An 85488-nucleotide genomic window follows, 5' to 3' on the forward strand; every position below is an offset into this window, starting at 1 on the left:
CCCCCAGCGGGGCTCGCGCACCCGCACCCAGGCGACGTTGCTGCCGCAGCTGCTGGTATCGGCCGTGGAGGAACACGGCGACCACCCGGCGGTCGTCGCGGCGGACGGGGCGACGCTCACGTACCGGGAGCTGGACGAGCAGTCGTCGCGGCTGGCGCGGCTGCTGATCGAGCGGGGCATCGGCCCGGGCGACGTGGTGGCGGTCGCCGTACCCCGCTCCGTGGAGTCCGTCCTGTCCGTGTGGGCGGTGGCGAAGTCGGGGGCGACGTTCCTGCCCGTCGACCCGAAGTACCCGGCCGAGCGGGTCCTGCACATGGTGTCCGACTCCGGTGCGGCCGTCGGCCTGACCCTCACGGCCTTCGCCGCGGACCTGCCGGGCTCGGTGCGGTGGACCGCGCTCGACGATCCCGGCGTGGCCGGCGACATCGCCGCCCGCCCCGGCCACCCGGTGTCGTACGCCGATCGGATCCGGCCGCTGTCCGAGCTGCACCCGGCCTGGATGATCTACACCTCCGGGTCGACGGGCCTGCCGAAGGGCGTGTCCGTCCCGCACACCGGCATCGCCGGCCTGATCACCGCCGAACGCGAGCACTACCGGGTCACCGCCGAGGCGCGGGTGCTACACATCTGCTCGCCCAGCTTCGACGTGTCCATGCTCGAGCTGCTGAGCGCCTTCACCGCCGGCGCGACCCTGGTGGTCTCGCCGCCGACGATCGTCGGCGGCGCGGACCTGGCGGAGCTGCTCGCGGCCGAGCGCGTCACCCACACCTTCATCACCCCGGCGGCGCTGGGGTCCGTCGACCCGCAGGGCCTGGACGACCTGCGCGTGGTCGTGGTGGCGGGGGAGAGCTTCGGTCCCGACCTCGTCGAGCGCTGGGCTGCGCCCGGCCGCGACTTCTTCAACGGATACGGGCCGACCGAGGCGACCGTCCTCGCGGTGAGCAGTGTCCCCTTGCGCCCGGGCGAGCCGATCCGCATCGGCACCGCGATCCCCGGCGTGGGGGCCTACGTGCTCGACACGCACCTGCGCCCGGTCCCCGCCGGTGTCACCGGGGAGCTGTACCTGGCGGGCGCGCAGCTCGCGCTGGGGTATCACGCCCGTCCGGGTCTGACCGCCGACCGGTTCGTCGCCAACCCGTTCGCCGACGGCGGGGCACGCATGTACCGCACCGGTGACCTCGTGCGCCGCGACCACAGCGGGGTGATCGAGTACCTCGGCCGCTCCGACTTCCAGGTCAAGATCCGCGGCTACCGCATCGAACTCACCGAGATCGACGCGGTCCTCGTCCGGCACCCGGACGTCGAGTTCGCCACCACCGTGGGCCGCGCCCTGCCGTCCGGGGAGACCGCGCTCGTCTCCTACGTCGTGCCGGCCGCCGGCGGCGCGGACCTCGACACCGGTGCTCTCGTCGACTTCGCGGCCGGCTTCCTGCCCGACTACATGCTCCCGGCGGCGGTCGTCCCCATCGCCGAGGTGCCGCTCAATCCCGTCGGCAAGCTCGACCGCGCGGCCCTTCCCGCCCCGGTGTTCGCGGTCCGGGAGTACCGGGCGCCGCGGACCCCGGCCCAGCAGGCCGTCGCCGACGTCTTCGCCGACGTTCTCGGTGTCGAACGGGTCGGTCTCGACGATTCGTTCCTCGACCTCGGCGGCAACTCCCTCGTCGCCACCCGGCTCGTCGCCCGGCTCGGCGCGGCCCTCGACACCCGGGTGCCGGTGCCACTGGTGTTCGAGGCGCCGACGGTGGAGGCGCTCGCGGCGCGGCTCGAGTCGCAGGCCGGCTCGGGTGCCGTGGCGCTGGTCGCCCGCGACCGTCCCGAGCGGATCCCGTTGTCGCTCGCCCAGCAGCGCATGTGGTTCCTGAACCGGTTCGCGCCCGAGTCTGCGGTGGACAACATCCCCGTCGCGATCCGGCTCGCCGGGCGCCTCGACGTCGACGCCCTGCACGGCGCGGTCGCCGACCTCGTCGCCCGGCACGAGTCGCTGCGCACCGTCTACCCGGAGATCGACGGTGACGGCTACCAGGTGGTGCTGCCGGCGGCCGAGGTGCTGCCGGATCTCGCCCCCGTCGAGGTGGCGGCCGAGGACGTTCCCGCTCGCGTCCTCGAACTGGTCGGCACCGGGTTCGACGTTACCGCCGCCGTGCCGTGGCGCGTCGCGCTGTTGCGGATCTCCGACGAGGAGCACGTGCTCGTCTTCGTCGTGCACCACATCTCCGGCGACGGTTTCTCCATGACGCCGCTGACCCGCGACGTCGTCGCCTCCTATCGGGCGCGCACCCGGGACGAGCCGAATCCGTTGCCGCCGTTGTCGGTTCAGTACGCCGACTATGCGCTCTGGCAGCGCGAGGTGCTCGGCGACGAGGACGACCCGGAATCCGTGCTGTCGCGGCAGCTCGCCTACTGGCGCGGGCAGCTCGCCGACCTGCCCGAGGAGCTCACCCTCCCGGCGGACCGGCCCCGTCCCGCCGTCGCGTCCAATCGCGGTGCCGCCCTTCGTGTCCCGATCGACGAGGAGCTGCACGCCGCGCTCGCCGAGTTGGCCCGCACCCACAACGCGAGCGTGTTCATGGTGGTGCACACGGCGCTGGCCGTGCTGCTGGCCCGGCTGTCCGGCACCGACGACATCGCCGTCGGCACCCCCGTCGCGGGCCGCGGCGAGGCCGCCGTGGACGACCTGATCGGCATGTTCGTCAACACGCTGGTGCTGCGCACCGCCGTCGAACCCGGCGAGCCGTTCGCCGACCTGCTCGCCCGGGTGCGCGGCACGGACCTCGAGGCGTTCGCGAACGCCGACATGCCGTTCGAACGGCTCGTCGAGGTGCTCGACCCGCCCCGCTCGCAGGCCCGGCACCCGCTGTTCCAGGTGATGCTCACCTTCCAGAACCTGCCGCAGTCCACCCTCGAGCTGCCGGGTCTGCGCATTTCCGGGGTCGAATTCGACACGGCCATCGCGAAGTTCGATCTGCAGGTCACCGTCGCCGAGCATCTCTCGGAGCGCGGCGCCCCCGGCGGCATGACCGTCGAACTCGCCTACGCCACCGATCTTTTCGACGCCCCCACCATGCAGTCCCTCGCCCACCGGTTCACCCGGATCCTGCGCGGCGTCACCGCGGACGCCGCCACCCCGGTCGGCGCGCTGCCGTTCCTGGACGACGCCGAGGCCGAGCGGATCCTCACCGAGTGGAGCACCCTCGGGCCCGGGGCCCGGGTGCCGGCAGCGGCGACCCTCGTCGATCGCTTCGAGGCCGTCGTCCGCCGCAGCCCCGACGCCCCGGCCGTCACGTTCGCCGGACGCACCCTCACGTTCGCCGAGCTCGACGCGCGGGCCAACCGCCTCGCCCGGCGGCTCGTCGCGGCCGGAGCGGGCCCGGAGGAGCTCGTGGCCGTCGCGCTGCCCCGGTCGGCGGACCTGATCGTGGCGCTGCTGGCGGTGCTCAAGTCCGGTGCCGCGTATCTGCCCACCGACACCACCTATCCCGCCGAGCGTCTGCGGTACATGCTCGAGGACGCCCGGCCGCGCTGCATCCTCACCAGCGAGGGCGGTGTCCTGCCGGACCTCGGCCTGCCCCGGGTGCACGTCGAGGACGACGACCCGCACGCGTCGTGCGGGCCGCTCACCGACGCCGAGCGGATCGCGCCGCTGCATGCGGACAACCGCGCCTACGTCATCTACACCTCCGGCTCCACCGGACGCCCCAAAGGCGTCGCCGTCACCCACCGCAACGTGCTGACCCTGTTCGCCAACGCCGAACCGCTGTTCGGGTTCGGTGCCGACGACGTGTGGACGCTGTTCCACTCCTACGCGTTCGATTTCACGGTGTGGGAGCTGTGGGGACCGCTGCTGTACGGCGGCCGGCTCGTGGTCGTCGACTACCTCACGTCCCGCTCGCCCGAGCAGTTCCTCGAGCTGCTGCGGGCCGAGCGGGTCACCGTGCTCAACCAGACCCCCTCGGCGTTCCTTCAGCTCGACGAGGCCGACCGGGTGGCGTCCGTGGAGCGTCCCGACGCCGATCCGCTCGCACTGCGGTACGTCGTGTTCGGCGGCGAGGCGCTCGACCTCGGCAAGCTCGACGGCTGGTATCGGCGCCGGCCCGTGGCGCCGACGCTGGTCAACATGTACGGCATCACCGAGACCACGGTCCACGTGTCGTTCCTGGCCCTCGACCGCGGCGCCGCGCGCCCCGGTGCCGCCAGCCGGATCGGCCGCTCCCTGCCGGGGCTGCGGCTGCGGGTGCTCGACCGGCGGCTGCAGCCCGTCCCGGTCGGGGTGCCGGGCGAGGTGTACGTCTCCGGTGACCAGCTCTCCGGCGGCTACCTCGGCCGGCCGGGGCTGACCGCCGCGCGGTTCGTCGCCGACCCCTTCGGGGCGGGCCGGCTGTACCGCACCGGCGACGTCGCGCGGTGGAACGCCGACGGCGAGCTCGAGTACGCCGGGCGCAGCGACGCGCAGGTGCAGTTGCGGGGCTTCCGCATCGAGTTGGGCGAGGTCGAGGCGGCGCTGCTGCGTGCCGACGCGGTGGCCCAGGCGGTCGCCGTGGTCCGCGACGACGGTCTCGGCGACCGGCTCGTCGGCTACGTCGTGCCGCGCGCCGGCGCGGACGTCGACGTGGCCCGCGTGCGTGAGCAGCTCGGTGCCTTCCTCACCGGCTACATGGTTCCCGACATCGTGGTCGTCCTCGACGAGCTGCCGCTCACCGTCAACGGCAAGCTCGACCGGCGCGCCCTGCCGGTGCCGCAGACGACCACCACCACCGCGGGCGCGCGCCGCGAACCGGCCACCGACGCCGAACGCGCCGTCGCGCAGGTGTTCGCCGACGTGCTCGGCGTCGAGCGGGCCGGTGCGGACGACTCGTTCTTCGAGCTCGGCGGCAACTCGCTCATCGCGACGCGGGTGATCGCGCGGATCAACGAGTCGCTCGGAACCGCCCTCGCGATCCGCGAACTGTTCGAGGCACCGACGGTCGCCGAACTCGCGGCCCGGGCCGACGCGCACGCGGAGTCCGCGCCCCGGCCCGCGCTGACCGCCGGGCCCCGCCCCGACCGGGTGCCGCTCTCGCTCGCCCAGCAACGCATGTGGGTGCTCAACCAGCTCGACCCCGCCTCCGCGAGCTACAACATCCCGCTCGCGATCCGGCTGCGGGGCCGCCTCGACACCGCGGCGCTCACCGCCGCGGTGCGCGACGTGATCGAGCGGCACGAGTCGCTGCGCACCCGGTACCCACAGGACGAGACGGGGCCCTACCAGCACGTCCTCGACGCCGACGCGGTCGTGCCCGCGGTCGTGCCGGTCGAGGTGGCGTCCGAGCAGGAGGCGTTCGCCGAGGTCGTCGCCCTCGCCGCCGAGGGCTTCGACGTCTCCGCGCAGGTGCCGGTGCGCGGCCGGATCGTCTCGGTCGGCGCCGACGACCACGTGCTCGCTCTCGTCGTCCACCACATCTCCGCCGACGGTGCGTCGCTGGCGCCGCTGGCACGGGACCTGATGACCGCCTACGCGGCGCGGTTGTCGGGCGGCACGCCGGCCTGGGCGCCGCTCGAGGTGCAGTACGCCGACTACGCGCTCTGGCAACGCCGGGTCCTCGGCGACGCCGACGATGCGCAGTCGCCGGCCGGCGCCCAGCTGTCCTACTGGCGTTCCCGCCTGGCCGGGGTGCCCGAACTGCTCGACCTGCCCACGGACCGACCCCGGCCGCCGCAACCCTCGCTGCGCGGCGGCACGGTGGCGGTGGAGGTCGACGCGCAGATCCGGCAGCGGCTCGACGCCCTCGCACTCGAGCACCGGGCGTCGCTGTTCATGGTCGTGCACGCGGCGCTCGCCGTGCTGCTCGCCCGGCTCAGCGGCACCCACGACATCGTCGTCGGCACGCCGGTCGCGGGCCGCGGTGACCGGCGCCTCGACGACCTCGTCGGGATGTTCGTCAACACCCTCGCGCTGCGCACGGACGTGGACCCGGCGGCGACCTTCGCCGAGCTGCTCGACCGGGCCCGCGCCGTCGACCTCGAGGCGTTCGGCCACGCCGATGTGCCGTTCGAGCGGGTGGTCGACGACGTGGTGGCCGTGCGCTCCCCGGCCCGGCATCCCGTGTTCCAGACGGTGCTGTCGTTCCAGAACACCGAGGCCGCGCGCCTCGAACTGCCGGGTCTCACCGTCGAGGCCCTCGACGCCGGTGAACTCGCGGCGAAGTTCGACCTGCAGGTGACGGTCGATCCGCGTGAGCACCCCGGCGGCTCGGCCGCCGGCGAGCACCCGGGCGGCTCGGCCGCCGGCATGCACGTCGGGTTCACCTACGCCGTGGACCTGTTCGACGCCGGCACCGTCGCGACGTTCGCCGAACGCTTCGTGACCGTCCTGCGCGCCGTCGCGGAGACCTCCGACGCGGTGGTCGGGGACATCGACATCCGCACCGAGACCGAGCGCACGGCGCCCACGGTCATCGAGCCGGAGCCGGTGGCGGCCCCCGACCGCGTCGAGCGGACGGTGCCGCAGGAGTGGCAGGTCGCCGTGGAGTCCGATCCCGAGGCCCCGGCGTTCGTCGCGGACGGCGTCGAGGTCACCTACCTCGACCTCGACCGCCGGTCGTCGCAGTGGGCCCGGTACCTCATCGCCCAGGGCGTCGGGCCCGGCGACGGCGTCGCGGTCGCCGCGCCGGCCGGCCCCGAGCTGATCACCGCGCTCTGGGCGGTGACCAAGGCGGGGGCCGCGATCGTGCCCGCTGTTACCGGCTCCACGCCTGCGGAGACACCCGGGCTCGGGCTGACGACGACCGGGTCGGACGCCCGTCGGTCCGCCGCCGTCCGCTGTGTGTGTCTCGACGACCCGGCGACGGTGGCCGCCGTGGAAACGCTGTCCCACCGGCCGATCGACTACTCGGAGCGGGTCCGGGTCCTGCAGCCGCAGCACCCCGCGCTGTGGGTGGCCGGCCGCGTGCTCGACCACGGCGAACTGGTCGCCGTCGTCCGCGGCGGAGCGGCCGCGCTGAAGCTGGACTACGAGTCGCGGTCGCTGGTGTGCGACGTCACGGCGGAGCAGTGGCGCATCTTCGCGATCCTGGCTGCCGGGATCGCGGGCGGGGTGGTGATCGTGCCCGAGCCCGGCGCCGACCTCGCCGCCGTCGTGGCCGACGAGTGGGTGACCCACGCGTTCGTGCCGTCTTCGCTGGTAGACGCGTTGAACGAGGCGCCGGGCGACGACCTCGGAGTCGTGGTCGTCACCGACCGCGACGAGGTCCCGGCGGGGTCCGTCCCGGAGGGCGGGCAGTGGACGACAGTGGCCGCCGTCGACCCATGGAGTATGCGGAACTGAATACCGGCCGGTAGATTCCTCCCGGGCGGGACGAGTTCTCCATGCTCTTCCCGCGTGTGGAAGGAGCTGTTTCCGTAGTGCAACGCAGGAGCCCGGTCCGGGCAGATCGAGGTCCGGGCGCGTGAGGCGAGAGCCGGGGGTGCGGCGCCGGGAACCGGGCCGGTCGCGTAGTCGGGCCACGCGCGTGGCACTGCTGCCGACTCTGCTGACCGCCGCGGTGGAGGAACGCGGAGACCATCCGGCGGTGGTGGGCGCCGCCGGTGGCCCCTCCCTGTCGTATCGCGAGCTGGACGAGAGGTCGTCGCGGTGGGCGCGGTGGCTGATCGGCCGGGGCGTCGGGCCGGGCGACGTGGTCGCGGTGGCGATACCCCGTTCGGTGGAGTCGGTGCTCGCGTTGTGGGCGGTGGCGAAGTCGGGCGCGACGTTCGTCCCCGTCGATCCGCGCTACCCGCTCGAGCGGGTGGAATTCATGCTGGCAGACTCCGGCGCGGCGCTGTGCGTGACGGTGAGCGACTTCGCGGCCGCGGTGCCGGCCGGAGTCGAACAGGTGCTGTTCGACGATGCGGCGGTGGCCGGGCAGGTCGGGCAGCTGCCCGGGCATCCGGTCTCGTACGCCGACCGGACGCGCGCGCTCGACGGGCCGGACGTCGCCTGGATGATCTACACGTCCGGCTCCACGGGCCGCCCGAAGGGGGTGGCGGTCACCCACGCCGGGATCGCCGGCGTGATCTCCGCCGAGCGGGAGCACTACGGGGTCGGGGCGGACGCGCGGGTGCTGCACGTGTGCTCGCCGAGTTTCGACGTCTCGATGCTCGAGTTGCTGATCGGGTTCTCCGCGGGTGCGACGGTGGTGGTGGCACCGGCGTCGGTGGGCGGCGGTGCCGACCTGGCCGAGGTGCTGGCGACCGACGCGGTGACCCACGTGTTCATCACGCCGGCGGCATTGAGTTCGGTGGATCCCGCGGGCCTGACGGACCTGCGGGTGGTGGTGGCGGCCGGGGAGGCCTTCGGGCCGGAGCTGGTGAGCCGGTGGACCGGTCCCGGCCGGCGGTTCTTCAACGCGTACGGGCCGACCGAAGCGACGATCCTGGCGACCAGCAGCGCGCCGCTGGTGGCGGGCGAGCCGATCACGATCGGCACCCCGATCCCGGGACTCGCGGCGTACGTGCTCGACGGCCGGTTGCGGCCGGTGCCGCCGGGTGTGGTGGGTGAGCTGTACCTGGCGGGCGCCCAGGTGGCGCGCGGCTACCACCGCCGACCGGGGCTGACGGCGGAGCGGTTCGTGGCCGATCCGTTCGGGTCGGACCCGGGAACCCGGATGTACCGGACGGGAGACCTGGTACGCCGCGCGGCCGACGGCCCGATCGAGTACCTCGGGCGCAGCGATTTCCAGGTCAAGATCCGCGGGTTCCGGGTGGAACTGGGTGAGATCGACGCGGCCCTGACGGCACGGCCGGACATCGAGTTCGCCGCGACCGTCGGGAAGGTGCTGCCGTCGGGGGAGACGGCACTGGTGTCGTACGTGCTGCCCGCGGCCGGAACCCGGGTGGACGTGCCGGCGGTGCTCGCCGGGCTGGCGGAGACGCTGCCCGGCCATATGGTGCCGGCCCTGGTGATGGTGCTCGACGCGGTGCCGCTGACGCCGGTGGGGAAGCTCGATCGGGCGGCGTTGCCCGAACCGGTGTTCGCCGAGCGGGAATACCGGGCGCCGCGCACCCCGGTCGAGGAGACGGTCGCGTCGGTGTTTGCCGAGGTGCTCGGTCGCGAGCGCGTCGGAGTGGACGACTCCTTCCTCGAACTGGGGGGCAATTCGCTCCTTGCGACCCGGTTGGTGGCACGCCTCGGCGCGGCACTGGAGACGCGGGTGCCGGTGCCGGTGGTGTTCGAGGCGCCGACCGTGGCGGCGTTGGCGGCGCGCCTGGAGTCGGGTGGTGCGGCGGCGCACGCTGTTCCGCTGGTGGCGCGGGAGCGCCCGGACCGCGTACCGCTGTCGTTCGCGCAGCAGCGGATGTGGTTCCTCAATCGATTCGATCCGGCCTCCGCGGCCGACAACATCCCGGTGGCGATCCGGCTGACGGGCCGGCTCGACGTCGATGCCCTGCGAAAGTCGGTGTCCGACATCGCGGTCCGGCACGAGATCCTGCGGACCCGGTATCCCGAAACGGACGGTCTCCCGTACCAGGCGGTCGTGCCCGCCGCCGGGTACTCGCCCGACTGGGCCTCGGAATCGGTGCCCGGATCGGATCTGGCGGACCGGATCGCCGATGTGGTGGCCACCGGATTCGACGTGACCGCCGAGGTGCCGTTCCGGGTGCGGCTGTTCCGTGTCGCGGACGACGATCACGTGCTCGTGTTCGTGGCGCACCACATCAGCGCCGACGGCTGGTCGATGGCGCCGTTGACGCGCGATCTGATGACCGCGTACGCCGCGCGTGCCGCCGGCCGGGAACCCGGATGGGAGCCGTTGCCGCTGCAGTACGCGGACTTCGCGCTGTGGCAGCGTGAGGTGCTCGGATCGGAGCGGGACGCGGACAGCCCCCTCTCGGCACAGGCGGAGTACTGGCGGCGGGTCCTCGCGGATCTCCCCGCGGAACTGCACCTACCGACCGATCGGGCGCGCCCGCCGGTGCAGTCCTTCGCCGGCGGCCGGGTCGCATTCGATATCGATGCGTCGACGCATCGGCGGGCAGGGGAACTGGCACAGCAGTGCGGGTCGACCCTGTTCATGGTCCTGCACACCGCCCTCGCGGTGTTCCTCGCCCGGATGTCGTCGTCGCACGACATCGCCGTGGGTACCGCGGTCGCCGGCCGCGGTGACGCCGCGCTGGACGAGATGGTCGGCATGTTCGTCAACACCCTGGTGCTGCGCACCCGGGTCGATCCCGGTTCCGGGTTCGCGGAGCATCTCGCGCGGGTCCGCGAGAGCGACCTGGAGGCGTTCACCCACGCGGAGATCCCCTTCGAGCGCGTAGTGGAACTGCTCGCTCCGGAGCGTTCGACCGCGCGGCACCCGCTGTTCCAGGTGGCCATCGCCTTCGAGAACCTGCCCCCGGCGGGTCTCGAGCTGCCGGGCCTGAGCGTGGCGGCGGTGCCGTTCGAGGTGGCCACCGCGAAGTTCGATCTGTCGTTGACGCTGCGCGAACACGCGGACCTCGACGGGGAACCGGCGGGAATGTCGGCGGAGTTCGTCTTCGCCCGGGATCTGTTCGACGACGAGACGGTGGCCGGATTCGCGCGGCGGTTCGTGCGGCTGCTGGCCGCCGCCGTGGCGGACCCGGCCGTGCCTGTCGGTGACCTGGCGCTCCTTGCCGACGACGAAGCCGACCGGCTCACCCGTGCCCCGGACGACGCGCCGAGCGGTGCCCGCACGCTCGCCGAGATCCTGACGGCGGCGGTCTCCCGGGACCCCCAGGCGCCGGCCGTCCGGTACCAGGACCGCACGATCAGCTACCGCGAGCTCGACGAGTCGTCGTCCCGGCTCGCGCGGGAGCTGGCAGCTCGCGGCGTCGGCCCCGAGGACGTGGTGGCGCTGGCGTTCCCGCGTTCCTACGAGATGGTGCTCGGCGTGTGGGCGGTCGCGAAGGCCGGCGCCGCGCACCTCCCGGTGGATCCGTCCTATCCCGCGGAGCGGGTCCGGTACATGCTCGCCGACTCCGGTGCGGCGGTGTGCCTGACCACCACCTCGTACGCCCCCGCGCTGCCCGACTCCCCGCCCCGGCTGGAGCTGGACGATCCCCACCTCGAGCGGGCCGTCGCGGCACGATCCGCCGCCCGGATGTCCGACGCCGACCGGGTACGGCCGCTGTCGCTGCAGCACGCGGCGTACGTCATCTACACGTCGGGGTCGACCGGGCATCCCAAGGGTGTGGTGGTCACCCACGCGGGTCTCGACCCGCTGCTCGGCGCCGCGGTGACGCTGTACGGCGTGACGTCGCGCGCGCGGTTCCTGCACGTGTGCTCGCCCAGCTTCGATCCGTCGGTGCTCGAGTGGATGGCCGCGTTCTCCCAGGGCGCGACTCTGGTCGTGGTGCCCTCGACGATCGTCGGCGGGCCCGAACTCGCGGAACTGCTACGGGCCGAACGGGTCAGCCACACCATCGTCACGCCGGCGGTGCTGGGGACGGTCGATCCGTCGGGACTCGACCGTCTCGAGGTCGTGTCCGTCGGAGGGGACGTGACCTCGCCGCAACTGCTGGCGCGGTGGGCGCCGGGACGGAGCTACTTCAACGGCTACGGGCCGACGGAAACGACGATCATCTCGTCGTTCGCGCGGCTGCAGCCCGGGCGTCCGGTCACCATCGGCCGGCCCGTACCGGGGGCGGCCGCGCTGGTGCTGGACTCCCGGCTGCGGCCGGTGCCGGCCGGCGTGGCCGGCGAGTTGTACCTGGCCGGGGCCGCTCTCGCGCGGGGCTACCACCGGCGCAGCGGGTTGTCGGCGGCCCGGTTCGTGGCGAACCCGTTCGGAGCGCCGGGCACGCGGATGTACCGCACCGGCGACGTGGTCCGATGGCGCAGCACCGGCGCGGTCGCCGAACTGGAGTACCTCGGGCGCAGCGACTTCCAGGTCAAGCTGCGTGGATTCCGGATCGAGCTCGGCGAGATCGACGCCGCCCTGGAGCGGAACCCCTCCGTCGCGCAGGCCACCACGGTGCTGCACACCGATCCGCGGGGCGGGGACCGGCTCGTCGGCTACGTCGTCGGCGCGGCCGGCGCCGTACCCGACCCGGCGCACCTGCGCGAGTTCCTCGCCGGGGAACTACCGAACCACATGGTGCCCGGCCACCTCGTCGTGCTCGACGCCCTGCCTCTCACTGCCGGGGGCAAGCTGGACAGGCGGGCACTGCCGGTGCCGCTGCCCGAGTCGGCCGAGTACTGCGCCCCCGCCACGTCCGACGAGGAGGCGGTCGCAGATGTGTACGGGGCCGTGCTCGGGGTCGAGCGGGTCGGACGCGCCGACGACTTCTTCGCGCTCGGCGGCAACTCGCTGCTCGCGATGCAGGTCATCGCGCGGCTCGATGCCGCCCTCGGCGTCCGGGTCCCGGTGCGGACGTTGTTCGAAGCGCCGACCGTGTCGGCCCTGGCGGCGCGGATGGGGGAGCCGGTCGCGGCCGCATCCCGGATGCCCCTGCGCCGCCGGCGGCGCCCCGAACGGATTCCGCTGTCGCTCGCGCAGCGGCGGATGTGGTTCTTCAACCGGTTCGACCCGGACTCCGCCGCCTTCAACATCCCGCTCGTGCTGCGATTGACCGGGGCGCTCGATGTGCCGGCGCTGCAGGCGGCACTGCGCGACCTGCTCGCCCGGCACGAGGCCCTGCGCACCGTCTTCCCCGACTCCGACTCCGGACCGTTCCAGGTGATCGTTCCGCTCGAGGACGTACCGCTCGATCTGGCGGCACAGGAGGTGGCCGAGGACGAGCTGCGCCCGCGGATCGCCGCACTCGTCTCCCGAGGGTTCGACGTCACCGGTGCGGTACCCGTCCGGGCGGCCCTGTTGCGGCTCACCGACGAGGACCATGTGCTGGTCGTCGTCGTTCACCACATCGCGAGCGACGGCGGATCCCGGGCCCCGATGGCCCGGGACCTGGCCACCGCGTACCTGTCCCGCCGAGCGGGCAGAGCACCGGAGTGGACTCCGCTGCCGGTGCAGTACGCCGACTACGCACTGTGGCAACAGGATGTGCTGGGGTCCGAGGACGATCCCGATTCGATGCTCGCGCGCCAGCTGAACTACTGGACCACGGCGCTGGCGGACCTGCCGGATCTGGTGGAACTGCCCACCGACCGCCCGCGGCCCGCCGTGCAGACCGGGCGCGGCGCGAGCGTCGACTTCGCCCTGGACGAGGAGTTGGCCACCCGGCTCGATCGGCTCTCCCGGGAGCACGGGGTGACGTTCTTCATGCTCGTGCACGCCGCGCTGGCGGTCCTGCTGGCCCGCCTGTCCGGTACCGGTGACATCCCCGTCGGGGCGCAGGTCGCCGGCCGCGGCGAGGAGGCACTCGACGATCTCGTGGGGATGTTCGGCAACACCCTCGTGCTGCGCACCCGGATCGACCCGGACGCCACGTTCGCCGAGATCCTCGCCGCCGTGCGGGAGGTGGACCTCGCCGCCTTCGGCAACCCCGACGTCCCGCTCGAACGGCTCGTGGAGATCCTCGATCCCGCCCGGTCCACCGCGCATTCGGCCCTGTTCCAGGTGCTGCTCGTGGTGCACAACTTCACCCGCTCCGAGATCGCGTTGCCGGACCTGCACATCGCGCCGGTCGGCACGGCCACGGGCGGCGCCAAACTCGATCTCGAGATCCACCTGACCGAGATGCGCGACGAGCAGGGGCGGCGGGACGGGATCGCCGGATCCGTCGTCTACGCGTGCGACCTGTTCGACGAGGACACCGTGCGGACGTTCGCCGCCCGGCTCGCGTCGATCCTGGAGGTGGCGGCGGACGATCCGGGCGTTCCGGTCGGCGGCATCGACCTGCGCACCGCACAGGAACGTGCCCGGCTCGACGAGCTGAACCGGACCGCCGCGCCGCTCGGCGACCGGTTGGTACTGGACGCGTTCACCCGGCAGGTGCGGCGCACCCCCGGCGCGACGGCAGTCGTCTTCGAGGACACCGTGCTGACCTACGCACAGTTCGCCTCTCGGGTGGACCGGCTCGCACGGCGCCTCGTTGCGTGCGGCGTCGGTCCCGATCGGCTGGTCGGCGTCCACATGAGCCGATCGGTCGAGATGATGGTCGGCATCTATGCGGTTCTCCGGGCCGGTGGCGGGTACGTGCCGCTCGACCCGGAGCATCCCGCCGAGCGAACGGCGTACGTCCTGGCCACGGCCGAGCCGGTGGTGGTGCTGACCACGACGCGCGATCGGGGCTCGCTCCCCGATTCCGTCCCGGCCCTGGTGGTCGACGAAGCGGACTTCGCCCCGGCGCGGGGCACCGAGTTCGCCGACCATGAGCGCCTGGCGCCGCTGCATGGGGCGAACATCGCCTACGTGCTCTACACCTCCGGGTCGACGGGCCGGCCCAAGGGCGTTGCCGTCACCCACGGCGCCGTCGTCAACCAGATGACGTGGATGCGCGAGCGCTACGAATTCGGCATCGGGGACACGGCGCTGCAGAAGACCCCCATCACGTTCGACGCGTCGGTATGGGAGCTGTTCTTCCCGCTGCAGGTCGGTGCGCGGCTCGTGATCGCGGCACCGGGAGGCCACCGAGACCCGGACTACCTGGCCCGCCTGTCGCGGCAGTGGGCCGTCGGCATCCTCGAGTTCGTCCCGACGATGCTCGCCCTGTTCCTCGCCGATCCCGCACTCGAACTGCCGGCGACACTGAAGTACCTGTCCGTCGGTGGCGAGGCGCTGCCGGCAGAGCTCGCGGCCCGGTTCGCCGAACGCTCGGATGCGCGGCTGGACAACACGTACGGCCCGACCGAGGCGACCGTCACCGCGACCGTGCTGCGCTGTGCCGGACGTCGCACCGATGCCGGCACCGTGCCGATCGGCCACCCGATCCGCAACACCACCACGTACGTTCTCGACGAGCGGCTGAATCCGGTGCCGATCGGGGTGCCGGGGGAGTTGTATCTCGGTGGGGTGCAACTTGCCCGCGGTTACCATGCCCGACCGGATCTGACCGCCGAGCGGTTCGTCGCGCACCCCGGCGGGGCGCGGCTGTACCGCACCGGCGACCGGGTCCGGTGGTTGCCGGACGGTACGCTCGAGTTCCTGGGCCGCAACGACTTCCAGGTGAAGGTGCGTGGTCTGCGGATCGAGCTGGGGGAGATCGAGGCGGCACTCCTGGCGCAGCCGGCGGTGGCGCAGGCCGTCGTGACCGTCCACGACGGGACCCACGGCGCGCAGATCGCCGCGTACGTCGTGTCCGAGGACGGTGCCGAGGCCGACGCGGACGTCGTTCGCACGGCAGTGGGGCGCCTGCTGCCGCGGTACATGGTGCCCGACGTGGTGACCGTGCTCGGGGCGCTGCCGCTCACCACATCCGGAAAGGTGGATCGCCGGGCCCTGCCCGAACCGGTCCTGGCCGTCCGCGAGTTCCGGGCGCCCACCACCGCGATCGAGAAGACCGTCGCCGCGGTGATCGGTGAGGTGCTCGGCACGGAGCGGCTCGGTCTCGACGACGACTTCTTCGCGCTCGGCGGGAACTCGCTGATCGCCACGCGCGTCGTCGCCCGGATCGGGTCGGCGCTGTGCGCGGCGGTGCCCGTGCGCGTGATCTTCGAAGCGTCGACGATCGAGTCGCTGTCGGCCGCCGTGGAACGGTACATCGGGTCCGGCGGCCTGCCCGCCCTGGCGGCCCGGCCACGTCCGGAGCGGATCCCGCTGTCGCCGGCCCAGCAGCGGATGTGGTTCCTCAGCCGATTCGAGGCCACGGCGGCGGCCTACAACATCCCGATGGCCGTGCGGCTGACCGGGCGACTGGATCCGGCCGCGTTGCAGTCGGCGGTCGCCGACGTGGTCGCCCGCCACGAGGTCCTCCGGACCGTCTATCCGGAGGTCGACGGAACTCCGGTCCAGCAGATACTGCCCGCGGGCGCCGGTGTGCCCACCCTGCGCCCGACGGACGTCGACGACTCGGAACTCCACGCCGCCGTCCGGTCGGCGGCGGCGGTCGGATTCGATGTCACCCGGTCCGTTCCGGTTCTCCTGCGGCTGTTCCGGCTGTCCCCGGCCGAACACGTCCTGCTCGTCGTGGTGCACCATATCGCCGCCGACGGCTACTCCGTGGCGCCGCTCGTCCGGGATCTCGCCCTCGCGTACAGCGCGCGACGGGAGGGCCGTGAACCCGCATGGCGGCCACTGCCGGTGCAGTATGCGGACTACACGCTGTGGCAGCGGGACGTGCTGGGCAGTGAGGCCGATCCCGCCTCGCGCGTCTCCCGCCAGCTCGCCTACTGGACCGACGAACTGGCCGGGTTGCCCGACCAGTTGCCTCTGCCCACGACCCGGCCGCGGCCTCCGGTGCAGTCCTACCGGGGAGACCGGGTTCCCGTCACGATCGACGCGGACCTGCACGGCCGGGTGACCGCGCTCGCGGCGGCAACGAGGACCACCCCCTTCACGGTCGTGCACACGGCCTTCGCGGTGCTGCTGGCCCGGCTGTCCGGCACCGAGGACGTCGCCGTGGGCACCCCGGTGGCCGGGCGAGGTGAGGCGGCCCTCGACGACCTGATCGGGATGTTCGTGAACACCCTCGTGTTCCGCACGCGGGTCGACCCCGCCGTCTCCTTCGCGTCGCTCCTCGCGCAGGTCCGGGAGAAGGACATCCAGGCCCTGGCCCATGCGGACGTCCCGTTCGAACGGCTTGTCGAGGCGCTGGCGCCGGCCCGGTCCATGGCGCGGCATCCGCTGTTCCAGGTCGGGCTGTCCTTCCAGAACCTCGGAGCGGTCGCCTTCGAGCTACCCGACCTGGTCGCGGCTCCGGTCGACGTCGCAGGGGAGATCGCCCAGTTCGACCTGCACCTGATCGTCGGTGACAGTTACGGCGCGGACGGGACGCCGGCGGGTATCGGCGGGCATCTGTCCTACGCCACCGATATCTTCGACGTACGCGCGGCCGCGTCCATCGCGGACCGGTTCGTTCGGATCCTGGGCGAACTCGTCTCGGTTCCCGATCGGGCGGTCGGCGACGCCGATCTGCTCGGCGCCGAGGAACGTCGGGCGCTGCTCGAGGCGGCGAACGACACCCGGGTCGAGGTTGCGGGCGGCGACTGCCTCCCCGATCTGTTCCAGCACCGGGTGCACGAACGCCCGGGGTCGGTCGCGCTCGTCGGGGACGGGGTGCAGCTGACCTTCGGGGAGCTCGGCGCTCGCGTCGCCCGGCTGGCCCGCGCGCTGGTGGCGGCCGGCGTCGGGCCGGAAACCCGGGTCGGTCTGATGATGCCCGGCTCCGTGGACCTCGTCGTCGCCATGTACGCGGTGTCGGTCGCCGGGGGCGCGTACGTTCCGCTCGATCCGTCGCTGCCGATCACCAGGCTGACCCGCATGGTCGAGGCGGCGCGGCCGGCGACGGTGCTCGCGACGGCGATGTCGACGCGCGTCGCGAGGGAGGTTGTGCCGGAGCCGATCCCGGTCATCGATACCTCGGGTGTGGACCTGTCGCGGTACTCGGCCGCCCCGTTGACCGACGCCGATCGGCGTGCGCCGCTGCGGCCCTCGAACCTCGCCTACATACTGTTCACGTCGGGATCGACCGGTGTGCCCAAGGGCGTGGCGGTGGACCACGGCGCGGTGGTCAACCAGTTGCGCTGGATGCATGCGGAATTCGGGTTCGGTCCGGACGAGGTGACGGTGCAGCGGACCGTGGCGACGTTCGACCTGTCGGTGTGGGAATTCTGGGGCGCGACGACATGTGGCGGCCGGCTGGTGGTGGCGGATCCCGAGGCTCGCCGCGATCCGCTCCGCCTGCTCGCCCTCGTCGAGCGCGAGTTCGTGACGACGCTGTACCTGGTTCCGTCCCTGCTGAGCGCCCTGATCACCGTTGCAGACCGAGAGTTGCCGACCTCGGTGCGGCGGGTGCTCTCGATCGGGGAGACGCTACCGGGTGCCGTGGCCGGGGCGTGGCGCCGGTCGAGCCGGGCGGAACTCGTCAATCTGTACGGACCCACCGAGGCGGCCGTGTCGGTGACGGCGCACCGGGTCACGGGAGCGGACACCGACCAGGTGCCGATCGGGGTGCCCGAGTGGAACACCCGCGTGTACGTACTCGACCGGCGGCTGCGGCCCGTGCCGGCCGGAGTGACCGGCGAACTCTACCTGGCGGGCCGGCAACTCGCGCGGGGCTACAGCGGCAGCCCCGGGGCGACCGCGGACCGGTTCGTTGCCGACCCCTTCGGTGCCGGCGGTCGTCTGTACCGCACCGGCGATCTGGCCCGGTGGACCGCTGCGGGCGTCCTCGAGCACCTGGGGCGCGGGGACTCCCAGGTCAAGCTTCGGGGTTTCCGGATCGAACTCGGGGACATCGAGGCGGCGCTGCTGCGCCTGCCCGCCTTGGCGGCCGCGGTCGCCACGGTGCACCACGACACCGTGACCGGCGCTCGGATCGTCGCGTATGTCATTGCCGCGCAGGGTGAATCGGGCCTCGACGGGGCGGCCCTGCGGAGCGCGCTCGCGGACGAGCTGCCGAACTACATGATGCCGGCCTCGATCATGTGCCTGGACCGGCTCCCCGTCGGAACGACGGGCAAGGTCGATCGCGGCGCGCTGCCCGCGCCGATGCCCGAGCGGGCGTGTTACCGGGCTGCGGCGACGCCCGTCGAACGCGCGGTTGCGCAGGTGTTCGCGGACGTCCTCGCCGCGGACCGGGTCGGAACCGACGACGACTTCTTCGTTCTCGGCGGATCCTCGCTCGTGGCCGTGCGGGCGACCCGGGAACTCGCGCGCCGGCTCGGCCGTCCGGTGCCGCTCGAGTGGGTGTTCGCCCATCCGACGGTGGGGGACCTGGCGGCCCGGATCGAGCGGTCGGCGGGGGAGAAGCCGCCGGCGAGCGGGTCCGCCGACTCGTCCCTGGACGTGCTGCTGCCGCTGCGCGAGGGCGACGACGGACGCGATCCGGTGTTCTTCGTCCATCCGGTGATCGGTCTCGCCTGGAGCTTCGCCTCGCTCGCCGGCTACGTCGAGCCGGGCCGTCCGGTCTACGGATTGCAGTCCCCGGCGCTGTCCGGGGAGTCGGACCTACCGGATTCGATCGAGTCCTGGGCGGCGCGGTATGTCTCGGAGGTCCGGCGGGTCCATCCGGACGGTCCCTTCCACCTGGTCGGATGGTCCCTCGGCGGGGTGATCGCCCACGAGATGGCGGTCCAGCTCCAGCGCGTCGGACTCGAGGTCGGTTCGCTCGTGCTGCTCGACTCCTATCTGCCCGATGCCGTGCGCGGCCCGGTGGACCCGGTTGCGGTGGCTGCGGCGGCCTTCGGCGCGAACGGCGCCGGCGGCGGGGACCCGGCGTACGCCCTCGGTGACGTCGGGAAGCTCGCCGACGAGATCGATCCCACCCTCGCCTCGTCCGTCCTCACGAGCATCGACTGCTCGTTCGAGGCGCTCGAGCGGCACGTGCCGGCCCGGTACGAGGGACGCGTTCTCTTCGTCGGCGCCGCGCCGCAGGCCGTGCCGGATCCCGATTCCGGCCGGGACTGGTCACCGTACGTCTCCGGCGGCGTGCATCGGCACGACCTGCCGACCTCGCATTGGGAGATGACCGGGCCGAGTGCGTGCGCTCGTCTCGGGCCACTGCTGGCGCGCTGGACGTCCGACGGCTCCTGCCCGGAATGCGACGGCGTGGAACGCTGACCCATGGGCAAGCGGCGGTCGCCGCGTTCGTGGCGGCGGACCCCGCAGGCATCGGCGTGCTCAAGCTCACATTCGACATCGTTCGTAAGATGTCCAACATTTGGATGAAATGTACGCAGTGTCCAGGTGTGGCGGTGTCCGCGGGTGCGATCGGTGCGGCCGAACGGACGGGGTGGCGACGAGGTCCTTCGCCTCGTCGCATCGAAACTCGCAGGTGACGAGTCGATCCCGGCGTCAGGGACGGAATCTTCTCGGCTCCGTCGCGCGAGGTGGTCCGACCCGCACCCGACGCTCTCGACGAGCCGGTGGCTCCTGTCCGGAATGCCGGTCTACCCATCGGTAACTTAGTTTCCGGATGTACGTACAGGTGGCACGGTTTGTTTTCGTGTGGAATGGTGACGAAGTGCTCTAGCGCCGGGAATCGTCGGGGTTCCGGTGCGCGAGGCGCAGTGGAGCGGCGACCGCCGGGGGAGGACGGGCGTCGCTGTATTTTGTGACACCCCGGCGGTGAACGGAGCCGGAACGCGCACGCGTGCAACGGCTCCGGAATTCGGAGGGGAGAGCCGATGAAGGTGATCGACCGAACCGTCCGCGGAAGTCTCCGCGGTTCGCGCCGCCGGACGCCCACGGCACTGCTGCCGCACCTGCTGTCGGCGGCCGTCGAACGCGATCCCGACGCGCCGGCTCTCACGTCGGAGGGACGCACCCTCACCTACCGCGAGGCCGACGCCGAATCGTCCCGGCTCGCCCGGCTGCTCATCGCTCGGGGAATCGGGCCCGAGGACCGCGTCGCGGTGCTCCTCACCCGCTCGATCCGGTCTGTTCTCGCCGCCTGGGCGGTGGCCAAGGCGGGCGCGGCGTTCGTGCCGGTGGACCCCCTCTACCCGGCCGATCGGGTCCGCTACATGCTGTCGGACTCCGACGCCCGCCTCGCCCTCACGGTGGCCGAGCACCGGCACGCCGTACCCGACGGGTTCGACACCGTCGTCCTGGACGGCGCCGAGATCCGGAGGGAACTCGACGCCTGCCCGGCCGAGCCGCTCGCCTTCGTCGACCGCGTGCGGACGCTGCGTCCCGACCATCCCGCCTACGTCATCTACACCTCGGGCTCCACGGGACAGCCGAAGGGCGTCGTGGTCACCCAGTCCGGGCTCGCCGCCTTCTGCGCCGAGCAGGTCGAGCGCTACCACCTCACACCCGGCGCCCGCACCCTGCACTTCGCGTCCCCCAGCTTCGACGCGTCGGTGCTCGAGCTGTTGCTCGCCGTCGGCGCCGGGGCGACGATGGTCGTCGCCCCGCCCTCCGTGTACGGCGGCGACGAGCTGGCCGAGCTGCTGCGCAGCGAACGGGTCACACACGCCTTCGTGACCCCGGCGGCCCTCGCCTCGGTGGATCCCGCCGGTCTGGACGACCTCGGTGTGGTGGTGGTCGGCGGCGAGGCGTGCCCGCCGGACCTCGTGGCGCGCTGGGCACCCGGCCGCCGGTTCCACAACGGGTACGGCCCCACGGAGACCACGATCATGACGAACATCACCGGGCCGCTGCGGCCCGGCGAACCCGTCACGATCGGCCGGCCGATTCGCGGGGTCGCCGCCGAGGTCCTCGATTCCCGCCTTCGACTCGTGCCGGCGGGCACGGCCGGCGAGCTGTACCTGACCGGGCCCGGCCTCGCCCGCGGCTATCACGATCGCCCCGGACTCACGGCCGCGCGCTTCGTCGCCGCGCCCGGGGGTGCCCGAAGGTACCGCACCGGTGACCTGGTGCGGTCCCCGCGCTCGGCACGCGAGGGCATCTCGTACCTGGGCCGGAACGACTTCCAGGTCAAGGTGCGTGGCTTCCGCATCGAACTCGGCGAGATCGATGCGGCATTCGCCGCGCATCCCACCGTCGACTTCGCCGCCACCGTCGGCCACCGGGGCGCGACGGGGGACACCCGTCTCGTCACCTACGTGCACCCCGCCCCCGATGCCGCGATCGACGCCGCCGCGCTCACGGCCTTCGTCGCCGAACGACTGCCGTCGCACATGATTCCGTCGTCGGTGATCGCGTTGGAGACCATCCCGCTGACGCCGGTGGGCAAGCTCGACCGCGCGGCCCTGCCCGAGCCCGGGATCGCGTCGGCCCCGTACCGGGCGCCGGCCACCGTCGCGGAGGTGGCCGTCGCGGAGGCGTTCGCCGACGTGCTCGGGGTGCCGCGGGTCTCGGCCGACGACGACTTCTTCGACCTGGGCGGCAACTCGTTGCTCGCCACCCGCGTGATCGGCCGGATCAGGGCAGCGCTCGACGTCACCGTCTCGGCCGCCGACCTGTTCGACGCCACCACGGTCGAGTCGCTCGCGGCCCGGGTGGCGGCCGCGCCGGCGGCCGCCCGCGGCCTGCTGCCGCGGCGTCCGCGCCCCGGCCGGATCCCGCTCTCTCCCGCGCAGCAGCGCATGTGGTTCCTCAACCGCCTCGATCCGGACTCGGCGGTGTTCAACATCCCGCTCGCCGTGCGGCTGTCCGGCAGGCTCGACGTCGACGCCATGTGCGCGGCCGTGCGGGACGTCGTCGCGCGGCACGAAACGCTACGGACGGTGTACCCCGAGGTCGACGGCGTCGGCGAGCAGCGCATCCTCGACGTCGGGGACCTTCCGCTCGACCTCGGGCCGGAGGACGCGACCGCCTCCGACGCCCCGGCCCGCCTGGCCGGCTTCGCGGGCAGGCGCTTCGACGTCACCGGCGAAGTACCCGTCCGCGCCCGGCTCTTCCGGATCGCCGACGACGAGCACGTGCTCGCCGTGGTCCTCCACCACATCGCCGGTGACGGCTCGTCGCTGGGGCCGCTCGTCCGGGACCTGGTCACCGCCTACACCGCACGGTCCGCGGGGCAGGAGCCGTCGTGGAAGCCCCTGCCGGTCCAGTACGCCGACTACACGCTGTGGCAACTCGACGCCCTGGGTGACGAGGACGATCCCCGGTCCGGGACGGCCCGGCAGCTGGCCTACTGGCGGCGTGCCCTCGCCGGCATCCCGGAGCACCTCGACCTCGCCACCGACCGGCCGCGCCCTGCGGTCATCGGCCATGCGGGCGAACGGGTTTCGGCGCAGATCGACGAGGCCTCCCACGACGCGATCGCGGCCCTCGCGCGCGAGCACGGCGTGACCCCGTTCATGGTGATGCACGCGGTGCTCGCGGTGCTGCTCGCGCGGGTGTCGAACACCCACGACGTCGTCGTCGGCACCCCCGTCGCGGGACGCACGGCCCCCGAACTCGACGGCCTGATCGGGATGTTCGTCAACATGCTCGCCCTGCGGACGGACGTCGACGTCGCCGCGTCGTTCACGGCGCTGCTCGAGCAGGTCCGCGACACCGATCTGCAGGCGTTCGCGCACGCCGACGTGCCCTTCGAACGCCTCGTCGAGGTGCTCGACCCGGTCCGGTCCACCGCACGTCATCCGATCTTCCAGGTGGGGTTCTCGTACCAGAACTTCGCCGGGGAAGCCCTCGAGCTGCCGGAGCTCCGGATCGCACCGGTCGAGAGTGGTTCGTACGCAGCGCGTTTCGATCTCCACGTCACGGTGGTCGATCACGGTGCGGGCGGCGGACCGGGCGGTTTCGACGTCGAGTTCGGTTACGCCACCGACCTGTTCGATGCGCCGTCGATCCAGCGTCTGCTCGACCGGTATCTGCGGATTCTGCGGGCGATCGTCGCCGAACCCGACGCCGTCGTCGGCGACATCGATCTGCACGACGCCACGGAACTCGCCGGGATGATGCGGGCATGGGAGGCCGAACAGGCCGACCTCACCGTCGGCCGGACCCTCGTCGACCTGTTCGACGAGCAGGTCGCGGCAACCCCGGACGCACCCGCGCTGGTGTTCCGCGGCGGCACCCTCACCTACCGGGAGTTCGACGAGCGCGTCACCCGGCTCGCCCGCCACCTCGTGGCGCAGGGAGTGGGACCGGAATCCACGGTGGCCCTGTGCATCCGGCGTTCGGTCGATCTCGTGGTGGCGATGTACGCCGTCGCCAGGGCCGGCGGCGCCTACCTGCCGCTGGACCCCGACCACCCCGCGGCCCGCAACGAGTACATCCTCGACGCCGCGGGCCCGCAGTGCGTGCTGTCGACCACCGCAGACCGGGTCGACGCGCTGGCCGGGCGGACGGTGCTCGACGTCGACCGCCTCGACCTGAGCGACGTCGATCCCGCGCCGCTCGGTGACGCGGACCGACGGGCACCGCTGCGCGCCGCGAACACCGCCTACGTCATCTACACCTCCGGATCGACCGGGCGCCCGAAGGGCGTGGCCGTGCCGCACGAGGCGATCGTCAACCAGATCGCCTGGAAGCGGGCGCACTACGATCTCGGCCCCGACGACGCGGTACTGCTCAAGACCGCCGCGACCTTCGACCTGTCGGTGTGGGAGTTCTGGTCCGCGCTCACCTGCGGGGCCCGCCTGGTGATCGCCGCCCACGACGGGCACCGCGACCCGTCCTACCTCAACGACCTGATCCGCCGGGAGAAGGTCACGACCCTGCACGTGGTGCCGTCGATGCTCGAGGCGCTGCTCGAGGACTCGGCCGGCGAGCTGCCCGACACCGTGCGCCGCGTCCTCGCCATCGGCGAGGTGCTGCCCACCCCGACGGCGGAGCGCGCGCTCGGCGCCTCGAACGCGGACCTGGTGAACCTGTACGGCCCCACGGAGGCGGCCGTCTCCGTGACCGCGCACGCGGTCACCGCGCTCGCGCACACGTCGGTGCCGATCGGCGACCCCATCCCCAACACCCAGACGTTCGTCCTCGACGAGCGGATGCACCCCGTGCCGCCGGGCGTGGCCGGCGAACTGTACCTGGCCGGGGTGCAGCTCGCCCGCGGGTACCTGGGCCGCCCCGGCCTGACCGCGGAGCGGTTCGTCGCCAATCCGTTCGGTGCGCCCGGCTCCCGCCTCTACCGCACCGGGGACGTGGTGCGCTGGCGCGTCGACGGCGACGACCCCGGCCGCGGCACCCTGGAATACCTCGAGCGCGCCGACTTCCAGGTCAAGGTGCACGGGTTCCGGATCGAACTCGGTGAGGTCGAGGCCGCGCTGCGCGCCCTTCCTGCGATCCGCGACGCCGCGGTCACCGTCCACGGCGGGGACCGGCTGGTGGCCTTCCTGGTCCCGGCCGCCGGGCAGGTCGACGTCGCCCATCTGCGGGCCGCGCTGGCCGAGACCCTGCCCTCCTACATGGTGCCCGCCGGCTTCGTCACCCTCGAGGCGTTGCCGCTGAACCCGCACGGCAAGCTGGACCGGGCGGCACTCCCCGAGCCGGTGATCGCCCCGCGGAGCCACCGCCCGCCGCGCACTCCGCTCGAGACGGAGGTCGCCGCCGCCTACCGCGAGGTCCTCGCACCGGCGACCGAGACCGGGGAGTTCCGGGTCGGCCTGGACGACGACTTCTTCGACCTCGGGGGGAACTCGCTCAGCGCCGTGCGGGTGATCGCCCGGCTGCGCGAGCGCACGAACCTGCCGGTGTCGCTGCAGTGGCTGTTCCTCACGCCCGCCGTCGAAGCCCTCGCCGCCCGGATCGAGGCATCCGCCGGCGATTCCGATCCGGCCGATCACACCGCAGGGTTCGACGCGGTGCTGCCCCTGCGCCCGGGCGGTTCCGCCGAGCCGGTCTTCTGCATCCACCCGGTGATCGGTCTGTCGTGGAGTTTCGCCGGACTGGCCCGCCACCTCGACCCCGAGCGTCCGCTCTACGGACTGCAGTCCCCGGCCCTGCGCGACGACGAACCGCTGCCCGAGAGCATCGAGGCGTGGGCGGCCGACTACGCGGCCCGGATCCGGCGTGTCCAGCCGGCCGGTCCGTACCACCTCGTCGGCTGGTCGCTGGGCGGGATCCTCGCCCACGCCGTCGCGGTCCGCCTGCGCGCCGACGGCGACAAGGTCGCCACCCTCGCCCTGCTCGACGCGCATCCGCCCACCGCGCCGACCGGGACCGTCCCCTCCGCGGTCACCGTCGCCGACCTGCTCGGCGCGATCGGAACCGACATCGGGGCCGACGTCGACCTGGCGGAGTTCACCCCCGAGCAGGCACTGGAGCTGCTCTCCGACCTGCCGGCCCCGTTCGACGCGCTGTCCCTGCCCCGGCTCGAACGCATCTTCGAGGGCGTGCGCCTGTCCTACCGGCTGCTCGGCGAGCACCGGCCCGCCCGATACGACGGTGATCTGCTGTTCTTCGCCGCGGGGGAGGACGGAACCTCGGCCGCCCGCGCCGCGCAGCAGTGGCGGGCCCACGTCACCGGCACGCTGGCGGTCGAATCGGTCCAGGCCACCCACTGGCGGATGACGTCGCAGGAAGCCCTCGCCCGGATCGGCCCGGTGCTGGACCGCTGGATCGGGGGCGCCCGCTGACCCGTATCCTCCGTCGTCCTCCCGGCGACCGCGGCGGGTGATCGGCGGTCGACCGCCCGGTTTCGGCCGTAACGAAGCGCCCGACGCCCCGATGGTCTAATGGGGCTGGCGCGTGCCACCCTGCACTGTCGTGTGCAGAGGGCAGCGGCTGGGACGATGAGGGATACGCGAGGTGGATGATGCCTGGAGTGCACGCGCAGGACGACCGGCGACGGAGCACGCGGGGATGAGTGTCGACGGTTCGGGGGACCGACGACCGGACGAATCACGCAGCCGCCGGCCGGTCCGGCAGCGGCCCACACGCCGGCGCGGACCCCGCGTCGCCCTCCTGCCCCAGCTCCTGGCCGCCGCGGTCGAACGGGACCCCGGCGCACCCGCCGTGGTGTTCGAGGACCGCACCCTGAGCTACGGCGAGCTCGACTCTGCCTCTTCCCGGCTGGCGCGGCTGCTCATCCGGCGGGGGATCGGCCCGGAGGATGTGGTGGCGGTCGCCGTACCCCGCTCGATCGAGTCGGTGCTGTCGGTGTGGGCCGTCGCCAAGACCGGCGCCGCCTTCGTGCCCGTCGACCCGAACTATCCGGACGACCGCGTCCGGCACATGATCGACGACTCGGGGGCCCGGGCCGGCCTGACCCTCGCAGCCTCGGTGCCCGGCCTGCCCGGCTCCGTGCCCTGGATCGCCCTCGATTCCGCCGAGACCCGCACCGCCCTCGCCGAGCAGTCCGCAGCGCCCGTCGCGCTCGACGACCGGGTCCGGACGCTGCGGGCGGAGCATCCGGCCTACGTGATCTACACCTCCGGTTCCACGGGCCGGCCCAAGGGCGTGGTCGTCACCCACACCGGTCTCGAGGGCTTCTGCGCCGAGCAGGTCGAGCGGTACACGCTGACCCCCGGCTCGCGGACCCTGCACTTCGCCTCGCCCAGCTTCGACGCCTCCGTCCTCGAGCTGCTGCTCGCCGTCGGCGCGGGCGCCACCATGGTGATCGCCCCACCGTCCGTGTACGGCGGCGCGGACCTCGCCGAACTGCTGCGCAGCCGGCGGGTCACCCACGCCTTCGTCACGCCCGCGGCCCTGGCGTCCGTCGACCCCGCCGGGCTGGACACCCTCGGCGTGGTGATCGTGGGTGGCGAGGCGTGCCCACCGGACCTGGTCGCGCGATGGGCGCCCGGTCGCCGCTTCTTCAACGGCTACGGCCCCACCGAGACCACGATCATGACCAACATCTCGCACGCGCTGCAGCCCGGCGAGCAGGTCACCATCGGCCGGGCCGTCCGCGGGATGACCGCGCACGTGCTGGACGAGCGCCTCAATCCCGTCCCGGCCGGTGTCGTGGGGGAGCTGTATCTCGAAGGACCCGGCCTCGCCCGCGGCTACCACCGCCGCGCCGCGCTGACGGCCGAGCGGTTCGTCGCCGGGCCCGGCGGTACCCGCCTGTACCGGACCGGTGACCTCGTCCGATCGGGCGAGACCGGCCTGATCTACGCGGGGCGCAACGACTTCCAGGTCAAGATCCGCGGATTCCGCATCGAACTCGGCGAGATCGACGCCGCGCTGGCCGCGCACCCCGATGCCGACTTCGCCGTCACGGTGGGACGGCCGACCCCGTCGGGGGAGGCCCGGCTGGTGTCGTACGTCCACCCCGTGCCGGGTGCGGTCGTCGACCCCGACGCGCTGACCGAGTTCGTCGCCCGTCGGCTGCCGGCGCACATGGTGCCGACCGTGATCGTGCCGCTCGACCGGATCCCGCTGACGCCGGTCGGCAAGCTCGACCGGGCGGCCCTGCCCGAACCGGAGCTGCCCACCCACGAGTACCGCGCGCCCCGCTCCCTCACGGAACAGGCGGTGGCGGAGGTGTTCACGGAGCTGCTCGGCACCGAGCGGGCCGGCCTCGACGACGACTTCTTCGAGCTCGGCGGCAACTCGCTCGTCGCCACCCGCGCGGCCGCCCGCCTCGGGGAACGGCTCGCCACCCGGGTCCCCGCGCGGCTGCTGTTCGAGGCGTCCACCGTCGAAGGTCTCGCCGCACTCGTCGAACCCGCCGTCGGTGAAGGAGCGCAGCAACCGCTCGTCGCCGGGCCGCGCCCCGATCCGATCCCGCTGTCCCTCGCGCAGCAGCGGATGTGGTTCCTCAACCGGTTCGATCCGGCGTCGGCCGCGAACAACATCCCCGTCGCACTGCGCGTCCGCGGCGGGCTCGACGTCGATGCCCTGCGCCGGGCCCTCGCCGACGTCGTGACCCGGCACGAGGTGCTGCGCACCGTCTATCCCGACCGCGACGGCGTCGGGTCCCAGCTGGTCCTCCCGCCGGAGCAGGCGGCGCACTCCCTCGACCCGGTGCCGACGCCGCCCGACGAGATCCCCGGAGCGGTCGCCCGGCTCGCGACGGCCGGCTTCGACGTGACCGCCGAGGTGCCGCTGCGGGTCGCACTGCTGCGGTCGGCCGACGACGAGCACGTCCTCGTCGTGGTCGTCCACCACATCGCCGCCGACGGCGCGTCCATCGCCCCCTTCGTGCGGGACCTGGTCACCGCGTACGTCGCCCGCACCGGCGGCGCGGCCCCCGCGTGGGAACCGCTCGCGGTGCAGTACGCCGACTACACCCTCTGGCAGCGCACGGTGCTCGGTGACGAGTCCGACCCCGCGTCGCCGGCCGCGCGGGAGATCGAGTTCTGGCGCGACGCGCTCGCCGACCTCCCGGATCGGCTCGACCTGCCGACCGACCGGCCCCGCCCGGTGGAGGCGTCGGGCCGCGGCGCCACCGTCGACTTCGAGGTCGATGCCGCCCTGCACGAGGCGGTCGAGGCCACCGCCCAGGCGACCGGCACGTCCGCGTTCATGGTCGTCCACGCCGCGCTGGCGGTGCTGCTGTCGCGCCTGTCGGGCACCGCGGACATCGCGATCGGCACGCCCGTCGCCGGCCGCGGCGAGCGTGCGCTCGACGACCTCGTCGGCATGTTCGTCAACACCCTCGTGCTGCGCACCCGCATCGAGCCGGACGCCACGTTCGCCGAACTGCTCGGCCGGGTCAAGGACACCGATCTCGCCGCGTTCGACAACGCGGAGCTGCCGTTCGAGCGGCTCGTGGAGGTGCTCGATCCGGTGCGATCGACCGGACACCACCCGCTGTTCCAGGTGGCGCTGTTCTTCCAGAACCTCGACCGTGCCGAGGTGACCCTGCCGGACGTCGAGATCGAGCCCGTCGACCTCGACGGAGCCATCGCCAAGTTCGATCTGCAGCTGACCGTCTCGCCGCGGGAGGAGGCCGGGAAGCCGGCCGGAATGTCGGCGCAGTTCACCTACGCCACGGACCTTTTCGACGAGTCCACGGTGCGGGATTTCGCCGGCCGTCTGATGCGTGTGCTCGCGGCGCTCACCGCCGACGCCGGCCGCGTGGTGGGCGACGTCGACCTCCTCGACACCGCCGAGCGCCGCGCCCTCGCCGCCGGCAACGACCGTGCGGTGCATCCGGTCCGGGCGGCCGGGCTCCTCGCCGCGTACCGGGACGCCGTCGCCCGCCACCCGGACGCGGTGGCCGTCGTCTTCGGTGCCGAGTCGCTCACCTACGCCGAGTTCGACGCCCGCGTCAACCGGCTCGCCCGCCACCTCGTCGGTCTCGGGGTCGGACCCGAAACCCTTGTGGCCCTCGCGATCCGGCGTTCGATCGAGCTCCCGGTCGCGCTGTACGCGGTCGTCGCGGCCGGCGGCGCCTACGTCCCGCTCGACCCCGACCATCCGGCCGAGCGCATCGGGCACATCCTGACCACCGCACAGCCGGTGTGTGTCCTGAGCACCCGCGCGGACGCGGCGGACCTGCCCGGCACGGTCGCCCCCGTCCTGGTCGACGAGTTCGACCTGCGGCGCTACGCGCCCGATCCGATCCGGGACGACGAACTGGCCGGTCCGATCCGCCCGGACACCCCTGCCTACGTGATCTTCACGTCCGGCTCCACGGGCCGCCCCAAGGGCGTGTGCGTCTCGCACGAGGCCATCGTCAACCAGCTCGAGTGGATGGCCCACGAGTACGAGATCACCGGCGCCGACGTCTATCTGCAGAAGACCGCCACCACTTTCGACGTGTCGCTGTGGGGCTGGTTCCTGCCCTTGCGCGCCGGCGCCACCCTCGTCGTCGCCACCCACGACGGTCACCGCGACCCCGTGTACGTCGCCGAGGCGATCGCCCGGCACGGCGTGACGCTGACCGACTTCGTGCCCTCGATGCTCACCGTGTTCGCCGCCCACGCGCCGGCCGGCACCTGCTCGACGCTGCGGCACGTGTTCGTGATCGGCGAAGCCCTGCCGCCCGAGACCGTCGACGCGTTCCGCCGCGTCTGCGCTGCCGCGGTGCACAACCTGTACGGCCCGACCGAGGCGGCGGTCTCGGTGACCTACTGGCCCGTCGGCGACGAGCGGCAGAGCGTGCCCATCGGCGTGCCGGAGTGGAACGTGCGCGTGTACGTCCTCGACGGTCGGCTGCACCCCGTCCCGGTCGGCGTGCCCGGCGAGTTGTACCTCGCCGGAGGGCAACTCGCGCGTGGCTACGTGGGCCGCCCGGACCTCACCGCGGATCGCTTCGTCGCCGACCCGGCCGGCGCCCCCGGCGCCCGCATGTACCGCACCGGTGACCTCGTCCGGTGGCGCCGCACCGCCGGTGGAGAGCACGTCCTCGACTACATCGGCCGCACCGACTTCCAGGTGAAGTTCCGCGGTCAGCGCATCGAGCTCGGCGAGATCGAGACGGCTCTGCTCGCCCAGCCCACGGTCGGTCAGGCCGTGGCGCTCGTCGTGCCCACGGTCACCGGCGAGCAGCTCGTCGGATACGTCGTCCCCACCCCCGGCACGGCGGTCGAGAGCGCGCAGCTGCTCGCCGCCGTCAAGGAGACCCTGCCCGCGTACATGGTGCCGTCGGCGCTCGTCGCGCTCGACGCCTTCCCCCTCAACGCGAGCGGCAAGCTGGACCGCAAGGCGTTGCCGGAGCCGGTGTTCGAAACCCGCGGGTTCCGCGGGCCGCGCACGCCCGTCGAGGAGATCGTCGCGGGCATCTTCGCCGACGTGCTCGGCCTCACCCGCGTCGGGCTCGACGACGACTTCTTCGCCCTCGGCGGAAACTCGCTCGTCGCGACCCAGGTCGCGGCGCGGCTCGGCGCAGCGCTCGACACCAGGGTGGCCGTCCGCGTGCTGTTCGAGACCCCCGAGGTGGAGGCTCTCGCGGCCCGGCTCGAATCCGAGGTCGGCCGGACCGGACGTGTCGCCCTGCGCCCCCGGCCGCGGCCGGAGGTCGTCTCGCTGTCCCTCGCCCAGCAACGCATGTGGTTCCTCAACCGGTTCGACCCCGACTCCGCGGTGAACAACCTGCCGCTGGCCATCCGGCTCCGCGGGGACCTCGACGTCGGGGCGCTGCGGGCGGCGATCGACGACGTGGTGTTCCGGCACGAGTCGCTGCGCACGGTCTACCCGGAGGTCGACGGGGTGGCGCGCCAGGTCGTCCTGCCCACCGCGGATCCGGCCGCCGGGCTGGAACCGACGCCCGTGAGCGAGGCCGGCCTCGCTGCCGCGGTTGCCGCCGAGATCGGTGCCGGATTCGACGTGACGACCGGAGTCCCGCTGCGGCTGAGACTGTTCCGGCTGTCCGAACGGGAGCACGTGCTCGTCGTCGTGCTGCACCACATCAGCGGCGACGGATTCTCGATGGGGCCGCTCACGCGCGACGTGATGGTCGCCTACGCCGCACGGGCCGCCGGACGGGAACCCGACTGGGCGCCGCCGGCGATCCAGTACGCGGACTACGCGCTGTGGCAGCGGGAGGTTCTCGGCGCCGAGGACGATCCCCGGTCGGTGCTCGCGCAGCAACTCGGCTACTGGCGCAGAACGCTGTCCGGGATCCCCGACCAGCTCGACCTGCCGGCGGACCGGCCCCGTCCGCCCGTCGCGTCGAACCGCGGCGCCGTCGCCGGCTTCTCCGTGGACGCCGGCACGCACGCGGCGCTGACGGCCCTCGCCCGGGAGCACGGCGTCACGCTGTTCATGGTCGTCCACGCGGCCCTGGCCACCGTGCTGGCGCGGCTGTCCGGCACCGAGGACATCGTGATCGGTACGCCCGTCGCCGGGCGTGGCGAGGCCGAACTCGACGACGTCATCGGCATGTTCGTCAACACCCTGGTGCTGCGCACCCCGGTCGGGCCCGGCGACACGTTCGCCGCCCTCCTCGCTCGCGTCCGCGAGACCGACCTCGAGGCGTTCGGGCATGCCGACGTGCCGTTCGAGCGCATCGTCGAGGTCCTCGATCCGGAACGGTCCCAGGCGCGGCACCCCCTGTTCCAGATCGCGCTGAGCTTCCAGAACCTGGCGCGCACCCGCCTCGAACTGCCGGGCCTGGCCGTCGAACCGGTCGACTTCGCCTTCGACCAGGCGAAGTTCGATCTGCAGGTGACCGTCTCGGACGCGGTCGCCGAGGACGGTGCGCCGGGCGGGCTGTCCGTGGCGCTGACCTATGCGACCGACCTGTTCGACGCCGGCACCGTGGAGGCCTTCGCCCAGCGGTTCACCCGGGTGCTCGCGGCGGTGGCCGCCGATCCGGCCACGGTGGTCGGGGACATCCCGCTGCTGCCGGACGAGGAGCGGGCCGTCGTGCTCGAGGCGTGGAACGCGCCGGGCACCCGTGCCGCCGGCGTGACGCTCGTCGACCGATTCCAGGCGCAGGCCGGCCGGACCCCCGACGCGGTCGCCGTCACCGCCGGCGACCGCAGCCTGACCTACGGGGAACTGGCGTCGCGCGTGAACCGCCTCGCCCGCCTCCTGATCGACCGCGGTGTGCGGCCGGACACCCTCGTGGCCGTGGCCCTGCCGCGCTCCGAGGAACTCGTCGTCGGACTGCTCGCCGTGCTCCAGGCCGGTGGTGCCTACCTGCCGCTGGACCTGACGTATCCGGCGGACCGCCTCGAATTCATGCTCGCGGACGCCGCTCCCGTCTGCGTGCTCGTCTCCGGCACCGATCGGGAGGCGCTGCCGGACACCGCCGTCGAGGTGATCGACGTGCCGGCACTCGATCTGTCCGCGGTCCCCGACGGGCCGGTCGGCGACGACGAACGACGGGCCCCGCTGCGCACCGACAACCTCGCGTACGTCATCTACACGTCCGGCTCCACCGGCCGTCCCAAGGGCGTGCAGGTTCCGCACCGGGCGGTCCTCGAACTGTTCGAGAACACGTGGCCCGCATTCGAGTTCGACGAGCGGGACGTGTGGACGATGTTCCACTCCTACGCGTTCGACTTCTCCGTGTGGGAACTGTGGGGACCGCTGCTCTACGGCGGCCGGCTCGTCGTCGTCGACCACTACACCTCGCGCTCGCCCGAGGACTTCCTCGCCCTGCTGGCCAGGGAACGGGTGACGGTGCTCAACCAGACCCCGTCGGCGTTCTACCAGCTCGCCGAGGCGGACCGCACGGCCGCGGAACACGACGGCGGCGAGACGGGCCTCACGGCGCTGCGGTACGTGGTCTTCGGTGGTGAGGCGCTCGATCTGCGGCGGCTCGCCGGCTGGTACGACCGGCACGCCGAGGACGCGCCGCGTCTGGTCAACATGTACGGCATCACCGAGACCACCGTGCACGTCTCGCACCTGCCGCTCGCCGCGGCCGACGCGGGACTCGCCGCGAGCGTGATCGGCCGCGGCATCCCCGGGCTGGGCATCTACGTCCTCGACGCGCGCCTGCAGCCCGTTCCGGTCGGCGTGCCGGGGGAGATGTACGTGTGCGGAGCGCAGCTCACCCGCGGCTACCTGGGACGCGCCGACCTCACCTCCGGCCGGTTCGTCGCCGATCCGTTCGGCGCGCCCGGAACCCGCATGTACCGGACCGGCGACATCGCCCGCTGGAACCCACGAGGACAGCTCGAGTACGCCGGGCGCAGCGACTCCCAGGTCCAGTTGCGTGGCTTCCGCATCGAACTCGGCGAGATCGAGGCCGCTCTCACCGGAGTCGACGGTGTGGCGCAGGCCGTTGCGGTCGTGCGCACCGACGAACGCACCGGCGACCGTCTCGTCGGCTACGTGGTGCCGCGCGCGGGCCACGACCTCGAGCCCGCGACGGTCCTGGACTCGGTGGCGCGGTTCCTCACCGGATACATGGTTCCCGACGCGATCGTGGTGCTCGAGACGCTGCCGCTGACCGCGAACGGCAAGCTCGACCGCAAGGCTCTTCCCGCCCCGGTATTCAAGGGCGACAAGAAGTTCCGTGCGCCCGGCACCCCCACCGAGGTCGCGATCGCGACGGTCTTCGCGGAGGTCCTGGGAGCGGATCGGATCGGCGCCGACGACTCGTTCTTCGCGCTCGGCGGCGACAGCATCGTCTCGATCCAGCTGGTGTCGCGGGCGAAGGCCCGCGGTGTGGTCTTCACCCCCCGCGACGTGTTCGAACGCAAGACCGTGGCCGGGCTCGCCGAGGTCGCGCGCGTCGGTGCGGAGGCGGCGGCACCCGCGCTGGCCGAGCTTCCCGGCGGTGGCGTCGGCGACATGCCGTTGACGCCGATCGTCCGGTTCATGGTCGAACGCGGCGGCCGATTCGATCGTTACACCCAGACGCTCGCGCTGGAACTGCCGGCCGGCATCGACCGCGACGGCGTCGTGGGAACCCTCACGGCCGTCGTCGACCGCCACGACATGCTCCGGGCCCGATTGCGCCGCACCGACTCCGGTGACTGGGAGCTGTCGACCACGCCGCCGGGCAGCGTCGACGTCGACGCGCTCGTCACCCGCGTCGAGGTCGCGGCCGGGACGGACGAGCACGCGCTCGCCGACCTCGCCGCGCGGGCACTCGACGAGGCCGAGTCGCGCCTGCGACCGGCCGAGGGCGTCGTGCTGCAGTTCGTGTGGCTCGACCCGGGCGCCGCGCGCACCGGACGGCTCGTCGTCGTCGCGCACCACCTCGTCGTCGACGGCGTCTCCTGGCGCATCCTGGTCCCGGATCTCGTCACGGCGTGGGCGCAGCTGTCGAACGGTGGGCGGCCCGAGCTCCAGCCGGTCGGCACGTCGTTCCGGCGCTGGGCGCACGCCCTCGCCGACATCGCGGTCCCGGCCCGTTCGGCCGAACTCGGGCTGTGGCGCTCGATCGTCGAGGGGCCCGATCCGATGCTCGGCGCGCGCCCGTTCGATCCCACCGTCGACCTCGCCTCCACGGTGGACAAGGTGCGGATCCAGGTCGATCCCGCGACGACCGAGGCGTTGCTGACGACGTTGCCCGCACGGTTCCACGGGGGCGTCAACGACGCACTGCTCGCCGCGCTGGCGCTCGCCGTCGCCCGCTGGCGCCGCGACCGGGGCGTCGCCGAGCCGTCGGCGCTGGTCCGGCTCGAGGGGCACGGCCGCGAGGAGGAGGTCGTCCCCGGCGCGGACCTCGGTCGCACCGTCGGCTGGTTCACCACCATCTACCCGGTCCGGCTCGACCTGTCCGGGGTGGATCTCGACGACGCGTTCGCCGGGGGCCGCGCCGCGGGCGCCGCGATCAAGGCCGTCAAGGAAGACCTGCGCGCCGTTCCGGACAAGGGCATCGGCTACGGGCTGCTGCGTTATCTCGATCCGGACGCCGGCCCCGTGCTGCGGGCGCTACCGTCCGGTCAGATCAGCTTCAACTACCTCGGCCGGATCGACGCGGGCGAGATCCCCGACGGTGCGGCCGGTCTCGGCTGGCTGCCCGCCGGGGACCTCGGCGACCTGTCGGGTCGCGACGACGCCGACGCGCCCGCGATGGCCGCGGTCGACATCAACGCCGTCGTGATCGGCGGCCGGCTCGGCGCGAACTTCGGTTACGCGAGCGGTCTGCTCGACCGCGACGATGTCGAGGGACTCGCGCAGCTGTGGGTGCGCGCCCTGGAGGCGCTCGCCGCCCACGCCGCCCGGCCCGACGCGGGCGGCCTGACGCCGTCCGACGTCCCCCTCGTGCACGTCGGCCAGAGCGACCTCGACACGTGGGAGGCGCGGTACCCCGCCCTGGTCGACGTGTGGCCGCTCGCCCCGCTGCAGTCCGGTCTGCTCTTCCACGCGATGCTCGCCGACGGCCGGCCCGACGTCTACACCACCCAGGTGCTGCTCCATCTCGCGGGCCGGGTCGACGTGGCCCGGCTGCGCCGGGCGGCGGAGGCACTGCTCGAGCGGCATCCCAATCTGCGCACGGCGTTCGTCGCCGACGAGTCCGGCGAACCGGTACAGCTGGTGCTCGACGACGTCTCCCTGCCGTGGCGCGAGGTCGACGCCGTCGGCGCGGACGGCTCCGACCTGGAGACGATGGTGCGGGCGGACCAGGACGTCCCGTTCGACATGGCCGCCCCGCCGCTGATCCGTTTCCTCGCCGTGCGCACCGCCCCGGACGCGTGGACGCTGGCCGTCAGCAGCCACCACATCCTGCTCGACGGATGGTCGATGCCGCTGCTCCTGAAGGACCTGCTCACCCTCTACGCGACCGCCGCCGATGCGACGATCCTGCCGCGGGTGCCCGCGTATCGCACCTACCTGGAATGGTTGGCCGCGCGCGACCACGACCGGTCCCGCCGGGCCTGGGCGGACGCGCTGGCCGGCCTCGGGGAGCCGGCCATGCTCGCCGAGGTGCTCGGTGACGGTGAGGCGGGAGCCGTGGGCGGCGCGGAGCACCGCGTCGCGATCGACGCCGGCACCACCGCCGCGCTGACCGAGTACGCGAGCCGGCTCGGCGTCACCGTCAACACCGTTCTCCAAGCGGCCTGGGCCGTGCTGCTGGCCCGCTCCACCGGCCGCGACGACGTGGTGTTCGGAACCACCGTCTCCGGCCGGCCCGCGGGGCTCGAGGGTGTCGAGTCGATGGTCGGGTTGTTCATCAACACGATTCCGGTGCGCGTCCGTCTCGACCCGGACATGGCGGTCGACGCGACGCTGCGTGCCCTGCAGGTCGAGCAGGCCGACCTGCTCGACCACCACCACGTCGGGCTGGCGGAGATCCAGCAGCTCGCGGGGACCGGCGCGTTGTTCGACACCTTGCTCGTGTACGAGTCCTATCCGATCGACCGGAGCGGCCTCGAGCAGGCCAGCTCGATCGACGGCATGACCGTCGCCGGCGTGAACACCCGGGACGCGACCCACTATCCGCTCACGGTGGTGGCCACGGCCGAGGAGTCGCTGGACTTCGGGTTCAAGTACCGCCGGGACGCCTTCACGGCCTCTGCCGTGCAGAACCTCGCGCAGCGCTACCTCCGGGTGCTCCGCGGCGTCGTCGCCGGGACGGCCGGCACGACCGGGCAGCTCGAGATTCTGGGCGAGGTCGAGCGCGACGATCTCGTCCGACGGACCGGACGTCCGGCGGAACCGGCCGTGCCGCTGGCCGACCTGCTGGCCGCGGCCGCCGCCCGCGATCCGCAGTCGACCGCGCTGTCGTACCGGGGGCGCGAGCTGTCGTACGCCGACCTCGACGCCCGCTCGTCGCGGCTCGCGCGTCTTCTCATCGCCCGCGGCCTCGGGCCCGAGGACGTCGTGGCCGTGGGGCTGACCCGGTCCTTCGAGTCCGTGCTCTCGGTGTGGGCGGTCGCGAAGACCGGCGCGGCGTACGTGCCGGTCGATCCCGGCTACCCGGTCGACCGGGTCGTGCACATGGTCACCGACTCGGGGGCACAGGCAGGACTGACCGTCGCCGCCGAACGCACCGGCCTGCCCGACACGATCCCGTGGGTGGTGCTCGACGACGAAGAGGTCGAGTCCGAACTCGCCGCGCTGTCGCCCGCGCCGGTGACGGACCGCGACCGGGCGCGTCCGCTGCATGTGGACAACCCCGCCTACGTCATCTACACCTCCGGCTCCACCGGGCTACCGAAGGGTGTGATCGTCACCCACACCGGCCTGGCCAACTTCGCCGCCGAACAGCGCGATCGTTACGGCCTCGGACCGGACACCCGGGCGCTGCACTTCGCGTCGCCGAGCTTCGACGCCTCGGTGCTCGAACTGCTGCTCGCGGTCGAGCCCGGTGCCACGCTGGTGATCGCACCGCCCACCGTCTACGGCGGTGCGGACCTGGCGGAACTGCTGCGGAACGAACGCGTCACCCACGCGTTCGTGACGCCCGCGGCGCTGGCGTCGGTCGATCCCGCGGGGCTCGACGACCTGCGGACCGTCGTGGTCGGTGGCGAGGCCTGCCCACCGGAACTCGTCGCGCGATGGGCACCGGGCCGGGCGTTCCACAACGGGTACGGGCCCACCGAGACCACCGTCATGACCAACATCAGCGAGCCGCTGACGCCCGGCGGGCCGCTCACCATCGGCGGGCCGCTCCGGGGCACGCGCTCGCTCGTCCTCGACGACCGGCTCCGGCCCGTGCCGGTCGGGGTGGCGGGCGAGCTGTATCTGTCCGGCGTCCAGCTGGCGCGGGGCTACCACGCCCGGCCGGCGCTGACCGCGTCCCGGTTCGTCGCCGATCCGTACGGCACCGGCAGCCGCCTCTACCGCACCGGCGACGTCGTGCGATGGACCGAGGCGGGCGAGATCGAGTACGTGGGCCGGTCGGACTTCCAGGTCAAGGTCCGCGGCTTCCGGATCGAACTCGGGGAGATCGACGCCGTGCTCCGCCGCGATCCGTCGGTCGACTTCGCCGTCACCGTCGGACGGACCTCTGAGGCGGGCGTCGTGCGGTTGGTCTCGTACGTGACCTCGCGGCCGTCGGCGACCGTCGACACCGCCACGTTGCTGGCCTCGGCGGCGAGGGCGCTGCCGGGGCACATGGTGCCGTCGGCGATCGTTGCCCTCGACGAGGTGCCGCTCACGCCGGTGGGCAAGCTCGACCGTGATGCCCTGCCGGAACCGGACACGGCCACGCGGCCGTACCGGGCGCCGGAGACCGATGCGCAGCGGGTCGTCGCGGACATGTTCGCCGAGGTGCTCGGCCTCGACCGGGTCGGGCTCGACGACGACTTCTTCGAACTCGGTGGCAACTCCCTGGTGGCGACGCAGGTCGTCGCGCGCCTGCGGGACGCGCTCGGGGTGGAGGTACGGGTCCCGTGGTTGCTCGCGGCGCCGACGGTGGAGTCGTTCGCCGCACGGATCGAGGGCGACGACGACGCCGGCGGGGACGCGGCGCTCGCCGTGGTCCTGCCGTTGCGCGCCGGCGAGCCCGACGTGACCCCGCTGTTCTGCATCCATCCGATGATCGGCCTGGCCTGGCCCTATGCGCCCCTGGCCGCGCGGCTCGCCCCCGGCCGCCCGGTCTTCGGGCTGCAGACGCCGGCGCTCGCGGACCCGGGATTCGTCCCGGCGTCGATCGAGGCACTCGCGCAGCGATACGCCGACGAGATCGTGCGGGTCCGTCCCGAGGGTCCGTACCGGTTGGCCGGCTGGTCGCTCGGTGGCGTGCTCGCCCACGCGGTGGCGGTGGAGTTGCAGGCCCGCGGCGCCCGGGTCGAGCACCTCGCGATGCTCGACTGCATCCCGCGGATCGACACGGACCGCTTCGGCGCCGAGTTCGCCGAGAATCTCCGCAGTCTCGGAGTGGACGCGGATCCGGACGCGCTGCGCGACGGTTTGCCGGCGGAGGCGGCGAACGCCGTGGCCGCCGCGGTGCCCCGGGAACTGATCGAACTCGACGCGCCGAAGGTGCAGCGCATCTTCGCCGCGGCGGTGCTCTCCCCGGAGCTGATCAACCGGCACGAACCGGGTCTGTTCGCCGGCGACGTCGACTTCTTCAGTGCGCGGGACGAGCATCCGACGGAGGCGGACGCGGCGGGTCTGTGGGCGCCGTACGTGTCCGGCCGGGTCCGGAACCGGTTCGTGCCCGGCGCGCACGGCGCGATGATGGATCCCCCCGCCCTCGACGAGATCGTGCCGGCGTTGGATCGTGACGCGATCGATGTGACGGATGTGAACAGTGAGGTTTCTGACGGCCGGTACGCAAGGTAACGTTCACGCGCGTGCTGTCGATTCAGTACATGCTGCGCCGCAGGGCGCACCCCGGTTCGCCGGGGCTTGGGGACGCCCGCCCGCCGGGCCTGAGGAGGTTGACGGAATGAGTGTTGTCGAGTCGCGGAGCCGCGCTCGGAGGCTGGGAACAGCCGCGATCTCGGCGGCGGTACTCGCGCTGCCGCTGTTCACGGGCGCCTCGTTCGCCTCGGCCGACCCGGTGGCCGACACCCTGCAGCCCATCACGGCCGTCACGTCCGAGAACGGGTCGTACATCACCAAGATCGAGAACTACGGAGAGCAGCAGCTGCTCGTCTGGGTCTACTCGGCGTCCATGGACGAGGAGATCCTGCTGGACGTGTGGCGTCCGGCCGACACCAGCAAGCCCGCGCCGACGCTGTACCTGCTCAACGGTGCCGGCGGCGGCGAGGACATGGCCACCTGGCGGGGTCGCACCGATGCGATCGAGTTCTTCAAGGACAAGCACGTCAACGTTGTTTCGCCCGTCGGCGGCATGTTCAGCTACTACACCGACTGGAAGAACCCCGATCCCAAGCTCGGCGTGAACAAGTGGGAGACCTTCCTGACCAAGGAGATCCCGCCGCTGGTCGACGGTGCGCTCGGCACCACCGGCGTCAACGCGATCGCGGGCATCTCCACCTCGGGCACCTCGGTGTTCCAGCTGCCTCTCGCCGCGCCGGGACTGTACCGGGGTGTCGCCGCCTACAGCGGCTGCGCGCAGACGTCCGACCCGATCGGCCAGCAGTTCGTCAAGACCACGGTCGAGACGTGGGGCAGCGGCGACACCGAGAACATGTGGGGACCGACGAACGACCCGACGTGGGCGGAGAAGGATCCCTACGTCAACGCCGAGAAGTTGCGCGGGCTCGAGATGTACATCTCCAACGGCAGCGGTCTGCCCGGTCCGTACGACACGCTGACCGGACCGGAGATCGACGGGGACGCCGGAGTCCTGGCGAACCAGATCGTCGTCGGTGGCGTCATCGAGGCAGCCACCAACTACTGCACCCACAACCTGAAGAACCGGCTCGATACGCTCGGTATCCCCGCCACCTACAACTTCCGCGAGACCGGAACCCACTCGTGGGGCTACTGGCAGGACGACCTGAAGGACTCCTGGCCGGTGCTGCAGCGGGCCCTCGGGGTCTGACACCCGGCCCTCGGGCCGCACCGTGAGCATGCGAACGGCCCCTCCCGCCGGGAGGGGCCGTTCGCATGCCCGGGATCTACACGGGTGTCAGCCGGCAGGCGGCGCCGTGCAGGGTGCGGGCACGGTCTCGGGGTACTGCGGATCGAGAGCCGACTTCACCAGGTGCAGCGACTCCGGAAGTTCCAGGAGGGCGAGGTGATCGGCCGGGCTGGTCGGGCACACGTCCTCGACCCACACGTTGTGCACCACACTGTCCGCGCGCGGTTGCAGGAACGCATTCTCCGGCGGTGTGGCCACCGTGTCCTGGCGGGTGGCGATCGATGTGTAGTCGATCCCCGGCAGGGTCTCGGTTCCGGAGTTGAGCCGGGCCAGCACGCGCGAGCCGATCAGCTGCTGACGACCGGCGATACCGAACACCATGTGCGCGACGCGCTCGGTGGCCCATTCCTGGTTGCCCAGCCCCAGGCGGGCGAACAGGGAATACAGCTGCTGCAGCCCGTTGAAGGTGGTGCCGTGGTTGGTCGCCCCCAGCATCACCAGCTTCTCGACCTCGTTGCGGGCTGGGTCCGCCGGGTCCGCGCCGCCCTCGAACCGCAGGTACTGACGGGAGACCGGTCCACCCTGCGAGTGGCCCACGAGATCGACCCGGTCGGCCCCGGTGTGAGCGCGCACCGCATCGACGAACTCGCCGAGCTGCTTCGCGGATTCCTCGATGCTCCCGACGCCCCAGATCATGAGGTCGGGGTCGACGAGCGAGCGGATGCCCCCGTAGTTCAGGGCGTAGACGCAGTAGCCGAGGTCGGCGAGCTGTGGGGCCGCCACGGCCCACGAGCTGGTCATGTCCATTCTCGTTCCGTGCACGAGAACCACCGGCCGGGGATGTTCGGGGGAGGGCACGCAGTCGAGGCTGTTCGCCCCCGCGGGGCTCGGCCCCATCGATTCGAGCAGCGCCGGCAACGAGGCGGCCTCGGTGGTGTCCGCGGCGGCCGTGGGCAGCGCCGGCCCGGCGGCGGTCAGGGCGGCGGCCATCACCGCGACGGTGATCCGGCGGGCATACTTCATCGGCATTCCTCCGAGGGGGCCGCACTGCGGTGACAGTGCCGTGGCTGCAGCAGCCGTTGTGCGGCCGCGGGTCGGCGGACAGGATAACAGCCGGGGACGGCCGTTCGGGGTCGCCGAGGTCAGCCCTCCTCGGCTGCGCGCCGGTAGCCGCGGATCGCCGGCACCGTGAAGACCGCGATCATGAGGGCCGACCACATCAGCGTCTTGATCAGCGGTTCCGCGAGCGGACCGCCCATCGCCAGGGCCTTCATCGTGTCGATCGCGCACGACATGGGCTGGTTCTCCACGACCGGCTGCAGCCACCTCGGATAGGCCATCACCGGCACGAACCCGGAGTTGAAGAACATCAGCAGGGTGCATGCGATCGACACCAGCTCCACGAGGGGCAGCTTGCTCGACATGGTGGCCAGGACCGTCACCATCAGGGCGAACCCGATGCCGAAGAGAACGGGGATGACCAGGATCGCGAGTCCGGCGACGAGACCCTGGGTGAAGCGGAAGCCCAGGCCGACACCGGCCGCCAGGATGATGAGGGTCGTGGCGAGCACACGGACGGCCTCGGCGAACATGCGGCCCAGCAGCCCGGCCGCCCGGTGGATCGGCAGGGTGTAGAAGCGGCCGAGCAGGCCGCTCTGCCGCTCCGTGCGCAGGCCGACGGCGCTGACCACCGACCCGAACATGGCGCCGACCAGGATGATCATGGGGACCGTGCCGTAGATCGCGGGCTGTCCGGTGGCGGCGGTGACCGTGTTGCCCAGGACGACCCGGAACATCAGCAGGGTGAGCGCCGGGTAGACCAGTGCCTGGATCATCGTTGCGGGGTCCCGCGCCCAGCGCAGCAGCAGCCGCTGGCACTGGATGCGGCTGTGCTCCCACAGGGCGCCCCACGAGCGCTCCGGACGAGCGTGCTCGGCCGGCGGGAAGGTGAAAGCGGCGCCGTTCGCGTCGACGGGACGGATGTCGGGAGGTCCGTTCATCGGCCGCTCACCCCCGCCTCGTGCTGGCCCACACGGCGAGCGGGGCGAACACCAGCGCGAGACCCGCGCACCAGGCCACGGTGGGGAACAGGACCGACCATGTGACGCCGCCTTCGGCCATGTCCTGCATGGCGAACGAGAACTGCGAGATCGGCTGGTTGCGCACGAACGGCCGGATCCATTCGGGGAAGCCTTCCTCCGGGACGAAGCCGCACGAGAGCATGCCGAGGATCAGCTGCGGCAGCGTCAGGGCCTGCGCAGTGGCCTCGGGACTCTTCGACAGCGTGCCGATCGCGTCGGCGCCCAGCGACAGGACCAGGCTGATGGCCAGTGCGGTGACGCAGAACAGGACCGCCTGTGCGAACCCCGCCGAGAACCGGAAGCCGATGGCGTAGCCGAACAGGAGTGCCCCCGCCAGGGACACGACGGACCGCAGCATCGCGCTCGACATTCGCGAGATCAGCGGGACCGCGCTGAACACGGGCATGGTCTGCAACCGCGTCGTCAGTCCCGTCATCGCCTCCCCCGACGACAGCTGCGCCGCGGAGATGGCCGTGAACGCCATCGCCTGCAGGACGATGATCGGCATCAGGTACTGCGCGTAGTCGATGCCCTGCAGCGACATCACGAACTTCAGCGGCAGGTAGAAGCCCAGGCCGAACACCACCGGGGTGATCGCGGCGACGACGAGTTCGCCGTACCGCGCCATGGTGCGGACCGTGCGCATCGTGAGCGCGCTCCACTGGTTGAGCACCGTCGGGTCGGCCCGCCGGTGCGAACCCACCCGCTTCTCCGGCAGCGAAATGTTCGCGTCGTGCCGCACCCGCTGGGCGCTGATGCTCTTCGTGTGGACGGTCATGCGGGCTCTCCCGTCGTCGCGGACGTCGTGTCGGCGCCGGCCGAGTGCCCGGTCAGGCTGAGGAACACATCGTCGAGGGAGGGCCGGCGCAGGCCGATGTCGGCCAGCTCGATCCGGGTGGGGGCGAGCCTGCGCAGCGCCTCGGCGAGCGTCGCCGGGCCGTGCGGAGCCGGAATCGAGACGCGGTCGTTGCTGCCCGCGGTGGCCAGTTCGGCGCGCACGTCGGGTGGGACGAGGTTGCCGAGGGCGTGCACCACCCACGGCAGCGCGTTCGGGTCGACCGGGACGATCTCGCAGTAGCTGCCTCCGGTGGAGGCCTTCAGCTCGTTGGCGGTCCCCTCCGCCACCACGGTGCCCCGGTCGATGACGATGATGTTGTCGCTGAGCAGGTCGGCCTCCTCGAGGTACTGCGTCGTCAGCAGTACCGTGATGCCCTGCTTCTTGAGCGCACCCACCAGCGACCAGACGCCCTGCCGGCTGCGTGGATCGAGACCGGTGGTCGGCTCGTCGAGGAAGACGACCTCGGGGCGCACGACGAGCCCGCATGCGATGTCGACGCGCCGGCGCATGCCGCCGGAGTAGTGCCGCACCGCCCGCTTACCGGCGTCGACCAGATCGAACTCGCGGAGCAGCTCGTCGGCGCGCTGGCGCGCGGCCGCGCGGTCGAGGCCCATCAGACGGCCGAACAGGATCAGGTTCTCCCGGCCGGACAGGGTCTCGTCGAGAGCGGCGTACTGCCCGGTCATCATGATCGAGCGGCGCACGGCGGCGGGGTCGCCGACCACGTCGTGCCCGGCGATCACCGCGCGCCCGCCGGTGGGGCGCAGCAGCGTGGACAGGATCTTCACCGTCGTCGTCTTACCGGCGCCGTTGGGCCCGAGAATGCCGAGGACCGAGCCTCGTGGGGCGGAGAAGGTGATGCCCTTGAGGGCATGGACGTCCCCGAACGACTTGTGCAGGTCGTCGACGAGGACCGCTTCGTCGTGGTATCTCAGCATCACTCTCCGCCGTGGAACTCTCGGTCGGCCGCTTGCGGACCCGTCGACGAGTAGATCCCGCCGTCACGCCGCGATGTTACCGGCCGGTGCCTGCGGCCCCGGCCTTCCGCGAGTGCCGGGACGTGCGTCCGTCAGCTCCAGACGCCGATCTCGTCGAGGTGCCGGACCAGCCGGCCGGCCCCGTCGGTGAAGTGCCGGCGGGTCTCCCGGCCTGCGGAATCGCCGTCGCCGCGGCGCAGCGCGTCCACGAGACGCTTGTGCGACGCCACCGCGGCGGCACCCCAGTCGGGGTCGGACGAGTAGAAGTGCACCGGCGTGTAGCGCGTGGCGTTGAGCAGGAACCACGACAACTTGCGCGCGCCGGTCGTGCGGTTGAGCGTGCGGTGGAAGGCGAACTCGAGGTCCTCGATCCGCGCCCCGTCCCCGCTGCGCACCGCTTCGGCCAGGCGTTCGTTGAGGTCCGCCAGCTCGGCCACGGTGTCCGGGGTGATCACCGCGGCCGCCCGTCGCGCGAGCTCCTCGGCGATCTGCCCCTGCAACCAGAACAGGTCGTCGATGTCGCCCCGGCTCAACGGAGCCACGACATAGCCCCGGTGCGGAACGAGCTCCACGAGTCCTTCGCCGCGCAGTGTGAGCAAAGCCTCACGTACCGGGGTGACGCTCACGCCGAGCTCGGCTGCGGTCTCGTCCAGCCGGATGAAGTCGCCGGGCCGGACCCCACCCGACATGATGAGATTGCGGACGTGCACCGCCACGTCGTCGGACAGCTGGGGCCTGCGGCGCAGCGGCCGGGACCCGGGCGACCGGGACTGGGCAGAGGATGTCATTCGGCACTCCTTCAGGCCCGCGTTCCGGGCGCGGGTCGCTTCCGTGCGACGGATTATTCCGCACCGGTCGTGCGCCGTGGGGGAGGGGCGCGGGATGCGCGTGCGCTGCAGACCCCGGTATCCGCCGTTATGGTCGGACCGGTGAGTTTCGAAACGTCACGACGTCGTTTTCTCGGAACCATGATGGGTGGTGCCGTCGGACTCGGCCTGATGCAGCCTGCGCGCGCGGGCGCCCGGCCCGCGGCTCGACTGCCCGATCCGGGAACCGTCCCGGCCACCGATCCGGCCCTGCTGAGTGCGGTCGAAGCGGCGAGTCTGCTGCAGGCCGGCCTGCTGCACCCGCGCGAACTCCTCGACGCGTGCCTGAGCCGCAGCCGGGCCCACGACGGCGGTGTCGGGGCGTGGATCCACCTCTACCCGGAGCTGGCGTACGCCGCGGCCGACGCGGCGGCCGACCGGCTCACCGCAGCCGGCCGGGCCTCGGGAACGCCGATCCCACCGGTGTGCGGGCTGCCGATCGCGCTCAAGGACCTCTTCGCGGTGGGTGGGCTCCCGCTCACCGCGTCGAGCAACGTGCTGCGGGACAACGTGGCCGCCGGGGATTCGGGGGTGTGGCGCCGGCTGCAGGAGGCCGGGGCGGTCCTGCTCGGTCACGTGCACACCGACGAGTTCGCGATCGGCGTGGTCACCCCGCAGGTGGCCAACCCGTGGAACCCGCAGTATTCCCCGGGCGGCTCGTCGGGCGGCAGCGCCGCCGCGGTGGCGGCCCGGTTCGTCCCCCTGTCGGTCGGCAGCGACACCGGCGGCTCGCTGCGGCTGCCGGCCAGTTCGTGCGGGGTCTCGGCGATCAAGCCCACGTACGGGCGGATCACCTCGCACGGGATGATCCCGCTCACCTGGACCCGGGACCACCCCGGCCCCATCGGGCACAGCCTCGCCGATGCCTCGCTGCTGCTGAGTGTCCTCGCCGGCGCGGAGGCGGACGATCCCGTGACGGCCGCCGGCCCGGGCGTGCCCGAGGGCGGCTACCCGCTGGTGCCGGCCGCCGGGGCCGCACCGCTCGCGGGCGTCCGCATCGGTCTGCCGCACGGCGCGACCGACCGCCTGGCCCCGGAGCTGCGGCTCCTGTTCGACGAGTTCCTCGCGACGGCGGGTGCGCTGGGTGCCGAGACCGTACCGGTGTCGATGCCCCGCCCACCGGATTCGCTCCTGGCCGGCGACACGGCGGAGATGGGGGCCTACCACCGTCAGTTCGTGGACCGGCTCGGCGACTACCGCATCGATCTCGCGCCGCTCGTGAGCGCGGCGGTGGCGTCCCTCGCGCTGCCGGTGGCCGACTACTTCGGGCTCGAGCGCGACCGGCTGCGCTACCAGCACCAGTACAACGCCATGTTCCGCGACCACGATCTCGACGTGATCGCGTTGCCGGGCGCGCTCGACGACGGCTGTCCCCGCGACGCGTTCGCGGGCCTCAGCGTGCTGTCCGGGGTGGCCGGCGACGTCCAGTGGGCCAATTACACCGGCGCCCCTGCTGTTTCGTTCCCGGTCGGCCGCTCGGCGGTGACCGGGCTGCCGTTCGGTGCCCAGCTGGGCGCGCTGCCGTGGCACGAGACCGAGTTGATCTCGGTGGGGCTGGCCCTGCAGGAGGCGTTGCCGGTGTGGCGCGACGTGCCGCCCGTGGCGCCGGCGCCACGCGAGCTGCCGGTGGTCACGCCGGCGGCGCCGGGGCCGGGTCCCGATCCGACCAACACGCTCGGGGCGGCGGCGCCCGTGCGGACGCCCGCGACCCTGTCGACCGGAGGGTTGTGACGGCCGTCCTGCCGACGCGAAGTTGAGAATGCCGGGGCGGTCCTGCATACTGGTCGGGTTGCCTTGACCGGGTCACGGTTTTCCGCGGCTCGGAACGAGATCGAGTGACAGTCGCGGATCGAGCCTGACGGCCTGGTCGCGGCCACATGCAAGACGGAAGCAGTACCTCCCTGTACCCGTACGGGTACATCCGGCAGGTCGATCCGTGGTGTCGAGCGTTGGTTCGACGCCGCGGAGCGAGCAGTAGGGCGACACGCCCGACCGCGTGTGCCGGAGAACAATGACAGATGAACAGCGGCATGCGGATCGGGTGCGCCCGGTCACGAAGTGTGAAGAGTGCTGTTCGCCGTCGCCGTTCGGGCGGAACTGTGCAGACGAGGTGGTTCCCGACTCGTTCGGGTGCTACGAAACGCGGCAAGAAAAGGACACTAAGCGTGGCGGGACAAAAGATCCGCATCAGGCTCAAGGCCTATGACCATGAGGCGATCGACGCATCTGCGCGCAAGATCGTCGAGACGGTGACCCGCACGGGCGCCCGCGTGGTCGGCCCGGTGCCGTTGCCCACCGAAAAGAACGTGTACTGCGTCATCCGCTCGCCGCACAAGTACAAGGACTCGCGCGAGCACTTCGAGATGCGGACTCACAAGCGGCTGATCGACATCCTCGACCCGACGCCCAAGACCGTCGACGCGCTCATGCGCATCGACCTCCCGGCGAGCGTCGACGTCAACATTCAGTGACTTTCGAGACCAGCGAGCTTGTAGAAGACGCAGCGGAGACAACACATGACTAACCAGATCAAGGGAATCCTGGGCACCAAGCTCGGCATGACCCAGGTCTTCGACGAGAACAACCGGGTCGTTCCGGTCACCGTCGTCAAGGCCGGACCGAACGTGGTCACCCAGATCCGCACCGAGGAGCGCGACGGCTACAGCGCCGTGCAGCTCGCCTACGGTGCGATCGACCCGCGCAAGGTCACCAAGCCGGTCGCCGGCCAGTTCGCCAAGGCGGGTGTCACCCCTCGTCGCCACATCGTCGAGCTTCGCGTCGACGACACCGAGGGCTTCGAGATCGGCCAGGAGCTGACCGCCGAGGTCTTCGAGGACGGCGCCTTCGTCGACGTCACCGGCACCTCCAAGGGCAAGGGCTTCGCCGGCACCATGAAGCGCCACGGCTTCGCCGGCCAGGGCGCCTCGCACGGTGCGCAGGCTGTGCACCGTCGTCCGGGCTCCATCGGTGGCTGCGCCACCCCGGGCCGCGTGTTCAAGGGAACCCGCATGTCCGGGCGTATGGGTAGCGACCGCATCACGACGCAGAACCTCTCGGTCCACAAGGTGGACGCCGAGAACGGCCTGCTGCTGATCAAGGGTGCGATCCCGGGCCGCAAGGGCGGCATCGTGATCGTCAAGACCGCAGTGAAGGGTGGTGCACGGGCATGACCAGCACCGAAACCGCAACCAAGCTGACGCTCGACGTCAAGGCCCCCGGCGGCCAGACCAACGGCACCGTCGATCTCCCCGCCGAGATCTTCGACGCCCCCGCGAACATCGCGCTGCTCCACCAGGTGGTCGTCGCGCAGCTCGCCGCAGCTCGCCAGGGCACGCACTCCACCAAGACCCGCGGCGAGGTCCGCGGCGGTGGCAGGAAGCCGTACCGCCAGAAGGGCACCGGCCGCGCCCGCCAGGGTTCGACCCGCGCCCCGCAGTTCGCCGGCGGTGGCACCGTGCACGGCCCGCAGCCGCGCGACTACAGCCAGCGCACCCCCAAGAAGATGAAGGCCGCCGCCCTCCGCGGTGCCCTCTCCGACCGGGCCCGCAACGAGCGCATCCACGTGATCACCGAGCTCGTGGCCGGACAGACGCCGTCGACCAAGGGCGCGCGCACCTTCCTCGCGGAGCTGACCGAGCGCAGGAATCTGCTCCTCGTCGTCGGCCGTCAGGATCTCGCGGCCTGGAAGAGCGTGCAGAACCTGCAGAACGTGCACGCGATCGCTCCGGACCAGCTGAACACCTACGACGTGCTCTACAGCGACGACGTCGTGTTCAGCGTCGAGGCGCTCGACACGTTCATCCACGGGCCGGCCGAGTCCGCCCAGGCAGAGAAGGAGGAGGGCAAGTGAGCACGATCGCGGATCCGCGCGACATCCTGCTGGCTCCGGTCGTCTCCGAAAAGTCCTACGGACTGATGGAGGAGGGCACCTACACCTTCCTGGTGCACCCGGACTCGAACAAGACGCAGATCAAGATTGCCGTCGAGAAGGTCTTCGGCGTCAAGGTGACCAGCGTCAACACCGCCAACCGTCAGGGCAAGCGCAAGCGGACCCGGTTCGGTTACGGCAAGCGCAAGGACACCAAGCGCGCGCTCGTGACCCTGTCGGCCGACAGCAAGCCCATCGAGATCTTCGGAGGGCCGGTCGCGTAGGCGGCCGGGTCTCGAGAGATAGAGGACGAGAAGACTCATGGCAATTCGTAAGTACAAGCCGACAACCCCGGGTCGGCGCGGCGCGAGTGTCTCGGACTTCGCCGAGATCACCCGCTCGACGCCCGAGAAGTCGCTGGTTCGCCCGCTGCACGGCCGCGGTGGTCGCAACGCGCACGGCCGCATCACCACCCGCCACAAGGGTGGCGGACACAAGCGTGCCTACCGCCTGATCGACTTCCGCCGCAACGACAAGGACGGTGTCCCGGCCAAGGTCGCTCACATCGAGTACGACCCCAACCGCACCGCTCGCATCGCCCTGCTGCACTACGTGGACGGCGAGAAGCGCTACATCATCGCCCCCAAGGGCCTGGTGCAGGGCGCCCCGGTCGAGTCCGGCCCGCAGGCCGACATCAAGCCCGGCAACAACCTGCCGCTGCGCAACATCCCGACCGGTACCACCATCCACGCGGTGGAACTGCGTCCGGGCGGCGGCGCCAAGATGGCCCGCTCCGCCGGCGCCAGCATTCAGCTGCTCGGTAAGGAAGGCACCTACGCCACCCTGCGTATGCCCTCCGGTGAGATCCGTCGCGTCGACGTGCGCTGCCGCGCCACCGTCGGCGAGGTCGGCAACGCCGAGCAGTCGAACATCAACTGGGGCAAGGCCGGCCGCATGCGCTGGAAGGGCAAGCGCCCGACCGTCCGTGGTGTGGTCATGAACCCGGTCGACCACCCGCACGGCGGTGGTGAGGGCAAGACCTCCGGTGGTCGCCACCCGGTCAGCCCGTGGGGCAAGCCCGAGGGCCGCACCCGCAAGAACAAGGCGTCCGACAAGCTCATCGTCCGTCGTCGCCGTACCGGCAAGAAGCGCTAGTCAAGGAGGGAGTTAGAGAATGCCACGCAGCCTCAAGAAGGGCCCGTTTGTCGACGACCACCTCCTGGCGAAGGTCGATACGCAGAACGAAAAGGGCACCAAGCAGGTCATCAAGACCTGGTCGCGCCGTTCCACCATTCTGCCCGACTTCATCGGTCACACGTTCGCCGTCCACGACGGTCGCAAGCACGTGCCGGTGTTCGTCTCGGACTCGATGGTCGGCCACAAGCTCGGCGAGTTCGCGCCGACCCGTACGTTCAAGGGCCACATCAAGGACGACCGGAAGAGCAAGCGTCGATGAGCACTGAAACCACCAACAACAGCGCTCGGGCTGTTGCGCGCCACGTGCGCGTGACCCCGATGAAGGCGCGTCGCGTCGTCGACATCGTCCGGGGCAAGTCCGTGGACGAGGCTCTGTCGATCCTGAAGTTCGCGCCGCAGGCCGCGGCCGAGCCGGTCGCCAAGGTGATCGCGAGCGCCGCCGCGAACGCGCAGAACAACCTCGACCTCGACCCGAGCACGCTTGTCGTCGCGACGGCGTACGTCGACGAGGGCGCGACCCTCAAGCGGTTCCAGCCGCGCGCCCAGGGCCGTGCATTCCGCATCCGCAAGCGGACGAGCCACATCACCGTGATCGTCGAGAGCAAGGCGCCTGCGTCTGCTGGAAACCGTAACCGCCGGAAGGGAGCTCAGTAGTGGGCCAGAAGATCAACCCGCACGGCTTCCGTCTGGGCATCACCACCGACTGGAAGTCGCGCTGGTACGCCGACAAGCAGTACTCGGAGTACGTGAAGGAAGACGTCGCGATCCGCAAGTTCCTGGCCACCGGCCTCGAGCGGGCCGGCATCGCCAAGGTCGAGATCGAGCGCACTCGCGACCGTGTGCGTGTGGACATCCACACCGCGCGTCCGGGCATCGTCATCGGCCGCCGCGGCGCCGAGGCCGATCGCATCCGCGCCGAGCTCGAGAAGCTGACCGGCAAGCAGGTTCAGCTGAACATTCTCGAGGTCAAGAACGCCGAGTCCGAGGCTCAGCTGGTGGCGCAGGGCGTCGCCGAGCAGCTCTCGAACCGCGTCGCGTTCCGTCGCGCCATGCGCAAGGCCATCCAGTCGGCCATGCGCCAGCCCAACGTCAAGGGCATCCGGGTGCAGTGCTCCGGCCGTCTCGGTGGCGCCGAGATGTCCCGCTCGGAGTTCTACCGCGAGGGTCGGGTTCCGCTGCACACGCTGCGCGCGGACATCGACTACGGCCTGTACGAGGCGAAGACCACCTTCGGTCGCATCGGCGTGAAGGTCTGGATCTACAAGGGCGACATCGTCGGTGGCCGTCGTGAGCTGGCCGCTGCGGCCGCCGCCCCGGCCGACCGCCCCCGTCGCGAGCGTCCGAGCCGTCCCCGTCGCTCGGGTGCCTCGGGCACCACCGCGACGAGCACCGACGCCGGCCGCGCCGCCTCCGCCGATGCACCCGCTCCGACCGAGAATCAGGAGGGCTGACGCATGTTGATCCCACGGCGGGTCAAGCACCGCAAGCAGCACCACCCGAGCCGCTCGGGTGCCGCCAAGGGTGGGACCCAGGTGACCTTCGGTGACTACGGCATCCAGGCTCTCGAGCCGGCCTACATCACCAACCGGCAGATCGAGTCCGCTCGTATCGCCATGACCCGGCACATCAAGCGTGGCGGCAAGATCTGGATCAACATCTTCCCGGATCGCCCCCTCACCAAGAAGCCGGCCGAGACCCGCATGGGTTCCGGTAAGGGTTCGCCCGAGTGGTGGGTCGCGAACGTCAAGCCCGGACGGGTGATGTTCGAGATGAGCTACCCGAACGAGGAGATTGCCCGCGAAGCCCTTCGGCGCGCGATGCACAAGCTCCCGTGCAAGTGCAGGATCGTGACGAGGGAGGAGCAGTTCTGATGGCTACCGGAACCCCCGCCACAGAGCTCCGCGAGCTGACCGAGGAAGAGCTGGTCACCAAGCTCCGCGAAACGAAGGAAGAGCTGTTCAACCTTCGTTTCCAGATGGCCACCGGCCAGCTGGACAACAACCGCCGGCTGCGCGTCGTGCGCAACGAGATCGCACGCATCTACACGGTGCTGCGTGAGCGCGAGCTCGGCCTGGCCTCCGGCCCGGATGCGGGTGACGCGGCATGAGTGAGGAAAAGGCAGTGACCCAGAAGGAAGAGCGCGCCAGCCGCAAGGTCCGCATCGGCTACGTCGTCTCCGACAAGATGGAGAAGACGATCGTGGTCGAGCTCGAGGACCGGGTGAAGCACCCGCTGTACGGCAAGATCATCCGCCGTACCACCAAGGTGAAGGCGCACGACGAGAACGGCGTGGCCGGCATCGGTGACCGCGTGCAGCTGATGGAGACCCGTCCGCTGTCCGCGACCAAGCGGTGGCGTCTGGTCGAGGTGCTCGAGAAGGCCAAGTAAGGCCTCCTCCGCCCCCCGCCGCGGGGGGTGACGAAGGGACCCAGTACGATGGTGGGGTTGTCTCGAGCGGCCTGCTTCAGGCAGCGCCGGGACAACCCCACCTTCGTGGGTACGGACCGTGCACGTCGGGTCGGAAATCCGCCGTGCAGACAGAAAAAAGGTGCACGCACCCGGATCTGTCGAATTCAGCCAGGTCAAGGAGAAGTAAGTGATCCAGCAGGAGTCGCGACTGCGCGTCGCCGACAACACGGGTGCCAAGGAGATTCTCTGCATCCGCGTTCTCGGTGGCTCGTCCCGTCGCTACGCCGGTATCGGTGACATCATCGTCGCCACCGTGAAGGACGCGATCCCCGGTGGCAACGTCAAGCGTGGTGACGTCGTCAAGGCTGTCGTCGTGCGCACCTCCAAGGAGCGCCGCCGGCCGGACGGCTCGTACATCAAGTTCGACGAGAACGCCGCCGTCATCATCAAGGGTGACAACGACCCGCGCGGCACCCGCATCTTCGGCCCCGTCGGCCGTGAGCTGCGCGACAAGCGGTTCATGAAGATCGTCTCGCTCGCTCCGGAGGTGCTGTGATGAAGGTGCACAAGGGCGACACCGTGCTCGTCATCTCGGGCAAGGACAAGGGTGCCAAGGGCAAGGTCATCGCGGCCTACCCGAAGGAGAACCGGGTCCTCGTCGAGGGCGTGAACCGGATCAAGAAGCACACGGCGGTCTCGGCCAACGAGCGCGGCGCCTCCTCCGGGGGCATCGTGACGCAGGAGGCCCCGATCCACGTTTCCAACGTCGCTGTCATCGACTCGGACGGCAACCCCACCCGGGTGGGCTACCGGACCGACGAGGAATCCGGCAAGCGCGTTCGGATTTCCCGGAAGAACGGGAAGGACATCTGACATGACCACCACCGAGAACAAGACCACACCGCGTCTGAAGACCCGGTACCGCGAGGAGATCCGCGACGCGCTGAACGCGGAGTTCGACTACTCGAACGTCATGCAGATCCCCGGCGTCGTGAAGGTCGTCGTCAACATGGGTGTCGGTGACGCCGCCCGCGACGCGAAGCTGATCAACGGCGCCGTCGCCGACCTGGCCCTGATCACCGGTCAGAAGCCGGAGATCCGCAAGGCCCGCAAGTCGATCGCGCAGTTCAAGCTGCGTGAGGGCATGCCGATCGGTGCGCGCGTCACGCTGCGCGGCGACCGCATGTGGGAGTTCCTGGACCGCCTGGTCTCCATCGCGCTGCCCCGTATCCGGGACTTCCGTGGCCTCAACGGCAACCAGTTCGACGGCAACGGCAACTACACGTTCGGCCTGAACGAGCAGTCGATGTTCCACGAGATCGACGTGGACAAGATCGATCGCCCGCGCGGCATGGACATCACCGTCGTCACGACCGCCACCAACAACGAAGAAGGCCGTGCCCTGCTGAAGCACCTCGGCTTCCCGTTCAAGGAGAACTGAGCCCATGGCTAAGAAGGCACTGGTCAACAAGGCCAACAAGAAGCCGAAGTTCGCGGTGCGCGCCTACACCCGCTGCCAGCGTTGCGGGCGCCCCCACGCGGTGTTCCGCAAGTTCGGCCTCTGCCGCATCTGCCTCCGTGAGATGGCACACCGCGGTGAGCTTCCCGGGGTTCACAAGAGCTCCTGGTGACGTGACCGGTGGGTGACCGCAGGGTCGCCCACCGTCACTACTGTCAGGGACCGGTCGCATCCGCGTCCGGTCCGTATGAAACCAAGTTCGTCGTAGGCCCACGGCCGGCGCACCGGTGACACGTTCGTCGCCACTGCCGGTGTTGTATGGGAACCGCAACGAGAAAGGTGAACAGGTCAGCCATGACCATGACCGACCCCATCGCAGACTTCTTGACGCGTCTGCGCAACGCCAACACGGCGTACCACGACGAGGTGAAGCTTCCCCACTCGAAGATCAAGGCGAACATCGCCGAGATCCTCAAGCGTGAGGGCTACATCGCCGACTTCCGCACCGAGGATGCCGAGGTGGGCAAGACCCTCGTCGTCGACCTCAAGTACGGCCCTTCCCGTGAGCGCAGCCTCGCCGGTGTGCGCCGCGTGTCGAAGCCCGGCCTGCGCGTGTACGCGAAATCCACCAACCTGCCCAAGGTCCTGGGCGGCCTCGGCGTGGCGATCATCTCCACGTCCTCCGGCCTGCTCACCGATCGCCAGGCGGCCAAGCAGGGAGTGGGCGGGGAAGTCCTCGCCTACGTCTGGTAAGGGAGGCCACCACAATGTCGCGTATTGGAAAGCTTCCGGTCACCGTCCCCTCGGGTGTCGAGGTGACCATCGACGGCCAGGACGTCGCAGTGAAGGGCCCCAAGGGCAACCTCTCGCTGACCATCGCCGAGCCGATCACCATCGCCAAGGGTGAGGACGGCGCGCTCAACGTGAGCCGTCCGAACGACGAGCGCCGCAACCGCGCGCTGCACGGCCTGTCGCGCACCCTCGTGCAGAACCTCATCGACGGTGTCACCCAGGGGTACACCACGAAGATGGAGATCCACGGCGTCGGTTACCGCGTCGCGCTCAAGGGCAAGGATCTCGAGTTCTCGCTCGGCTACAGCCACCCGGTCCCGATCGAGGCCCCCGAGGGCATCACGTTCGCGGTCGAGTCGCCGACGAAGTTCTCGATCTCGGGCATCGACAAGCAGAAGGTCGGCCAGATCGCGGCCAACATCCGCCGGCTGCGCAAGTCCGACCCGTACAAGGGCAAGGGCATCCGCTACGAGGGCGAGCAGGTGCGCCGCAAGGTCGGAAAGACGGGTAAGTGATCATGAGCCAGACCGAGAACCAGAAGGCCAAGCGGATTCCGCTCGGCAAGGACGCGTCCACCCGGCGTCGGCTGTCGAAGCAGCGTCGGCACTTCCGTCTGCGCAAGAAGGTCGCCGGCACCGCCGAGCGTCCCCGTCTCGTCGTGAACCGGTCCTCGCGCCACATCCACGCCCAGCTGGTGGACGACCTGACGGGCACCACCCTGGCCGCGGCCTCGACCGTCGAGCCGGACGTGCGTGCGGTCGAGGGCGACAAGAAGGCGCGCGGCGCCAAGGTCGGTCAGCTGCTCGCCGAGCGTGCCAAGGCTGCCGGCGTGGAGGCCGTGGTCTTCGACCGCGGCGGCCACACCTACAGCGGCCGGATCGCGGCCCTCGCAGACGCGGCTCGCGAAAGCGGGTTGAAGTTCTGATGACCATCTCTTCGAACGGAAGGAACGCCTGATGCCGGGACGTCAGCGGCGTGACGGCGGCAACGGCCCCGCCGGACAGAATGGCCCCAACACCGGGGACCAGCGTGGTGGTCGCGACCGCCGCGATCGTGACTCGCGTGGCGGCGGTGCCGCCGAGAAGTCGAACTACATCGAGCGTGTCGTCTCGATCAACCGTGTGTCGAAGGTCGTCAAGGGCGGCCGTCGCTTCAGCTTCACCGCGCTGGTGATCGTGGGCGACGGCAACGGCCTGGTCGGCGTCGGCTACGGCAAGGCCAAGGAAGTTCCCGCGGCCATCCAGAAGGGTGTCGAGGAAGCGCGCAAGGGCTTCTTCCGCGTCCCGCTCATCGGCTCCACCGTCACCCACCCGGTGCAGGGTGAGGCCGCCGCAGGCGTCGTCATGCTGCGTCCGGCCTCGCCGGGTACCGGTGTGATCGCCGGTGGCGCGGTGCGCGCCGTGCTCGAATGCGCGGGCATCCACGACATCCTGTCGAAGTCGCTCGGTAGCGACAACGCCATCAACGTCGTGCACGCCACCGTGGCCGCCCTCAAGCAGCTGCAGCGCCCCGAGGAAGTCGCGGCTCGCCGCGGTCTGCCCCTCGAGGACGTCGCACCTGCGGGCATGCTGCGCGCCCGGGCACAGGCTGCTGGGAGCGTGAAGTAATGGCAGAGCTGAAGATCACGCAGGTCAAGAGCACCATCGGCGCCAAGTCGAACCAGCGCGACAGCCTGCGCACCCTCGGTCTGCGGAAGATCCGCCAGTCCGTGGTCCGCGAGGACAATGCGCAGAACCGCGGCTTGATCAACGTGGTGCGTCACCTCGTCGTTGTCGAGGAAGTCACTGTAGAGGAGGCCTCCAAGTGACCATCAAGCTGCACCACCTGCGCCCGGCCCCGGGCGCGAAGACGGACAAGACCCGCGTCGGCCGCGGTGAGGGTTCGAAGGGCAAGACCGCCGGTCGCGGTACGAAGGGCACCAAGGCGCGCAAGAACGTCTCGGCGGCCTTCGAGGGTGGCCAGATGCCGCTGCACATGCGGCTGCCGAAGCTCAAGGGCTTCAAGAACGCCTTCCGCACCGAGTACCAGGTCGTCAACGTCGGCGACATCGCCCGCCTGTTCCCCGAGGGTGGCCAGGTCGGCGTCGACGAGCTCGTCGCCAAGGGCGCGGTTCGCAAGAACCAGCTCGTGAAGGTCCTCGGCGAGGGCGAGCTCACGGTTGCCGTGCAGGTGACCGCGAACAAGTTCTCCGGTTCCGCCAAGGAGAAGATCGCCGCTGCCGGCGGCACCGCGACCGAACTGGCCTGACCGGTTCGCTCGTGCGTGACGCACAGCTCGAGTACGGCCGCACTGCAGCACGTCCCGCAGTGCGGCCGTTCGGCGTTCGCACCCCACCGCATGCCGCGCGGCGGAGCACATCCGCCGCGCGTGCGAGCCGCCCCGACCCGGCGCCACGGCACCGGCTCGGGGCGCGCTGCTAGAGTTCAAGAGTTGTCGACCGTCGGACCCCGCGCGTCGATCCACAGTCTCCCGTTTCGCCCTGCCAGGAGGATCTTTGCTTTCCGCCTTCGTCTCGGCCCTCAGGACCCCGGACCTGAGGCGGAAGATCCTCGTCGCGCTCGGGTTGGTAGCCCTGTACCGCCTCGGCGCGACGTTGCCGTCTCCGGGCGTCGACTACGGCAATGTGCGCGCCTGCATCGATCAGCTCAGCGGCGGCGACTCCGCCGGGATCTATTCGCTGATCAATCTGTTCTCCGGTGGCGCGCTGCTGCAGCTGTCGGTGTTCGCGATCGGCATCATGCCGTTCATCACCGCGAGCATCATCGTCCAGCTGCTGACAGTGGTCATTCCACGATTCGAGGAACTCCGCAAGGAGGGCCAGGCCGGCCAGGCCAAGATGACGCAGTACACGCGGTACCTCGCGGTGGCGCTCGCCGTGCTGCAGTCCACCGGCATCGTCGCCCTCGCGGCTCGCGGTCAGCTCCTGCAGGGCTGTACCGAGCCGATCCTGGCCGACGACAGCATCTTCGGCATGGTCGTGATCGTGCTGGTCATGACGGCCGGTGCGGCACTCGTCATGTGGTTCGGTGAGCTCATCACCGAGCGCGGCGTCGGCAACGGCATGTCGATCCTGATCTTCGCCGGCATCGCCTCGCGGCTGCCGTCCGAGGGCCGCACCATCCTCGAGTCCCGTGGCGGCCTGGTCTTCGCCATCGTCCTCGTCGTCGCGCTGGTGGTCATCACCGGCGTGGTGTTCGTCGAGCAGGGCCAGCGCCGGATCCCCGTCCAGTACGCCAAGCGCATGGTGGGCCGGCGCATGTACGGCGGCTCCTCGACCTACCTGCCGCTGAAGGTCAACCAGGCCGGCATCATCCCGGTGATCTTCGCGTCGTCGTTGCTGTACCTGCCGAACCTCATCGCCCAGCTGACCGGAGCCACCTCGGCCACCGACCCGAGCTGGTGGCAGCGGATCATCAACGAGTACCTGGTGAATCCGAACAACCCGGTCTACATCGCGATCTACTTCTCGCTGATCGTCTTCTTCGTCTTCTTCTACGTCGCCATCACCTTCAACCCGGAGGAACGGGCCGACGAGATGAAGAAGTACGGCGGGTTCATCCCCGGCATCCGGCCGGGACGCCCCACTGCCGAGTACCTCAGCTACGTCCTCAACCGCATCACGGTTCCAGGTTCGCTGTACCTGGGTCTCATCGCGACGCTGCCCAACTTCTTCCTCTCGGGCAGCCAGACCGCCACCAGCATCTTCGGCGGCGCCGCGGTGCTCATTCTCGTCAGTGTCGCGCTGGACACTGTCAAGCAGATCGAAAGTCAACTCATGCAGCGCAACTACGAAGGGTTCCTCAAGTGAGACTTGTACTCCTCGGTCCGCCCGGTGCCGGCAAGGGCACGCAGGCCGCCATCCTGTCGGAGAAGCTCGGCGTCCCCGCGATCTCCACCGGGGATCTGTTCCGGGCCAACATCGGGCAGGGCACCCCGCTCGGCCTCGAAGCCAAGAAGTACATCGACGCCGGTGAGCTCGTCCCCGCCGAGATCACCAACAACATGGTGCGCGCCCGCCTCGCCGAGCCCGACGCTGCCAACGGCTTCCTGCTCGACGGCTTCCCCCGCAGCGTGGAGCAGGCCCGCGAACTCGAGGCCATCCTGAAGGACCTCGACACCCAACTCGACGGAGTCCTGTCCTTCGACATCGACGAGGACGTGGTGGTGGAGCGGATGCTCGCCCGCGGCCGCGCCGACGACACCGAGGACGTCATCCGCAACCGGCTCCGGGTCTACCGCGAGGAGACCGCGCCGCTGCTCGACTACTACGCCGATTCGCTCGTCACGGTCGACGCCGTCGGCGAGGTCGACGAGATCAACGCGCGCGCCCTCGCGGCCCTCGGCAAGTAAGGACGCAGGAGCAAGAAGATGGGTTTCGGGCGCAAGCGCAAGGTGGTTCCGTTCCGCACCGCCGGCGAACTCGATGCGATGGCGGCGGCGGGTGCCGTCGTCGGCGCCGCTCTCGTGGCGGTACGGAAGGCGGCGAAGCCGGGCGTGAGCACCCTGGAACTGGACCAGGTGGCGGAGGCGGTCATCCGCGACGCGGGGGCCGTCCCCTCCTTCCTGGGCTACCACGGGTTCACCGGCTCGATCTGTTCGTCGGTGAACGACCGCGTGGTGCACGGCATCCCCTCGGCGACGGAGATCCTCGCCGAGGGCGATCTCGTGTCGATCGACTGCGGCGCGATCCTCGACGGCTGGCACGGCGACTCGGCGTGGACCTTCGGAGTCGGTGAGCTCTCCGCCGCCGACGCCGACCTCAGCGATGCGACGCGGCTGTCGATGGAGGCGGGGATTGCGGCGATGCTGCCGGACAACCGGCTCACCGACGTCTCGCACGCCATCGAGCTGGGTACCCGCGCCGCGGAGTCGGCACACGGCCGGAGCTACGGCATCGTCGACGGCTACGGCGGGCACGCCATCGGCCGCGAGATGCACATGGATCCGTTCCTGCCGAACGAGGGCGCGCCCGGCAAGGGCCCCCGTCTCGTGGTGGGATCGGTGCTCGCCATCGAGCCGATGCTGACCCTCGGCACGTACGAGACCGAGGTGCTCGGCGACAAGTGGACCGTCGTCACGACCGACGGCAGCCGCGCCGCGCACTGGGAGCACACCGTCGCGGTGACCGAGGACGGTCCCCGCATCCTCACCCCGCGCCCGGAGTAGCCACCCGGAGTGGCGGCGGTGGTGGCGGCGAGCGAATGTATCGCTCGCTGCTGTGAAGGAGCTGAACGATACATTCGCTCGGGTCCCGGTTCACGCCTCGAGCAGGAGGGTGACCGGGCCGTCGTTCACCAGGCTCACCTCCATGTGCTCCCCGAAGACGCCGGTCTGCACGTCGGCGCCCAGGCCGCGCAGTGCCGTCGTGAACTCGTCCACCAGTGGCTCGGCCACCGCGCGTGGCGCGGCTGCCGACCACGACGGACGTCGGCTCCTGCGGGTGTCGGCCATGAGCGTGAACTGGCTGACGACGAGGATCGGTGCGGCCAGATCGGACGCCGACTTCTCGTCCTCGAGGATTCGCAGCGTCCACACCTTCCGGGCGAGCGTGGTGGCCTTCGCCGCGTCGTCGTCGTGGGTCACGCCGACGAGCACGAGCAACCCGTGACCGCCGGCCCGGGGCGAGATGCGGGCGACCTCGCGCCCGTCGACCGCGACCGCGGCACCCGTCACCCGCTGAACCAACGCCCGCACGGCTGTCCTCCTCGTATCTCGGCATTTGGCCCTGCTGGGGAAGTTCCCGTAACATAGATCGATGGTGCGCCCTGCGCGCCGGCCCACGGTTGTCCGCAGGCCGGTCACGTCGAGCGTCACGGTAACGGAAACCGATGCAACCACACGCCGAACAACACGGATCGCGGAGGATATGGCCAAGAAAGACGGAGCCATCGAGGTCGAGGGTCGCGTGATCGAGCCGCTGCCCAATGCGATGTTTCGCATTGAGCTCGAGAACGGTCACAAGGTCCTGGCTCACATCAGCGGCAAGATGCGTCAGCACTACATTCGCATCCTGCCCGAGGACCGGGTTGTCGTGGAGCTCTCGCCCTACGACCTGTCGCGTGGGCGCATCGTCTACCGCTACAAGTAAGAGCTTCCCCGGCCGCACGGTCGGGGAGAACCATGTCTGCGGCATGCCTCGTGCTCTGCCGCAGGCGTACACACAGGAGATCAGACGCACCGTGAAGGTTCAGCCGAGCGTCAAGAAGATCTGCGAGAAGTGCAAGGTGATCCGCCGTAACGGACGGGTCATGGTGATCTGCGAGAACCTGCGCCACAAGCAGCGCCAGGGCTAGACCACCCGCTCTTCGAAAGATCGGCTTGGCAACAAGCTACAGAAGACCTTCCAGCACCAGTCGTTCGGTCACGATTCCCGATTCGTCGGGGAGCCGCGCGATACACCCCCGGTTCGGAGGCCGGGGCCCCACTGTGTTTCGGACTACCGGCGTTCCGGCTTCGGCCGGGCCGCGGGACCACACAGTTTCACGACGCAGGGGACGGGCTGGGAGCAGACCTCCGCACACCGAATAGGAATGCCACATGGCACGTCTCGCAGGTGTCGATCTTCCCCGCGAAAAGCGGATGGAGATCGCACTGACCTACATCTACGGCATCGGCCGTACCCGCTCGAAGGAGATCCTCGACGCGACCGGCGTGAGCCCGGATCTGCGCAGCAAGGACCTCTCCGACGAGGATCTCGCCAAGCTGCGCGAGTTCATCGAGGAGACCTACAAGGTCGAGGGTGACCTCCGCCGCGAGGTCCAGGCGGACATCCGTCGCAAGATCGAGATCGGCTGCTACCAGGGCCTGCGACACCGTCGTGGTCTGCCCGTGCGTGGACAGCGCACCAAGACCAACGCCCGCACCCGCAAGGGTCCGAAGCGCACCGTCGCAGGAAAGAAGAAGTAATGCCTCCCAAGTCACGCAGCACCGGTCCGAAGAAGACCCAGAAGGCGCGCCGCAGGGACAAGAAGAACGTCCCGCACGGTGCCGCTCACATCAAGAGCACCTTCAACAACACGATCGTGTCCATCACGGACCCGAACGGCAACGTCATCTCCTGGGCGTCCTCCGGCCACGTCGGCTTCAAGGGTTCGCGCAAGTCGACCCCGTTCGCCGCGCAGCTCGCCGCCGAGAACGCTGCCCGCAAGGCGCAGGAGCACGGTGTCAAGAAGGTCGACGTCTTCGTGAAGGGCCCGGGCTCGGGCCGCGAGACGGCGATCCGCTCCCTCCAGGCCGCGGGCCTCGAGGTCGGCACCATCTCCGACGTCACCCCCCAGCCGCACAACGGCTGCCGTCCGCCCAAGCGGCGTCGCGTCTAACGGGAAAGGAAGGTTTGAATCATGGCTCGCTATACCGGTCCCGTTACCCGTAAGTCGCGTCGTCTGCGTGTCGACCTCGTCGGAGGCGACCAGGCGTTCGAGCGTCGCCCCTACCCGCCCGGCCAGCACGGCCGCGCGCGGATCAAGGAGAGCGAATACCTGCTCCAGCTGCAGGAGAAGCAGAAGGCCCGCTTCTCCTACGGCGTGATGGAGAAGCAGTTCCGTCGTTACTACGAGGAGGCCGCCGGCCGGCCCGGCAAGACCGGTGAGGTCCTGCTGGTCATCCTCGAGTCGCGTCTGGACAACGTCGTCTACCGCGCCGGTCTCGCCCGGACCCGCCGTCAGGCCCGCCAGCTGGTGAGCCACGGCCACTTCCTGGTGAACGGCAAGAAGGTCGACATCCCGAGCTACCGCGTCTCGCAGTACGACATCATCGACGTCCGCGAGAAGTCGCTGGGCACGCTGCCCTTCCAGGTGGCCCGTGAGACCCAGGGTGACCGCCCGATCCCGGGTTGGCTGCAGGTCGTCGGCCCGCGTCTGCGGGTGCTGGTCCACCAGCTCCCCGAGCGCGCGCAGATCGACATCCCGCTGCAGGAACAGCTGATCGTCGAGTACTACTCGAAGTAAGGCGCTACGCGCCGTGGTGTCCTTCCGGTCCTCCCGAGGTCCGGGGGGACACCACACCCCGACCAGGGCGTCATATGGCGGACGCCCACAAGGAGGCACTCCATGCTCATCTCGCAGCGACCCACCCTCAGCGAAGAGGTCATCGCCGACGACCGCTCGAAGTTCGTCATCGAACCCCTCGAGCCCGGCTTCGGATACACCCTCGGCAACTCACTTCGTCGCACCCTGCTGTCCTCGATTCCGGGCGCGGCCGTCACCAGCATTCGCATCGACGGCGTGCTCCACGAGTTCACCACGGTCCCCGGGGTCAAGGAGGATGTCACCGACATCATCCTGAACCTCAAGGGCCTCGTGGTCAGCTCGGAAGAGGACGAGCCGGTCACCATGTACGTCCGCAAGCAGGGCCCCGGCACCGTGACCGCGGGCGACATCGTGCCCCCGGCCGGTGTCACCGTCCACAACCCGGACCTGCACATCGCCACCCTGAACGACAAGGGCAAGCTGGAGATCGAGCTCGTCGTCGAGCGCGGCCGCGGCTACGTCCCCGCCGTTCAGAACAAGGCGTCCGGCGCCGAGATCGGCCGTATCCCGGTCGACTCGATCTATTCGCCGGTGCTCAAGGTGACCTACAAGGTGGAGGCGACCCGCGTCGAGCAGCGCACCGACTTCGATCGGTTGATTCTCGACGTGGAGACCAAGAACTCGATCACCGCGCGGGACGCGCTCGCCTCGGCGGGCAAGACCCTGGTGGAGCTCTTCGGTCTGGCTCGTGAGCTGAACGTCGAAGCAGAAGGCATCGAGATCGGTCCCTCGCCCGCCGAGGCCGACCACATCGCCTCCTTCGGACTCCCCATCGAGGACCTCGACCTCACGGTCCGGTCCTACAACTGCCTCAAGCGCGAGGGTGTGCACACCGTCGGTGAGCTCGTGGCACGCACGGAGTCCGATCTGCTCGACATCCGCAACTTCGGTCAGAAGTCCATCGACGAGGTGAAGGTCAAGCTGCACTCGCTCGGCCTCTCCCTCAAGGACAGCCCCGCGTCCTTCGACCCGAGCACCGTCGCCGGCTACGACGCCGCGACCGGTACCTGGAGCGACACGGACGCCGGTTCCTTCGGCGACGCCGAGGGGAACGAGGACTACGCCGAGACCGAGCAGCTGTAGCAGCTCACGGTCCGTTACTAGGAGATTCATCATGCCCAAGCCCAAGAAGGGTGCCCGCTTCGGCGGGTCGGCCTCGCACCAGAAGGCGCTGCTGGCCAACCTGGCCACCGCGCTCTTCGAGCACGGCCGCATCACCACCACCGAGGCCAAGGCCAAGGCCCTGCGGCCCTACGCCGAGAAGCTCGTCACGCATGCGAAGGCCGGCACGCTGGCCAACCGTCGTGAGGTGCTGAAGGTCATCCGCAACAAGGACGTCGTCCACACGCTGTTCGCGGAGATCGGCCCGTTCTACGAGGACCGCAACGGCGGCTACACCCGCATCGTCAAGACGATGCCGCGCAAGGGTGACAACGCTCCCATGGCGATCATCGAGCTCGTCAAGGAGAAGACGGTCACGTCCGAGGCCGACCGCGCCCGGCGCGTCGCCGCCTCGCAGAGCGCGCCGGCCACCGAGGCTCCGGCCGAGGAGAATGTGGTCGAGGCCGACGCCACCGACGCGCAGGTCGAGAACGCGGACGCCGTCGTCGACGCGATCGAGGACGAGAACGCCACCGCGGCCGACGCCAAGGACGCCGACGAGGCCAAGAAGGACTAGTCCACTTGGTTTCGGCATCCGCTGAAGCGAACGAGCCCGTCGCCCCCCACGGGGGCGGCGGGCCCGTTGCTTTCGAGAACCCTTCGGCCGCCGCAGTGGACACCACCCGGCTGCGGCTCGACATCGCCTACGACGGCACCGACTTCTCCGGCTGGGCGCGTCAGCCCGGACGACGGACGGTGTGCGGGGAGATCGAGGAGAAGCTCGGTGCGATCGTGCGCACGCCGGTGCAGCTCACCGTCGCCGGCCGCACCGACGCCGGGGTGCACGCCTCCGGTCAGGTCGCGCACGTCGACGTCCCCACCACCGCGGTTCCGGACGACCTCGTCCGCCTGGTGCGCCGTCTCGCCCGGTTCCTGCCCCGCGACGTCCGCGTCACCGGCATCGCCGTCGCCCCGCCGCACTTCGACGCCCGCTTCTCGGCGATCCGCCGGCACTACGAGTACCGGCTCACCACCGCCGTCTACGGCGCCGAGCCGCTGCGGGCCCGCGACACCGTCGCCTGGCCCAAGCCGGTGGACATCGACGCCATGCGCGCCGCGTCGCGGTCGCTGCTGGGCCTGCACGACTTCGCGGCGTTCTGCAAGCGGCGCGACGGCGCGACGACGGTGCGCGAACTGCAACGCTTCGACTGGACGCGCACCGGTGACATCCTCACCGCGCACGTGAGTGCGGACGCGTTCTGCTGGTCGATGGTGCGCAGCCTCGTCGGCGCGGCGCTGGCCGTGGGGGAGGGGCGGCGCAGTGTCGAATGGATGACCGCGCTGCTCGGCGAACGGGAGCGTGCCGCGACGGTGGCCGTGGCCCCGGCGCACGGGCTCAGTCTCGTCGGCGTCGACTATCCCGCCGACGACGAACTCGCGGCGCGTAATGCGGCCACCCGCGAGATGCGCGGGCCCATCAGCCCCGGCTGCTGCTGACCCGCGGCCGGGCGGGCCGGTGATATGTTCCGACGAGCACGTCCCCCGGCCGGCCCGGCCGGGGGATCGGCGTGTGAGAGGGAGGCACCCATTGCTCGACATGCCCGCGATCCGGCGACGGGGCGCGACGGTGGCGGTGGCACTGCTCGCCGCGGCGTCGCTGCTGACGGCGCCGGCGGTCGCCCAGCCGGCTGCGGACCCGGCCGGTGCCTACGTCGATCACGTGGAGGAGCGGACCGCCCGCGACTGGGTGTTGCATGTGTACTCGCCGTCCATGGACCGGGTGATCCCGGTCGAGGTGATCCGGCCCGCGGACACCTCCGCGGCGCGGCCGACGTTCTACCTGCTCAACGGCGCCGGTGGGGGTGAGGACGCCGCCAACTGGCGGGACCAGACGGACGTCCGCGAGTTCTTCGACGGCAGGAACGTCAACGTCGTCACTCCCGTGGGCGGCGCCTTCGCCTACTACACGGACTGGATCCGCGACGACCCGAAGCTCGGCCGGCACCGGTGGGCGACGTTCCTGACGTCGGAGTTGCCGCCGGTCGTCGATGCGGTGCTGGGCGCCGACGGCCGCAACGCCGTTGCGGGGATGTCGATGTCGGGCAGCTCGGTGCTGTCCCTCGCCCAGCAGTCGCCGGGGCTGTACGAGGCGGTGGCGTCCTACAGCGGGTGTGCACAGACGAGCAGCGACCCGGGGCGCAGCTACGTGGAGGCCGTCGTCACCCTCGGCGGCGGCGACGTCGAGAACATGTGGGGGCCGATCGGCGGACCGGGGTGGATCGCCAACGATGCGGCCCTGAACGCGGAGAAGCTGCGCGGCACGACGCTGTACATCTCCTCCGGCGGCGGTTTGCCCGGCCCGCACGAGGCGGCGTTGGGCGGGCAGGTCGATCCGGTCGACCTGGCCGTCCTCGGATCCATCGAGGCGGCCACGGCCCAGTGCACCGAGGGCCTGCGGCGCACCTTCGACGAACTCGGGATCGAGGCGACTTTCAGTACGGGCGCGCAGGGCACGCACTCGTGGGGTTACTGGCAGGACGCGCTGCACGAATCCTGGCCGATCCTCGCGGAGGCGATCGGCGCGTAGCGCGGCCCGGCACGAGCGACGGAAACAGCAAGGGGCGAGGTCGGATGACCTCGCCCCTTTCGCTACGCGTCGAGGCGTCTCTCAGATCAGCCAGCTGAGGAAGGAGAGCACGTGGTCGACCAGGGAGCCGAGCGAGCCGAGCAGCATGGGGATTACCTCCGATGTCGATGTACAAATCCTGGACGTACGTCCAACCAGGATCCAAATACAAGATGTCCGCTTTGCCCAGAAAATGTGACACAGGATACCGATGGGAACGGCGAGGGCTCGGAGGTCAGTCCGCGATCATCCGGAGCAGCGCCGCCACCGCGCGGAACGGCAGCGACAGGATTCGCAGGAACAGGACGCCGAGTTCGGCGAGTGTCGCCACCGTCTCCGCGGCGTCGGCCGCCCTCTCCACCCGGTCCGTGGCTCTGCGGCCCCGCCGACGATGTCTGTCCACCGGCGCACGGTAGCAGGTGGTTCGCGAAATCTGACAGGAGGATGTTTCAGATTCCACGGCGTGAGTTATCCGGGCGGTGTCGGGGCGCGCGTGCCGCCGGGGAGGACGGCCGCGCGCCCCGACGCCGCGGTGGGCTCGCGCCCGGCACGGCCGGGAGTTCACCCCGGCGCGGCCGGGAATTCGTACCCCGGCGCGGCCGGGAATTCGTACCGTCAGCCGGCCAGGTGGCGCGCGATGACCAGTCGCTGGATCTGGTTCGTGCCCTCGAAGATCTGGGTGATCTTCGCGTCCCGCATGAAACGCTCGACGGGGAAGTCGCGGGTGTAGCCGTAGCCGCCGAGCACCTGCACCGCGTCGGTGGTCACCTTCATGGCCGCATCGGTGGCGACGAGCTTGGCGACCGACGCCTGCCGCGAGTAGGACAGGCCGGCATCCTTGCGGCGCGCGGCGTCGATGTACGTGGCGCGGGCCGAATCCACCGCGGCGGCCATGTCGGCGAGGACGAACCCGAGTCCCTGGTGGTCGATGATCTTCTTGCCGAACGCCTTTCGCTCCTTGGCGTATGCGGTGGCCTCGTCGAGCGCGGCCTGCGCGAGACCCACCGCGACGGCCGCGATGCCGAGCCGGCCCGAGTCGAGCGCGCTGAACGCGATCGGCAGGCCCTGGCCCTCGGCGCCGATGCGGCGCTCGCCGGGCACGAACGCGTCGTCGTAGTGGGCGGTGGTGGTCGGGATGGCGTGCAGGCCCATCTTCTCCTCGGGCTTGCCGAAGCTCAGACCCTCGGTTCCGGCCGGCACGAGGAAGCAGGAGATGCCCTTCGATCCGGCGTCGGAGGTCCGGGCGAACAGCGTGTAGAAGTCGGCCTTGCCGCCGTTGGTGATCCACGCCTTCGATCCGGAGATCCGGTAACCGCCGTCCACGGCCGTCGCACGGCAGGCCAGAGCCGCGGCATCGGACCCGGCCTGCGGCTCGGAGAGGCTGTAGGCGCCGATCGTGTCGCCGCCGAGCATGTCCGGCAGCCACTTGTTCTTCTGCTCGTCGGTGCCGTGGGTGGCCAGCGCGAAGCACGACAGTCCGTGCACGCTCACGGCGACGGCAACCGCCGCCCAGCGGGCGCCGAGTTCCTCGAGCACCTGCAGGTACACCTCGTACGGCTGATTCCCGCCACCGAACTCCTCCGGGTACGGCAGGCTCAGCAGTCCCGCCGCGCCGAGGGCGGGGAACACGCCCTCTGGGAACGTCTCGTTGCGCTCGTGTTCGACGACCCGCGGCGCGAGAACCTTGTCCGCGACGTCGCGGGTCAGTTCGATGAGGTCGTAGGCCTCGGGGGTGGGCAGCAGGCGCTCGACGGGCACGGTGACTCCTCGCTCGGAAAATGGTACTGAGAACGATACTGCAGTACTATCTGCAGTATGACAAGAGCGGGAACCCGGCGCGGCACGGCGCGGCAGGCGCAACTGTTCGACCAGCTCGTCGCGCTGTTTCTCGCCGAGGGCTTCGCCCGCTTCACGCTCGACGACATCGCCGCCCGCCTGCACTGCTCGAAGTCGACCCTCTACGCCCTCGCCGAGAGCAAGGACCGCCTCGTCCGGGCCGCCACCGTGCACTTCTTCCGCGGCGCGACCGAGCGCGTCGAATCCGAGCTCGACGGCCGCAGCGGCGCCGTCGACCGCATCCGCGGCTACCTCGAGGCCGTCGGCCGGCAACTCGAACCCGCCTCCGCGCAGTTCATGGAGGACATGGCCGCCGCCCCCGCCGCCCGTGAGGTCTACGAGCGCAACACCCGGCTCGCCGCCGAACGCGTCCGCGACCTCATCGCCGCCGGCGTCGCCGCCGGCGAACTGCGCGACGTGCACGCCGCGTTCGTCGCCGACGTCGTCGCCGCCGTCATGGTCCGCATCCAGCAGCGCCACGTCGCCGAGGCCACCGGACTGCCGGACGCCCAGGCCTACCGCGAACTCGCCGCCCTGCTGACCCACGGCCTCACCGCCTGAGCCGCCTACCATCGGCCCATGGACGCCGAAGCCCCGATTCGACTCGAGATCGTCGTCGCCAGCGTGCGGGCCGGGCGGATCGCGCCCGTCGTCGCCGACTGGTTCGCCGCCACCACACGGCAACGCCCCGAGTTCGACGTCGGCGTGCTCGACCTCGCCGACACCCCGCTGCCGCAGGATCTCTCCGGCGGCCCCGAGGCCGAGGCGTTCACCCGGCGGATCGAGGCTGCCGACGCGTTCGCCGTCGTCACCTCCGAGTACAACCACGGTTACCCGGCCGCCCTCAAGACCGCCATCGACACCGTCAAACGCGAATGGCGCACCAAGCCGGTCGGATTTGTCTCGTACGGCGGGCTCTCCGGCGGGTTGCGCGCCGTCGAACAACTCCGGCAGGTCGTCGTCGAGGTGCACATGGTCCCGGTGCGTGAATCGGTCAGCTTCCACCGCGTCAAGCACGCCTTCGCTGCCGACGGCACCACCACCGACGGCGCCGCGATCGACGCCGCGCAGCGCATGTTGAACCAGCTCGCCTGGTGGGCACGGACCGTGCGCGCCGGGCGGGCCGCCCAGCCCTACCCCGGCTGACGGGCCCGGCTCAGCGTGCGGGCGCCGGCTCCGCGGCACGTGGACGGCCGATGTACGCGGCCTCGGCGTCGATGCTCACCAACGACAGCGACAGCCGTCGGCCACCCGCCGCCAGCACCACCCGATCGCCGGCCGCTCCGGGCTGCAGGATCGACACGTCCGGACGCTCGCGCGGCCACCGATCCGGGTGTGCGTGCACGTGGATCGCGGTCGTCCCGGCCGGGACCGTCGCAGGCCGCACGCCGTCGTACACGATCGTGTCGGAGCCCCGATCGTCGCCGGTCAGCCGCAACCGGTCCGGCCCCGCCGCGGCCAGCAGGGGACGCCAGGCCAGGGCGCGATCGGTGCGGATCACCACCCGGGCCCCCGTCGCCACCGCCCGGAACACCACCTGCTGCGCCAGATACAGCTCTCCGGCGACATACACGGTGCGCACCCCCCGGCCGGTCAAGCGGACGGACACGGCCGCACCGGACTCGTCCGCGCCGACCAACTGCCCGCATCCCGTCGCCGGCAGCGCCAGGGCGTCGACGTCGGCGAGGCGCATGGTGCGCAGCGGGATCAGATCCTCGAGCCCGACCGCGGCCGTCGGGATCGACGCCAGCAGCCCGTCCGCTTCGCGGCTCCACAGTCGTCGGGTGCCCGGCATCCGGATCCTCGGCTCGGGTGTGCGGCTCGTGCCACGCACCGACGCTCCCACCCGCACGGCTCCCGGCTCGGCGCCGGGGCGCAGCCGTACCGCGATGGTCGCCGACGACAGTGGCTCCGACCAGACCCGGGTCATGATCGCCCGATCGAGGTGTCCCGGCTCCACCACCGCGGCGCGACTGTAGCCGCCGGGAAGCCGTACTGCACCACGATCCTCCTCGAGCAACGCCGGATCCGCGCACCCGGCGACGGACTCCACCGCTCCGGCGATCTCGCCCGCGTCGAGGATCCTCGCGGTGTGGTGCTGTTCGGCCAACGCGCGCACGACGCGCCGCGCCGCGACGGTCACCGCGCGCGCCGCGCCCTCGGGGCCGCCGCCACGGCGGGCCACCGCGGCCGGGCAGGCGACGGAGTCGAACCGCAACGCGAGCCACACGACGCGGGTCGCGGCCGCGGGCAGCGGCCCGACCAGGCGCTCGTACGCCGCACCGGCGGCGGTCTCGCCGCACACCCGGCTGCCGTGCACGATGACGTCGATCCCGTCGAGCTCGACGTCGTGCGTGGCGAGGCACGCGGCGATGGCGGCCAGCGGAAGTCGGCCGACCGGTTCGGACCGATCTCGTGTCAGCCGGGTGAGCTCGCCGGCCGTCGGTACCAGCTCGACCACCGCCACGACGGCGGTGCCGTCCCAGCACACCCCGACCGGTCGATCGTCGCCCGCCGCGACGTCGACCATTACCGGGCCGGACCGGATCGGACGGTGCCGGAACCGCCACCACAGCCGTCCCCATTCGACGGCGTCGCGTCCGTGGACGGGTACCGCCACCGCCACCGCGGCCAGCACCGCCACGGTCACTGCGGCGGGAAGCGGAGCGCCCGTCGCCGCCGCCGTCGTCGAGCCGATCACCGCCGCGCACTGCGCCCGCACCACCGTCACCACGGAGCGGCGCCGCGGCCGCCGGAAGATCCCATCCTGCACGACGATTCCCCCGTTCCCACCCGAGCGACGGCCCGGTCCCCCCGACGTTCCCGGACGGAACTGTACTGTGTTGCGGCGGAGGGGGCGTCGTACGGGGGAGGATCGATGGGAGCGCAGCCGACCACGCGCTGGCAGGTCAACGGCTACCGGTTTCTGGTGCGCCGCATGGAACATGCACTGGTGCGGCGCGACGTGCGGATGATCCACGACCCGATGCGGTCGCAGTCGCGTGCCCTGGCGGTGGGTGCCGTCCTCGCCTGTGTCGGCCTCGCCGGTTGTGCCGCGCTCGCCCTGCTCCGCCCGCAGGACAGGATCGGTGACGCGGCGATCGTGGTGGGACGCGATTCCGGCGCGATGCTGGTCGCGATCGACGGCGTCTTCCATCCGGTACTCAACCTGGCCTCTGCCCGGTTGGTGCTCGGGCGGCCCGAGGTGCCCGCCGTCGTCGCCGACGTCGAATTCGAAACCCGGCCACGAGGTTCCCTCGTCGGGATCCCCGGTGCGCCGTCCCCGCTGGCACACGCGTCGGCCCCGCTGCCGTGGACGGTGTGCGACACCGTACCTACCGACGGAAGTCGTGCCGTCACAACGGCTGTCGCCGCGGGAGATCCGGCCTACGGCGAGCGCGCGCGGCCGCTCGCCGACGACGAGGCCCTGCTCATGGCGGCCGACGGCAGGCACCATCTGGTCTACCGCGGCTCCCGTGCCGAGGTGGATCTGGCGGACCAGGCGCTCACCCGCGTCCTCGGCATCGACGCCGGCATGGCACGTCCCGTCGGACCGGGCCTGCTCGCCGCGATCCCGGAGGTGCCGCGGCTCGAGGCCCCGCGGATCCCCGGTGCGGGCGGCGAACCCGGCTATCCGATCGGATCGCTGACCGTCGGTTCGGTGGTCCGCGTCGCGGTGCCCGACGGGAAGAGGTTCTACGTCGTGCTGCGCGACGGCGTGCAGGAGGTGTCCGAGGCGACGGCGCAGATCGTCCACTTCACCGACTCGCAGGGCGCCGCGGAGATCCCGGCCGTCGCGCCGGACCTGCTGCGCGACGCTCCGACCGTGCGGGGTCTCGCGGTGGACACCTTTCCTGCCACCGTGCCCACCGTCGTCGATGCCCGCGACCGTCCCGTCGCCTGCCTGACGTGGACGCCGGGGGTCGGTGCGGCCGAACAGTCGCGGTCCGTCGTCGAGGTGTCGGCGGGTTCCGCGCTGCCGCTGCCCGACGGCGCGGTGCCGGTGTCCCTGGCCCAGGCGGACGGTGCCGGGCCCGAGGCCGACAGCGCCTACCTCGCGCCCGGGCGGGGGGCGTTCGTGCAGACCACCTCCGTCGCGCCGGACAGCGCGCGGCGCGGCGCCCTCTTCTACGTGGCCGACACCGGCGTGCGCTACGGGATCGTCGATGCAGAGGCCGCGACCGCCCTGGGACTATCCGAACCGATCCCTGCGCCGTGGCAGATCGTCGGACTGTTCGCGCCGGGTCCTGCGCTCGGGCGGGCGGAGGCGCTCGTCGCCCACGACGGTGTCGCGCCGGATCACGACCCGGCGCCGGTCGGCGCCGGCCGCTGACGGCGGCGCCGGAGCGGCGTGGTCGCCGCCGCCGCCACTCCCAGGACCGCGAGCACCACCGCAGCCACGACGACCGCGACTTCCCTGGGCCGGTGATCCGGTGGAGTCCGCGGTATCGGCGCCGCGACGGCCACCGAGGCCGGCGCCTGCGGACGCTGCTCCGTCGGCGGGGCGGTCACCGCAGCGAACGGGTCGATCACGCCGTGGCCCACCCGCGGATTCCAGCCCTCCGCCGGGGCATGCGCCGTGGCCTCGATCCGCATCGCCACGGCGCGGGCATCGAGGTGCGGAAACCGCGCCCGCACCAGCGCGACGGTCGCGGCCACGAGCGGCGCGGCGAAGCTCGTGCCCGACACCGGCACCGGGCCCTCGGCTCCCCGGTAGGCGTCGACGAGGGCATCCGCGGAGGGATGCAGGGAAACCACCCCGCTGCCGGGCGCGGCGACGTCCACCCACGGACCCGGCAGGCTGTAGCTCGACGGTGATCCGTCCGGCTCGACCGAGCCGACCGTGAGTACGTAGTCGTCGTACCAGGCCGGCGAGGCCACGGTCGTGATCGCGCGCCACGGATCCTCGCCCGGCCGGAGAGGATCGAGCCCCTGCGGGTTCGACGCCCGGCAGCGGTCCTCCACGTTTCCGGCCGCGGCCACGACGACGGCGTCCTTCACCTCGGTCGCGTACCGCACCGCCGCCCCGAGTTCGGGGTCGTCGATGCCCTCCTCGGCCGGCGCGCAGGCGACCTCGGAGATGTTGATGACGGTGGCGCCGAGGTCCGCGGCGCGGCGCACCGCCATCGCCATCGTGCGCACGTTGCCGTAGCCGGGCGACGTGCGCACATCGTGGTCGGCGGGATCCGGCCGTCGCGCCGAGAAGTGGCGGCTGGACTGGCGCACGGTGAGGATCCGCGCATCCGGGGCGCCACCGGCGAACCCCGACCCGGGGACGGGCTGCGCCGCGACGAGCCCCGCCACCAGGGTTCCGTGGGCGTCGCAGTCCTGCGTCCCGTCGCCCGCGGAGACATAGTCGCCGCCCGGTACCAACCCGGGCAGCCGCGCATTCCGGCCCACCCCGGTGTCGATCACCGCCACGAGCTGTCCTGCTCCGCGAGTCAGCGGCCACACGGCCGGAAAGTTCAGCACGCGCTGCGGTTCCGGGATCGAGGCGCTGTCGCCGGCGACGTCGACCGTGGTACACGGCGAACGCTGCCCGGTGTCGTCGACGGGCCCGGGTTCCCCGGGTGGGGGCAGGCGCCCGGCATCGACGGGCGGAGGTTCCGCTGCGGCGAACGGGGCCGTTCCGGAGGACGAGGCCGTCAGCACCAGGGCGACGACGAGGAGGTGCGCGCCGCGGGCCACGTCAGAACCCGCGGACGGCGGCGTAGAGCCCGGTGACCCAGCAGGCCAACGGCACGATCGTCGCGATCACCGCGTACTCGACCACTTCGGCGGCGCGGCGCTGCACCGGCGTGAACACTCGCCGCGGCGCGACCACGCCGAACACCAGCGCTGCGGTCGCGACGGCAAGGGCGAGGGCGAACACGACGACGGGCGGCGCGGACCCGCCGACCGCGGCCGCGACGAGCAGGCCCACCGGCACGGTTGCGCCGCCTGCCACCAGCAGCGTCGCCTGGCGCGCATCGGTGTAGGTGCGGCCGCGCAGCATGATCACCGCCGCAGCGGCGACGGCCAGGGCGGTTCCGGGCCGGCGGAGACCGTCGCCGGACAGCGGCGCCGCCGCACACCACGCGCCCGCGACGGCGAGAACGGCTCCCGCACCGATCAGTCCGGTGAGGTGGTCACGAGTCCGCGCGGCGGCGGCCGCCAGCTCGCTCGGATCGGGCAGTGACCGGTCCCCGCCGTCCGGGGAGTCCGGTTCGTCCCGGCCGCCCTCGGTCTGCGGCGCGGGGGCCCCGGTCCCGGGACCGGGCACCGGCGGCAACGGCAGGTCGGCGAACTTCATGGCGAGGCGGGGTGCGAACGTCACCGTCAACAGCGCCGTGACGACGACCCCGGCGCCGACCGCGGACCCGGAAATCCCTGTCGCGGCGGCGACGAGAAATGCGGCCGCGGCGGTCGCGGCGACGGCGGCGACCGCGGTGAAGGGCACCCTTCCGACGGCGGTCAGCAGCAGGACCAGGGTCGCCACCGCTCCCGACAGGACCGCCCCGAGCATCGGGTGTGCCGGCCCGAAAGAGCCCGGCACCACGAGAACTCCGGTGGCGAAGGCGGCCGGGACCGCGCAGGCGCACAGGATCGTCGCGGTGCGGTGGTCGTGGCGGGTCCGCCCGAGCAGGATCCCGGCGAGCAGGAGCAGGGCGGCGAGCGCGGCGCAGCCGGCGCCGGCGGCCAGCCGGCCGTCCGGGGAGGAAAGGCGGAGCAGGGCCCCCGCCCCGACGACCGTCGCGGACAGGGCGACGCCCGCCGCGACCGTGGCCGCCGCACGCGGCGACCAGCGGCCCGCGCCGGCCTCGTCCGCCGTCGCGACGCTGTGGGTCACGTCGTCGAACAGCGGGGGCGGCGCCGGTGCCGACGCGTGCTCGAGCACCAGCAGGTCCCCGTCCCGGACGCCGTGCTCGTGCAGGCTCAGTGCAGCGGCGAGGCGCGACGATCCGAGACGGGCCAGCGCCCACGTCTCGGGCTCGACCCGCTCGGAGGAGGTGTCGAAGTCGTTGTGGGACCGGTGGGCGGTGATGAGATCGACCACCCCCGGCACGAGCAGCGCGACAGGGACGTCCGCGGGTAACGCGAGGTCGACCTGTGTGTGCCGGGCCAGTACGGTCACGCGGCAGAGTTCGGGCGCGCCGATCCGCCCCGGTTCGGTGTGCGCAGCCGTCATCGTCCATCCCCCCGTCGTCCCCCGACCGTGCTGCGGTCCGAGCCGGGATCGCCCACCCGGATTCGCCCGGACCTCGCGGAGACGATACGACATCGCTTCGCGCAGGCCGTCTTCGAACCCGCCTGCGTGCCGATGTCGCAGGTGTGCGTTACCCTTCGTCGACCGTGGGGGGACGGCCGTCGCGAGGACGGCCGGCACGGTGAGCGGGTCGGGGGTGGGGTGTGAGCACGGTGCGGTTCGTGCGCAGGCCGCGGCGCGAGGTGCCACGCGTGCCGGCGGGCGAGGTGAGAATGCAGGCCCCACCCGAGATTCCGCGTTCGACGCCGGGAAATCTCCTGGCGAAGCTGCTGCCCGTCGTGATGGTCGCCGCGATGATCGGCATGGTGGCGCTGATGTTCGGTTCGGGGATGGCGCGAAGCCCGATGTCGCTCGTCTTCCCGCTCATGATGGTCGTCTCGATGGTGGGCATGCTCGCCGGGGGCGGCCGCGGAGGCGGGGCGAAAGTGGCCGAGGCCGACGAGGACCGCAAGGACTACCTGCGGTATCTCGATCAGCTCCGGCGGGAGGTCCACGACACCGCAGACCGGCAGCGGAGTGCCCTGGAGTGGACGCACCCCGACCCGGCCGTGCTGTGGACGCTCGCGGGAACGGTGCGCATGTGGGAACGCGACGGAGCCGACGCCGACTTCTGCCACGTCCGGGTCGGGCTCAGCGGCCAGCGCCTCGCCACCCGGCTGATCGCCCCCGACACGGGTCCCGTCGAGGACCTCGAACCGGTGGCGGCCGTGTCGCTGCGCCGGTTCGTGCGCGCGCACTCGGTCGTACCGGCCCTGCCGACCGCGGTGTCCTTGCGGGGGTTCGCGGCGGTGTCGTTCGGCGGCGACCGCCCCGCGGCCCGGGATCTGGTGCGGGCCATGCTGCTGCAACTGTGCACCTTCCACAGCACGGACGTGCTGCGGATCGCCGTGGTGTGCGGTCCGGACACCGCCCCGGAGTGGGAGTGGGTCAAGTGGCTGCCGCACGCCCAGAACCACGAGATCGCCGACGGTGCGGGCAGCGCCCGCACCGTGTTCGGCTCGGTCCGGGATCTCGAGACCGCGTTCGCCGACCGTCTGACGGGCCGCGGCCGGTTCGTCCGCAACACCCCACCGATCGACGGTGTGCCCCAACTCGTGATCGTGATCGACGGTGGCGTCCCGGGCTCCGGGTCGGGGATCCTCGACGACGGGTTCGACTCCGTCACGATCCTGGACCTGTCCGCGTCGATGCCCCGACTGTCGGCCACCCGCGGGCTCGAACTCGTCGTCGGTGACGGCCGATTGGGTGCGCGCGCCGGCGAACGCGTGGAGACCTTCGCGGTCCCGGACCGAACGAGCGTCGCGCAGGCGCAGACGGCGGCGCGGCGCCTGGCACCGTACCGCGCCGCCCAGCGGGTCGCCGAGTCCGGCAACGGGGAGAATCGTTCGGCGCCGTGGGAGGACCTGCTCGGCCTCGGTGACGTCGCACAGTTCGAGCCGGGGCGGGCGTGGTCGCCGCGGCGGGGACGCGACCGGCTGCGCGTGCCGATCGGAATCGGAACCGACGGTGCCCCGGTCGAACTGGATCTGAAGGAGGCTGCCGAGGGCGGGATGGGTCCGCACGGACTGTGCATCGGCGCCACCGGGTCCGGGAAGTCCGAACTGCTGCGGACCCTGGTGCTCGGTCTGATCGCGACACATCCTCCCGATGCACTGAATCTCGTCCTCGTGGACTTCAAGGGCGGCGCAACCTTCCTCGGGCTCGAATCGGCCGCGCACGTCGCGGCGGTGATCACGAACCTCGCCGACGAACTGGCGATGGTCGACCGGATGAAGGACGCTCTCGAGGGCGAGATGAACCGCAGGCAGGAACTGCTGCGCGCGGCAGGGAACTTCGCGAATGTGGGCGACTACGAGCGCGCCCGGGCCGGCGGTGCCGCGCTGGCACCGTTGCCGGCACTGTTCGTCGTCGTGGACGAGTTCTCCGAGTTGCTGACGCAGCAACCGGAATTCGCGGAGCTGTTCGCCGCGATCGGGCGGCTGGGGCGATCCCTGCACATGCATCTGCTGCTGGCCAGCCAGCGGATCGACGAGGGCCGGCTGCGTGGACTCGACAGCCATCTCTCCTACCGGATCGGCTTGAAGACCTTCTCGGCCAACGAGTCCCGAAGTGTTCTCGGCGTCCCCGACGCCTATCATCTGCCGCCGTCGCCGGGCGCCGGATACCTCAAGTGCGACTCGGCGGAGATCGTGCGGTTCGCGGCCGCATACGTGTCGGGTCCCTACGAGCCCCGCCGCTCGGGCCGGTCGGTGATCGGGCCGGGCACGTCGACCTCCCGACCGCGGCTGTTCACCACGGCCGAGGTGCCCCTCGCGCCCCTCGAACCGGTTCCCGGGCCGGCCGAGCCCGGCGAGGATCCGGTCCCGACGGAGGACAGCCGCTCCGTGCTCGATGTCCTGATCGACCGGGTGCGGGGCCACGGCACCCCCGCGCACGAGGTCTGGCTGCCGCCCCTCGATGCGGCGCCGAGCCTGGACCGACTGGTCCCGCGGTCTCTGCTGACCGGCGACGTGCTGTCGCGGAGCACCCTGCGCACGCCGATCGGCATCGTGGACCGCCCGTTCGAGCAACGGCGGGATCCGCTGCTCGTGGACCTAGCCGGCTCGGCGGGCAACGTGGTCGTCGTCGGAGGGCCGCGTTCCGGCAAGTCGACGATGCTCCGCAGCCTCGTCCTGTCGATGGCGATGACGCACACCCCCGAGCAGGTCCAGTTCTACTGCCTGGACTTCGGCGGGGGATCCCTCGCCGGGCTCGCGGGCCTTCCGCACGTCGGGTCGGTCGCCAACCGGCTCGACGCCGACCGGGTGCGCCGGACGATCGCCGAACTGACCGCCCTACTGCGGCGCCGGGAGGGTCGTTTCGGCGAGCTGGGCCTGGAGTCGATGGCCGAACTGCGCCGCCGCCGGGACGGCGCCGGTCCGGCCGCGGACGTGGATGCCTTCGGCGACGTGTTCCTCGTGATCGACGGCTGGCCCAGCATCCGGCAGGATTTCGAGGCGCTGGAGCCGCAGGTCGGCGTGCTGGCCGCGCAGGGGCTGTCCTTCGGTCTCCACGTGGTGCTCACCGCGCCGCGGTGGGGCGACGTGCGGCCGGCGATGCGGGACCATCTCGGGACCCGCCTCGAGTTGCGCCTCGGCGACCCCGCCGATTCCGAGTACGGCCGCAAGAAGGCGGCGGCGGTGCCCGAGGGCCGCCCGGGCCGGGGCATCGACCGCCACGGGCTACACGTGCTGTCGGCGCTGCCGCGTGTGGACGGCAGCTCGGAGGTCGTCGACCTCGCGGCGGGACTGGCCGACGCCGTGGCCGCCGTCGCCGCGGCCGCACCGGGCCGCCCCGCCCCGCCCGTGCGCATGCTTCCCGATCGCGTCGATCGGGCCGACGTGCTCGCGGCGCTCGCGGACCGATCGGCTGCCGGCGGCGCGCCCGGGGAGCGGCGGTTGTTCGTGCCCGTCGGCATCGACGAAGCCGAACTGGCCCCCGTGGGGATCGACTTCTCCGAGCAGCCTCACCTGCTCGTCTTCGGCGACTCGGGCTGCGGCAAGACGACCGTGCTGCGCGGTATCTGCCGCAGCCTCATGGAGTCCCATACCGGCGCACGGGCCCGCATCATCGTCGGGGACTATCGGCGCACCCTGCTCGGCGTCGTCGAGGGTGAGCATCTCGGCGGATACGCGCCGTCCGCGGTGACGTTGTCGGCGATGGCCCGTGACCTCGCGGCCGTGTTCGAGCGGCGGATGCCGGGTCCCGAGGTCACCCAGCAGCAACTGCGTGAGCGCTCCTGGTGGTCGGGACCCGAGGTGTTCGTCGTCGTCGACGACTACGACCTCGTCTCCGCCGCGAGCCAGTCACCGCTGACGCCCCTGCTGGAGTACCTGCCCCAGGCCAAGGACGTCGGGCTGCATCTCGTCCTGGCGCGCCGCTCCGGTGGGGCCGGGCGGGCGCTCTTCGAGCCGGTCATCGCGCGGCTGCGGGAATTGTCGGCGGCCGGCCTCGTGATGAGCGGCAACCGAGAGGAGGGAGCGCTCGTGGGCACCGCGCGTCCGCGTCCGATGCCGCCCGGACGGGGCATCCTCGTGCAGCGCGACGGGGAAGCGCTGGTGCAGACGGCGTGGCTGCCGCCGCAATGAACGACGTCCACACGCTGCACCTGCAGGTCGTCCCGGGGCGGGTGTACGCGCGGCGGTCCGATCGGACCGTGACGATTCCCGCATCGGCTCCCGGCCGTGCCCCCACGGACGACGATGCGCCGCTGGCGGCCCTCCTCGGGTACGTCGCGGCGACGGCAGGCGCGCCGCCCGGCCTCGACACGGTGGTGGTGGTGCATCCCACCGAGTGGGGCGAACGTCGGCGGGAGGAGTTGCACACGGCCGCCCGGCAGGTCGCGCGAAACGCCGTCCTCCTGACCGCTGCGGTGGCCGCGCGCCGCGCCGCGCCTGTGGGCGACGGCGAGCGATGTGCGGTCGCGGAGGTCGACGGCGCCGGCGTGACGATGGCGGTGCTGAGCGCCCCCGACGGCGGCGACGTCGACCGCATCGCGCGGGATCCCGACCTCGACGAGGGACTGCTCGACTCGCCGGCCGGAGCCGAGCGGCTGGACAGGCTGATGCGAAACGTGTGCGGTTCCGTCGATCCGGATGTCGTCCTCGTGACGGGGATACCGGGCGAGCCGCCCGGGATGCCGCTGTGCGAGCGTATCGCCGAGCGGCTCGGCCGCGGTATCCGGGTGATTCCGGTCGCCGCGTCCGAGGTGCTGGCCGCGGTGCCGGACCCGCGAGCCGTCCCGCCGGGGGACGCGGAGCCGCTCCCGCAGTGGCTGCACACGATGCCGGCCTCCCGGCCGACCCGGCCCGTGCGCCGGATCCGTTGGGGCGTAGCGGCCGTCGTGGCTGTCGCGGCCGCGACGGCCGTCGCGGCCGGCTGGGTGTGGACTGCAGGACATGCCGCGGAGCTGCACGTGGGGGGCGTGGAGGATCCCGTCGCCGGCGACTCGGCCGGGGAGTCCTCGGCCACGAGACAGCCCACCCCGCGCCCCCCTTCGGTTCGTCACGAACTCGGGCCCGTCCGGCTGGAACTGCCGGGGGACTGGAGGGTCCGCGACCCTGCGCACACCGATGCCGGGCGCGTGGAACTTGTTCCCGGCGGCGGGAGGGATCGACGAATAGTGCTGGTGCACAGTCGCCTTCGTGAGGATCTCGACTTGGCCGGCGTGGGGGAGGTGCTGGCCCGGCGCGTGGACGAACGGTCCCCGGTGATCCGCGACCTCGACCCCGATACCACCTTCGCGGACCGCCCGGTGATCGCCTACGTGGAGGCGCCGGACGAATTCTCGCTCGTGCGTTGGTTCGTCGTGGTGGAGTCCGGCGTTCAGGTCGCGGTCGGATGCCAATTCCTCGTCGACGAATGGGCGGGAATCAAGAACGAATGCGAGCAGGCCGTCCATACCGTGACGGTGGAGTAGCGGATCGCCCGGTTCGCGGAGGAGGGGAACCCGACGGACGGGCACTGCGTCCAATCGGATGTAGGCGCGAACCGGCTCCGGCCACGGTGGGCCGGAGGGATACGGAACGCGGGACGACGGAGGAGACAGGCGTGACGCAACCAGGACAGGGCAGTTCGAATCGGGTGGCGACCGACGTCGCGACCATGGAGACGGCGGCGCGGCAGATCGAGGACTCCCACGGAGAACTCGAGCAACTGCTCGGTGCGCTGCGCACCACCGTGTCGTCGTCGCCGGACGTATGGCAGGGCCGGTCGGGAATGGCGTTCACCGACGTGATGTCGCGATGGGACCGCGGCGCCCTCCAGCTCAACGAGGCGCTGGCCGCGATCGTCGCAGGCATCCGTACCAACGGCCGGGCGTACGAGGACACCGTCCAGGCCCAGGCTCAGTCGCTGAACGTCCTCGGCGACAGCCTCCACGGCACCTACTGACGCCGTTGCGGGCGGGCCGGTGCGGAACCGCGCATCGACCCGGCCACACGACACGACTCGAGGAGAACGATCGAATGAGTGGACCCGATGTGATCCGGCAGGACTTCGGTGGCATCGACGACCTGCACACCCGCGTGGTCGGACTGCAGCGCGGCATGAACGACACGCTCGACCGGATCAGGTCACAGGTGGAGCCGCTGGTGCAGACCTGGGACGGGCAGGCCCGGTCCGAGTACCACGTCACCCAGCAGAAGTGGGATCGGGCGTCCGCCGACCTGAATCTGCTGCTCGATCAGATCGCCGTCGCCGTGGCGCGGGGCAACGACGAGATGCGCAGCGTCGAATCCGAGCTGGCACGGAGGTGGCAGGCCTGAGACGACCCGAGTAGCGAGCGACGTCCCGGTGGTGGAGAGGCCGCCGGGACGCCGCGCTGTTTTGACCGTGCCCACATCTCCCCGGTATCGTGTCCCGTTGGCGTGTCGTACGTCGTCGTTGCCTGGTGCGCGGCGAACGTCGCTTCTCGGGTCCCAACTGGCCGCCGGGAGTGACCATCGGCGGCGCGCGGGCCAGCAGCGAAAACGATAGACGAGGAAGATCTGTGTCTACGTACACACCGAAGGCCGGCGACGTGACCCACCAGTGGCACGTCATCGACGCCACCGACGTGGTGCTCGGCCGCCTCGCGGTGCAGGCGGCGAACCTGCTCCGCGGCAAGCACAAGCCCACTTTTGCCCCCCACGTGGACGGTGGCGACTTCGTCGTCATCATCAACGCGGACAAGGTTGCCATCTCCGGCAACAAGAAGCAGGACAAGCTCCTGTACAACCACTCCGGCTACCCGGGCGGCCTCCGGTCCCGCACCGTCGGTGAGGTTCTGGAGAAGAACCCGGACCGTCTGGTGGAGAAGGCCGTCACTGGCATGCTCCCGAAGAACAAGCTCGGTCGCGCGATCGCGAAGAAGCTGAAGGTCTACGCGGGCCCGAACCACCCGCACACCGCGCAGCAGCCGGTGCCGTTCGAAATCAAGCAGGTGGCGCAGTGACCGAGAACGTGAACGAGAACTACAGCGACGAGTACACCGACACCGAGAACGTCGAGGTCGCCGCGGACGAGTACGTGGCCGAGGAGGCCGCTCCGGCTCCCGCGCCGATCGTGTTCGACCGCCCGGTGCAGACCGTCGGCCGCCGCAAGGAGGCCGTCGTCCGCGTCCGCCTCGTGCCCGGCACCGGCAACTTCGTGCTCAACGGCCGCACCATCGAGGACTACTTCCCGAACAAGGTGCACCAGCAGCTCGTCAAGTCGCCGCTGGTCACGGTCGAGCGCACCGAGCAGTTCGACGTGCATGCCCGCCTGCACGGCGGCGGCCCGTCGGGTCAGGCCGGCGCCCTGCGCCTGGCCATCGCCCGCGCGCTGATCGAGGTCACCGCCGAGGATCGCCCCGCGCTCAAGCGCGCCGGCTTCCTCACGCGTGACCCGCGTGCCACCGAGCGCAAGAAGTACGGCCTGAAGAAGGCCCGTAAGGCACCTCAGTACTCCAAGCGCTGATGTGCCGCCGACGCTGACCTCGTCAGCCTCGGCACCTGTTCGACCACGAGAGCAGGCGCCGGTAGAGAATTCGCTACCGGACGCCTGCTCTCGTGCATTGACGTACTTTTTGCGACAGCAGGCGGCGCCGCGGACGGCGGAGACCGCATTTCTCGACGTGGAGGACTTTGCTCGATGGGTCGGATGTTCGGCACCGATGGTGTGCGAGGCTTGGCGAACGGCGAGCTCACGGTCGAACTGGCGGTACGGCTCGCCGGGGCGGCCGCGACCGTGCTGGCGGGCGGTGCCGGTGGCCGGCGCCCCGTCGCGGTGGTGGGCCGCGACCCCCGTGCGAGCGGGGAGATGCTCGAGGCCGCCGTGACCGCGGGCCTGACCGCGGCCGGCGTCGACGTGTTGTCCGTCGGGGTGCTGCCCACCCCGGCTGTCGCGTTCCTGACCGGCGCCTACGATGCCGACCTCGGCGTGATGATCTCCGCGTCGCACAACCCCATGCCGGACAACGGCATCAAGATCTTTGCGGCCGGCGGTCACAAGCTCGACGACGCCGTCGAGGACCGTATCGAGGCCATGCTGCACGGTGAGGGCGGGGTCGCCCGCCCCACCGGTGCGGGCATCGGCCGGGTGCGCACCGCCGCCGACGCGGCCGACCGCTACCTCGCCCACCTGGCAACGGCGGTGCGCACGCCGCTGACGGGACTGACGGTCGTGGTGGACTGCGCCAACGGCGCCGCGTCGCGCGTCGGGCCGGCCGCATACGCCGCAGCCGGGGCCACGGTCGTCGCGCTGCACGCCGACCCGGACGGGCTCAACATCAACGACGGCTGCGGTTCGACGCATCTCGACGGCCTCCGCGCCGCGGTCGTCGAGCACGGCGCCGACCTCGGTCTCGCGCACGACGGCGACGCCGACCGGTGCCTCGCGGTCGATGCGACGGGCACCGTGGTGGACGGCGACGCGATCATGGCTGTCCTCGCCCTCGGTATGCGCGAGGCCGGCGAGCTGCATGCCGACACGCTCGTCGCCACCGTGATGAGCAACCTCGGCCTGCACCTGGCGATGCGCGAGGCCGGGATCACGGTCGTGACCGCCGGCGTCGGCGACCGTTACGTGCTCGAGGAGCTGCGCCGCGGCTCGTTCAGCCTCGGCGGCGAACAGTCCGGCCACATCGTGCTGCCGGCCCTGGGAACAACGGGCGACGGGGTGCTCACCGGCCTGCGCCTCATGGAACGGATGGTCGCGACGGCGTCGCCCCTCGCAGAGCTCGCCGCGGTCATGCGCACCCTGCCCCAGGTGCTGGTGAACGTGCCCGTGTCGGACAAGGCCGCGGTGGCCAAGGCTCCCGTCGTCGCGGACGCCGTTGCCGCCGTGGAGCGGGAACTGGGGGAGACCGGGCGGGTGCTGCTGCGTCCCTCGGGCACGGAGCAACTGGTCCGGGTGATGGTCGAGGCCGCCGACGACGCGGTGGCCCGTGCTCTCGCCGATCGTCTTGCGGGAGCGGTCGCCTCCGTCTGACGTCCTCCATCCGACGGCTCTGCCCCCCGGGGAACCGATCCGCCTCCCGCTGCGTCGAACCCACCGGGGACGAGGGAGGGGGCGGCGTGGTGCGTGAC

The 85488-nt window shown here is 71.4% G+C and carries 59 protein-coding genes and 1 pseudogene; 49 read left to right on the plus strand and 11 right to left on the minus strand.

Annotation, left to right across the window (positions count from 1 at the left end):
• The 5 genes and pseudogenes from G6038_RS11275 to G6038_RS11295 all read left to right on the plus strand — a co-directional run.
• Nucleotides 1-7300: non-ribosomal peptide synthetase (locus tag G6038_RS11275; RefSeq protein ID WP_240918437.1), on the plus strand; the 7300-nt coding region annotated here is incomplete at its 5' end.
• Nucleotides 7301-7484: 184 nt separating this feature from the next.
• Nucleotides 7485-19595: an amino acid adenylation domain-containing protein gene (locus G6038_RS11280; RefSeq protein WP_346772796.1), complete on the plus strand. Its 12111-nt coding sequence runs from the start codon at nucleotides 7485-7487 to the stop codon at nucleotides 19593-19595.
• Between the two features lie 507 nt (nucleotides 19596-20102).
• Nucleotides 20103-25972: pseudogene (locus tag G6038_RS11285) on the plus strand (amino acid adenylation domain-containing protein).
• A gap of 226 nt (nucleotides 25973-26198) precedes the next feature.
• Nucleotides 26199-39869, plus strand: a complete 13671-nt coding sequence (locus G6038_RS11290; protein WP_165037741.1) for a non-ribosomal peptide synthetase — start codon at nucleotides 26199-26201, stop codon at nucleotides 39867-39869.
• A 142-nt stretch (nucleotides 39870-40011) separates the two neighbouring features.
• Entirely contained in the window at nucleotides 40012-41040 is a 1029-nt protein-coding gene (locus G6038_RS11295; protein WP_165037771.1) for an alpha/beta hydrolase family protein, read from the plus strand.
• 87 nt (nucleotides 41041-41127) lie between these two features.
• Here the strand turns inward: G6038_RS11295 and G6038_RS11300 are convergent, their stop codons facing one another.
• From G6038_RS11300 to G6038_RS11320, 5 genes are all read right to left on the minus strand, one after another.
• Nucleotides 41128-42102, minus strand: a complete 975-nt coding sequence (locus tag G6038_RS11300; RefSeq protein WP_165037742.1) for an alpha/beta fold hydrolase — start codon at nucleotides 42100-42102, stop codon at nucleotides 41128-41130.
• A gap of 119 nt (nucleotides 42103-42221) precedes the next feature.
• Complete coding sequence (locus G6038_RS11305; RefSeq protein ID WP_165037743.1) at nucleotides 42222-43079, minus strand: ABC transporter permease; 858 nt, start codon at nucleotides 43077-43079, stop codon at nucleotides 42222-42224.
• Between the two features lie 7 nt (nucleotides 43080-43086).
• Nucleotides 43087-43938: an ABC transporter permease gene (locus G6038_RS11310; RefSeq protein WP_050035539.1), complete on the minus strand. Its 852-nt coding sequence runs from the start codon at nucleotides 43936-43938 to the stop codon at nucleotides 43087-43089.
• Nucleotides 43935-44936, minus strand: coding sequence for a daunorubicin resistance protein DrrA family ABC transporter ATP-binding protein (locus G6038_RS11315; RefSeq protein WP_006947144.1), 1002 nt, complete (start codon nucleotides 44934-44936; stop codon nucleotides 43935-43937). Before G6038_RS11315 ends, G6038_RS11310 begins: the two co-directional genes overlap by 4 nt.
• Before the next feature lie 131 nt (nucleotides 44937-45067).
• Nucleotides 45068-45763 carry a GntR family transcriptional regulator gene (locus tag G6038_RS11320; protein WP_165037744.1) on the minus strand — a complete coding sequence of 232 codons (696 nt, stop codon included), beginning with the start codon at nucleotides 45761-45763 and terminating at the stop codon, nucleotides 45068-45070.
• Nucleotides 45764-45892: 129 nt separating this feature from the next.
• Here G6038_RS11320 and G6038_RS11325 point away from each other — a divergent pair, with 129 nt between their 5' ends.
• The 25 genes from G6038_RS11325 (at nucleotide 45893) to map (ending at nucleotide 60732) form a co-directional block, all read left to right on the plus strand.
• Entirely contained in the window at nucleotides 45893-47572 is a 1680-nt protein-coding gene (locus G6038_RS11325) for an amidase (RefSeq protein WP_206024578.1), read from the plus strand.
• Nucleotides 47573-48006: 434 nt separating this feature from the next.
• The gene (gene rpsJ, locus G6038_RS11330) at nucleotides 48007-48312 is read left to right on the plus strand and encodes a 30S ribosomal protein S10 (RefSeq protein WP_003938093.1); all 306 of its coding nucleotides are present in this window, start codon (nucleotides 48007-48009) and stop codon (nucleotides 48310-48312) included.
• Nucleotides 48313-48357: 45 nt separating this feature from the next.
• Nucleotides 48358-49011 (plus strand): 50S ribosomal protein L3, encoded by a 654-nt coding sequence (gene rplC, locus G6038_RS11335; RefSeq protein WP_165037745.1) that lies wholly within the window; start codon nucleotides 48358-48360, stop codon nucleotides 49009-49011.
• On the plus strand, nucleotides 49008-49691 hold the full coding sequence (rplD, locus tag G6038_RS11340; protein WP_165037746.1) for a 50S ribosomal protein L4: 684 nt from the start codon (nucleotides 49008-49010) through the stop codon (nucleotides 49689-49691). The genes rplC and rplD overlap by 4 nt, the downstream gene beginning before the upstream one ends.
• Nucleotides 49688-49993, plus strand: a complete 306-nt coding sequence (gene rplW, locus G6038_RS11345; RefSeq protein WP_165037747.1) for a 50S ribosomal protein L23 — start codon at nucleotides 49688-49690, stop codon at nucleotides 49991-49993. Before rplD ends, rplW begins: the two co-directional genes overlap by 4 nt.
• Nucleotides 49994-50030: 37 nt before the next feature.
• Nucleotides 50031-50864 carry a 50S ribosomal protein L2 gene (gene rplB / locus G6038_RS11350; RefSeq protein ID WP_165037748.1) on the plus strand — a complete coding sequence of 278 codons (834 nt, stop codon included), beginning with the start codon at nucleotides 50031-50033 and terminating at the stop codon, nucleotides 50862-50864.
• 19 nt (nucleotides 50865-50883) lie between these two features.
• Nucleotides 50884-51165, plus strand: a complete 282-nt coding sequence (gene rpsS / locus G6038_RS11355) for a 30S ribosomal protein S19 (protein ID WP_100058165.1) — start codon at nucleotides 50884-50886, stop codon at nucleotides 51163-51165.
• Complete coding sequence (rplV, locus tag G6038_RS11360; protein WP_100058166.1) at nucleotides 51162-51560, plus strand: 50S ribosomal protein L22; 399 nt, start codon at nucleotides 51162-51164, stop codon at nucleotides 51558-51560. The genes rpsS and rplV overlap by 4 nt, the downstream gene beginning before the upstream one ends.
• Nucleotides 51560-52357, plus strand: coding sequence for a 30S ribosomal protein S3 (gene rpsC / locus G6038_RS11365; protein WP_165037749.1), 798 nt, complete (start codon nucleotides 51560-51562; stop codon nucleotides 52355-52357). The genes rplV and rpsC overlap by 1 nt, the downstream gene beginning before the upstream one ends.
• A gap of 3 nt (nucleotides 52358-52360) precedes the next feature.
• Nucleotides 52361-52777, plus strand: coding sequence for a 50S ribosomal protein L16 (gene rplP / locus G6038_RS11370; RefSeq protein WP_006947154.1), 417 nt, complete (start codon nucleotides 52361-52363; stop codon nucleotides 52775-52777).
• A complete protein-coding gene (rpmC, locus tag G6038_RS11375) occupies nucleotides 52777-53013 on the plus strand; it encodes a 50S ribosomal protein L29 (protein WP_165037750.1) in 237 nt (78 codons plus the stop codon). The genes rplP and rpmC overlap by 1 nt, the downstream gene beginning before the upstream one ends.
• On the plus strand, nucleotides 53010-53294 hold the full coding sequence (rpsQ, locus tag G6038_RS11380) for a 30S ribosomal protein S17 (protein ID WP_026137932.1): 285 nt from the start codon (nucleotides 53010-53012) through the stop codon (nucleotides 53292-53294). Before rpmC ends, rpsQ begins: the two co-directional genes overlap by 4 nt.
• 208 nt (nucleotides 53295-53502) lie before the next feature.
• Nucleotides 53503-53871 (plus strand): 50S ribosomal protein L14, encoded by a 369-nt coding sequence (gene rplN, locus G6038_RS11385; RefSeq protein ID WP_006947156.1) that lies wholly within the window; start codon nucleotides 53503-53505, stop codon nucleotides 53869-53871.
• On the plus strand, nucleotides 53871-54188 hold the full coding sequence (gene rplX, locus G6038_RS11390; protein ID WP_100056278.1) for a 50S ribosomal protein L24: 318 nt from the start codon (nucleotides 53871-53873) through the stop codon (nucleotides 54186-54188). Before rplN ends, rplX begins: the two co-directional genes overlap by 1 nt.
• Before the next feature lies 1 nt (nucleotide 54189).
• On the plus strand, nucleotides 54190-54756 hold the full coding sequence (gene rplE, locus G6038_RS11395) for a 50S ribosomal protein L5 (RefSeq protein WP_165037751.1): 567 nt from the start codon (nucleotides 54190-54192) through the stop codon (nucleotides 54754-54756).
• A 4-nt stretch (nucleotides 54757-54760) separates the two neighbouring features.
• Nucleotides 54761-54946 carry a type Z 30S ribosomal protein S14 gene (locus G6038_RS11400; protein ID WP_100056277.1) on the plus strand — a complete coding sequence of 62 codons (186 nt, stop codon included), beginning with the start codon at nucleotides 54761-54763 and terminating at the stop codon, nucleotides 54944-54946.
• Nucleotides 54947-55128: 182 nt separating this feature from the next.
• Nucleotides 55129-55527 (plus strand): 30S ribosomal protein S8, encoded by a 399-nt coding sequence (rpsH, locus tag G6038_RS11405; RefSeq protein WP_017681442.1) that lies wholly within the window; start codon nucleotides 55129-55131, stop codon nucleotides 55525-55527.
• A 14-nt stretch (nucleotides 55528-55541) separates the two neighbouring features.
• Entirely contained in the window at nucleotides 55542-56081 is a 540-nt protein-coding gene (gene rplF / locus G6038_RS11410) for a 50S ribosomal protein L6 (RefSeq protein WP_165037752.1), read from the plus strand.
• A 2-nt stretch (nucleotides 56082-56083) separates the two neighbouring features.
• Nucleotides 56084-56491 (plus strand): 50S ribosomal protein L18, encoded by a 408-nt coding sequence (gene rplR / locus G6038_RS11415; protein WP_029544906.1) that lies wholly within the window; start codon nucleotides 56084-56086, stop codon nucleotides 56489-56491.
• A gap of 31 nt (nucleotides 56492-56522) precedes the next feature.
• Complete coding sequence (rpsE, locus tag G6038_RS11420; RefSeq protein ID WP_006947163.1) at nucleotides 56523-57173, plus strand: 30S ribosomal protein S5; 651 nt, start codon at nucleotides 56523-56525, stop codon at nucleotides 57171-57173.
• Entirely contained in the window at nucleotides 57173-57373 is a 201-nt protein-coding gene (gene rpmD, locus G6038_RS11425; protein ID WP_165037753.1) for a 50S ribosomal protein L30, read from the plus strand. Before rpsE ends, rpmD begins: the two co-directional genes overlap by 1 nt.
• Nucleotides 57370-57813, plus strand: a complete 444-nt coding sequence (rplO, locus tag G6038_RS11430) for a 50S ribosomal protein L15 (RefSeq protein ID WP_006947166.1) — start codon at nucleotides 57370-57372, stop codon at nucleotides 57811-57813. Before rpmD ends, rplO begins: the two co-directional genes overlap by 4 nt.
• Nucleotides 57814-58060: 247 nt before the next feature.
• Nucleotides 58061-59374 carry a preprotein translocase subunit SecY gene (gene secY / locus G6038_RS11435; RefSeq protein ID WP_165037754.1) on the plus strand — a complete coding sequence of 438 codons (1314 nt, stop codon included), beginning with the start codon at nucleotides 58061-58063 and terminating at the stop codon, nucleotides 59372-59374.
• The gene (locus G6038_RS11440; RefSeq protein WP_006947168.1) at nucleotides 59371-59916 is read left to right on the plus strand and encodes an adenylate kinase; all 546 of its coding nucleotides are present in this window, start codon (nucleotides 59371-59373) and stop codon (nucleotides 59914-59916) included. Before secY ends, G6038_RS11440 begins: the two co-directional genes overlap by 4 nt.
• A gap of 18 nt (nucleotides 59917-59934) precedes the next feature.
• Nucleotides 59935-60732 (plus strand): type I methionyl aminopeptidase, encoded by a 798-nt coding sequence (gene map / locus G6038_RS11445; RefSeq protein WP_006947169.1) that lies wholly within the window; start codon nucleotides 59935-59937, stop codon nucleotides 60730-60732.
• Nucleotides 60733-60822: 90 nt separating this feature from the next.
• Here the strand turns inward: map and dtd are convergent, their stop codons facing one another.
• Nucleotides 60823-61260, minus strand: a complete 438-nt coding sequence (gene dtd, locus G6038_RS11450; protein ID WP_165037755.1) for a D-aminoacyl-tRNA deacylase — start codon at nucleotides 61258-61260, stop codon at nucleotides 60823-60825.
• Nucleotides 61261-61432: 172 nt separating this feature from the next.
• Here dtd and infA point away from each other — a divergent pair, with 172 nt between their 5' ends.
• The 9 genes from infA (at nucleotide 61433) to G6038_RS11495 (ending at nucleotide 67281) form a co-directional block, all read left to right on the plus strand.
• Nucleotides 61433-61654, plus strand: coding sequence for a translation initiation factor IF-1 (gene infA, locus G6038_RS11455; RefSeq protein WP_003886926.1), 222 nt, complete (start codon nucleotides 61433-61435; stop codon nucleotides 61652-61654).
• A gap of 91 nt (nucleotides 61655-61745) precedes the next feature.
• Entirely contained in the window at nucleotides 61746-61859 is a 114-nt protein-coding gene (gene rpmJ / locus G6038_RS11460) for a 50S ribosomal protein L36 (RefSeq protein WP_003938068.1), read from the plus strand.
• A gap of 244 nt (nucleotides 61860-62103) precedes the next feature.
• Nucleotides 62104-62472, plus strand: a complete 369-nt coding sequence (gene rpsM, locus G6038_RS11465; protein ID WP_165037756.1) for a 30S ribosomal protein S13 — start codon at nucleotides 62104-62106, stop codon at nucleotides 62470-62472.
• Nucleotides 62472-62885 (plus strand): 30S ribosomal protein S11, encoded by a 414-nt coding sequence (rpsK, locus tag G6038_RS11470; protein ID WP_003938066.1) that lies wholly within the window; start codon nucleotides 62472-62474, stop codon nucleotides 62883-62885. Before rpsM ends, rpsK begins: the two co-directional genes overlap by 1 nt.
• Nucleotides 62886-62906: 21 nt before the next feature.
• Entirely contained in the window at nucleotides 62907-63512 is a 606-nt protein-coding gene (rpsD, locus tag G6038_RS11475) for a 30S ribosomal protein S4 (protein WP_006947173.1), read from the plus strand.
• A gap of 102 nt (nucleotides 63513-63614) precedes the next feature.
• Nucleotides 63615-64676 (plus strand): DNA-directed RNA polymerase subunit alpha, encoded by a 1062-nt coding sequence (locus G6038_RS11480; RefSeq protein WP_006947180.1) that lies wholly within the window; start codon nucleotides 63615-63617, stop codon nucleotides 64674-64676.
• Between the two features lie 31 nt (nucleotides 64677-64707).
• Nucleotides 64708-65271 (plus strand): 50S ribosomal protein L17, encoded by a 564-nt coding sequence (gene rplQ / locus G6038_RS11485; protein WP_165037757.1) that lies wholly within the window; start codon nucleotides 64708-64710, stop codon nucleotides 65269-65271.
• Between the two features lie 110 nt (nucleotides 65272-65381).
• A complete protein-coding gene (truA, locus tag G6038_RS11490) occupies nucleotides 65382-66191 on the plus strand; it encodes a tRNA pseudouridine(38-40) synthase TruA (RefSeq protein WP_206024585.1) in 810 nt (269 codons plus the stop codon).
• 91 nt (nucleotides 66192-66282) lie between these two features.
• The gene (locus G6038_RS11495; RefSeq protein WP_165037759.1) at nucleotides 66283-67281 is read left to right on the plus strand and encodes an alpha/beta hydrolase family protein; all 999 of its coding nucleotides are present in this window, start codon (nucleotides 66283-66285) and stop codon (nucleotides 67279-67281) included.
• Nucleotides 67282-67555: 274 nt separating this feature from the next.
• Here G6038_RS11495 and G6038_RS11500 read toward each other — a convergent pair whose 3' ends face one another.
• Nucleotides 67556-67723 carry a hypothetical protein gene (locus tag G6038_RS11500; RefSeq protein WP_165037739.1) on the minus strand — a complete coding sequence of 56 codons (168 nt, stop codon included), beginning with the start codon at nucleotides 67721-67723 and terminating at the stop codon, nucleotides 67556-67558.
• A 212-nt stretch (nucleotides 67724-67935) separates the two neighbouring features.
• On the minus strand, nucleotides 67936-69078 hold the full coding sequence (locus tag G6038_RS11505) for an acyl-CoA dehydrogenase family protein (RefSeq protein WP_165037760.1): 1143 nt from the start codon (nucleotides 69076-69078) through the stop codon (nucleotides 67936-67938).
• A 57-nt stretch (nucleotides 69079-69135) separates the two neighbouring features.
• Between G6038_RS11505 and G6038_RS11510 the strand changes: the two genes are divergently transcribed.
• Both G6038_RS11510 and G6038_RS11515 read left to right on the plus strand, forming a co-directional pair.
• Nucleotides 69136-69717, plus strand: a complete 582-nt coding sequence (locus tag G6038_RS11510; protein ID WP_165037761.1) for a TetR/AcrR family transcriptional regulator — start codon at nucleotides 69136-69138, stop codon at nucleotides 69715-69717.
• An 18-nt stretch (nucleotides 69718-69735) separates the two neighbouring features.
• Nucleotides 69736-70302 (plus strand): NAD(P)H-dependent oxidoreductase, encoded by a 567-nt coding sequence (locus tag G6038_RS11515; RefSeq protein WP_165037762.1) that lies wholly within the window; start codon nucleotides 69736-69738, stop codon nucleotides 70300-70302.
• A 10-nt stretch (nucleotides 70303-70312) separates the two neighbouring features.
• Here G6038_RS11515 and eccE read toward each other — a convergent pair whose 3' ends face one another.
• The gene (gene eccE, locus G6038_RS11520; RefSeq protein WP_346772797.1) at nucleotides 70313-71929 is read right to left on the minus strand and encodes a type VII secretion protein EccE; all 1617 of its coding nucleotides are present in this window, start codon (nucleotides 71927-71929) and stop codon (nucleotides 70313-70315) included.
• Between the two features lie 105 nt (nucleotides 71930-72034).
• On the opposite strand from eccE, the gene eccB reads away from it, so the two are divergent.
• Nucleotides 72035-73489 carry a type VII secretion protein EccB gene (gene eccB / locus G6038_RS11525; protein WP_165037763.1) on the plus strand — a complete coding sequence of 485 codons (1455 nt, stop codon included), beginning with the start codon at nucleotides 72035-72037 and terminating at the stop codon, nucleotides 73487-73489.
• Here eccB and mycP read toward each other — a convergent pair.
• Together mycP and eccD are read right to left on the minus strand one after the other, a co-directional pair.
• Nucleotides 73456-74844, minus strand: coding sequence for a type VII secretion-associated serine protease mycosin (gene mycP / locus G6038_RS11530; protein WP_165037764.1), 1389 nt, complete (start codon nucleotides 74842-74844; stop codon nucleotides 73456-73458). The two genes, eccB and mycP, sit on opposite strands and share 34 nt — an antisense overlap.
• A gap of 1 nt (nucleotide 74845) precedes the next feature.
• Nucleotides 74846-76324, minus strand: a complete 1479-nt coding sequence (gene eccD, locus G6038_RS11535; protein ID WP_165037765.1) for a type VII secretion integral membrane protein EccD — start codon at nucleotides 76322-76324, stop codon at nucleotides 74846-74848.
• 221 nt (nucleotides 76325-76545) lie between these two features.
• Here eccD and eccCa point away from each other — a divergent pair, with 221 nt between their 5' ends.
• The 7 genes from eccCa (at nucleotide 76546) to glmM (ending at nucleotide 85390) form a co-directional block, all read left to right on the plus strand.
• Nucleotides 76546-80529 (plus strand): type VII secretion protein EccCa, encoded by a 3984-nt coding sequence (eccCa, locus tag G6038_RS11540; RefSeq protein ID WP_165037766.1) that lies wholly within the window; start codon nucleotides 76546-76548, stop codon nucleotides 80527-80529.
• Entirely contained in the window at nucleotides 80511-81860 is a 1350-nt protein-coding gene (locus G6038_RS11545) for a type VII secretion-associated protein (protein WP_346772798.1), read from the plus strand. Before eccCa ends, G6038_RS11545 begins: the two co-directional genes overlap by 19 nt.
• Before the next feature lie 131 nt (nucleotides 81861-81991).
• A complete protein-coding gene (locus G6038_RS31850) occupies nucleotides 81992-82333 on the plus strand; it encodes a WXG100 family type VII secretion target (protein ID WP_346772799.1) in 342 nt (113 codons plus the stop codon).
• Between the two features lie 74 nt (nucleotides 82334-82407).
• Complete coding sequence (locus tag G6038_RS11555; protein WP_206024580.1) at nucleotides 82408-82707, plus strand: WXG100 family type VII secretion target; 300 nt, start codon at nucleotides 82408-82410, stop codon at nucleotides 82705-82707.
• 224 nt (nucleotides 82708-82931) lie between these two features.
• Nucleotides 82932-83375, plus strand: a complete 444-nt coding sequence (rplM, locus tag G6038_RS11560) for a 50S ribosomal protein L13 (protein WP_165037767.1) — start codon at nucleotides 82932-82934, stop codon at nucleotides 83373-83375.
• A complete protein-coding gene (gene rpsI / locus G6038_RS11565; protein WP_100058575.1) occupies nucleotides 83372-83878 on the plus strand; it encodes a 30S ribosomal protein S9 in 507 nt (168 codons plus the stop codon). The genes rplM and rpsI overlap by 4 nt, the downstream gene beginning before the upstream one ends.
• A 174-nt stretch (nucleotides 83879-84052) precedes the next feature.
• Nucleotides 84053-85390: a phosphoglucosamine mutase gene (gene glmM, locus G6038_RS11570; protein ID WP_165037768.1), complete on the plus strand. Its 1338-nt coding sequence runs from the start codon at nucleotides 84053-84055 to the stop codon at nucleotides 85388-85390.
• The last annotated feature ends 98 nt before the right edge of the window (nucleotides 85391-85488 follow it).

It is taken from the genome of Rhodococcus sp. 14C212, from assembly GCF_011058195.1.
In the GTDB taxonomy this organism is placed as follows: domain Bacteria; phylum Actinomycetota; class Actinomycetes; order Mycobacteriales; family Mycobacteriaceae; genus Rhodococcus; species Rhodococcus aetherivorans.

Bases quoted from the DNA above. Each gene is read 5' to 3' on its own strand.
- rplR (WP_029544906.1), top strand. From the start codon at position 56,084: ATGAGCCAGACCGAGAACCAGAAGGCCAAGCGGATTCCGCTCGGCAAG.
- rpsE (WP_006947163.1), top strand. From the start codon at position 56,523: ATGCCGGGACGTCAGCGGCGTGACGGCGGCAACGGCCCCGCCGGACAG.
- rpsK (WP_003938066.1), top strand. From the start codon at position 62,472: ATGCCTCCCAAGTCACGCAGCACCGGTCCGAAGAAGACCCAGAAGGCG.
- G6038_RS11480 (WP_006947180.1), top strand. From the start codon at position 63,615: ATGCTCATCTCGCAGCGACCCACCCTCAGCGAAGAGGTCATCGCCGAC.
- rplF (WP_165037752.1), top strand. From the start codon at position 55,542: ATGTCGCGTATTGGAAAGCTTCCGGTCACCGTCCCCTCGGGTGTCGAG.
- G6038_RS11515 (WP_165037762.1), top strand. From the start codon at position 69,736: ATGGACGCCGAAGCCCCGATTCGACTCGAGATCGTCGTCGCCAGCGTG.
- rplQ (WP_165037757.1), top strand. From the start codon at position 64,708: ATGCCCAAGCCCAAGAAGGGTGCCCGCTTCGGCGGGTCGGCCTCGCAC.
- G6038_RS11290 (WP_165037741.1), top strand. From the start codon at position 26,199: ATGAGTGTCGACGGTTCGGGGGACCGACGACCGGACGAATCACGCAGC.
- G6038_RS11325 (WP_206024578.1), top strand. From the start codon at position 45,893: ATGGTCGGACCGGTGAGTTTCGAAACGTCACGACGTCGTTTTCTCGGA.
- rplB (WP_165037748.1), top strand. From the start codon at position 50,031: ATGGCAATTCGTAAGTACAAGCCGACAACCCCGGGTCGGCGCGGCGCG.
- rplP (WP_006947154.1), top strand. From the start codon at position 52,361: ATGTTGATCCCACGGCGGGTCAAGCACCGCAAGCAGCACCACCCGAGC.
- rpsS (WP_100058165.1), top strand. From the start codon at position 50,884: ATGCCACGCAGCCTCAAGAAGGGCCCGTTTGTCGACGACCACCTCCTG.
- rpsH (WP_017681442.1), top strand. From the start codon at position 55,129: ATGACCATGACCGACCCCATCGCAGACTTCTTGACGCGTCTGCGCAAC.
- rplX (WP_100056278.1), top strand. From the start codon at position 53,871: ATGAAGGTGCACAAGGGCGACACCGTGCTCGTCATCTCGGGCAAGGAC.
- G6038_RS11300 (WP_165037742.1), bottom strand. From the start codon at position 42,102: ATGAAGTATGCCCGCCGGATCACCGTCGCGGTGATGGCCGCCGCCCTG.
- G6038_RS11510 (WP_165037761.1), top strand. From the start codon at position 69,136: ATGACAAGAGCGGGAACCCGGCGCGGCACGGCGCGGCAGGCGCAACTG.
- rpmC (WP_165037750.1), top strand. From the start codon at position 52,777: ATGGCTACCGGAACCCCCGCCACAGAGCTCCGCGAGCTGACCGAGGAA.
- G6038_RS11555 (WP_206024580.1), top strand. From the start codon at position 82,408: ATGAGTGGACCCGATGTGATCCGGCAGGACTTCGGTGGCATCGACGAC.
- glmM (WP_165037768.1), top strand. From the start codon at position 84,053: ATGGGTCGGATGTTCGGCACCGATGGTGTGCGAGGCTTGGCGAACGGC.
- G6038_RS11315 (WP_006947144.1), bottom strand. From the start codon at position 44,936: ATGCTGAGATACCACGACGAAGCGGTCCTCGTCGACGACCTGCACAAG.
- eccD (WP_165037765.1), bottom strand. From the start codon at position 76,324: ATGACGGCTGCGCACACCGAACCGGGGCGGATCGGCGCGCCCGAACTC.
- infA (WP_003886926.1), top strand. From the start codon at position 61,433: ATGGCCAAGAAAGACGGAGCCATCGAGGTCGAGGGTCGCGTGATCGAG.
- G6038_RS11310 (WP_050035539.1), bottom strand. From the start codon at position 43,938: ATGACCGTCCACACGAAGAGCATCAGCGCCCAGCGGGTGCGGCACGAC.
- rpmD (WP_165037753.1), top strand. From the start codon at position 57,173: ATGGCAGAGCTGAAGATCACGCAGGTCAAGAGCACCATCGGCGCCAAG.
- rplV (WP_100058166.1), top strand. From the start codon at position 51,162: ATGAGCACTGAAACCACCAACAACAGCGCTCGGGCTGTTGCGCGCCAC.
- rplE (WP_165037751.1), top strand. From the start codon at position 54,190: ATGACCACCACCGAGAACAAGACCACACCGCGTCTGAAGACCCGGTAC.
- G6038_RS11400 (WP_100056277.1), top strand. From the start codon at position 54,761: ATGGCTAAGAAGGCACTGGTCAACAAGGCCAACAAGAAGCCGAAGTTC.
- rplC (WP_165037745.1), top strand. From the start codon at position 48,358: ATGACTAACCAGATCAAGGGAATCCTGGGCACCAAGCTCGGCATGACC.
- rpsQ (WP_026137932.1), top strand. From the start codon at position 53,010: ATGAGTGAGGAAAAGGCAGTGACCCAGAAGGAAGAGCGCGCCAGCCGC.
- rpsM (WP_165037756.1), top strand. From the start codon at position 62,104: ATGGCACGTCTCGCAGGTGTCGATCTTCCCCGCGAAAAGCGGATGGAG.
- rplD (WP_165037746.1), top strand. From the start codon at position 49,008: ATGACCAGCACCGAAACCGCAACCAAGCTGACGCTCGACGTCAAGGCC.
- map (WP_006947169.1), top strand. From the start codon at position 59,935: ATGGGTTTCGGGCGCAAGCGCAAGGTGGTTCCGTTCCGCACCGCCGGC.
- rpsD (WP_006947173.1), top strand. From the start codon at position 62,907: ATGGCTCGCTATACCGGTCCCGTTACCCGTAAGTCGCGTCGTCTGCGT.
- eccB (WP_165037763.1), top strand. From the start codon at position 72,035: ATGGGAGCGCAGCCGACCACGCGCTGGCAGGTCAACGGCTACCGGTTT.
- G6038_RS11320 (WP_165037744.1), bottom strand. From the start codon at position 45,763: ATGACATCCTCTGCCCAGTCCCGGTCGCCCGGGTCCCGGCCGCTGCGC.
- G6038_RS11305 (WP_165037743.1), bottom strand. From the start codon at position 43,079: ATGAACGGACCTCCCGACATCCGTCCCGTCGACGCGAACGGCGCCGCT.